The 107908-nt window shown below is 42.2% G+C and carries 92 protein-coding genes and 1 tRNA gene (1 of these 93 cut by a window edge); 50 read left to right on the top strand and 43 right to left on the bottom strand.

What is annotated here, in order from left to right; all coding sequences use genetic code 11:
• Window positions 1-347: 347 nt before the first annotated feature.
• Window positions 348-959 carry an RDD family protein gene (locus AC1D0K_RS24140; protein WP_477397877.1) on the top strand — a complete coding sequence of 204 codons (612 nt, stop codon included), beginning with the start codon at window positions 348-350 and terminating at the stop codon, window positions 957-959.
• Window positions 960-1005: 46 nt separating this feature from the next.
• On the opposite strand, the gene AC1D0K_RS24135 is transcribed toward AC1D0K_RS24140, so the two are convergent.
• Window positions 1006-1221 carry a hypothetical protein gene (locus tag AC1D0K_RS24135; RefSeq protein ID WP_295714459.1) on the bottom strand — a complete coding sequence of 72 codons (216 nt, stop codon included), beginning with the start codon at window positions 1219-1221 and terminating at the stop codon, window positions 1006-1008.
• 89 nt (window positions 1222-1310) lie between these two features.
• Window positions 1311-2174, bottom strand: a complete 864-nt coding sequence (locus tag AC1D0K_RS24130; protein WP_477397880.1) for a hypothetical protein — start codon at window positions 2172-2174, stop codon at window positions 1311-1313.
• Window positions 2175-2316: 142 nt separating this feature from the next.
• Here AC1D0K_RS24130 and ispG point away from each other — a divergent pair, with 142 nt between their 5' ends.
• From ispG to AC1D0K_RS24115, 3 genes are read left to right on the top strand one after another with little or no spacing between them, the layout of a single operon-like run.
• Complete coding sequence (ispG, locus tag AC1D0K_RS24125) at window positions 2317-4380, top strand: (E)-4-hydroxy-3-methylbut-2-enyl-diphosphate synthase (RefSeq protein ID WP_477397882.1); 2064 nt, start codon at window positions 2317-2319, stop codon at window positions 4378-4380.
• An 18-nt stretch (window positions 4381-4398) separates the two neighbouring features.
• Window positions 4399-4866 carry a hypothetical protein gene (locus AC1D0K_RS24120; RefSeq protein ID WP_477397884.1) on the top strand — a complete coding sequence of 156 codons (468 nt, stop codon included), beginning with the start codon at window positions 4399-4401 and terminating at the stop codon, window positions 4864-4866.
• The gene (locus tag AC1D0K_RS24115) at window positions 4863-5312 is read left to right on the top strand and encodes a helix-turn-helix domain-containing protein (protein ID WP_477397886.1); all 450 of its coding nucleotides are present in this window, start codon (window positions 4863-4865) and stop codon (window positions 5310-5312) included. The genes AC1D0K_RS24120 and AC1D0K_RS24115 overlap by 4 nt, the downstream gene beginning before the upstream one ends.
• Window positions 5313-5827: 515 nt before the next feature.
• Here AC1D0K_RS24115 and AC1D0K_RS24110 read toward each other — a convergent pair.
• The gene (locus tag AC1D0K_RS24110; RefSeq protein WP_295714445.1) at window positions 5828-6223 is read right to left on the bottom strand and encodes an energy transducer TonB; all 396 of its coding nucleotides are present in this window, start codon (window positions 6221-6223) and stop codon (window positions 5828-5830) included.
• A 123-nt stretch (window positions 6224-6346) separates the two neighbouring features.
• On the bottom strand, window positions 6347-6664 hold the full coding sequence (locus AC1D0K_RS24105) for a hypothetical protein (protein WP_477397888.1): 318 nt from the start codon (window positions 6662-6664) through the stop codon (window positions 6347-6349).
• A gap of 89 nt (window positions 6665-6753) precedes the next feature.
• Here AC1D0K_RS24105 and AC1D0K_RS24100 point away from each other — a divergent pair, with 89 nt between their 5' ends.
• Window positions 6754-8490 (top strand): thiamine pyrophosphate-dependent enzyme, encoded by a 1737-nt coding sequence (locus tag AC1D0K_RS24100; RefSeq protein ID WP_477397890.1) that lies wholly within the window; start codon window positions 6754-6756, stop codon window positions 8488-8490.
• Between the two features lie 252 nt (window positions 8491-8742).
• Here the strand turns inward: AC1D0K_RS24100 and AC1D0K_RS24095 are convergent, their stop codons facing one another.
• Genes AC1D0K_RS24095 through AC1D0K_RS24080 form a run of 4 tightly spaced genes read right to left on the bottom strand, consistent with a single transcriptional unit; the run spans window position 8743 to window position 13539 of the window.
• Window positions 8743-10053 (bottom strand): acetylxylan esterase, encoded by a 1311-nt coding sequence (locus tag AC1D0K_RS24095; protein WP_477397892.1) that lies wholly within the window; start codon window positions 10051-10053, stop codon window positions 8743-8745.
• Between the two features lie 33 nt (window positions 10054-10086).
• A complete protein-coding gene (locus AC1D0K_RS24090; RefSeq protein ID WP_477463110.1) occupies window positions 10087-10941 on the bottom strand; it encodes a hypothetical protein in 855 nt (284 codons plus the stop codon).
• Between the two features lie 21 nt (window positions 10942-10962).
• The gene (locus AC1D0K_RS24085) at window positions 10963-12297 is read right to left on the bottom strand and encodes an acetylxylan esterase (protein WP_477397896.1); all 1335 of its coding nucleotides are present in this window, start codon (window positions 12295-12297) and stop codon (window positions 10963-10965) included.
• A 9-nt stretch (window positions 12298-12306) separates the two neighbouring features.
• Window positions 12307-13539 (bottom strand): acyltransferase family protein, encoded by a 1233-nt coding sequence (locus tag AC1D0K_RS24080; RefSeq protein WP_477397898.1) that lies wholly within the window; start codon window positions 13537-13539, stop codon window positions 12307-12309.
• Window positions 13540-13703: 164 nt separating this feature from the next.
• Between AC1D0K_RS24080 and AC1D0K_RS24075 the strand changes: the two genes are divergently transcribed.
• Complete coding sequence (locus AC1D0K_RS24075; RefSeq protein ID WP_477397900.1) at window positions 13704-14576, top strand: hypothetical protein; 873 nt, start codon at window positions 13704-13706, stop codon at window positions 14574-14576.
• 146 nt (window positions 14577-14722) lie between these two features.
• Here the strand turns inward: AC1D0K_RS24075 and mnmL are convergent, their stop codons facing one another.
• Complete coding sequence (mnmL, locus tag AC1D0K_RS24070) at window positions 14723-15673, bottom strand: tRNA modification radical SAM protein MnmL/YtqA (protein WP_477397902.1); 951 nt, start codon at window positions 15671-15673, stop codon at window positions 14723-14725.
• Window positions 15674-15818: 145 nt separating this feature from the next.
• Here mnmL and AC1D0K_RS24065 point away from each other — a divergent pair, with 145 nt between their 5' ends.
• A complete protein-coding gene (locus AC1D0K_RS24065; RefSeq protein WP_477441704.1) occupies window positions 15819-16436 on the top strand; it encodes a hypothetical protein in 618 nt (205 codons plus the stop codon).
• A gap of 197 nt (window positions 16437-16633) precedes the next feature.
• The gene (locus AC1D0K_RS24060) at window positions 16634-17143 is read left to right on the top strand and encodes a hypothetical protein (protein ID WP_477463109.1); all 510 of its coding nucleotides are present in this window, start codon (window positions 16634-16636) and stop codon (window positions 17141-17143) included.
• Between the two features lie 61 nt (window positions 17144-17204).
• Here AC1D0K_RS24060 and AC1D0K_RS24055 read toward each other — a convergent pair whose 3' ends face one another.
• From AC1D0K_RS24055 to AC1D0K_RS24045, 3 genes are all read right to left on the bottom strand, one after another.
• Window positions 17205-17654, bottom strand: coding sequence for an RDD family protein (locus AC1D0K_RS24055; protein ID WP_477398425.1), 450 nt, complete (start codon window positions 17652-17654; stop codon window positions 17205-17207).
• A gap of 9 nt (window positions 17655-17663) precedes the next feature.
• Window positions 17664-19190: a carbon-nitrogen hydrolase family protein gene (locus tag AC1D0K_RS24050; RefSeq protein WP_295714416.1), complete on the bottom strand. Its 1527-nt coding sequence runs from the start codon at window positions 19188-19190 to the stop codon at window positions 17664-17666.
• Window positions 19191-19280: 90 nt separating this feature from the next.
• A complete protein-coding gene (locus AC1D0K_RS24045; protein WP_477398427.1) occupies window positions 19281-19664 on the bottom strand; it encodes a DoxX family protein in 384 nt (127 codons plus the stop codon).
• A gap of 166 nt (window positions 19665-19830) precedes the next feature.
• Between AC1D0K_RS24045 and hemA the strand changes: the two genes are divergently transcribed.
• The 3 genes from hemA to AC1D0K_RS24030 all read left to right on the top strand — a co-directional run bounded on the left by hemA (window position 19831) and on the right by AC1D0K_RS24030 (window position 22169).
• The gene (gene hemA / locus AC1D0K_RS24040) at window positions 19831-21057 is read left to right on the top strand and encodes a glutamyl-tRNA reductase (protein WP_295714410.1); all 1227 of its coding nucleotides are present in this window, start codon (window positions 19831-19833) and stop codon (window positions 21055-21057) included.
• Between the two features lie 270 nt (window positions 21058-21327).
• A complete protein-coding gene (locus AC1D0K_RS24035; RefSeq protein WP_477398429.1) occupies window positions 21328-21558 on the top strand; it encodes a hypothetical protein in 231 nt (76 codons plus the stop codon).
• Between the two features lie 224 nt (window positions 21559-21782).
• Entirely contained in the window at window positions 21783-22169 is a 387-nt protein-coding gene (locus AC1D0K_RS24030) for a hypothetical protein (RefSeq protein ID WP_477398431.1), read from the top strand.
• Here the strand turns inward: AC1D0K_RS24030 and AC1D0K_RS24025 are convergent.
• From AC1D0K_RS24025 to AC1D0K_RS24010, 4 genes are all read right to left on the bottom strand, one after another.
• Window positions 22166-23164, bottom strand: a complete 999-nt coding sequence (locus AC1D0K_RS24025; protein ID WP_477398433.1) for an ABC transporter ATP-binding protein — start codon at window positions 23162-23164, stop codon at window positions 22166-22168. The genes AC1D0K_RS24030 and AC1D0K_RS24025 overlap by 4 nt on opposite strands.
• 181 nt (window positions 23165-23345) lie before the next feature.
• The gene (locus AC1D0K_RS24020) at window positions 23346-24173 is read right to left on the bottom strand and encodes an outer membrane beta-barrel protein (protein WP_477398435.1); all 828 of its coding nucleotides are present in this window, start codon (window positions 24171-24173) and stop codon (window positions 23346-23348) included.
• Between the two features lie 30 nt (window positions 24174-24203).
• Window positions 24204-25016: a hypothetical protein gene (locus AC1D0K_RS24015; protein WP_477441706.1), complete on the bottom strand. Its 813-nt coding sequence runs from the start codon at window positions 25014-25016 to the stop codon at window positions 24204-24206.
• Complete coding sequence (locus AC1D0K_RS24010) at window positions 24976-25545, bottom strand: RNA polymerase sigma factor (protein WP_477398445.1); 570 nt, start codon at window positions 25543-25545, stop codon at window positions 24976-24978. The genes AC1D0K_RS24015 and AC1D0K_RS24010 overlap by 41 nt, the downstream gene beginning before the upstream one ends.
• A gap of 113 nt (window positions 25546-25658) precedes the next feature.
• Between AC1D0K_RS24010 and AC1D0K_RS24005 the strand changes: the two genes are divergently transcribed.
• Window positions 25659-26930: a metal-dependent hydrolase family protein gene (locus AC1D0K_RS24005; RefSeq protein WP_477398439.1), complete on the top strand. Its 1272-nt coding sequence runs from the start codon at window positions 25659-25661 to the stop codon at window positions 26928-26930.
• A 109-nt stretch (window positions 26931-27039) separates the two neighbouring features.
• Here AC1D0K_RS24005 and AC1D0K_RS24000 read toward each other — a convergent pair whose 3' ends face one another.
• Window positions 27040-28416: a right-handed parallel beta-helix repeat-containing protein gene (locus AC1D0K_RS24000; RefSeq protein ID WP_477398441.1), complete on the bottom strand. Its 1377-nt coding sequence runs from the start codon at window positions 28414-28416 to the stop codon at window positions 27040-27042.
• A gap of 199 nt (window positions 28417-28615) precedes the next feature.
• On the opposite strand from AC1D0K_RS24000, the gene AC1D0K_RS23995 reads away from it, so the two are divergent.
• Window positions 28616-28852 carry a hypothetical protein gene (locus tag AC1D0K_RS23995; protein WP_295714340.1) on the top strand — a complete coding sequence of 79 codons (237 nt, stop codon included), beginning with the start codon at window positions 28616-28618 and terminating at the stop codon, window positions 28850-28852.
• Window positions 28853-28890: 38 nt separating this feature from the next.
• Here the strand turns inward: AC1D0K_RS23995 and AC1D0K_RS23990 are convergent, their stop codons facing one another.
• Entirely contained in the window at window positions 28891-30255 is a 1365-nt protein-coding gene (locus AC1D0K_RS23990; protein WP_477441710.1) for an SIR2 family protein, read from the bottom strand.
• Between the two features lie 261 nt (window positions 30256-30516).
• Here AC1D0K_RS23990 and hemC point away from each other — a divergent pair, with 261 nt between their 5' ends.
• From hemC to AC1D0K_RS23950, 8 genes are all read left to right on the top strand, one after another.
• Window positions 30517-32091, top strand: a complete 1575-nt coding sequence (hemC, locus tag AC1D0K_RS23985; RefSeq protein ID WP_295714336.1) for a hydroxymethylbilane synthase — start codon at window positions 30517-30519, stop codon at window positions 32089-32091.
• A 191-nt stretch (window positions 32092-32282) separates the two neighbouring features.
• Window positions 32283-33254 (top strand): porphobilinogen synthase, encoded by a 972-nt coding sequence (hemB, locus tag AC1D0K_RS23980; RefSeq protein WP_477397836.1) that lies wholly within the window; start codon window positions 32283-32285, stop codon window positions 33252-33254.
• A gap of 226 nt (window positions 33255-33480) precedes the next feature.
• On the top strand, window positions 33481-34851 hold the full coding sequence (gene hemL / locus AC1D0K_RS23975) for a glutamate-1-semialdehyde 2,1-aminomutase (protein ID WP_295714330.1): 1371 nt from the start codon (window positions 33481-33483) through the stop codon (window positions 34849-34851).
• Between the two features lie 132 nt (window positions 34852-34983).
• Window positions 34984-35859, top strand: coding sequence for a sensor histidine kinase (locus AC1D0K_RS23970; RefSeq protein WP_477397838.1), 876 nt, complete (start codon window positions 34984-34986; stop codon window positions 35857-35859).
• Between the two features lie 10 nt (window positions 35860-35869).
• On the top strand, window positions 35870-36577 hold the full coding sequence (locus tag AC1D0K_RS23965) for a response regulator transcription factor (protein ID WP_295714324.1): 708 nt from the start codon (window positions 35870-35872) through the stop codon (window positions 36575-36577).
• Complete coding sequence (locus AC1D0K_RS23960) at window positions 36577-37107, top strand: tetratricopeptide repeat protein (RefSeq protein WP_477397841.1); 531 nt, start codon at window positions 36577-36579, stop codon at window positions 37105-37107. Before AC1D0K_RS23965 ends, AC1D0K_RS23960 begins: the two co-directional genes overlap by 1 nt.
• Before the next feature lie 118 nt (window positions 37108-37225).
• Window positions 37226-38251 carry a uroporphyrinogen decarboxylase gene (gene hemE, locus AC1D0K_RS23955; RefSeq protein WP_295714318.1) on the top strand — a complete coding sequence of 342 codons (1026 nt, stop codon included), beginning with the start codon at window positions 37226-37228 and terminating at the stop codon, window positions 38249-38251.
• Between the two features lie 96 nt (window positions 38252-38347).
• Entirely contained in the window at window positions 38348-38884 is a 537-nt protein-coding gene (locus AC1D0K_RS23950) for a CopD family protein (protein WP_477397843.1), read from the top strand.
• A 695-nt stretch (window positions 38885-39579) separates the two neighbouring features.
• Here AC1D0K_RS23950 and AC1D0K_RS23945 read toward each other — a convergent pair.
• The 21 genes from AC1D0K_RS23945 to AC1D0K_RS23845 all read right to left on the bottom strand — a co-directional run bounded on the left by AC1D0K_RS23945 (window position 39580) and on the right by AC1D0K_RS23845 (window position 67411).
• Entirely contained in the window at window positions 39580-42375 is a 2796-nt protein-coding gene (locus AC1D0K_RS23945; RefSeq protein ID WP_477397845.1) for a S8 family peptidase, read from the bottom strand.
• A gap of 245 nt (window positions 42376-42620) precedes the next feature.
• Entirely contained in the window at window positions 42621-43445 is an 825-nt protein-coding gene (locus AC1D0K_RS23940; RefSeq protein WP_477397847.1) for a M57 family metalloprotease, read from the bottom strand.
• Between the two features lie 823 nt (window positions 43446-44268).
• Window positions 44269-45048 carry a TIR domain-containing protein gene (locus AC1D0K_RS23935; RefSeq protein ID WP_477397849.1) on the bottom strand — a complete coding sequence of 260 codons (780 nt, stop codon included), beginning with the start codon at window positions 45046-45048 and terminating at the stop codon, window positions 44269-44271.
• Between the two features lie 15 nt (window positions 45049-45063).
• Window positions 45064-46167, bottom strand: coding sequence for a hypothetical protein (locus tag AC1D0K_RS23930; RefSeq protein WP_477397851.1), 1104 nt, complete (start codon window positions 46165-46167; stop codon window positions 45064-45066).
• A gap of 885 nt (window positions 46168-47052) precedes the next feature.
• Window positions 47053-48303 (bottom strand): threonine ammonia-lyase IlvA, encoded by a 1251-nt coding sequence (gene ilvA, locus AC1D0K_RS23925; protein ID WP_477398269.1) that lies wholly within the window; start codon window positions 48301-48303, stop codon window positions 47053-47055.
• Window positions 48304-48305: 2 nt separating this feature from the next.
• Window positions 48306-49472: a 2-isopropylmalate synthase gene (locus AC1D0K_RS23920; RefSeq protein WP_477398271.1), complete on the bottom strand. Its 1167-nt coding sequence runs from the start codon at window positions 49470-49472 to the stop codon at window positions 48306-48308.
• 174 nt (window positions 49473-49646) lie between these two features.
• Window positions 49647-50402 (bottom strand): class I SAM-dependent methyltransferase, encoded by a 756-nt coding sequence (locus AC1D0K_RS23915; protein WP_477398273.1) that lies wholly within the window; start codon window positions 50400-50402, stop codon window positions 49647-49649.
• Between the two features lie 83 nt (window positions 50403-50485).
• Window positions 50486-51556: a 3-isopropylmalate dehydrogenase gene (gene leuB, locus AC1D0K_RS23910; protein WP_477398275.1), complete on the bottom strand. Its 1071-nt coding sequence runs from the start codon at window positions 51554-51556 to the stop codon at window positions 50486-50488.
• Between the two features lie 51 nt (window positions 51557-51607).
• Window positions 51608-52399 carry a class I SAM-dependent methyltransferase gene (locus AC1D0K_RS23905; protein WP_477398277.1) on the bottom strand — a complete coding sequence of 264 codons (792 nt, stop codon included), beginning with the start codon at window positions 52397-52399 and terminating at the stop codon, window positions 51608-51610.
• A 107-nt stretch (window positions 52400-52506) separates the two neighbouring features.
• Window positions 52507-53097: a 3-isopropylmalate dehydratase small subunit gene (leuD, locus tag AC1D0K_RS23900; RefSeq protein WP_477398279.1), complete on the bottom strand. Its 591-nt coding sequence runs from the start codon at window positions 53095-53097 to the stop codon at window positions 52507-52509.
• A gap of 118 nt (window positions 53098-53215) precedes the next feature.
• The gene (locus AC1D0K_RS23895) at window positions 53216-53626 is read right to left on the bottom strand and encodes a GxxExxY protein (protein WP_477398281.1); all 411 of its coding nucleotides are present in this window, start codon (window positions 53624-53626) and stop codon (window positions 53216-53218) included.
• A 115-nt stretch (window positions 53627-53741) separates the two neighbouring features.
• A complete protein-coding gene (gene leuC, locus AC1D0K_RS23890) occupies window positions 53742-55157 on the bottom strand; it encodes a 3-isopropylmalate dehydratase large subunit (RefSeq protein ID WP_477398283.1) in 1416 nt (471 codons plus the stop codon).
• A 160-nt stretch (window positions 55158-55317) separates the two neighbouring features.
• A complete protein-coding gene (gene ilvC / locus AC1D0K_RS23885) occupies window positions 55318-56376 on the bottom strand; it encodes a ketol-acid reductoisomerase (RefSeq protein ID WP_295719998.1) in 1059 nt (352 codons plus the stop codon).
• 210 nt (window positions 56377-56586) lie between these two features.
• A complete protein-coding gene (gene ilvN / locus AC1D0K_RS23880) occupies window positions 56587-57189 on the bottom strand; it encodes an acetolactate synthase small subunit (RefSeq protein WP_477398285.1) in 603 nt (200 codons plus the stop codon).
• Between the two features lie 42 nt (window positions 57190-57231).
• Entirely contained in the window at window positions 57232-58986 is a 1755-nt protein-coding gene (gene ilvB, locus AC1D0K_RS23875; protein WP_295719994.1) for a biosynthetic-type acetolactate synthase large subunit, read from the bottom strand.
• An 84-nt stretch (window positions 58987-59070) separates the two neighbouring features.
• Complete coding sequence (gene ilvD / locus AC1D0K_RS23870; RefSeq protein ID WP_295719991.1) at window positions 59071-60783, bottom strand: dihydroxy-acid dehydratase; 1713 nt, start codon at window positions 60781-60783, stop codon at window positions 59071-59073.
• A 397-nt stretch (window positions 60784-61180) separates the two neighbouring features.
• Entirely contained in the window at window positions 61181-61669 is a 489-nt protein-coding gene (locus AC1D0K_RS23865; protein ID WP_477397600.1) for a hypothetical protein, read from the bottom strand.
• 276 nt (window positions 61670-61945) lie between these two features.
• Window positions 61946-62200, bottom strand: coding sequence for an ATP synthase F1 subunit epsilon (gene atpC / locus AC1D0K_RS23860; protein ID WP_477397602.1), 255 nt, complete (start codon window positions 62198-62200; stop codon window positions 61946-61948).
• Between the two features lie 83 nt (window positions 62201-62283).
• Complete coding sequence (gene atpD, locus AC1D0K_RS23855; RefSeq protein ID WP_477397604.1) at window positions 62284-63789, bottom strand: F0F1 ATP synthase subunit beta; 1506 nt, start codon at window positions 63787-63789, stop codon at window positions 62284-62286.
• A gap of 151 nt (window positions 63790-63940) precedes the next feature.
• Entirely contained in the window at window positions 63941-64936 is a 996-nt protein-coding gene (locus AC1D0K_RS23850) for an NAD(P)H-quinone oxidoreductase (protein WP_477397606.1), read from the bottom strand.
• Between the two features lie 84 nt (window positions 64937-65020).
• Window positions 65021-67411, bottom strand: a complete 2391-nt coding sequence (locus AC1D0K_RS23845) for an ABC transporter permease (RefSeq protein WP_477441714.1) — start codon at window positions 67409-67411, stop codon at window positions 65021-65023.
• 231 nt (window positions 67412-67642) lie between these two features.
• Between AC1D0K_RS23845 and AC1D0K_RS23840 the strand changes: the two genes are divergently transcribed.
• The 10 genes from AC1D0K_RS23840 to AC1D0K_RS23795 all read left to right on the top strand — a co-directional run bounded on the left by AC1D0K_RS23840 (window position 67643) and on the right by AC1D0K_RS23795 (window position 77251).
• On the top strand, window positions 67643-68104 hold the full coding sequence (locus tag AC1D0K_RS23840; RefSeq protein ID WP_477397610.1) for a redoxin domain-containing protein: 462 nt from the start codon (window positions 67643-67645) through the stop codon (window positions 68102-68104).
• A gap of 266 nt (window positions 68105-68370) precedes the next feature.
• A tRNA-Arg gene (locus AC1D0K_RS23835) sits at window positions 68371-68444 on the top strand.
• 56 nt (window positions 68445-68500) lie between these two features.
• The gene (locus AC1D0K_RS23830) at window positions 68501-69073 is read left to right on the top strand and encodes an adenylate kinase (RefSeq protein ID WP_477397613.1); all 573 of its coding nucleotides are present in this window, start codon (window positions 68501-68503) and stop codon (window positions 69071-69073) included.
• Window positions 69074-69183: 110 nt separating this feature from the next.
• Window positions 69184-70182 carry a GTPase ObgE gene (gene obgE / locus AC1D0K_RS23825; RefSeq protein ID WP_477397615.1) on the top strand — a complete coding sequence of 333 codons (999 nt, stop codon included), beginning with the start codon at window positions 69184-69186 and terminating at the stop codon, window positions 70180-70182.
• A gap of 752 nt (window positions 70183-70934) precedes the next feature.
• Window positions 70935-72038, top strand: a complete 1104-nt coding sequence (locus tag AC1D0K_RS23820; protein WP_295721456.1) for an MraY family glycosyltransferase — start codon at window positions 70935-70937, stop codon at window positions 72036-72038.
• Window positions 72039-72146: 108 nt separating this feature from the next.
• A complete protein-coding gene (gap, locus tag AC1D0K_RS23815; RefSeq protein WP_477397625.1) occupies window positions 72147-73154 on the top strand; it encodes a type I glyceraldehyde-3-phosphate dehydrogenase in 1008 nt (335 codons plus the stop codon).
• A 27-nt stretch (window positions 73155-73181) separates the two neighbouring features.
• The gene (locus tag AC1D0K_RS23810; RefSeq protein WP_477397617.1) at window positions 73182-73616 is read left to right on the top strand and encodes a GNAT family N-acetyltransferase; all 435 of its coding nucleotides are present in this window, start codon (window positions 73182-73184) and stop codon (window positions 73614-73616) included.
• Between the two features lie 100 nt (window positions 73617-73716).
• Window positions 73717-74907, top strand: coding sequence for a phosphoglycerate kinase (locus tag AC1D0K_RS23805; RefSeq protein WP_295721460.1), 1191 nt, complete (start codon window positions 73717-73719; stop codon window positions 74905-74907).
• Window positions 74908-74980: 73 nt separating this feature from the next.
• Entirely contained in the window at window positions 74981-75409 is a 429-nt protein-coding gene (locus tag AC1D0K_RS23800; RefSeq protein ID WP_477397620.1) for an N-acetyltransferase family protein, read from the top strand.
• 126 nt (window positions 75410-75535) lie between these two features.
• The gene (locus AC1D0K_RS23795) at window positions 75536-77251 is read left to right on the top strand and encodes a GMC oxidoreductase (protein WP_477397621.1); all 1716 of its coding nucleotides are present in this window, start codon (window positions 75536-75538) and stop codon (window positions 77249-77251) included.
• Between the two features lie 83 nt (window positions 77252-77334).
• Here the strand turns inward: AC1D0K_RS23795 and AC1D0K_RS23790 are convergent, their stop codons facing one another.
• Window positions 77335-78573 carry an endo-beta-N-acetylglucosaminidase H gene (locus AC1D0K_RS23790; protein ID WP_477397623.1) on the bottom strand — a complete coding sequence of 413 codons (1239 nt, stop codon included), beginning with the start codon at window positions 78571-78573 and terminating at the stop codon, window positions 77335-77337.
• A gap of 430 nt (window positions 78574-79003) precedes the next feature.
• Between AC1D0K_RS23790 and AC1D0K_RS23785 the strand changes: the two genes are divergently transcribed.
• Window positions 79004-80869: a CocE/NonD family hydrolase gene (locus tag AC1D0K_RS23785; protein ID WP_477441716.1), complete on the top strand. Its 1866-nt coding sequence runs from the start codon at window positions 79004-79006 to the stop codon at window positions 80867-80869.
• A 286-nt stretch (window positions 80870-81155) separates the two neighbouring features.
• Complete coding sequence (locus AC1D0K_RS23780; RefSeq protein WP_477396115.1) at window positions 81156-81584, top strand: hypothetical protein; 429 nt, start codon at window positions 81156-81158, stop codon at window positions 81582-81584.
• A 48-nt stretch (window positions 81585-81632) separates the two neighbouring features.
• Here AC1D0K_RS23780 and AC1D0K_RS23775 read toward each other — a convergent pair whose 3' ends face one another.
• The gene (locus tag AC1D0K_RS23775; RefSeq protein WP_477396117.1) at window positions 81633-82943 is read right to left on the bottom strand and encodes a polysaccharide deacetylase family protein; all 1311 of its coding nucleotides are present in this window, start codon (window positions 82941-82943) and stop codon (window positions 81633-81635) included.
• 172 nt (window positions 82944-83115) lie between these two features.
• Between AC1D0K_RS23775 and AC1D0K_RS23770 the strand changes: the two genes are divergently transcribed.
• Both AC1D0K_RS23770 and AC1D0K_RS23765 read left to right on the top strand, forming a co-directional pair.
• Window positions 83116-85578: a TonB-dependent siderophore receptor gene (locus tag AC1D0K_RS23770; RefSeq protein WP_477396119.1), complete on the top strand. Its 2463-nt coding sequence runs from the start codon at window positions 83116-83118 to the stop codon at window positions 85576-85578.
• Window positions 85579-85645: 67 nt separating this feature from the next.
• Window positions 85646-86857 (top strand): PepSY-associated TM helix domain-containing protein, encoded by a 1212-nt coding sequence (locus tag AC1D0K_RS23765; RefSeq protein WP_477396121.1) that lies wholly within the window; start codon window positions 85646-85648, stop codon window positions 86855-86857.
• A gap of 697 nt (window positions 86858-87554) precedes the next feature.
• On the opposite strand, the gene AC1D0K_RS23760 is transcribed toward AC1D0K_RS23765, so the two are convergent.
• Window positions 87555-88568: a methyltransferase gene (locus AC1D0K_RS23760; RefSeq protein WP_477396123.1), complete on the bottom strand. Its 1014-nt coding sequence runs from the start codon at window positions 88566-88568 to the stop codon at window positions 87555-87557.
• A gap of 435 nt (window positions 88569-89003) precedes the next feature.
• On the opposite strand from AC1D0K_RS23760, the gene mraZ reads away from it, so the two are divergent.
• The 14 genes from mraZ (at window position 89004) to AC1D0K_RS23690 (ending at window position 106485) form a co-directional block, all read left to right on the top strand.
• A complete protein-coding gene (gene mraZ, locus AC1D0K_RS23755) occupies window positions 89004-89468 on the top strand; it encodes a division/cell wall cluster transcriptional repressor MraZ (protein ID WP_477396125.1) in 465 nt (154 codons plus the stop codon).
• A complete protein-coding gene (gene rsmH / locus AC1D0K_RS23750) occupies window positions 89461-90363 on the top strand; it encodes a 16S rRNA (cytosine(1402)-N(4))-methyltransferase RsmH (RefSeq protein WP_477396127.1) in 903 nt (300 codons plus the stop codon). The genes mraZ and rsmH overlap by 8 nt, the downstream gene beginning before the upstream one ends.
• A complete protein-coding gene (locus AC1D0K_RS23745) occupies window positions 90360-90773 on the top strand; it encodes an FtsL-like putative cell division protein (protein WP_477396129.1) in 414 nt (137 codons plus the stop codon). The genes rsmH and AC1D0K_RS23745 overlap by 4 nt, the downstream gene beginning before the upstream one ends.
• On the top strand, window positions 90763-92874 hold the full coding sequence (locus tag AC1D0K_RS23740; protein WP_477396131.1) for a penicillin-binding protein: 2112 nt from the start codon (window positions 90763-90765) through the stop codon (window positions 92872-92874). The genes AC1D0K_RS23745 and AC1D0K_RS23740 overlap by 11 nt, the downstream gene beginning before the upstream one ends.
• Window positions 92871-94331, top strand: a complete 1461-nt coding sequence (locus AC1D0K_RS23735; RefSeq protein WP_477396133.1) for a UDP-N-acetylmuramoyl-L-alanyl-D-glutamate--2,6-diaminopimelate ligase — start codon at window positions 92871-92873, stop codon at window positions 94329-94331. Before AC1D0K_RS23740 ends, AC1D0K_RS23735 begins: the two co-directional genes overlap by 4 nt.
• A 149-nt stretch (window positions 94332-94480) precedes the next feature.
• Window positions 94481-95722 (top strand): phospho-N-acetylmuramoyl-pentapeptide-transferase, encoded by a 1242-nt coding sequence (mraY, locus tag AC1D0K_RS23730; RefSeq protein ID WP_295721490.1) that lies wholly within the window; start codon window positions 94481-94483, stop codon window positions 95720-95722.
• Window positions 95723-95803: 81 nt separating this feature from the next.
• Window positions 95804-97195, top strand: coding sequence for a UDP-N-acetylmuramoyl-L-alanine--D-glutamate ligase (gene murD, locus AC1D0K_RS23725; RefSeq protein WP_477396135.1), 1392 nt, complete (start codon window positions 95804-95806; stop codon window positions 97193-97195).
• 86 nt (window positions 97196-97281) lie between these two features.
• Window positions 97282-98427, top strand: coding sequence for an FtsW/RodA/SpoVE family cell cycle protein (locus tag AC1D0K_RS23720; protein WP_295721495.1), 1146 nt, complete (start codon window positions 97282-97284; stop codon window positions 98425-98427).
• A 45-nt stretch (window positions 98428-98472) separates the two neighbouring features.
• Window positions 98473-99642, top strand: a complete 1170-nt coding sequence (gene murG, locus AC1D0K_RS23715; protein WP_477396137.1) for an undecaprenyldiphospho-muramoylpentapeptide beta-N-acetylglucosaminyltransferase — start codon at window positions 98473-98475, stop codon at window positions 99640-99642.
• 54 nt (window positions 99643-99696) lie between these two features.
• On the top strand, window positions 99697-101055 hold the full coding sequence (murC, locus tag AC1D0K_RS23710) for a UDP-N-acetylmuramate--L-alanine ligase (protein WP_477396139.1): 1359 nt from the start codon (window positions 99697-99699) through the stop codon (window positions 101053-101055).
• Window positions 101048-101908: a cell division protein FtsQ/DivIB gene (locus AC1D0K_RS23705; protein ID WP_477396141.1), complete on the top strand. Its 861-nt coding sequence runs from the start codon at window positions 101048-101050 to the stop codon at window positions 101906-101908. The genes murC and AC1D0K_RS23705 overlap by 8 nt, the downstream gene beginning before the upstream one ends.
• Before the next feature lies 1 nt (window position 101909).
• Window positions 101910-103250 carry a cell division protein FtsA gene (gene ftsA / locus AC1D0K_RS23700; RefSeq protein WP_295721505.1) on the top strand — a complete coding sequence of 447 codons (1341 nt, stop codon included), beginning with the start codon at window positions 101910-101912 and terminating at the stop codon, window positions 103248-103250.
• A 126-nt stretch (window positions 103251-103376) separates the two neighbouring features.
• Window positions 103377-104990 carry a cell division protein FtsZ gene (gene ftsZ, locus AC1D0K_RS23695; RefSeq protein ID WP_295721507.1) on the top strand — a complete coding sequence of 538 codons (1614 nt, stop codon included), beginning with the start codon at window positions 103377-103379 and terminating at the stop codon, window positions 104988-104990.
• Between the two features lie 250 nt (window positions 104991-105240).
• Entirely contained in the window at window positions 105241-106485 is a 1245-nt protein-coding gene (locus AC1D0K_RS23690; protein WP_295721509.1) for an aminotransferase class I/II-fold pyridoxal phosphate-dependent enzyme, read from the top strand.
• A gap of 581 nt (window positions 106486-107066) precedes the next feature.
• Here AC1D0K_RS23690 and AC1D0K_RS23685 read toward each other — a convergent pair.
• Window positions 107067-107690: a LysE family translocator gene (locus AC1D0K_RS23685; protein WP_295721511.1), complete on the bottom strand. Its 624-nt coding sequence runs from the start codon at window positions 107688-107690 to the stop codon at window positions 107067-107069.
• A 206-nt stretch (window positions 107691-107896) separates the two neighbouring features.
• On the opposite strand from AC1D0K_RS23685, the gene AC1D0K_RS23680 reads away from it, so the two are divergent.
• Window positions 107897-107908: the 5' portion of a cobalamin-binding protein gene (locus AC1D0K_RS23680; protein WP_477396231.1), read on the top strand. Its footprint extends 915 nt past the window's final position; only the first 12 of its 927 coding nucleotides appear in the window; it begins with the start codon at window positions 107897-107899; the stop codon falls past the right edge of the window.

The raw sequence follows: 107908 nt of genomic DNA, 5'->3' as shown, positions 1-107908 counted from the left end.
ATATCAAAAGTGAATAACCCTTCTTCGTTTGCTCTCCTGGTTGGATATCCTGGATATATCGCTAAGCAATATTCCTTACATTCTGTTCAAACTCTAAAGGGTAAAAGGAAATGAGGCAGTCTCTCTCTCTGAACATACCTTATGGTTGTTGGGGTCGCCGTCTGCTCTCATTTCCTTTCACTTTTTATTCTGCTAATCTAATTTATCATTTGATAACAAACATAGGAGGGTCGACCGGCGAAGCCTGGTCGGGGTGAGTCGTAGCCGCCATGCATACAAACTTTGTTATATAATCCCGATATTGTAACATTTCTCCCGTTCAGCATTCCAACAATAAACCAAAGCAAATGCCCCAGTCCTATATATTAGTTATTAATGGCAAACCCGAAGGCCCGTTCAGCATGGATGAGCTCAAGGCTAAAAAAATAAAGCCGGGCGACTTTGTAAAAACTCCCGAAATGGATGATTACAAAGAAGCCCAGGAGATTGCCGAACTAAGGGAGCTTTTAGGCTTTGCCAAACCACCGTTGCTAATTCAATACTTTGGCAGTTTTGATCAGCGGTTGCTGGCTTCTTTTTTAGATTGGTTTATTGTTTTCGGCATATTTGTGATCATTATTTTTGTGGTAGTGATTGTATTTATGCAGGATAAAGAGAACCGTATTGTAGTTAGCCTTAGCTTGCTGGCCTGTGTGCCCGTCGCCAAATTCATTTACCATGTTGTAATGGAAAGCTCGGCAAGCCAGGCCACTTTTGGCAAGCAGATGCTTAAAATAAAAGTAGTGGATATGCATGGCGATCGCATCAGCGCAGGCAAGGCCATAGCCCGTAACCTTTGCAAAATATTTTCGGTAATGACGTTTTTTATCGGTTACCTGTTAGCCTTTTTTAACAAGCAGCAGCAATGCCTGCATGATATGATGGCGGGTACGGTGGTAATTAAGGAACGGTTATTTTGAGGGAGGTTGAAAATTTCCTATTTAAGCCTGAAAATAATCTCATAGCTCATTTGGGGAGAAACCGATTTTTAATATTCTGAAACGAAATATATTCGGCTTTTCCGCTATCTTCCTCATCGAGCATTCTATCCATCATTGTTTTATACTCATCGGTTAATTCGAGGTTTAAATGATGCTGATGCAACAAATCTTCATATTCGCTTATTGGAATAATGACAGCGGTTTTCTCGCCTTTATCGTTAGTGATGAATTGAGTTGTCATTAAATAAATTTAAAGAATTTTGTCAATCATTACTATTGTGTTTAATGATAAGGTGTTAAAGTAAATCTTGAAAAACCTTTTAATAACTATTATTTAACCTTCACCAATTTATATCTAAGCTTGCCCCACTTCAGTCGCAACGAATCGGCACTTTCATTTACGTCATAGATGGTTAAGGTATCAGCCGTTGCCTTAAATAAAAACTGCTTTTGATTTTTTTCATAATCATCAAAATAGATCTGGTCAAGGTCATTTTCAGGTCCCGCAACAAAATCTGTATTAATAGTATATTTTACAAACTCAGGAAAGCCCAGCACTTTGCCATCATTCATAAACTTAATATTTAAAGCAGCTCCTGTTGTATCTGTAGTTGTGTATCTGCCGGTAAAAAGCAACTTATTGGTTATATATTCAATTCCGTTGCCCATATCATCCCCAATTTGCTTATTTAAAACCTTGGTATATTTCGTACTGTCGATAATATGGTTAGCCCGGTTGTAATGGTAAAGTATCAAGCTTGTATCACGACCTGTGATATTATAGCCAAGCTCAAAATAATTGGTTTTAATATTATAATCTTTCATGTTGATTCCCAAAGATGTGGCCTTACGTCCTTTCCTAAAAACAAGTACAAAGCTACTTCCCTCATGATTATTCAGGCTTGCACCAACAACAACACTGTCTTTTTTAACCGAGTCCATTTCTATTGTAAAGGCGGCTGTGCCATTCAATTTTTTTCGTGAAGCATAAGGTGATTTTGTGAGAGCAAGATCATTTATATAGTCGCTTTTTACCCACACCCCTTGCATAATAAGTCCAAATTGCTCAATCAGTAAATGAGTTGAATCAGCGATTTTAACATTTACTGCTGAGTCCTTTAAAGGCGTCTTACCATTGCTTTTGCAGGATATTAATACCGATAATAATAAAAAGAGGGAAAGAATATTTTTCATTGCGATAGATAAAGGTTTCAGCCTCTAAAATATATATTTAAACCATATGATAACTTAACCGCCTATTAATTGATGATTTACATCCAAACAACTTAATCCCCAACATAATCATTAAATTTGCAGCTTATTAATTATCCGCTGCATGAATACTGATGCTGTTAAATTGCTGCAAGGCCGTTATTGTAATTCGTTAACCGAATATTCGCGTTTTGTTACCCGAGAGGTGAACATTGGCGATGTGCCTATGGGAGGTAATAATCCCATCCGCATACAAAGCATGACCACTACCGATACTATGGATACTATGGGTACAGTGGAGCAATCTATCCGGATGGTTGATGCCGGTTGCGAATATGTGCGCATTACCGCGCCCAGCATCAAGGAAGCCAAAAACCTGGCCGAAATTAAAAAACAGCTTCGCGCCCGTGGATATAATGTACCCCTGGTTGCCGATATCCACTTTACCCCAAACGCAGCCGAAGTGGCCGCCCGTATTGTTGAAAAGGTACGCGTAAACCCCGGCAACTACGCCGATAAAAAGAAATTTGACCAGATAGATTATACCGATCTGGAATACCAGGGCGAACTGGACCGCATTTACCAGAAATTTGCACCATTAGTAAACATCTGTAAAGAATATGGCACCGCCATGCGCATTGGTACCAACCATGGTTCGCTGAGCGACAGGATCATGAGCCGCTATGGCGATACCCCGCAAGGTATGGTTGAATCGGCCATGGAGTTTATGCGGATGTGCGAGGCGCTGAACTACTATAACCTGGTGATCAGCATGAAATCGAGCAATCCGCAGGTAATGGTTCAGGCATACCGTTTACTGGTTGAAACCATGGTTGCCGAAGGTATGAACTACCCGCTGCACCTTGGCGTAACCGAAGCCGGCGACGGTGAAGATGGTCGCATCAAATCGGCAGTAGGTATAGGTACTTTGTTAGAAGACGGCCTTGGCGATACAGTTCGCGTTTCCCTAACCGAAGAGCCCGAAGCGGAAGCACCGGTAGCTATTGAATTGGTGAAACGTTACACGGAAAGAAAGAATCAAGAGTCAAGAATCAAGAGTCAAGAAGAGCTTGCGGGACTGACCATGAACTATGGACAAAACACACCCGAGCCCCGCACCTCGCAACCCGCACCCCACAGTCCCTACGAATACAAAAAACGCCATACCTACGAGGCTAATGCTTTCATTGGCGGCCATATGGTACCCAGGGTAGTTATCGATCTATCGGAAAAGAACCTGAAGGATCCATCTATTTTGGCTGATGCCGGATATCTGTATTCCCCGTTACTGGATAAATACAACATGGCCGAGCAGTCGGTTGATTTTGTTTACCTGGCCGACGAATTGCCATCGTTTAACCTACCAGGTAACTTAAAGCAGCTTTATAATTTTAATACCTGGCAAAAGCTGGCCGATAAAACCAACTGCCATCCGCTATTTACGCTAAAGGAATATATTGAGGCAACAGATCATACATCTACATTAAACCTGGTTAGGGTATTACCTGCCGATATTGATTCGGACGAGTTTGGCGCATTGCCTTTTGATAAGTCGCTGGTATTTGTACTGGAAACAAACGCGCTTAATGGCATGGCCGATCAGCGTGCATTTTTCTTTAAGTTGGAAGAGCTGGGTCTGGATGTACCGGTGATAGTGAAAAGGAGTTATAAGTTTGAAAGCGAGCATGGTCCATCGACTATGGATCATGGACAAAACACAACGGACCTCACTACTAAACTACAACTGTACGCAGCTACCGATTTAGGTGCTTTGCTGGTTGATGGTTTTGGTGATGGCATCTGGATTGATGCGCCCGAACTTCCATCCAATATCATTACTTCTACCGCATTTGGCATTCTGCAGGCTACGCGTTCGCGCATTTCCAAAACAGAATATATCAGCTGCCCAAGCTGTGGGCGTACTTTGTTTGATCTGATGATCACTACGCAGATGATCCGCAGCCGTACAAGTCATCTAAAAGGCCTGAAGATTGGTATTATGGGCTGTATCGTAAATGGTCCGGGCGAAATGGCCGATGCCGATTATGGTTACGTAGGCTCCGGTACGGATAAGATCACCCTTTACCGTGGTAAAGAAGCAGTGAAGAAAAACATTAGCGCGGCCAACGCGCTTGATGAACTGATTGGTATCATTAAAGAAGATGGTAACTGGATAGAGCAGGAATAATTGGGCAAACCATAATTTATGAGCGACAAGATCACTGTTTCAACCATTCCCTTAACCCTTAAACGGCATCTGGAATTGGTTAATAATAACGCTGATTTTGGAATTGTTAATGATGGCTGGAACCAGGATGACTTTGCTGTAGTAAGCAACGAGCAGGGTTTAACACACGGCTTACCTATTAAAACAGATTACTACTCGGTTATTTTGTGCCTTAGGGGCAGTTGTAAAAAAACAATCGGGCATTTTGTATTTGAGGTTTATCCCAATTCTATTCATTTGGTGTCGCCTGCATTTATCACCTCCTTTGAGGATGCTTCTGCCGATCTGCTTTTGTACCAGGTAATGTTTAAAAAGGAGTTCCTGCTCAATAATCTTCTTAAAGAAAACATTCTGAATAATCTGTTGGAGGTAAACCCCGAGTATCCGCCAATATATGGCCTCTCGCAAAAAAGTTGTGCATCCTTAAAATCGCTTACGAAAAAATGAGCGATGAGAGCCGGGAAAAAGGTGCTTTCCATTTGCAGATCCTCAGGCTGTTACTCACAGATCTGCTGTATGAAATGAACCGTGCCTGCGAAAATTGTTTGCTACACTCCACCCGCCATTTAAGTAAGCAGTATCAATTGGTTTACAAGTTTAAAAAATTAGTTGAAGATCAGTTTTTAACCCTTAAAACAGTACAGGAGTACGCGGATGCCTTATTTATATCTGCCAAATATTTAACCGAGATAGTAAAGGGCGAAACCGGGCAAAATGCCTTGTACGTTATCCATAACCGCCTGTACCTGGAAGCACAGTACCTGTTATCGTCATCGGGCCTGAGTATTAAGGAAATTTCCGAGCGATTAAACTTCGACAACAGCTCGCACTTCAGTCGTTTTTTCAAGCGTTTTGCGGGTAATAATCCTTCGGAGTTTAAGCAACTTCAATAAAAATATTCCTGTTTTAAAGTTCAAAACCCCCGTTATGACTATTGCCTGACGGTAATAATATGCATTCGGAAAAATTGGTTGTTAAAACCGATTTATTGAGATTGATGGGCCTCCATATCGACCGTACCTTTGATGTATCAAATCAACACAAGGGACATGAAAAAACAAAGCATCGAGTTAATAAAAAGTAGGTTACTACAAATTTACTTCGAAACCTATCAAATTTTGACCATCATTTACAGGTAATTAATTTAAGGATTCGACTAAACGCAATTATATATTTAAACAAATACTATGAAGTAGTGGATTACTTTGGGGCAGGTTACAATCGCAAATGCATCGTTATTTTGCACCCATCGGAAACACCGAAATTTTGTTGACCCAAAGAAAATATTATTCTTTCAGCGGTTAATTTAATATAAAAACTACCAGCCTTTGCAGGCTTCGCTATATATGGACATATGAAAAAAAGGCAGACTTACTACAAGTTTGCCTTTTTAGCTTAAAAAGCTTTGCTATATAAAAACAACCGGTGCGCTGAAGGATGCTCTGCGGATAACACCATTTAACGAACCTGGTTTCCATTTTGGCGAAAGCTTAATAACCCGCACTGCTTCTTTATTCGCTTCGGGAGTAAGTCCTTTTATAACTTTAACGTGGTTTAGTTTGCCGCTCTTTTCCACCACAAAATAAACGACTACCTTTTTTCCGGCTAATCCTTTTACAGGGTGCAGTTTTGATTTGATGAACTCAGCAAGCTTTCCCTGCCCTCCCGGAAACTCCGGTAATACTTCATTACGCGGCGCAGCAACCGCTGTGTTGGCCGTATCTTTTTTTGTTTGGACAAGCGCCCGCAGTTCCGATCCGCAAAAGGTAAAAATTACCCCAATTAGTACAAGTTTAAATTTCATGGTATGTAATATTTGTTTGATGATATCGATGTTGTTTGTAAATACGGAAACCCAATAACAACGAGATAGCAGCTTTGTTGTGGCCGTATGTTAATAAAAGCATGATGCATTTTAATAGTCATATCAATCCACACTATTAAACTCTGCAAACATATTCCCGGCTTCGGCAAGGCTGCCCAGGTTTACATAATCGCATAGTTCGGCGTATTCGGCCCATAGCTGATGCACTACTTTGTTTTGGTGGGCCTGTTGTATAGCTTCGGCAGATAGCCACTCAAAAACTTCTACTATGGTGCCATCGGCAGCTTCCATAATTATTGCTTCACGGTCAGTTACCAACCCTTCTGCCTTTAGGCGGGGCACGTGCGTTTTGGTCAATTCCTTTAGCGCTTCGCCTTTGCCGGGCTTGGGTTTGTAAGCTACTATTACTATGCGTGCCATGGGTTTGATTATTTGACGAAGCAATTTACAATTTTAAAAACTCTTATAGCAATACCGGGTTTGGTTTATAATATAATAACCAAAATAACATGGCAAAGAAAGTTGCAGACCAACTGGTAGAGATGCTGGTAAATGCCGGTATAAAAAGAATATACGCGGTTACGGGCGACAGCCTGAACGAGGTAAATGATGCGGTAAGGCGCGAAGAAAGCATTCAATGGATCCACGTGAGGCACGAGGAAGCCGGGGCCTATGCCGCAGGTGCCGAGGCACAGCTGAACGGTCTTGCCTGTTGTGCTGGCAGCAGCGGGCCGGGTCATGTACATCTCGTTAATGGTTTGTATGATGCACATCGTTCAGGTGCGCCGGTTATTGCCATCGCCTCAACTATAGCCAGCTTTGAGTTTGGTAGCGGCTATTTCCAGGAAACCAATACCATTAAGTTGTTTGAAGATTGCAGTTATTATAACCAAGTAGCTACTACGCCTAAGCAATTGCCGCGGATGCTGCAGGCCGCGATACAAAGCGCGTTACACCAAAAGGGCGTTGCGGTAATTGGTTTGCCGGGCGATGTAACGAGTATGGATGCCGTTGAAATAGATTCTGCCACCCAAAATTTTAACCCTATCCCGGTTATCAGGCCAAATGATGCAGATTTGCAGCAACTGGCCGCAATGTTTAACCAGTTTCACAAGATCACCATATTTTGTGGTATTGGCGCGGCCGACGCCCATGACGAAGTAGTCGCGCTATCGCAAAAGTTGCAGGCAACTGTAGCTTATTCTTTTAGGGCTAAGATGGATATTCAATATGATAACCCTAACGAAGTGGGTATGACCGGCTTATTGGGTCTGCCATCGGCCTATCATAGTATGCATGAGTCGGACCTGCTGATTCTTTTGGGCACCGATTTTCCATATACGCCATTTATGCCCGGCGATTGCAAAATTGTGCAGGTTGATATTAAACCAGAGCGCATTGGGCGCAGGGCCAAAGTTGATGTAGGTTTATGCGGAACCATAAAAGATACCCTTACCGCGCTGCTGCCATTGGTCGGCCAAAAAGAAGACGACAGCTTTCTTAAGGCGCAATTAAAAATTTACGCTGATGTAAAGGATAAAATGCAAACCTATGTTAGCGATAGCGGGGAAACCGATAAGATCCATCCCGAGTATGTGGCCAGCATACTGGATAAGTTTGCCGCCGATGATGCCATATTTACGGTAGATACAGGTATGTCATGCGTATGGGGATCCCGCTATATTAACGCCACGGGTAAGCGCAAAATGATAGGTTCTTTTAATCATGGCTCTATGGCTAATGCCATGCCGCAGGCTATTGGCGCAGCCCTGGCACGCCCCGGTCAGCAGGTTATCGCGCTTTGTGGGGATGGAGGCTTATCAATGATGCTGGGCGACCTGGCAACTATCGTTCAATACAAATTACCTGTTAAGATCATCGTTTTTAATAACCGCTCATTAGGAATGGTAAAGCTGGAAATGGAAGTGGCCGGTCTGCCCGATTGGCAAACAGACATGTACAATCCCGATTTTGCGCTGGTTGCCCAGGCCATGGGTATTAAAGGCGTTAACGTTACAGAGCCCAGCCAGGTAAGGCAGGCTATCAGCGATGCCCTGGCATTTAACGGCCCCGCATTGCTCAACATATTCACAGATCCTAACGCGCTGGCCATGCCACCCAAAATAGAACTTAAACAAGTAGCAGGCATGGCCGTATCCATGACCAAGCTAATGCTCAACGGCCATATGGATGAGGTGCTGGATACCGTTAAAGCTAATTATAAGCACCTAAAGGATTTGTTGTAGGATGGGGAAGGTTAAAGGTAAAAGGTGAAAGGTAAACGGTGAAGGGGTGAAAGGTAAACGGTGAAGGGGTGGAAGGTAAAAGGTTCAAAATAGCGAAGCATCTTCTATACCCGTTATTGCGAGGTACGAAGCAATCTCTACACAGGCAGGTCCGCCTTAAAAGTTTAACACCTGTTTGTTCGCTCTGTATAGTATAGAGATTGCTTCGTACTTCGCAATGACGTGTTTGAAAAAATGTTTCTCCTTCAAATCCTAAAACAGCCCAAACTTATCCCTCATTCTATGTCCTTCTTCAAGTACATAAACCATGGGTACTTCGTGGCCAAGGTCTTTAAAAACCATGATGTCGCGGTATTTTTTGTTGATGAGGTTGTAGAAGGCGTACTCGTTGTTGGGCGGCGCCAGGTGATCAAGCAGGCCGATGCCTAAAAGGATAGGGGTTTGTATATTCTGGGCAAAGTTCTTGATATCGAAGTAATCCAGGTTGTCCATGATCTTATCAAATTTATATCCTTTTTCGCCGGCGTACTTCCGTAGGTCGTACATGGGCCAGTCGTCCTGGTCGGTAAGGTTACGGATATCGCTGAGGATGGGGTTTTGTGAGGAGATCAGTTGGGCGCGACTATCCAATCCGGCTACGGCCGCCGCCAGGAAACCACCCATACTACCGCCGGATACTTCAACTCGTTTAGGATCAAGCTCAGGGCGCGAGTTGATGAAATCTATCGCACGGATACAATCCATAATGGCGCCTCGAAGTACGTACTTGTTTTTATCCTCTACGTTAAGACTGATAAATTCCAGTCTTTTAGGGTGTATCACGTCGCGGCTGTTGCCTTGCCCGCGTACGTTAAGGGCAAGTATGGCAATGTCATCATCCTGACCCAGCATGGGCTTTAAATCAACCTGGTAACCGGGCAAAGCTAAAAACGTGGTGAACCTTTTATTTTTAACCGTTGTTTTTGGGATAGTAAGCCAGCCGCGAACAGTAATATTATCCAATGATTTCATCTCGATGAGGTATACCCTGCGGTTCTCTGTCGATTGATCGGTCTTTTCGATCATTTTAAAATCGGGCTTAACTGCTGCTAATTCGGCTTTGGTGCTTTGCCAAAAACTGTCAAAATCAGCCGGGCGTCCGTGCTCCGACTGGATCTCATCTGGCCGGATGCCAAAAACGCGGCGGGTAGTATCGTCATAATCAGATACGTTCACCATGAAATTTATTTTATAAAATCCTGGTTTTTGAGCTGGTATTATAAAATCATAACCCGCGCTGCTGTGCTTTGATAATTTTACCTGTCTTGTTTCTTTGGCCACAGTAACGCCGGCAGGGGTGGTAGCAACATATGATACCGTGCCAGTTTGCGGGGCATCCGTTGCATTTTTTACGTTAAATGTATAGCTGGCCCGGCTGCTGAAAATGGCATCTTTACTGCCTGCAATAAGCGTGGTTGAAACTTCGTCATCAATTTTATGAACGGGAGTTTTACCGTTGGCCCGGTTGATAGTTAAAAGGCAGGTTAAGCCAAGTACAGTGATGTAAGGTTTTAGGCTGGTCATGATATTTTATTGTGATAGGTAATCAATACCAGCTTACCTGGTATCTATACGGTAGTTCAATGATACGGAGGCACTGCTGCCTGCGCCTGTATTACGGCCGGTAATAAAAGTGCCGCCGGTTAAAAACAGCGATAAGCTTTTACTGAATGCATGCCCGTAACTTAGCGATACCTGGTTAAAGGCAAAGTTTTTACTGTTATTGGGGTTTGTTAAATCAAACTGCTTGTTTTGGCTGGTTGCATAAAAACCACCAACACTAACTGATACCTGCTCATGAAAGTTTTTATCCAGTGTTAAACCGTAGGTTGCATTATATCTATCCTGAAAAACAGATTCGATTCCAAAATATTCACGTACGCCGTTTTCTAAAACAAAATAACTTTGCTTGCCAAATAAATGCCCACTACCCGCAAAGGCCAGCTTAAGTTCGGCATCGGCTTGTTGATAGCCAAGGTTTGTATTGGTGTATGCTGGTATAATACCCGATGCTTTTATGCTGAAATAGTATTTGTAATTAATATTGGCCAGGTAGTATTTTACACCTATTTCTATATCCTGGAACCCCGAGCTTTTAAAGCTGCCGTTGGTATTGGTCCTAAAATCGTTCATAATGAAGGGCACCAATGCCGAGAGCGTAAACTTACGGCTCAAGCCATATTCTGAGTATAGTGAATAGCTGAATGATTGGAAACGACCTCCATCATCAAAAGCTTTTTTATGGCTTACGCTATCCCATTGCTTGTTTGCAAAAAAGTAACTTACCGATGGTGATAAGGAGAACCTGCCCGGTCTAACGGGGAAGCCATCGGCAAAACTATTGTTATGCGTTAACGTTAGCAGTATAACAGCGGCAAACAGGTATTTGGATAAGGTTTTATTAATGGTCATAGTTTTATTCATAGGTGTAGGTTAAAATAAGCCAAAGGTGTCACGCATCCAGCTGCCTTCATAATCTTTATATTTCTGACTCACCTCGTGCCCAAGGTCTTTATAAACCATCACTTTTTTATCGGTATTTAAAGAGTTATAAACAGCGTAGCCATTGCTGGGTGGTACATACGGATCAAGCAGGCCTAAGCCCAGCAGTGTAGGGCATTTAACATCTGTAGCAAAGTTTTTGGTATCGTAATACTCCATGTTATGTAAAACCTGGTCGAATGTTACATCAGGCTTTCCGGCAACATATTTTCTGATATCGTTCATAGGCCATTCAGTGGTGCCCACCAGGTTGTGAACATCGCTTAAAATGGGGTTTTGTGCCGAGCAGATAGTTATCCTGTTATCTAAACCGGCAAGTGCTATGGCCAGATACCCGCCCATACTACCGCCTGTGGCCAGGATCTGGTCATGCCGTAATTCGGGGCGCGAGTAAATAAAATCAACGGCACGTACGCAATCCATAATTACGCCACGCATTACATATTTGTTTTTATCCTCAATGTTATAGGAGATAAAGGCATCACGTTCGGTATGGATCACATCGCGGCTGTTACCCTGGCCGCGGGTATTGAGGGTGATGATAGCCAGGTCATCATCTTTACCAACAATGGGCTTAAGCACCACCTGGTAACCCGGCAAACCCAACAGCACCGAAAATTTTTTGCTTTTGTTGCTTGTTTTAGGCAAGGTCATCCATCCGCGGATGGTGAGGTTGTCTAAAGATTTCATCTCGATAAGGAAAACCCTGCGGTTATCGGTGTTTTGCGATGGCTGTTCGGTTACTTTAAACTGAGGTTTTACTTTGGCCAGTTCGGTTTTAGCCGTTTTCCAAAAACTATCAAAATCTGCTGGTTTTGGGTAAGCCGACTTAATATCATCGGCCCTGATACCAAAAGCGCGACGGGTAGTATCATCATAATCAGATACGTTGATCATCATATTCAGTTTGTAAAACCCGGTTTTTAATGTTGGTATCTCAAAATTGTAGCGCTCATCGCTGTTCCTGCCAATTTTTACCGTTTTATTCAGGGCTTTAACTTTTACGCCTTTTTCATCGGTAAGTACATATGATATGGTGCCCGTCTGCTCGGTATCATAAGTATTTTTAACATCAAAAGTAAATGATGCGGTTGAACTAAAAATGCCTTCTTTATTATTGATGTTTAATACGGTTGATACAGTTCCCTCATCTTCTTTAACTACTGCCGGGGTTTTACCCTTCGGAGAATCATGCTGAGCAAAAGCATGCTGAAAGGCGGTTATTGCCAAAGCAATGAGTATGTATTTTTTAAAGTTGATCGCCATAAATAATGATTATGCACTGATCTTTGCCGACTCATTTTCGGGATTATACCGCTTATTCCTGATCAGGAAATCTGATCTGCGAATATAATGGTTGAGCGGTTCCTCAATAAGTTTAAACAAAGTGATTGATATTACATTTAAAACGAGAAAAGCGTAAAGAAGGTTTAAACTATCGTACTCAAAGGGCGAGTGCCAGTTAAGCCCCCACTTATCATAAAGCTCAAATGTGTAATCATTTAGCCAGTTAAAACTATAATGCAAAAAGTTATACATGTAACCCAGGTGTACCAGGTAAAATATGTAGGAGCTTTTGCCCAGCAACTCCACAAACGGGTTGGCCAGTATTTTTTTAAGCACCGTGGTTTCGGTAAGTATGCCGTAAAAGAACAGCGCAATTGATAAAGCCAGCAAGTAATTATTGGTGATGATGCCAAACGGATTATGTAAACCTGCTTCCTGCCCGGCAGGGATAGGCAGGGTAGACATGATCCAAACGCAGAAGAAGATCATAAAAAAACCCAGGTAGGTAAATTTCTTCTTGCTGCTCCCATCCAGTTTTTGTTTGCGCACAATGAGCGCCAGCTGTATCCCGGCAAAAAACTCAAAACACCTGCCCAAAAAGGTATAAAGCATCATAAATGTGAAGTTGCCGAAAAATCCATACCAGTTTATATGGCTGCATATCAATACCAGCACCGCACCTAAACCGGTAACCGCAATGGGTTGGATATAAAACTTTTTGTATTTGGTTGCTACCAGGAAAATGAACGGTGCAGAAAAGTAAAAGCATTCCTCTACCGTGAGCGACCAGCCCTGTGCAATTCCCGTAAATTTAAACTGATCAAAAAAGCCCCGCAAAAAAACGATGTTCATCAAAAACATCACAATAGGGTTGTGCCCGGCGGTAACTATTTGGTTATTGGTAAAGTAATAGGCGACAAAAGCCCCAATGGTTAAAATAGCGTACATGGGGTAAATACGGGCCACCCGGTTTTTTAGGTATTGCTTAAACCAGTTTTTAGTAAGTTTGAAACTATCGAAATAACGGAAAGCGATTAAAAAGCCCGAAAGCACAAAGAAAATAGTAACCCCGATGTGGAACTCATTAAAAAAGCGTTGCACAGAGTGAGGAAATTTTTCATCAAAAACGTAAGCAAAGTGCGATATGAACACCAGGTAGGCAGCCATTGCACGTACGCCAGTTAAGGCCGGAATATAATTTTGTTGCGCTCTTTGTGACAAAACAATTATAAATTAGAAAATTCAATCAGTTTTTTCAACCATAAGTTAACAAAACTAATACCAAAGGTTACAATGCCCTTAAACGTACTAAGCGGGGAATAAGTTTTTCAAATGACTTTGGTTAACCATTTGAAATTTCATTATTTTGCAGCATACCAAACTTTATGCGCCAAACTTTACTCTCGCTGTTTTTCATTGTTTTATTTAATAACCTGCAGGCGCAGGAAATCATTGAACAATTTCTGGGGATAGACCAGTTTCCTGATAAATTTATAATAGCAAACAAACTTGTACGCAGGGAAAGTTACGAGTATAGGCTGAACCGCAAAGGCATCGCTGACTCAACCTATATAGGCGCAGTAAATTTTAACTATAACAAAGAAGGCCAATTAACAGATCAGGTGCATTTTGACAAGGAGAATTTTTTAGATCAGAAAAATGTGTACACCTATTATGATTTCGGCTTGATAAATAAAAAAGCAGAATATTTTTACTCGAAGAATAAGTATTATCGCAAAGGCTTTTACCTTACTCATGAATATACCTATGATACGGTAGGAAGGTTAGAAAACCATGTAAACTACACCACAGATACCTTATTTGTTAACAAAGAGAAAAGAGAATACGATGCCATAGGAAGATTATATCGTATCACTAAAACAACAGGTAATCAGCTTCCTTATGTTGCCAATATGGCAAGGTATAATGATGAAAACAAGCTGGAAACTATAGATTATTTTTATAAAAAAGATACTCCCGACTACAGCTTTAACATGCAGACAGACAGTACAGCCAATGGCGATAAAACCATCAATATCAGCAAATTAAAACCGAGGCAGGAGGAAGAATATTGGTGCACCTATAAATTCAACCGGTACAATCAATGTGTTGAAATCATTGGATTTGAAACGGTTGGATTTCAGAAAACCCAATACACAGACAAATTAATTTATAATACTGATGGCACCCTGTACACTTCTATTTTTTATGTCAATAAAAAAATGGAGAAAATGTATAAATACTACTACCATAAGTAATTGTTATCCGTGGTATTTACAACTAAGGTTTCAGCTTAATTTGCAAATGCTTAACTCAAGTATAATCAATGATAGGTTAATTTAAGTTGAAAGCTTAAATTAGGTTGGCCACGAGTTACGCTGCGCTAAACTCCGGCAGCTATTTATTATAATGCACTTCCCTGCACCACACCCCGGCTCAAGATCCTTTGGTCGATATAGTATTGGATCTCTGATTTTTTTAATCCCCAGTTGGGAGCTATCAGCAGTTCACGGTCGCTGAGACCGAAGAGCCTTTGGATCACGATATCCGGGCGAACGCGTGGTAGCAGTTCGCACAAAAAGTCGGCATACTCATCAATGCTGAATACCTTAAAAGGTTCACGCTTATATTTAACACCCATTACCGAGCCTTCTACAATATGCAGGTGATGGAATTTTACAAATTTTATCTGCGGAAAACGGTTAATCTCGTCGGCGTATTTCAGCATCATTTCATGCGTTTCCCATGGGAAGCCAAAAATGGTATGTACACACACATCAAGTTTACTGTTCTCCACCAGTTTTAGGGCTTTCACTAATTCCTCGTGGTTGCATCCACGGTTAATCTGGCCCAGGGTTTCGTCATAAATAGATTCCATACCCATTTCCAGGTCGACATCAAACCTGTCGGTATAGCTTTCCAGCAGGGCTATTTTTTCCGCGTCGATACAATCCGGGCGGGTGCCAATGCTCAGGCCAACAATATCTTCGGTGCCATAGCTCAGGGCCTCGTCATACATCATTTTTAAATAATGCGTTGGCGCATAGGTATTGGTATTGGGCTGAAAGTATATAATAAATTTATCGGCCTTATTACCCGTACGGGCGCGCTCCATCCCTTGTATTACCTGCTCGCGCACGGTAGGGGCGTTACGGCTAACCGATGGGGTAAAAGAATCTACGTTGCAATACGTGCAACCACCATAGCCTTTACTGCCATCGCGGTTGGGGCAGGTAAAGCCGCCATCAACAATTACCTTAAATACACGATGGCCTTTATATTTCTCCTTAAGCCACGGGCCATAGTTGTTATAGCCCTTCTCCCACGTTGATGTTGTTTCTCCTGTTAATTGCATTATGCCGCAAAGATAGTGAATTGATAAGCAAATGCATGTGTTACTGTAATAGCCTATAATGATTTACAGAATGTGTGGCAGGCATGTTTATTTATTGATAAATAATAATATCTTCATCTTATCAAGTTTAAACAACCCTAACTTTATGCGTCGTTATATCATATACACCATTTTACTTTGCACAATAACGCTTACTACGTACGGCCAAAAATATGGCGATTATATTCCCGGTTGTATTTACGACCTGCAAAATGTGAAATCGATAGGCTTAATTAAATGGACGCCGCCAACCATAAGCCCGTTCACCACCGTTGGAGATCATGTTTTTTTTAAGTTGACACCCGACGATCAGCGACAAAAAGTAAAGACCGCACAATTCAGCTCCTTTGTAATGAAAGCTGATAGTTTTGTTGTTTCTCACGCAAAGGAAACAGAGCAGTATCCTATTCTGAAAGTTGTTTTTGATAAAGCTGTAAAACTTTATGCCCGGTACCGGACTACAAATTTTAACGGACCTGGTGTTTACATGGCCAATCGTTATGATATTGATTATTATTATGGACCCGACCCTGACCATATAACTAATTTGGACCGAAAGAACTTTGCTGAGGTAATAAGTCCCTTACTTGATGATCGCCCGGACCTGGCAGAGAAGATAAAAAACAAGGAATATAAATATGGCGATCTTGACGACTTGCTGAAACTCTATTTTAAGCAAAAAGATCTCCTTTCCAAAAAATCGACGGATACTCAGAAGCCATAAAGATATTTATGATGTAACCGGACGATAAGGGCTGGTTTAGACAATTGTATTATTTTTATAAAATCTGAGGTTTTAAACTATATTTAACAACTGAACATTTTTGTTACAAATGCCGTCAGCCTAAAAGAAGTTGTACCCCGAGATTAAGTAAGATGATAAAGAAGCTGATACATTTTTTTGTTAAGGCAGAAATAAAAATGGCAGATTGGAAAGCCAGGAATGGATTAACCATCCTCAGGGTTTCATTGGGACTGGTATTTATATGGTTTGGTGTGCTTAAGTTTTTCCCGGGGCTAAGTCCGGCTGAAGACATTGCAGGCAGAACTATTGAAACGCTTACCCTCGGTTTGGTGAAGCCGGCAGCCGCATTACCCCTATTAGCTGTTTGGGAATGTACCATAGGCCTGGGCTTTATTTTAAAAAGGTGGCTGAGCTTAACATTGGTTTTGCTGTATTTCCAGATGATGGGTACCTTTTTACCATTAGTGTTTTTCCCCCACGAAACCTTTACCCATATTTTTGTGCCAACGTTACTTGGTCAGTATATTATAAAAAACATAGTGCTTTTATCGGGTGGATTATTAATTAGTGTCACCTCAAAAGGTGGGGTTTTAACATCATATTCCAAAGTTGAAGCGAAGACTCCAAGGTTTAAACGTGTTTATAGGCATCACAAAAAAAAGGCTAAAATGGCTGTGGAAGTGTAATAATTACGACAAGTTAACAGCCAAACCCAATATGCGCTCGTTTGCAAGTGAGTGATAGGTATTAAAAGGTAATCTTAGTTTTGGTAATATCACTTGTTTTTACCACCATGGTATCGGCTAACAGGTCGCCTATTCTTTGATGTTTTTCTGTTTTGGAGATGCATATTATCGCAGGTATTCCGTACATAAAAATGTCAACAGGGTCGCAAATGCGGCGTTTTAATGCATCTTTTACAGTGATTTTTGATCCATTGGATTTAATCACTTTTAATTTGCAAATGTCATGACCCGGTGTGCCATTTGCTGATTCTAACACCACAAAATAAAGAAACCAAACCAGGAATACAGGCAATGCCGCAACTCCTGTAACCTCCATACTACCATTCTGAGTGGGGTGCCCTAACGTGTATACATAAACAAAAAAGAAAATACCATAAATGCTGTAATCTATCAGTGTGGCCAGTATTCGTAATTTAATATATGCTTTTGAGGTTACAGTGGATAGTTTCATGCCATAATATTACACTTTTTTGCCATTAAAAGTAATATTATAAAGATCGGTGCGCCTGTCTTTTAAATTTTGTACGCTGCCGTACTCATGAAGCTCATCCAGTAAAGATAGGTCCACATCGGCAATTACAATCATTTCGCTGTTGGGTGTGGCTTCTGATTGGATGCCGTTGGTGGGGAAACCAAAATCAGATGGTGTAAATACTGCCGATTGCGCGTAGCTGATACCCATGTTGTTTACATTGGGCAGGTTACCTACGCAGCCGGCAATGGCTACATAACATTCATTTTCAACAGCGCGGGCCTGCGAGCAAAATTTAACCCGGTTATAGCCGTTCTGCGTATCCGTTAAAAACGGAACAAACAGGATCTGCATATCCTGGCTGGCCAATATGCGCGATAGCTCGGGAAACTCCACATCATAACAGATCAGGATACCTATTTTACCGGCATCGGTTTCAAAAACTCTTACTTCATCGCCGCCCCGGATACCCCATGAGCTGATCTCGGCCGGAGTAGGGTGGATCTTGTAAACCTCTTCCATGCTACCGTTGCGCCTGAAAAGATAGGATACATTGTACAGCGATTCTTCGAAAATTGTAGGCATGCTGCCCGCTATAATGTTCACGTTGTAGGATACCGCCAATTTTGAAAACTCCTCTATAATGGGCTGGGTGTACTTGGCCAGCTCGCGCATAGCTTTTGCCGAATCCATGTGGTTGTAATCAGCCATCAGCGGTGTGCCAAACAATTCTGGGAATAGTATAAAATCTGCCTGGTAATCGCTCACTGCGTCAACAAAGTATTCGGCATGTTTCAGCAATTCGCTGATGTTGCTGTATGGGCGCATCTGCCATTGTACCAGGCCAATGCGTACTACTGTTTTTTGATTAATGGCCGAGCTGATCTCCTCATAATACACATTGTTCCACTCTATCAGCGTAGCAAAACCTTTTGACCGGCTATCCTCTGGTAAATAGTTCTTCAATACCTTACGTACATGGAAATCATTCGCCAGCTGAAAAGACAGGGTGGGATCATAGATCTCTTTATATTTTACCTTATCAATATACTGGCGCGGTGTAAGGTCGTTCTGGAATTTTTGATAATTGGGGATGCGGCCGCCGGCTATGATACTTTTCAGGTTCAGTTTTTCGCACAGGGCCTTGCGGGCATCGTAAAGACGGCGGGCTAAACGCAGGCCGCGATAATTGGGATGTATAAATATATCAATACCATATAATACATCGCCCTTATCGGTATGGGTTTTAAATGTACTATCCCCGGTAATTTGTTTGTAGGTATGGTTATCGCCAAATTTTTGGTAATCAACCATAATGGCAAGCGCGCAACCTACCACCACCCCGTTAACCGTTACACAGATCTGCCCTTCTGGAAATATCCTGATGAGCTTTTTTATGGAATTGGCGTCCCAATAGTCCTCATCCATATCTATATAGGCCGACTTCATCGATTTTTTTAGTTCCTGGTAATCCTGTACTTCCAGGTTACGCATTTCAACACTTTGCAGATCCATAGTAGTATATATATCTTGATTTTTCCGTAAGGGCGAGAAGATTAAATGAAAATCAGCAAGCGAATGTGCGGGAAATCATATGTTAATTATTTAGTTTAATGATGTTTTTGTATGCCACGCAACCCACAACATCAATACCGGTTGTAAAGTTAAACGTGCCCAGGCAATAAATGGTGTTACGGTTATGTTACCTAATTTAAAAGGCGCATCAGCTACCATCCCAATATGAACCGGCAAAAAAGCTGCCAGCATTAATATAATACCATAAACAGCCCATAGCCTTGTTTTGTGTGATATCAGCATCATGGCAAATACTATTTCAAATACACCTGCCAGTATGTTTATCAATACGGGGTAGGGCAAATAATGCGGAATAATTGGATAATAAGAAGCCGGATTTCTGAAATGATTAACGCCTGTAAAAGTATAGCCAATTATCAGTATCAAAAGGCTTATGTTTTTTATCAAACGCATTACTCAATATACAATATTTTGTTAAATATTGTTTTAAGCAGTTTTAATGTTGTTTTCGGGTCATTTCTCCTAATTTATAACAATTCTAAATACTCCTCTTTGACAAAGTGTTGACATTGCTCCGCTTTTATAGTGATATTTTTGTTCGGTCAAATTTAAAACTGCTTTGAAGTATTTAAAGGTTATTGCTTTTACACACAAACAGATTGAACTGAAGGAAATAGGTAGATTGGTGGTATGCCAGGAAAATCTGACGGAAAAACTTCAACAGGTTAAAACTCAATTTGGGATACCAGAAATCTTTTATCTGGCTACATGTAACCGTGTGGAATTTGTTATGACTACCCCACAGGTGGTTGATAAGGATTTTGCTAAACGGTTTATTGAAGCCTTTAATACCGAGCTGTGTGAAAGTTCGTTAAGTACGTTTATGGATGGCGCTTCTATTTATGAAGACCAGGAAGCCATGGTTCACCTTTTGCGTACGTCATGCTCATTGGAGAGTTTGATTGTTGGCGAAAAGGAGATACTTGCGCAGTTGCGTAAAGCTTATGAGCATTGCAAAGAGGCTGGTTTAACCGGTGATGGCATGCGCATGATCATGAATTGTGTGGTAAAAACAGCAAAAGAGGTTTATACCCATACCAATATTTCAAAAAATCCAATTTCGGTTGTATCATTAGCTTACCGCAAGCTTAAAGATCTTAATCTTTGCTCAAATGCCCGCGTACTTATTATTGGTGCCGGCGAAACCAACCGCAATATTTCAAAATACCTGCAAAAACATAAATTCAGCAACTTTGCTGTTTTTAACCGTACGGTATCAAAAGCACAGCAACTGGCTGATGATTTGAACGGCGAAGCTTTTGATTTAGAAGCTTTAAAAACATATAGTAAAGGCTTTGATGCCATTATTACCTGCACATCGGCTGTTGAGCCTATCATTACTACCGAAATATACAAAACACTGTTAAACGGTGAAGCTGGCAAAAAAACGATAGTTGACCTTGCCATTCCTAACGATACCGCTCCCGAAGTGCTGGAGCAATTTCCCGTTAACTTTATCGAGGTACATTCATTAAACGAGGTTGCCAAACATAACCTGCAGGAACGCTACCATGAACTGGTACACGCCGAAGGTATTATTGAACAAAATATTGCCGAGTTTTTAACCCAGTTAAAACAACGCCGTATTGAAGTAGCCATGCGCCAGGTACCCGAAAAAATCAAGGAGATCCGCAACACCGCCATCAATTCCGTATTTGCCGATGAGGTACAGGGTATGGATCAGCAATCGCGCGAGATACTGGAGAAGGTGATCAATTACATGGAGAAAAAATATATCAGTGTGCCTATGATTATGGCTAAGGATATATTGATCAACGAGAATTGATAGGTTACCCTTACTTTTTATACCCGATTTTTTTAATGTAAACTTTTGCTCAAATTAAATTTGTGTGCTGAGATTATCAGCAGATGTACCGTTTATTCTCCGGCTATTCCTTTTAGTTACTAACGGCTTTTTTGCAAAAGGGGCGTCCTGCTTGTTTTGATAGATGCCATACAGCAGTTAATGGTGCTTTAATAAATGCAATCCCTTGCATAATTTATTCCCCTTTTTATTCCAATCTTACTATTTTCACAGCCTAAACCCTTTTGATCTATGTTTGAAACTGTAACCGTTGACGAGGCCCTGCGCAAAGGAAAACGTACCATAAATATTCCAATTTATATAATATTATTCGGTATGATCGGGATATCTGTTTATTTTGTGTCCGTGCAAAATTTTCCGGTTGGTATAATGCTGCGGGTATTACAGGGGGATTTGTTTTTGCCTGGCTGTATTGGAGCTTTGCCATTACCAAATGGCGGTTATGGGCATTTGAAAACGTAAGAAATGTTCACGAGTTAAAACAGCGGGCAATAAAGGAGAAACTTATTTGGACTGATGATAGTTTTTTTAACCGAACTGAAATACGGTCTGCCGATCAAATACAACGCCTTATTAATTTAGAGAATAAGTTTAGCAGGCCAGATATTTTCAATGACGATTATTCGATACCTCCTGAAACTATAGTTTACTACTCAAAAATTAAGGGCTTGCTCCAGGCGTTGACTATGATGTTAGTTTTTGCGGACAGCTTGTATTTAATAATACAGGAAAACATTTACATCTTTGGCGGGATTGTAAGCGTGGTGAGCGCTATTTTTACTTATACAGGTTTTGCGCATTATAACAACAGGGTTCCTCAAATAGTTATCAGTAATAGCGGCGTTCAAACGGCATCTGTACAATTTTACTCCTGGCAGCAAGTCTGGGGAGAAGATGTTATTACCAGACGGCGGGGTAAATCGAGCACAACCTATTTTATATACCAATATCCTGGCGGCAATGCAGAGTTGGACATTAATGAATTTGGTGTCAATAAAAGAGAACTCGAAAAGCTATTACGAATTTATCGGGGTAGAAGTGAAAAAAGCAGGACTTTGCATGAATCAATTTAATATTCCAGCCACTTTCCAACCCGTACAGAAACCAGATCTCCTTCGTTATAACCACCAGGCACGTCGTTTATAACGCGCAGCAGGATGTCGCCATTTTGGAGGATCAGATCTTCGTAAGAACCTTTAAACAGCACCTCCTTAATGGTCCAGTTTTTTGTTTTGGTGATGAGCTTTATTTTAATCCATTCGGGGTAAACCACCACATAATCTTTAGTGGCTTTAATGCCGCAGCTTTTGGCTTCGGGGGCAGTAAGTATATTGCAGTTGCTAAGCAGTTGCGCAGTATACAAGTTCTGTGGAGTTTGGTAGAGTGTTTTAGGAGGACCCTGCTCTACAATCTGCCCGTTTTTGATGACCACCAACTTATCAGCCATGGAGAGGACTTCTGCCGGGTCATGCGATACCATGATCACAGTAAGGCCTATTTCCTTTACTATCTCCCTGATATCATGCTGCAATCCCTCGCGAAATGAAGTATCCACCTGGTTAAAGGGCTCATCAAGCAATAACACCTGCGGACGGGTAATTATAGCCCTTGCAATGGCAACCCTTTGCTTCTCGCCACCACTTAGGTCGGCCACGCGCTTATCGGCCATGTGGGCCATATTAAGCTGCTTTAATACATGTTCGGTTTTTTGCTGTTTGGCTTTCAGATCGGTTGCCGGCAACATAGCGGCAACGTTATCCCAAACTTTGGCAAACAGGTTCAGATCATCAGTATGCTGGGTAACCATTTTCATGGCATCATGACCGGGAATCAGTTTTTCTTCGGGGCCCCAGATGCGTTCACCTTTAAACAGAACCGTGCCTTGATCCGGGGAAAGCAAGCCGTAAAGTAACCGTAATAAAGTGCTTTTTCCGCTGCCGCTTTCGCCTATAATAGCCGTTATTTTGCCAGGTTCAATAGTTATATCCGTGGTTTTAACACCGGCCATCTGTTTACCGGGATATATTTTACTTACCGCAATTGCCTGCAAAAAAGGAGTGTCTGACATCGTAGGCAAAGATAGTAAACACTAATGGCACGAATTGAGGCGAATTACACAAATCTTATTGACACGAATTGATGAACACGAATTTCACGAACCAAAACGAATTTCACAAATTTTAGCTACAAGCGGATTTGTGAACATTCGACACCATTCGTGAAATTCGTGTTAATCAAATTCGTGTTACTTAGAATCCCAGCGTCAATCCAAAGGAGAAGTTCTTTAAGCCTTGCTGATCGGGGCTGTTCTCAAACATATCGTTAAAGTAGTATTTGGCGTAGATACCCATGATGCCATAACCCATGCGGACGAACACTCCTTTACGCAGTTTGGCAAAGTGATAATCATCATCAAACTTTTGCTTGCCACGTTCATCACTTATCTGTTTTACCCGGCCGTTCAGCAAGATGCCAACCTCTGGCCCGGCCACCAGGCGGAAATAATTACCGCGGCTATCCTCGTGGCTGCGGTAGTAAAATGACAGCGGTATACGCAGGTAGCTCGACGAAAAACGGTTTTTGCTGAAGTGGATGCTATCCGGCACGAAGGTTAAAACCGGCGCGTTGCGTTGTATGGTAATATCCTGGCGCAGGCGGATGTTGGTCCAGTCGAACCCGCCGGAAACATAGATCTTAAAGGCGCTGTTGAAACGATAGCCGAACTGTACCACATCAAAACCAAAGTTGGCGGTTTTGGCCTGGCGATAACTCAGGAACTTGTTTTTATCAGATAATGTAAAGCTGCCGTTATCAATCAAAGTGGCAAAACCAAGATCGATCCTTGAAAAGGTGATACCAAAGGAAAAGCCGGGTGCTTTTGAGTGCTGGTGGTAGGTAGTATCATTGTCATTTACCGATACATAAGGCACATCCTGGCCAACGCCAAATTTTACTTTTAATCCTTTTTTGGTAACAACAGTATCTGTGGTGCTTTTAGTAGAGTCGGCTGGGGTGATTTGGGCAAAGCTATAGCTTGCGGCAATGCATAGCATTGCTGTGAAAATAAGGCGTTTCATATTATTTGTGTATATATTTTTCTTTAGATTTTATTTTTCTTTCTTCACTTTAATGATGCCCAGGTTTACGCCTGTTATGGTAGCATCGTCACCATCGGTATTGCTAAATTCAATGATCTTGTCTTTGCGTTTATCAACAGCCGCTATCATTACATTAAACACATCGCCCAAACTACGGATTTTGTGTTTCTTGGCTGGTGCTTGTTTATTGGCAGTAGCCACCTGTGTTGGTATAACCTGCGGCGTACTTGCAAAAACCGGGACTTCCTCAATATGTTTTGCCATTATTTTGGTAGCGGTATCTGGCACAACGGGCTTTATTACTTCCTGCTTATGCGTAGCCGAAGCTAACACCGGCTGATCATTCTGCTTAACTATATCCTGTGTTTGCGCCGGCCCGGCGATGATTGTTTTTTCGATAACCGGTTTCCTGCGTGCTTTATATATTTTGATGCCTGCTAAACTATTTACCGGGGCTATAACTGCAACCAAGTTCTTTTTGTTTTGCTGCGCGATGGGCTGTACATCAGCAATTGTTTCAGCAACCGGGGCAGCGGGTTTTAATGATTGTTTAATAGCAGCCACTCCATCAGCTTTTGATTTAGTTACCTTAACTTCCTTCGGGATAAATAACAGCCCAGCGGTTGCTAATAATATTACACCCGCGGCAACGCTCAGGAAAGGCACCAGTGATCTTTTACGTTTACCTGCATTTAATTCTTCGGTAATGCCGCTCCACACTTTTGCAGATGGCTCAATCTCATAACCGTCCAATGCCGATTGAAACAATTTATCCAGATCCTTATCCTGCATATCCATAACTTTTACCCTCCATTTTTGCAATTTGTTCTTTTAATATTGTGCGTGCCCTTGATAGCTGCGATTTTGAAGCACCTTCGGTGATGCCTATGATATCGGCAATTTCCTTGTGCGAATAACCTTCCAACGCGTACAGGTTAAATACAATGCGGTAACCCGGCGCCAGTTGTTGTATCAGTCCCATCAGCACCCTGGCATCCAGGTTTGCAGCGGCTATCGGGTTAACTGAAGGCTCTGTACCTGCATCGCCCATATCAACCATCTGCATCATTTTATGATGCTTGCGATAGTACTCGATAGAGCTGTGTACCATAATGCGCCTTACCCAGCCTTCAAACGAACCTTCCCCTCTATAGTCAACCATTTTTTGAAATACCTTTATAAACCCATTCTGCAACATGTCTTCGGCCTCCATTCTGTCGGTAGCGTAGCGCATGCACACAGCCAGCATTTTGCCAGCCAATTGTTTATACAACAATTCCTGTGCTTTGCGGTCGCCGGTTTTGCAGCGGTCCACCAATTGTTCAAGAGTATATTTAGGTTCCAAAAACATCATTTAAAAGTAAGATGGAAACAGAGGCTAAATGGTTGCATGGGGTGTGAAATATTTTTTAATTACGATGACTGCTATATAATCTTCTATAAAGTAAGCTATCTTTATTTATAATGAAGAAAATACTAACCATAATAGTACTCATCATACTATGCCTACCCTTATTCGCACAAACTAACAAAAATGAAACTTACATCCTCCTTAAACCCGACCGTGTTTTTGACGGTGTACAGATGCACGCCGGTTGGTGGGTATTGGTAAAAGATGACCATATTGAAGCAGTAGGTGAGCCCGCTGCTATCAAAGCACCATCAAATACCAGGGTGATCAACCTGGCAGGCGCCACCCTGATGCCGGGCTTGATAGAAGGTCATTCGCATCTTTTTTTACACCCCTATAATGAAACCCCATGGAACGACCAGGTGCTTAACGAAAGCCGGGCCGAGCGTACTGCAAGGGCCGTTAACCACGCCCGCACAACTTTAATGGCCGGCTTTACCACGGTGCGTGATCTGGGTACCGAAGGAGCTGCTTATGATGATGTGGGATTAAAGACGGCCATAAATAAAGGTATAATCCCTGGTCCGCGGATGCTGGTGGCTACCCGGGCTATTGTGGCAACAGGTAGTTATGGTCCTAAAAGCGAAGTTGCCGAAGCTGAGATCATAAAAGGGGCGGAAGAAGCGGATGGGGTAGATGGCATTACCAAAGTTGTAAGATCGCAAATTGGTCATGGTGCCGATGTGGTAAAAATATACGTTGATTACCATTGGGGACTGAACGATACTGCCGCCCCAACTTTTACCGAATATGAACTGAAAGTAGCTGTACAGGTAGCCAAAAGCAGCGGCCGTATAGTCGCGGTACATTCATCAACTACAGAAGGCATGCGCCGGGCTATCGCTGCAGGTGTAACCACCATTGAGCACGGCGATGGCGGCACCCCGGAACTATTTAAGCTGATGAAGGAAAAAGGCATAGCGCTTTGTCCAACCCTAAACGCAACCGAATCAATATTAGGTTACCATGGCTGGAAGAAAGGTATCGACCCTGATCCTTCCGCTGTTAAACAAAAACACTACATTTTTACCGAAGCGCTAAAGGCCGGTGTTACCATTTGCATGGGTGGCGATGTTGGTGTGTTCAGCCACGGCGATAACGCACAGGAAATGATATTAATGGCCGAATATGGCATGAAACCATTGAATGTGCTGCGTTCTGCAACATCGGTCAACGCTGCCGTGTTTGGGTTGGCCGATGTGGGAAACATTAAGGTTGGTTACCTTGCGGATCTGGTTGCTGTTGTTGGTAATCCTGTTGAGGATATAAAGGTGGTGAAGGTGGTGAAGCTGGTGATGAAGGGTGGGGTTGTGGTGAAGGAGTGAGACAACTCATAAGTGCTAAGTCACAACGGTAAGCTGTGCTATGGGATGCTGAAACAAGTATCCGGCATGACTTTTATATTTTTGCCAATTGTGTCATATACCTTGTATATCAATACTCCGTAGCCCCAATATCAAAAGCAGTCCCATTAGGGCGTTTGATGCCATAATAATCAAAACTTACGCCGTATGATAAAACGTTTGCGCCCTTGTTGATAAGCGGCGATGAGGAGAGCAAATGAAAATCACCGGCATTGTAATTCACAAATTTACAGGTGCTTACATTTGCATTTACATAATTATTGGAGGCTGTAAGCTTAACACTGGTGCTTTTTCTGATGATGGCGAGGCTGGTGTTTGCCTGTATAATAACGTTGTTGATAACGGTATTCATGGGGATGGTTTCGGAATTTAATTTGATACCGCCCAAAACGGAAGCAACGATGGTATTATTAATAAACTGAAAATGTGGACCGGGGGTGTACCTTGAATCGGCGAAAATGCCATAGCTTTTTGAATTGATGATATAGTTATTAAATACCAGGTTATCGCCAAGGCCGAGAACGATAATGCCGTTACCGGGCGCATTCCTGATCTGGTTATTATAACATTTGCCGCCGGTACCTTCCCCTATCTGGATGCCGTTATCCTGGTAGGCCGAAAAAGGACTTATTCCCGGAGTTTTAACTAAGTTACCATAAATTTCGCAGCCGGAAGTTGCGCTGCCCACCTGGATACCTTCGCTGCCGGTAGAGTCGGTAAGGTTTCTGTAGATCTTGGCATTCACCACATCATGAGGTAAAGCCTTACCGCAGGAAATCGATACCCCATCGGCATAAAAAGAATTTCCTATATACAAGCCTTCGCCCCCTGTTTTGTGTACGTAGTTATCGCGGATGATTACATTTTTCATGGTGAAATGACCGCGCCATGTTGCAGGGTCGCACGATGGGTCGGTTTTGGCCATAATACCAGCGAATCCACTGTTACGAACTTCCACATTGGCAATCTCAAAATCTGTGCTCAGGTCATCCATCGTCATCCCGATATTGCCGCCGTTTACATCAAAGCCATACTTAATAGTTGAAACCCCGTTTCCGAGGATCTTAAAATACTGGCAATTTTGTGTTTTAAACCCGTACGAGGCAGTAATAGCTGTAGAAAAAGTTACTTTACCACCTTTGTTAACAACGATAATGGGAGCTGCCGCCGTTCCTTTAAAATTTTTAAGCAGCAGGGCACCCCTTTTCCCTGCGGGGATATACACTATGGTTCCTGCGGCTATCTTAGTGCCATCAACCATCCATTCAGAAGGCTGAACAGTATATGTAGCGATGGCAGTGGCCTGGGTTTGTAAATTGGAGGCTTCGGCACCCTGAGCCGGGCTAAGCGGTTGATCAATTTTATTAATGCTTTTGGTACACATCGCGAAGGATGATAAAACCAGTGCACCGGCTATAATGCGGATCAGGGAGTTTTTATTTGTCATCTATAAATTTCAAGTAGAAGTAAAATATGCCGAATGCAAAGCATCAGCATATTTCGGGTTTTTCTGTTTTTCGGATGATTATACGTTACTTTTAGAATTATGGTTACTAAAATATGTGCAACTGGTTTATGGATTGGTGATTTTAAGGCGTAACCAGACTATCTAAAACCCTATCTTCGCTCATACTTCACAAAACTCTATGGCGTTACGGCAAACGATCTCTTTTTTTGATAAGCTAAGTAAACAGGTGATCAGCATACAGGTTGCCGAGTCGGCACAGCTGCCCCAAAGCGCTGGCTACTGGAATACCGAAACCAACCAGATTTTATTAGGCCCCGAGCGGTTTAGCGAATGGGAAACACTAACCGGTCACCTGGAAAAACAAATAGAATTTATATTCGGCCTGCAAAAAGTGACGAGGCCGTTGGTGGGGTAAAATGGGCGTGATGTATTCAATAAGGTAAAAAGGCTGAATCAGTCAAAAAACTCTGTTAGAATAACATCTTTTATCTGGATGCTTGAGTTGGGATTATCGAGATTAATATCGTCAATCCGAAGTTTAAAATCCTCAGACGCATCTACCAGGAAATAATCAACACATTCAATCCAATCCTGGGAAGTAATTACCCGATCCTTCCGGGCTAAAATTTGTTGAAATCTCAACCCTTTAAAAGTAAAAATTAATCTATGGCTCCCTCCAATTACTTTCGTTTTTAAACTTATTTGTAAATTTTTTATTCCCTTTTTAATTGTATTTTGGGGAATATAGGTTTCTTGTTCCCCATTGATCCAATATTTTTCAAGCCATATTTCATATCTACCTCCAATATTAGCTCGTTCCACATTTAAAATATTGTCTTCGAATGTTAATTTACCTTTCCCTATTTCTTCACTTGGTACATCTTTATCCCCGACTTTAATATAAACGTGACCTTCTCTGCTGGTAAAATCAAACGTTATTCGTTTCCTGTTACAGCTATTGTACAAAATTTGTTCGTTTTGATCAAGTGAGTCGGGAACACGGGGTGAAGTCTCATCCCTGTGCTTAACCTTTGTTAAAGCATATAGATTTTCAATAAATCCGTCTAATTGTGAAATATCATCAAGTTTTATAGGGGTTATCGACTGTGGCCAGTCTTTATTTTGATCAGTAGTAATTATAAAATGCTCACGGGTGGAGTTTGAATAAAGTTTGGAGATATAACCCATAATAGAATTGATATAGGGATCAGTTAAACTAAATCCAATAAAAAGAATTGACCTATCGGAGAAAATTTTTTTCAATTCAAATGTTGAGATTTTTTCCTCTTTCGAGTACAAGTCCTCGTAATCTTTTGGAAAAAAAATATATTTATCCGGTTCATTAATATCACCATGTATCTTAAAAATCGTTTTCGGATAGCCCGCCATTTTACTAACCTTGAAAGTGTTGGTATAGGTTATTTTTTCAAAGCTACTATCGCTTTCTTCTAATAGTTTATCGTAATTGGTAGTAACAATTCTTGAACAAATATTTAGAATTTTTTTATGAACAATGGTAGGCTGGATGGCATCGTAACTCCTGATCTCTTCTTCGAGGATGTCAAATGCGTAATTTCTTAGATGCTCTATTTTTCCAAGAATCTCTATCGGATCAAATAAATTTAATTCATCATTTAAAATATCAATGTATTTTTCAATTCGATCATCCCGCTCTTTAAGTCCTTCCAAAACCTTAATGGTTAATTTTTTCCAATTGGGAAGTCCCGCTTTGACAGATAACCCGGCACCGATAAAAATTACGAGATTATCTTTTTCTATATTTTTTGACAGGCTTGTTGGTATTTTAGGTAAAGACATAGCCAAATATTAGGTGTGAGTTTTTATATAGCTAAAGTTACCATTTGTAAACAAAAAATAGCAGGTTAATAGTTCAATATTAACTATTTAGCCCAAGCCTTGAGCGGTAGTCCAGTGGGTAACCTTTAACCTTTCCCCTTTAACCTTTAACAAAAAACCACATAAAAAGGTCATATTGTTATAATTCCCACTAATAAGTGTAATTGATGTTTATATCATCCTTATAAAAAATTAAATTTGCACCTGCAAACAAACATTCTTTTGGACAGAAAACTGATAATTGGAACAAGAGGTAGCGATTTAGCGCTATGGCAGGCTAATTTTGTTAAAGACAGCCTTGCTGCTTTAAACATAACGGCCGAACTAAAAATCATTAAAACCCAGGGCGACCGCATACTCAACCTCAGCTTTGATAAGCTGGAAGGCAAGGGTTTTTTCACTAAAGAATTAGAAGAAGAATTACTGGCTGGCACTATTGATCTTGCGGTTCACTCGCATAAAGATCTGCCAACTGAAAACCCTCCGGGACTCATAATCGCAGCAGTTTCAGAACGGGAAGACCCCTCTGAACTGTTGTTGATATTGAAAGATTGTGTTGATGTACACCAAAAGCTATCGGTTAAATACGGTGCTACCGTGGGTACATCATCCAACAGGCGTAAGGCCCAGCTGCTGGCTTACCGTCCCGACCTGGAGATAGAGGAGCTGCGCGGCAACGTGCCTACCCGTATTGGCAAACTGCGCGATGAAAAATATGATGCCATTATGCTGGCCAAAGCCGGCGTTAGTCGTTTAGGTATCGACCTGAGCGAGTTTCATGTAGAAGAGCTTACCCCCGCCGAGTTGATCCCTGCACCTGCGCAGGGCGCTTTGGCTATCCAGATCCGCGAAACAGATCATGAACTTTTTGAGGCCCTGCAAGCCCTGCACCACCCGGATGTTGCCGAGGAATTAGCTGTGGAACGTACTGTACTTAAATTATTTGGCGGTGGCTGTCACCTACCCCTGGGCGTTTATTGCCGCAGGGATGAGGGCATGTTCCAGGTATTTACATCTAAAGCCAACGAGGGTGATGAATTTCCCGATCGTTTGTTTGTAGAAGCTGCAACTACCGAAGGTTTGGCTCAAAAAATAGTGGCCAAGTTTGCTAAAGACAGGAAGTTTCCGCTTAAAGTGTTCATATCGAGAGAACTATCTGATCAAAGTTATTTTAAAAAGTCGATGGAAAACCGTGGCATCCAGATAGAAGCCCGTTCCCTGATCCGCACAGTACCGGTGATGACCAAACTCGACTCCTATATATTAAAAAATATCGACTGGGTGTTTTTCTCCAGTAAAAACGCGGTGGAATATTTCTTCCAGCTGAACCCTCAATTCCCTAAAAAGGTAAAGTTTGGCGTTATGGGCAGCGGATCTGAAGAGATGCTGCGCCGTAAAGGTTACTTTACCAACTATGTAGGCGAGGGCACCGATACTGCCGATGTAGCCGAAGAATTTGCCAAACTGGCCAATGGTTCCATTGTACTTTTCCCCGGTGCCGAAAGCCCGATGAGGAGTATCCAGCAGGGTTTATCTGCCGATACAAAGATTATTGATCTGCCGGTTTACGAAACCGTGCTTGAAGAAGATGTGGAAGCCAGCGGCGCTGATGTAATGGTGTTTACCAGTCCATCAAACGTAGAGGCTTATTTTGCCGGTAACCTGCTTGATCCATACCAAAAAGTGGTGGCGATAGGTAAATCAACCGGCAAAAAATTTGATGAAATGGGTGTAAAATACACGCTGCCCTACTCGCCCGATGAAGTTGGGCTGGCAGAAGCAGTGTTTGGATTATAAGACGTTCATTAGTTCACTGGTTCATTTGTTCATTGGTATCGCTTTTAGAAGCCTTGCCAATGCGCCAGGATCCATGAATTAAGGAACAAAAAATCATATAATGCTCGTTGGCTCTTTAGCTCAGTGGTTTATGCAGGATCAGCCTGAAAAGACCAATAAACTAATGAACCAATGAACTAATGAACCAAAAAATGTTACAAAGACCACGTAGAAACCGTAAAAGTGAAGTAATACGCCAAATGGTGCAGGAAACGCATGTTAGCGCGGCTAACCTGATTTTCCCGCTGTTTATTGTTGATGGTACATTCCAGAAAACAGAAGTTGCTTCCATGCCGGGTATATATCGTTATTCTATTGATAATTTGCTGCGCGAGATTGAGAGCTGCCTTAAACTGGGTTTAAATTCGTTTGATCTTTTCCCTAATATCGATGAGTCTTTAAAAGATACCATGGCTACCGAAAGTCACCGCGAAGAAAGTTTGTACCTGCGGGCTATCCGCGAGGTAAAAAAGAACTTTCCGGAGGCTTGCGTAATTACGGATGTAGCGATGGACCCCTACAGCAGCGATGGCCACGATGGTATTGTTAAAAATGGCGAGATCCAGAATGACGAAACGCTGGAAGTATTGGGTAAAATGGCCCTTGCTCATGCGCAATGCGGCGCGGATATTATTGCCCCATCAGATATGATGGACGGTCGTGTAGGATATATTCGCAATGTGTTGGACGAAAACGGTTTTACAAACGTTTCTATCATGTCTTACTCCGCCAAGTATGCAAGCGCGTTTTATGGTCCGTTCAGGGATGCATTAAATTCGGCACCTAAATTTGGCGATAAAAAAACCTACCAGATGAATCCCGCCAACCAGCGCGAAGCATTGATAGAAGCCAATTTAGACGAGCTGGAAGGCGCCGATTTTTTAATGGTAAAACCGGCGCTGCCCTACCTGGATGTAATAAAACTAATAAAAGATAATACCGAACTGCCTGTAGCTGCCTACAACGTAAGCGGCGAATATGCCATGATTAAAGCTGCCATACAACGCGGCTGGCTTAATGAGCAACGTGCCATAACCGAGGTGCTTACCAGCATCCGCAGAGCAGGCGCTACAGCTATTTTGACTTATCATGCCAAGGAAGTTTTGGAGAATAAATGGATTTAATTGAGGTTGAAGGTGAAAGGCAAAAGGCCAAAGGGAAAAGCCAAAAGTGAAAGGTTAAAATAAAAAATTAAATAAGCCCGTCATTGCGAGGCACGATGCAATCCCAAACTATGCAGAGCGGATTTGCAAATTGGGGATTGCTTCGTACCTCGCAATGACGGAAATTTTAAACTTTAGGATTTTAAAAAATTAGAGTTTAGAAATTAGAATTTAGAGTTTAAAAAAGATGTTAGATTCAATAAAAAAGATGTTTTCGGGTGATACTAATGAGCCTGTAAACAGTACCGGTAAACCCGATATCAGCAGGGAAAAATCTGCCGAATTGTATGCGAAAGCCAAAACCTATTTCCCTGGTGGGGTTAACTCACCGGTAAGGGCTTTTAAATCAGTATATGGTACACCCCTGTTTATTCAAAAGGGCGATGGCAGCCATATCTGGGATGCCGATGGTAACGAGTTTATTGATTTTTGCTGTTCATGGGGACCGCTTATCCTTGGTCATAACAATACTAAGGTAAGGGAAAAGGTAATTGAGGTGATGCAACATGGCATGTCTTTCGGTGCACCAACAGCCCTGGAGAATGAACTGGCAGAGCTGATACTGAAGAACAATAAATTTATTGAAAAGATCCGTTTTGTAAGCTCGGGTACCGAGGCTGTTATGTCGGCCATCAGGTTGGCCAGGGGTTATACCAAACGCGATAAGATATTGAAGTTTGAAGGCTGTTATCACGGGCACGTAGATGCGCTGCTGGTTAAAGCAGGCTCGGGCCTGGTAACTTTTGGCGAAACCTCCTCTGCGGGCGTACCAAAAGCCTTTGCCGATGAAACCATCGTAGTGGCATTAAATGATAAAGCTGCATTGACAAAAGCTTTCGAGGACTTTAAAGACCAGATAGCCGCGGTAATTATTGAACCAGTACCGGCTAATAACGGCTTGCTGTTACAGGAAAAAGAATACCTGCAATTTTTACGCGAGCTATGTACCCAAAACGGCACCGTGTTGATATTTGATGAAGTGATATCGGGTTTCCGTGTTGGCTTTGAAGGCGCGGCTGGCTATTACCAGATCAAACCGGATATTATCACCTATGGTAAAATTATAGGTGGTGGCTTGCCTGTAGGCGCTTATGGCGCATCGGCAGCTATCATGAGTAATGTATCGCCAGAAGGTTCAGTTTACCAGGCTGGTACACTATCGGGCAATCCGGTGGCTATGGCGGCGGGTATTGCGCAGTTGAGTGAGCTATTACGCATGGGTTTTTACCGCGACCTTAACAACAAAACTGAAGAATTTACCGAGGCTATACAGCGTTTTGCTACTGCCCGCAATTATAAATTCAAGGTATTTGGCATCGGTTCGATATTCTGGTTTGCTTTTACAGATAAAGAGTATATTCGTAAAGCCGAAGATATTGATGCCTCAAGTATGGAGAAATTTAAAAAGTTTCATCGTGAATTAATTAACCGCGGTATTTACCTCGGTCCATCGGGCTATGAGGTTGGTTTTATATCATCGGCACATACTAAAATTGATTTAGAGAAAACAAAAAGAGCTATTTTTGATAGTCTTGATTTGGTATTTAACGGGAAGTAAGCCGGTGGGCAGTTGGCAGTTCTCAGTTTGCAGCTGGCAGTTCGCAAAAAAAAACAGAACTTCAAACTGCCAACTGAATACTACCAACTGCAAACCGAGAACCGCAAACTGAGAAACTAATAAAACAAAGTAATGAAAAGGACATTTGTAATTTTTTATGCGCTTATCATATATGCCGTTGCCGAGCTGATTTGGTGGGGATATATGTTGGTTTCCCTGCAGCCAAAGCGTACCGGTATGATACTGGGCGAAGGTTGCATGTTTATCACTGTATTTGTAATTGGGGCCTATAACCTGCACAAATCATTTAACCGCCAGCAAAAGCTATCCGAGCAAAAAAAGAACTTTTTGTTATCGGTAACGCACGAATTGAAATCGCCGCTGGCATCTATCAAAATATTACTGCAAACCATTCAGAAACGAAATCTCTCCAAAGAGCAAATACTCGATTTTATTGATAAATCGCTGAATGATGTAGAGCGTTTGGATGATATGGTTGAGAATATGCTGCTGGCATCAAAAATTGATAACCGCTCATATAGTTTTCCAAAAGCCAGTTTTAACCTGTCGGTATTGGTAGATAGCATTGTAAACCGCCTGCAGGTAACCAAGTGCGATTGCAACCAGCAGATCATCGATGCCGAAATTGAACCTAAGATTGAGATCACCGGCGATAAATTCGCGCTTACATCGGTAGTGACCAATTTAATCGAAAATGCGGTTAAATACTCAAGCCCATGCTCGGCCGTTGCAGTAAAACTCTTCTCCAAAGACGATAAAATTTATCTTGAAGTTGCCGATCATGGAATTGGAATAGCAGATGATGAAAAACCCCGTATTTTCGACAAGTTTTACCGTGTAGGAAGTGAAGATACCCGCAATACCAAGGGTACCGGCTTGGGCCTTTATATAGTAAAAGAAGTGCTTGATAAGCACCATGCCAGCATCAGAGTAAAAGACAACCGCCCGGCAGGCAGCGTTTTTGAAGTTGTTTTTGGATTAACCTAAATTATAGTATATGCAAAACAAGAAGAGAATTTTATTAGCCGAAGACGAAGAGCATTTGTTAGAAGCCATCAAACTTAACCTGGAGCTGGAAGGTTATAAAGTTTCTACAGCTAAAAACGGTAAAAAAGCTTTACAGTTATTTAAAGAAGAGCGCTTTAACCTGGTGATATTGGATGTGATGATGCCCGAGATTGACGGCTTTGTTGTGGCTGAAACTATCAGGCTGGAAAATACCGAAGTGCCTATCATGTTTTTAACTGCTAAAAATACCAACGAGGATAAAATTGCCGGTCTTAAAAAAGGTGCCGACGATTATTTAACCAAACCGTTTAACCTGGAAGAATTGATACTAAGGGTAAACAACCTGGTAAAACGCAGCCTGAAAGGTGATGATCTTAAAGAGTTTAACAGCTATAAAATAGGTGAAAAAACCATTCACTTTAACTCGTTTGAACTGGTTAATGAAGATGAATCAATCACCCCGCTTACCAAAAAAGAAACCATGCTGCTTAAGCTTTTAATTGAGCGCAGGAATGACGCGGTATCTCGTGAGCAGATATTGGAAACTGTTTGGAACTATGATGTTTATCCGTCAACACGTACCATTGATAACTTTATCCTTACGTTCCGCAAGTATTTTGAACCAGATCCTAAAAACCCGGTTTATTTTCACTCTATCCGCGGTGTGGGCTATAAATTTACAGATAATCAGCATTAATGTTCAGTAACAGGACACGTATATTCATCGCCTTTATTTTCCTGTTATCGTTGGGTTTACTGCTGTACCTTGGTATTTATGAGTTGGCCGCGGTAGCGGTATTGATGATTATTTTATTAATCTGGGATTACTTTAGGCAAGGCACCCTGGTGGTTGCGGCTAAGTTTTTTCACCATAAGGATTTTGACAGGGCCGAGGCCTTGTTAAAGGAGATGAGCAACCCGCGGTGGCTTAGTAAAAAACGTCGCGGTTATTATGAGTATATCTACGGTGGTATCTGCATTAATAAACAGGATTTTGAAGCCGCCGAAAAGCATTATGAAACAGCGGCACAATATCCGCTACAGTCATTAAATGATCATGTGGCGGCATTGGTTACCGTAGCCAATATTAGTATAAGGCATGGCGACTATGAAAAAGCCAATGCCTACCTGCTACTGGCCGAGCAGCATGATGATAAAATTACAGCCAAGATGAAGGATGTGATCAGCAAGCTTCACAAGGAAATTAAAACAAGAAATAAGGGTTAAGAATCAAGAGTCAAGAATCAAGACTGGAAAATGTATAGCGGATAGGCTCAGGCCATGATCGCTCCTTACAAAAAGTCTTAATTCTTGATTCTTAATTCTTGACTCTCTTCTAAAAAATATGAGAGATTCGTTATTAATAAAGGCAGCTTTTTCCGAGAAAACAGAACGCCCGCCAGTATGGATGATGCGCCAGGCTGGCCGTTTCATGAAAGAATATTGGGATATCAAAAACAAGTATTCCTTTTTGGAAATGTGCAAAACACCAGAGCTTGCTGCTGATGTTACTATGCTGCCCGTTAATTTATTGGGTATTGATGGCGCTATCCTGTTTTCGGATATATTGGTTACAGGCGAAGCCATGGGTGGCGATCTGAGCTTTAACCAGGGTGTTGGCCCTAAGTTTGCCAACCCGGTACGTACTCAAAAAGACATCGATAACCTGCAAACCGATGTGGGCGACAAGCTGCAATATGTGGCCGATGCCATTAAAGTAATTCAGCAACGTTTAAATGGCAGCATCCCGCTTATAGGTTTTGCAGGCGCGCCATTTACCGTGATGAGTTATTTGGTTGAAGGCGGATCATCAAAAGATTTTAAACTTACCAAACTGATGCTGCATAATGAGCCTGCAATGGCCCATCAGCTGTTATCAAAAATTGCCACCGTTACGGCAGATTATCTTAACCTGCAAATTGAAGCCGGTGTAAATGCCGTACAGATCTTCGATAGCTGGGCACAGGCCCTGGCATGGGATGATTATAAAGAATTTAGTCATTATTACATTCAACAGATCATCAGCAAGCTGAACAGGAAAGATATCCCGGTGATATCCTTCTGCAAAGGCAGCTCGGTTTTTGCACCCTTAATGGCCGAAGCCAAACCCGATGTGATCTCGATAGACTGGAACGTTGATCTGCTGGATATTAAAAAGCGTTTACCTGCCGGCATAGCTGTACAGGGCAACCTTGATCCGCATATATTATACGCCGATAAAAAAGTAATTAAAGACCGCATCTACCGCCTGTTCGACCGGATGAAAGACGAGCCCGGCTTCATCTTCAACCTGGGTCATGGCATTATGCCCGATATCCCTTTTGATAATGTAAAGTACGCGGTAGAAATTATAAAGGAATACAGGAATTAAGCCCCCCGACCCCCTAAAGGGGGAGTTATCGTTGGGGTAAAATAAATAATGCAAATCAAAAAGTTCCCCCTTTAGGGGGTTAGGGGGCTCTGCTTCATGTACCAATACGTTCTCGCCATTCATATCATTTTTGTAGTCTGCTGGATGGCGGGGCTGTTTTACATGGTGCGCCTTTTTATTTATCATACCGAAGCGCAGAACAAGCCCGAAGCCGACCGCAGTATCCTATCTGCCCAGTTCGAGATCATGGAGCGCAAGCTATGGTATATCATCGCTACGCCATCTATGTTAATCACCATTATTGCGGGTTTAACCATGGTGTACCTTAAACAAGGTTGGCTACTCATGGCGTGGCTTCAAATTAAATTGGTTTTTGTAGTTGGCTTAGCCGTATACCATCACATTTGCGAAAACAAAATGAAGCAAATGCGCAAGGGCGTATTTAAATGGACTTCAACCCAGTTACGCCTCTGGAATGAACTGGCTACTATATTTCTCTTCGCGATAGTTTTCCTCGCAGTTCTCAAAAACGGAATCAGCTGGATATTTGGCGTTGTGGGGCTGGTGGCTTTCGCGGTAATATTGATGATAGCGGTGAAGATTTATAAGCGGTTTAGGGAGAAGAAAAATTAGAATCAAGGCATTAGAGTTGAGATAAAAGAAACGCTATCGCTTGTCATTCCACCTGCATTTGCTAAAAAACCTTTTTGTCAGCCTGAACGGAGTGAAGGATCTATTCTACGCTATGCTTGTTTGCCCTGTATAGTCTACGAATAGATCTTTCGTTCCTACCCATGGCGTATTGAATTTTGAGGCGTGTCGGCCTGTCAGTCTGAGCCTGTCGAAGACTAGCGCGGAGAGGCCTTTGCCCGCTATCCTTCGACAGGCTCAGGATGACAGCCATTTTTGTTACGTCATTTTCTCCTTTAGAGGCCACAGGATTTTATCAACTCAGGATGACACCTTTTTAACGTCATTTGGCCCGGACGGAACCCCATTTTAAAATCAGCAATAACACAGCTTTTAATCCTTCATCCAAAAGTCCTTGCTCCTTTGTCCAAAAACAATGGCAATGCCTGCGGCCCGGGCTGTACATTCATACTACACCGGCCTTAGCCACAGGGCCGGTATCCATTTCCATCCCTATTGCGAAGAATTGCCCCTACCGTCCGGGTGTCCGTCCGTTTCCGGGTATCACTACATTTGCGGACGGTTGCGGACAACCCTTGTTTACTATATGCAATACCTTGCATGCGGGCACACAAGCCTGGAGGCTTGCGGCAGCGAAAATGCTTGCGGGAGCAGGGAGCTGTTCATTCTTTTTAAGCTTAAAGCTTAATCATCTTGCCATTATACACAACGTTCCCGTTTAAGGCAATTACATAAACATAGATGCCGGGATTAAGATTTACGGGAATAACATTTTGAAGGTTATTGAGTACTTTGGTCATGCTAAGCTTACCACTTGCATCATAAAGTTTAAAATCATAATTGTTAATATCGCCGCTTAAAACGGTGAACTCTGTGTTTACCGGGTTAGGAAAAACGGCAAATTGCCTGCTTTGCAAAACAATGGCCCTCACTAGGTCCGAATAAATAACCTCATTATCTGATGTTGTTAATTTAGCCCGGTAGTATTGAACGTGCTTTGGCGCCGCATCTGTAAACTGGTAGCTAAGCTGGTTGGTTACTATGGGCGTTGTACCTATTGCTGTAAAGGTATTGGCCCCGGTCATTTTTTCCCAGGTGATTGTTTTAAGGTTTAACACACTTCCCAGGCTAAGGTTTAGCAACACTTTATTATCAGCAACGTTTGCCAGCAATGTTTTAACATAACAGCCAACACCTTGCACCGTAGCATCTATGGTATAGCTTTTTAAGCCTTCAAAACCATTCCCTTTAGCGCTTACCGCAAAATATTTTGATGCTTGCTGCTCTGCCGGAATAATGAGCATAGTATCGGTTGTTGCTTTAAGTTGCTGTAACAGGTTATCCTTTATACTGTAAACAACATAGCCTGTATTGCCTTGTTGGGGCAGCCAGTGCAGTAAGGTTCCGGTTGTGCAATTATAACCTACCTTAAGATTTAAGGGTTTTGAAATGTTAAATTCTGCGCTCACCAGTGGTTTACCCTCAATATCCATTTTAAACATGGCAGTGCTAAATATATCCGGAGCTGCCCAGGTATAATTATTGTTTTTGAGATTAACTGTATTGATTGCCCGCCAGGTTAAGCCATGATCATAGCTTACGCTAAGCTTGCCGGTTGTGGTGTTAAATGAGCTTTGCCAGCGCAGGTAATTATCATCAGCTGCAAAAAACTGACTGTTGATGGTGGGATATATCCACTCAAACTTATCGGCTGGAGCTGCCTGGTAAGCAAAATAAAACATTTGCGAACCCGAAGGAACTTTGCTTCCCTTTACATGTATGGTATATGTACCGGCTGCCGGGTTTATAATGGATACTTGTTCGGTATTATTTAATGTGTCCCGCTGCCGTTGCGCTGGCTTTTGCAGGGAGTCAATAGCGGGGTAGGAGCTTAACGTCCAGGGTAAAATAGTTTTCCCATCGGGAGTTGAAACAGATAGGTCGAGATCATTAATCAATGCATTGGGCGCATTGAGCGCCGCAGGCAAATCAGTCCATGCAATTGATACTTTAAGTTCGCGGCAATTTGATGGCACCGTTATACTGATGTCTTTTTGCTGGCCATTAGTTACCGGGCCATTGCCAAAGCGGTTCTCCTTTATGGTACGCAAAGCTTCAAGCGCATTTAGCCTGCCGTAGCCGGTTTTAAAATCAACCGCCGTATTGCCAATATCATCCGCTGCATTAATAAGTACACTCTTAATTAAAGCAGCCGAAGGCAAGCGCCCATATTGTAATTTATAGGCCTGTTGCAATAAGGCAATAGTACCCGATACCAGCGCTGCCGCGCCCGAGGTCCCATCTTCACCATCAGCTACCAGTTCGGGTTTTATACGGCCGTCATAAGCCGGGCCGGCAGAACTCAGGTCCTCCGGTACATTGGTACGACCTGTTCCGCCTATTACAAAAACGTTTTTAGCCTGTTTAAAATCGCCCGATAAATTTGCCGTACCCGCTAAACCGCTATAAACCCCGGTTGATGGCGCCGTTGTACCAACGTTTCCAGACGAAAATACGTGGATGATAGTGTCATTATCTGCTACCTGTTTATCATAGGCTACGGCTTCGGCTCCATAATAGTTTTCTATGCCTGTTCCATAGGAGTGATTTTGCAGACTGATATGAAATGCCTTAAAAATGGCTGTACTATCGGGGAATAAATTGCTAAAGTTTGAAGATGTAAAGCGCACGTGGGGTGCAGCACCGAGTCCTTTTATAAATGAGTTTCCATTACCGCCAACGAGTGTGGCCATAGTGGTGGCATGCCCCGAATTTGTTGCAGATGCCGGAAAAGAATCAAATGATCTTCCAAGCAAATCAAGATCATCATCGTACCTGTCTTCTTTAATACTTACATTTATCCCCTGTCCGTTAATTTCGGGATAATTACTGCCGATAGCATTTATAGCGTTGGCACCCAGGTCAATATCGCTTATTGACAGTTCTTCATGCGCCTGCCGGTTATTATCTGCAAAAATCACATATGGCTGCTGCAATATTTCCTTTAACCTATTTATTGGAATGCTTACTTTAACTCTATTTCCATTTGTGGCTGTTATTTTACCATACTGCGCAACCTGGTTGATAGCGGCAATACTACTTATGGTAATATCAACATCAATCCGCTTATTGCTGTTTGGATGCTTTTGAGAAAACAGAACCAGGTTATCTGATGCTTTCCATAAGGAATTAGCCGGTGCCGCGGCGGCAACATTCCCGCCTGGCTCAACAGGTATAGTTGAGGCTACTATGTAATAGTTATATGAAATTCTTTTAACAATACGACTTCTTTCCAGCCCGGCAACTGCAGGATTTAAGAATTTAACAACATAATATTTAAGCGAATCGGCCGCAGGTATTTTATTTGCCGATGCGTAAAGATCAATAACCATTTTATCGCTGATGGGTTTTTGCGACCAGGAATATTTAAAGCATAAAATTAGAATAACGCAAAACAGGAACTTTTTACCCATGCTTTAATAAATAAAAATAAGGAAGAGCAATGCCCTCCCTTATAGCAGATCATATAGTACAAATGTATGAGCCGGGAAATCGCTTTAAAATTAAATTAAAAACTTTCACCATAGCGATGGGTTTGAAACCCATCGCTATTTGCCAATATGCTATGCCAAACGGTTTTATTTAATAGATTTTTCCGGCGTTTGACCCTTTGAATATTTAAAAAGCGATTTCCCTGGTGTATGAGCTGAGTACTTTTTTAATACAAATAATTTAAAGCAATTTTATCGTTTGGATTAAAAGTACGGTCGGTACCATCAGAGCAAGCCAGCATCCATGACGCCGCATCAGCTTTAGTTGGGGTGCCTGGGATATTAATTGCACCAATACCAGCGCTTCCTTCATTTGATCTGCGTCCGCCGCAGCTAAAAGCGCGGTTCATGTAATCGGTGTGCCTAAAACCAATGCAATGCCCTATTTCGTGCTGCAGAACCGAGGTAAGGTAATTCACATCCGGGTTGGTGCCATAAGCCTGCGCATTGGTATTCATTTGGATTTGGTTGTAAGGATTGCCTGATGATGTAGGAAAACCCGAAGAGCCCAATGTGATATAACCACCGCTTGGTCCTTCGTTAAACCCAATAACCTGGATATTGCCGCCGCTGCTTACTATCTGAAAAGTGATGGTAAGGCCTAAAGCATTGTAGCGGGCAACTGCATTACTGGTAGCCGTTGCGTAAACCGTTGGTAAATTAGAAACAGAGACCGTAATTGTTCTTGGCAGGCTTTTAACCAGGTTTGTGGTTCGGTATTGCTCTGTTTCGGCAATCCTTAAATTAGGGCTGGTGCTGGTTTCAGATAAGTTGGCTGTTGTTAAGAGAATATCGCCCTCAACCAAATAACCACCGTCCCGTTTTTTGACCTCATCAGTACTAAACCCAAGGTTGGCTATGCTTTTTAATACATCGGCCGAAACCTCGTCGCTCTTTGGAGCCGGTTTGCTGTTGTTCTTTGTACAGGAAAAGAACATAGATGCACCAAAAGCTACACCTAAAGCAATTGTTAGTAATACCTTTTTTTTCATGATTTTTTGTGTTAAGTTATTTTCATAAAGTTTCCCTCTTAAAAATCACATTTGGCTGGCCAGCAATTGAGAACGATAACTTTACCAGAAAGCTTCACCTCTCAACATTAATTTATAATTTACAATTTGATTTCTAATTAATTGTAAATTAACTTTAATTTTTCAAAATACAAATGTTGGATAAAAAAATTTATCGGTTTTACAGTTTATCCATAACGATGAAGAATAAACTGTAAAAGTGTAAGGGCACACAAGCCTGGAGGCTGCGGCAGCGAAAAATGCTTGCGGGAAGGGATCCCATTTTAAAATCAGCAATAACACAGCTTTTAATCCTTCGTCCAAAAGTCCTTGCTCTTTGCTCCTCCCGCTGGTGCACGCGTGCCGCGTGTACCCCGCGTTTAGGTTGTAATCATGTTGCGAACGTAATGACGATCAAGAAATTCCAATACGTTTATCTTTAAAGCACTTTCGACTTGTATGGTGGGGTACACGCGGTACGCGTGCACCAGTGTAAGGGCACACAAGCCTGGAGGCTTGCGGCAGCGAAAAATGCTTGCGGGAGCGGGGCGCATTTCCATCCCTATTGCGAAGAATTGCCGCAGCTATCGCAAGGGTCCACTCTTGTGGTCCGCATGCTAAGTATACGCCATATTCCGAGGACAACTGGCTACAATTCAAATTAAAGCGTACCAATAGCCTCTAAAAATACAAAATCCCGGATCAAATAAACATCCGGGATTCGCGTATGCAATACCTTGTATGCGGGCACGCAAGGCAAGAGGTATTAGGGAAAAAATGCTTGTGGGAGTTAGGCAAGGATAGCCTAAATATGAAGCAAGCCCGCTTTTTTTAATGTGCGCTGAAGTTCATAAAATGTCTGTTCGATATTGTCGTCTTTAAAAGATATATATTGTAGTCCTGCAATATTTGTAAACTCTTCGACTTCATTTTGCTTTAATATGATGACTTTTTTAAACCCTAATCTGCCTTGGAATAACCCTGCTTCATGAATGACATTCTGTCTAGCCCTAATTTTCCTGTCATGAGTTTCATCTTCAGCTGTCAAAACCAATATAGCATAAGATGCTCTATCTAAAAACTCTTCTAATACCGATGTTATCGATTCACTTGTATGTGACTCTGACTCAAAAGAAATCGTTTTTAATTTTAAATCATCAAGCAAAAACAGTTGTATCCGAGCCCATAATTTACTTCTCCCATGTCCTATGAAAATTGTCCCATCGCCTATAGATTTTGCTTTGGCAATTGGCTTAACAGAACTGACTTCGTTCGCTAATTCATCATCTGACATATTGGATAACTTAATCGTTAAAACTAAAATTGATTTAACGGTTTCGTCATTACTGCTTGTTTCATGGGGCGGTACATAAAGGTCAGTCCCTGAAGATCGATAGTCTTTAAAAAAAGCTTCTATTTTGTTGGCGTAAATTAAAAGCTCTTTTATATCATTCTTCTTTAAATTGGTAAAATCAAACTCAGACAATCTTTTTGCAAAAATTTGAATTGAAGAGAAAAATAGCAGGTTAGTTTTAATTGACTCCCATAAAGCTTCTGATAGTACTTGTAACTCTTTAATAACCATTTTCTTATCGTTGCTTTATAGATCATCTATTATGTGGGCGCTCTCGCCAACTTGAAATTGCCCATCTACAACTTTTAAGAATGATATTCCTTTGATAAGTATTTCGTAGTCTTTATGGGATAAATAGGCGTTTGCTAGAAGCCCTGAATTAGTTTCAATTGACTCTCTCAATATTTGAATTTTTAATCTTTCGTTTTCTAATTTTTTCCTCAAAAGATCCTCTTCTGCATTTTTAATTTGCAAAGAAATTAGATACGAATTTTGTAAGATATCTGTCGGACTTAATTGCTCGTTGACAATTTCGTTAGGAATTAATTTAGTTAATTCGATAGTTTCTAAATTTTTTTTTGATGCGTCATTAAGATCAGCCTTTATACTTCCTATTGATTCGTTCAAGACATTTTTTAGTGATTCTTTTCCTGCTTGAGTTTTAAAATTTATTTTAACTCTCGCTTTAATTGAACCAATTTTAATATCTTCTAAGAAAATTTCAACTCCCTCAATCTTATTTAAGATCTCGATGAATATGTAGATGAAATCTAATGGCTTGTGTTTGTCCAAGCCACTTGTAGAAAAACTAAAGTCAACGTCCCAACTGTCTATGGTCATCTTTTTTGTATTATCATCCAATAAATTTAATTCAGAAAAAAATATATTATTATGAGAGTAATACATGGAACTATAAGCTGCTTGCTTTAATTCGTCAACGGTGGGGTTTAAAATATTTAAGTTTCTAAGATATTTTGAAGGTGATAGATTGTCGAATTCAATGTTTAGCTCATTTGCTGATTTAATCCAGGAATGGTCAATCAAACTCGATATAGAATCTAAGCTTTTTTCTATTAATTCAAAAGATGGTAAACTGAAATCCGAAATAAGGACAGTCGAGTATGCGCTTAAAATTTCTTTTGATCGAATTAATATTTTACTGCTTATTTCATCTTGCTTTTCCGAAAGATCTTGTAGTTTCCTTTCTAAGTATAGAATTTTCTTTTCGAAATCGTTTGCTAAAAAGCCAATTTCGGTCTGTAATTTTACGCGTTCATATGCAGACATAAGTTTATCAAAAGGATTTTCTTCTCCTTTATCGAGCATATCGAGGTCGATAGTAGCTTGCATTTTGTGATTAAGGTTAATATTATGGTCTATTGCTCAAATATATAATAAATAACATCTGTTAGCGATTTATGATCGTAAAAAAATACCGTTACTAGAATCCCCCCCGCTAATTTACCTCCTTCATAATGTAAGTAATCTGTTAGCTTAAAGTCAGCTATCCCAGTAGGCCCCATCGCTGGTGCACGCGTGCCGCGTGTACTCCTACATGCAAATCACGATGCTATTATAAAGCACAAAAGTTCAATTTTACCGCACATCCTCGCGTTAGGGGTTGCAGCGGATACCGGCCAATGTGGCTAAGGCCTTGTGTGCGTATGAGCGTAAAACCCGGCCCGCAGGGAACGCCCTTGTTAATAGCAAGTAATTAGTATCAAGTAGCAAGACACAATTAGGTGATGCGAAGCAGTGCATATTGCATGCGGTTTACCTGTCCTGTGGGGTGCCGATCCGCTGGCCGGCGGATCGGCATGTCTTTAGGGGGGAGTAGGGCATAGTACAAAACAAAAAGCCTCCTTGAGTTTTTGGCTTCGGGAGGCTTTTATAGTTGTGAGGTAATGGTTAACCTGCAAATTCGCTCTGTATCGGCGGGGATTATTAATGTTGTGTTTTTATTTTTATAGGTATTAATGAGCTCCCTCCGGTCGGTTATCTTCGTTCCTCGCAATGACGGTTGGGGGGAGCATGGCGGTTATGCATGGTGCAGAGGCCTTTGCCCGCGTGCTTCGACAGGCTCAGCATGACCGGCCCTTTTTACCCTTCGCCTTTTACCTTTCATCCTTTCGCCTTTCTCCTTTCACCCTTCACCTTTACCCTTTCACCTTTCTCCTTTCACCTTTTCACCTTTCATCCTTTCACCCTTCACCTTTCTCCTTTCACCTTTCCCCCTTACACCAGATACTCAAACAGCGTTTGATCTTTATTCAGCTCAATTACATTGAAGCGGTGGGCTGCCATGCGTTGTAACAGGGCGGGGTAATCATCTGCGGTTTTTAGTTCGATACCTACCAGGGCGGGGCCGTTTTCTTTCTCGGTTTTTTTGATGAACTCAAACCGGGTAATATCATCATGCGGACCTAATACGTTGTTCACAAACAGCTTTAAAGCTCCTGGTCGTTGCGGAAAGCGGACGATGAAATAGTGTTTAAGGCCTTCGTACAACAGTGATTTCTCTTTAATCTCCTGCATGCGGGCAATATCATTGTTACCACCGCTGATCACACACACTACTCTTTTGCCTTTGATCTTATCCTTGCAGGCATCAAGCACGGCTACAGATAATGCGCCTGCGGGCTCAACCACAATGGCGTCTTCGTTGTATAGCTTTAATATGGTGGTACAAACTTTACCTTCGGGTACCAGCAGCATATCGTCAAGTACTTCCTGGCAAAGGTTATAGGTTAGGCTGCCTACGCGTTTTACCGCAGCGCCATCTACAAAACGGTTAATCTCGGGCAGGGTAATGGGGCCGCCATGTGCAAATGCTTCCAGCATGGAGGGCGCTCCTTCGGGTTCAACACCGGCAAGGTAAATGCCGGGTACGTGTTGTTTGAGGTAGCTGCCTGTTCCGGCTGCTAAGCCGCCGCCACCTATGGGCATAATAATGGCTTCTACATTGGGCAGGTCCTGCAATATCTCTACACCAACGGTGCCCTGGCCTTCAATAATGCGGTAATTATCAAAGGGAGGGATAAACGTCATCTTGTGGGCTTCGGTATATATTAAAGCCTCACGCAGGCAATCATCAAAGGTATCGCCGGTTAAAATAATTTCGATATTACCCTTGCCATGCATTTCGGTTTGGGTAACTTTTTGTTTCGGGGTAATCTCTGGCATAAAAATTACACCTTTGGTACCCAGTCGGCTACAGCTAAAGGCCACGCCCTGCGCGTGGTTACCGGCACTGGCGCAAACTACGCCGCGGCTCAGCTCTTCCTCGTTTAACTGGCTGATCATGTTGTAAGCGCCGCGCAGTTTGTACGATCGTACAATTTGCAGATCCTCGCGCTTTAAATATATCTCGCACTCGTATTTTGCCGATAGGCCCGCGTTATACTCCAGCGGTGTGCGCTTAACAACCCCTTTCAATCGTTCGTAAGCCGAATCGAAATCAAGCTGGTTTTTAGTTTCAGTTTCCATTATTAATTTTTTACCAGCCTGTGGCTCATTAAAGCCTGCAGGTCGAGGTCATTGATATCAAGCTTGACATCGGCAAGCGTTAAAAATTTACTGTATACGTTGGCCAGTTCTTCTTTATCTAAAACAAAACCCAATCGTTCCAAATGGAACTTCAGAGCATGCCTGCCGCTGCGCGCGGTTAGCACTATTGTGGCGCTCGGAAAGCCTACATCTTCAGGGCGAATAATTTCATAGTTCTCGCGCATTTTCAGGAAACCATCCTGGTGAATGCCAGAGCTGTGTGCAAATGCATTGGCGCCTACAATAGCTTTATTGGGTTGCACCGGCATCCGCATCTGCGTACTGATCATGTGGCTCAGCTCGAAGAATTTTTTTGCATCGATATTGGTATGTAAGCCCAAAACCTGGTGCACCTTCAAAATCATGACGACTTCTTCAATAGCGGTATTACCTGCACGTTCGCCAATACCGTTGATGGTACCTTCAATTTGGCGGGCACCGTTTTGCAGGCCGGCTATAGAGTTGGCGGTTGCCAAACCTAAATCATTATGGCAATGTACCGAGATGATGGCTTTATCAATATTTTTAACGTTCTCTTTCAGGAAACGGATCTTGCTGCCATACTGATCTGGCAGGCAATAACCATTGGTATCCGGGATATTAACCACGGTGGCACCGGCAGCAATAACGGCCTCGACCATTTGCGCTAAAAACACCACATCGGCACGACCTGCATCCTCGGCATAAAACTCAATATCTTCAACCGCGCGTTTGGCATATTTTACAGCTTCAACCGCACGCTCCAGGATCTCCTCGCGGGTGCTGTTGAATTTATGCTTGATGTGCATATCTGATGAACCAATCCCCGTATGGATGCGTGGGTGTTTGGCATATTTTAATGACTCGATAGCGGCATCAATATCACCTTTGTTGGCGCGGGTTAGGGCGCAAACCGTAGGGTTTTTTACTGCTTTCGAAATCTCGACAACACTCTGAAAATCTCCCGGACTTGAAACCGGGAAACCGGCTTCAATAATATCCACGCCCAGTAATTCCAGTTCTTTTGCTATCTCAATCTTTTCGGGTGTGGTTAACTGGCATCCTGGTACCTGCTCGCCGTCGCGAAGCGTGGTATCAAAAACATAAACGCGGTTGGGATCGTGTAACATATCTTTTTATTTTAGTAGCAGGTAGTTATTGTTAGTACATAGTAGCAAGTATCAATTATCGTGATCTTTGCTTTGTATGTGTATATAACTACCGTTGTGTGTTTAATTAATCTATAAATATCGTTAATTCAAGCATCAATTAAAAGTCTTGATACCTGATACTAACTACTAATATTATTCTTTAACCGCCACAAACCTCAATCGTTTATAATCAGCGTACCATTGGCCGCCTTCGTTATAATAAGGTTCAAGCTTGTCGGTTATTTCTTTTAGTATTTGTTCTTTTTCGTCTTCGGCAATGCCTTCCAGAAATTGTGCGCCAAACATGGTTACCCATTTAGCTACACCCTGGTCGCCATCCTGAAGCGGTGTTTTACGATCATAATGCGCCGCGAACGTTACCCTGAAGCCATGCTCTTCCAGCATTTTAGCATATTCGCCGGTAGAAGGGAAGAACCACACTTTGGTATCTGCCTGTATGTGGTAGCCATGGTTATGCAATACCAATTGTGTTGCTTCAACCAGTTTTGCCACGTTGCCTTTGCCACCCATTTCGGCAACAAAACGACCGCCATGTTTAAGCACATTGTATACACTGCGCATCATACCATTTTGATCTTTTACCCAATGCAGGGCCGCGTTTGAGAACACAGCATCGTATTTATCATCGGCAAAAAAGTCGGCAGCATCCTCAACCGCGAAATCAACATCAGGGTATTTTTCTTTGGCCTGTTGAATCATATCGGGCGATAGGTCTGTACCTTTAACTATGGCGCCTTTATCCTGTATTTGCTTGGTTAAATGACCTGTACCGCAGCCCAGGTCGAGGATATGCTCACCAGGTTTAACATTCAAAAATTCCAATACATCTTCTCCGTATTCAAATACGAAGGCATGTTTCTGGTCGTATAAATCAGCGTTCCACTTCATGTTATTAGTCATTGTGTTATTGGTCATTAAGTCATTTGCCAGGCAGGGTTTTAACCTTTCGCCTTTGACTTTTTGCCTTTAACCTATAAGTACTCCAGCACTTTTTGCCCCATGGCTTTGGTGCCTAAAATTTTAGCTTTATCGGTATTGGCATCAGCAATATCGCCGGTGCGGTAACCTTCTTTCAACGTTTTATCAATGGCGGTTGTAATTAGTTTTGCTTCTTCTTTTAAGCCGAAACTAATCTCTAACATCAAAGCTACTGATAATATAGATGCCAGTGGATTGGCCTTATCCATACCTGCAATATCATGTGCCGAACCGTGGATAGGTTCGAAGAAACCCGTGCCATCGCCAATTGATGCCGATGCCAGCATCCCCATTGAACCTGCAATCTGCGATGCTTCGTCAGTTAAAATATCGCCAAAAAGGTTGGCAGTTAATACCACATCAAACTTTTTAGGATTTTTAACCAGTTGCATGGCTGCATTATCAATAAACATGTGCTCGGTTTCCACTTCTGGGTAGTTTTTGGCCATTTCCTGAACCACCTCGCGCCAAAGGCGTGAAGACTCCAGCACGTTGGCTTTATCAACAGAACATAATCTTTTACCACGTACCATTGCAGCTTCATATGCTTTTATAGCGATACGCTCAACTTCGTAACGGGAATAGATCATCAGGTCGGATGCGGTGTTGCGGTCCTCGCTGCGTTTTTTCTCGCCAAAGTAAACATCACCGGTAAGCTCCCGGAAGAAAAGAATGTCGGTTCCTTTCAAAATTTCCGGTTTCAGGCTTGAAGCATCCAGCAGCTCATCAAATAACATGATGGGGCGAAGGTTGGCATACAAACCCAGTTCTTTACGTATCTTCAATAATCCCTGCTCCGGACGCACCTTTGCAGATGGATCATTATCATATTTGATATGACCAATGGCGCCAAACAGTATGGCATCACTGGCTTTTGCTTTTGCTAACGTTTCATCGGGCAGGGGATTGCCTGTAGCTTCGATACCCGCATGGCCCATCAGGGCTTCATCAAAGGTAAACTCATGGCCAAAATCCTGACCAATTTTTTCTAAAACCGCTTTACCCCAGGTGGTAACCTCGGGGCCTATCCCGTCGCCGGGTATTACTAAAATATGTTTCTTCATGAGCCCCCTAACCCCCTAAAGGGGGAATTTTTTTGTTATAATTAGATATTGTTACGCGGGTTTTGTGCCGCGTATTTCTTTTAATTTCATTGTCATGCGCTCCGCGTCATTTTCTACCCATTCGGTATACTCATCTATCGCCAACAAGCGCAACTCATCATCAATATAGCCTTCTTCAACCATTTGTTTTGACATGGCAACTTTTGCCCAGATGCCTGCTTTATTGACGAAGTTCGGCTGGCCTTTTTTATAAACCTCATCCGCATCAAGTGAAACAATGCCCGTAAAACCGGCCTCTTCAAAATAACCGGGCAAATCCTCGGCTATATGATTGTTCATGCCGGCATCACCCCGCCATCTTAAAAAAGTAGCATAAAACCGCAGCATGCTTGGCGGCGGTTGTGGCTGCCATTCCAGCGCCTCGTGGTTATAATCTAATATAGATACTATTCCGCCTGGTTTCAGCAACGAGTACATTTTTTTCAATGCTTCAACAGGGTTGTTTAGCCATTGTAAAACTCTGGCGGCCACAATCAGGTCGAACTTTTCTTCCGGCTCATAGGCAAACAAATCGGTATAAATCAGCTCCAGGTTTTTAACATCAGCATAAGTTTCCTTACCGCTTTGGATAAAATACTCGGTGTTATCAATACCCGTTACATGACCGGCAGAACCAACCTTAGCAGCTATATCCTTAGAAATAGCACCCGTACCACAACCCACATCCAAAACCCGGAGGCCAGGAGTGAGGAGGGGCGATAACGTTGCGTAATCAGCCTCCAGGCTTCGCTCGTCAAATAACTTAGCGGTGCCTTTTCCTTCTCTGTGGATTGTTTTGTTCATTAGTTCACTTAGTTCATTGGTTCAGTGGTTCATTAGTTCATTAGTTCATTGGTCCTGGCAGTGGGCATGATTTCTGACCTTTCGCCTTTCACCTTTGGCCTTTTACCTTACTTCTGATCTTCAAATTCGGCTATCAATTCTTTTTTGCTCAGGATGTAGTCGATATCATCATAGCCGTTGGTCATACAGGCTTTTTTGTAGGGGTTAACCTCAAAGGTTTCCTGTTCGCCGGTTGCTACAATTTTAATAAACTGATCAACCAGATCAATCTCAACCACGGCATGCTCATCGGCATAAACCGCATCAAAGATCTTCTTTAAAAAGTCATCGCTTACCTGTACCGGCAGCAAGCCGTTGTTTAGGACGTTGCCTTTAAAAATATCGGCAAAAAAGCTGCTTACTACGGCATCAAAGCCATAATCGGCAATGGCCCAGGCAGCATGCTCGCGACTACTGCCGCAACCAAAGTTTTTACCTGCAACCAGTATTTTACCGCTGTAATTTGGATTGTTGAGTACGAAATCCTGTTTAGGGTTGTCGTCGCCGTCAAAACGCCAGTCGCGGAATAAGTTATTGCCAAAACCATCGCGGGTAGTGGCTTTCAAAAACCGGGCAGGAATGATCTGGTCCGTATCGATATTCTCGATAGGCAAAGGCACCACGCTGGTTTGGATATGTTTGAATATTTTGGTACTCATGATATTTGTTTTTTTCTGAACCGGAATTTGTCGAATTTTTGGAATTACACGAATTTTAGAATTTATTGAATTAGAATTTTAAAACTCTTATTCATTCTTTAATTCGTTTAATTTCGTTTCAGACAGTATCTGGAATGTATTTTTTATTCAGTAGTCTTTTAAATTGCAGGCTCTTACTTCCAAAATTTATAAGTAATCCTATTTTAATATTATAAGCTTCAAGATAGTTAATGCCTTGTGCAAGGTGAACATCCTCTAAAAGAATAAGGGCTTTCAACTCAACCATTATTTCGCCTTCTACAAAGAAATCAACCCGCCTTGCTCCAATCTGCTCATTTCTGTAAAAGATTGGCATTTCCATCTCTCTTGTAAAAACCAACCCAGCTAAGGCCATCTCTATCTCTAATGCCCTTTGATAGATCACCTCTTGAAAGCCATTGCCTAAAGAAGAATGGACCCGCATTGCACATCCAATGATTCTGCTGCTGCAATCTTTAAATTCTTCAGGCGTCTTTTTAAAGGTGTCCATTTATCATTTTATTTTTCTGAACCTGAATTTGTTGAATTACCTGAATTTTAGAATTCTCGAAGCGATGTTTTAAAATTCTGTTAATTCAACAAATTCGTTTAATTCCGGTTCAGACTTATGCTAATTCTGATTCAGACAAAAATTCCCTTATATCCGTCACCTTACCTGTAATTGCAGAAGCAGCTGCGGTTAGCGGGCTTGCCAGGAAAGTGCGTGAGTTTGGTCCCTGCCTGCCTTCGAAGTTACGGTTGGAGGTTGATACGCAGTATTTGCCTGCGGGGATCTTATCCTCGTTCATGCCTAAACATGCGCTGCAGCCTGGTTCACGCAGAGGGAAACCTGCTTCACCTAATATCTTATCGAGACCTTCGCGGATGGCTTGTTCCTGCACTTGTTTGGAGCCGGGAACTACCCATGCTACTACGTTATCTGCCTTGTGTTTGCCTTTTACAAACTCTGCAACCTGGCGTAAATCTTCTATACGCGAGTTGGTGCAGCTGCCGATGAAAACGTAATCAATAGGCTTACCTAATAATAGTTCGTCATCATGCAAACCCATGTAGTCAAGGGCTTTTTTGTACGATCCCTGCTCTTTTGCCTCAAACGAAGCAGTTTCGGGAACGTGTTGTGTTATGCCAATACCCATACCCGGATTTGTTCCGTACGTGATCATTGGCTCAATATCTTCGGCATTAAAGGATAATACTTCATCAAAAGCTGCATCAGCATCTGAGTATAAAGTTTTCCAGTAAGCTACTGCTTTATCCCACTCTTCGCCCTTTGGAGCAAATTCGCGGCCTTTTACATATTCAATAGTTGTTTCATCGGGAGCAATCAAACCACAGCGGGCACCCATTTCGATGCTCATGTTACAGATGGTCATGCGGCCTTCCATACTTAACGCGCGGATGGTATCGCCTGCATATTCCACAGCATAACCCGTACCGCCTGCGGCAGAGATCTTTGCAATGATGTACAGGATAATGTCTTTAGCGCCAACACCGTTATGCAGTTTGCCGTTAACTTCAATCTTCATGCGTTTTGGGCGCGATTGCAGTAAACACTGTGTAGCCATTACCTGCTCCACCTGTGAGGTGCCTATACCAAATGCTATGGCACCAAAAGCGCCGTGTGTTGAGGTATGGCTATCGCCGCAAACATAAGTGCCTCCGGGACGGGTGATACCCAGCTCGGGCCCTATAACGTGTACGATACCCTGGAAAGGGTGTCCTAATCCATATAGCTCGATACCAAATTCTGCACAGTTTTTGGTGAGCATATCAACCTGGTAGCGGGAAAGTTCTTCTTTAATGGGGAGGTGCTGATCAATTGTAGGAACGTTATGATCGGCAGTGGCCACTGTTTGTTTGGGCCTGAAAACCGGTAAGCCTCTTGTACGCAAACCATCAAATGCCTGCGGACTGGTTACCTCGTGAATAAAGTGTGTGTCGATGTATAAAATATCAGGAAAACCCTCGTTGCTACTGACGACGTGCGCATCCCAAATTTTATCAAATAATGTTTGTCCCATGGTTTTATAGTATCAAGTAGTTAGTATCAAGTATCAAGTACCTGACAGCGGGCGGCCAGCTTGATTTTTGATACTGCATTGGTATTTATAACAAGTAGTTAGTACCACCAGCAAGTCAAAAAAATCTTGCTACTTGATACTAACTACTTGATACTTTTTATTAAGCTTCTACAACCTGGTTTTCAGGGCGTAAGCTACGTACAGTTTTACCTGCCTGCCATAATTCGCTTTCGCGTAATTCTTTTAATTCCGCGTCTAATTTTTCGCGGTAATCAGGCTGGCTGTTTAAGTCGATTGAACGTTGTGATTCAACACCTGTTGCAACGCTTTTGTATAATTCTTCAAATACCGGTTTAGTGGCATCACGGAATTTTTTCCACCAATCCAAAGCACCACGTTGTGCTGTAGTTGAGCAATTGGCATACATCCAGTCCATACCATTTTCTGCAACTAAAGGCATTAATGATTGGGTTAACTCTTCAACAGTTTCGTTAAAGGCTTCAGATGGAGAGTGACCATTGGTGCGCAATACTTCGTACTGAGCAGCAAAAATACCCTGGATACAACCCATTAGCGTACCACGTTCGCCGGTTAAATCACTGAATACTTCTTTTTTGAAGTTGGTTTCGAATAAATAACCGCTACCTACAGCGATACCTAATGAAATAACACGATCAAATGCTTTACCTGTTGCATCCTGGAAGATTGCATAGCTTGAATTTAAGCCACGGCCTTGCAGAAACATACGGCGTAATGATGTACCAGAACCTTTAGGGGCAACCAAAAATACGTCAACATCAGCCGGTGGAATGATACCTGTTTGCTCGTTAAAAGTAATACCAAACCCGTGAGAGAAGTATAACGCTTTACCCGGAGTAAGGTGTTTTTTAACAGTTGGCCATAAGGCAATCTGTGCTGCATCACTTAATAAGTAGCAAATTACTGTTCCTCTTTCTAAAGCTTCTTCAATTTCAAAAAGGGTTTCGCCCGGTACAAAGCCATCACTTACAGCTTTATCCCAAGTTTTGGTGCCTTTACGCTGACCAACAATTACATTAATGCCATTGTCTTTTTGGTTTAACGCCTGACCCGGACCTTGAACGCCATAGCCAATTACTGCTACAACTTCGTCTTTTAGTACTTCCTGAGCTTTTGATAAAGGGAACTCATCGCGGGTAACCACATTTTCTTCGGTACCGCCGAAATTTAATTTTGCCATTGTTTTATTGTTTGTTTTTGATGATTTCACTGATTTTAAATGATCTCACCGATTTTTGATTTTATAATTAATTTAAGTTTTCTAATTTGTTTTAAACCCTGGAGAACACCTGCATATCCGCTCTGTAAAGTTCGGGATTGCTTCGTTCCTCGCAATGACGTTTTGGGCGACCGGCCTTTTACCTTTCAGCTTTAGCCTTTCACCTCTCACTTACATCGTAAATACTTTTTGTCCCTGGTTTAAATATTCGTTTTCGATAACGTCTTCGCCCGGTTCAAGGCGCTCAAACTCGCGCAATTTACGGTTAAATCCATCACTATCTTTAATAATTGCAACACGTGCGCTACGTACAAATTCTATCAGGCCGTAAGGCTGTAGTATGCTGATCAGGTTATCGGTTTCCTCGCGGTGACCGGTAGTTTCAAACACCGTGTAATCCTTACGAATCACTACCGCGCGGGCGCCGTTCTCGCGCAATAAACGCTCAACGCTTACCTTTTCGGCAATAACATCTGTTGATACTTTATATAACGCCATTTCTTGCCAAATCACATCTTCGTTGGTATGATAATAGCATTTTAATACCTCTACCTGTTTCTCAATCTGGCGCGTTAACTTGCGTACCACATCTTCCGATTCGGTTATCACAATATTAAAGCGGTGAATGCTCTCTATCTCCGAAGGAGAAGTATTCAAGCTATCTATATTGATTTTACGACGGGTAAATATAATGGCTATCCGGTTCAATAAACCAATCTGGTTTTCGGTATAAACCGTGATGTTAAATTCCTGTTTTTCTATATCCTGGGTCATGATTTCTTTTTTTTAAGTTCCCCCTTCAGGGGGTTAGGGGGCCTATTTTAACCTGATCTCGCTTACACTGCATCCTTGTGGCACCATCGGGAACACGTTGTTCTCTTTGGTAACCATTACTTCCAAAAGGAATGATCCTTTGTTGTTTAGCATTTCATTTAATGCCGATGGAAGATCCTTACGGTCGTTGATCACTCTACCGGGGATGCGGTATGCTGCTGCCAGCGCCACAAAATCAGGGCTTTGGATATCAACGAACGAATATCGGCGAGAGTTAAACAGCTCCTGCCATTGCCTCACCATACCCAGGAAACGATTGTTCAGGATAATGATCTTTACATCAATGCCGCATTGCATAATAGTACCCAGTTCCTGGCAGGTCATTTGAAAACCGCCGTCGCCGATGATAGCCACAACTGTACGGTCCTGAGCGCCAAATTTAGCACCAATGGCAGCTGGCAGGGCAAAGCCCATAGTACCTAAACCACCGCTGGTAACATTGCTGCGGGTATTGTTGAATTGAGCATAGCGGCAGGCCACCATTTGGTGCTGGCCTACATCGGTAACTATTACCGCTTCGCCTTTTGTAATTTCGTTTAGTTGTTTAATAACCTCGCCCATTGTCATTTCTAATGAGGTTGGGTTTAATTCGGGCTCAATTACCTGCTCAACTTCCTGGCGGGTATATTCATTGAATTTGGCCAGCCATTCGGTATGTTGTTTTTGCTGGATAGCGGCTGTAAGCAAGGGTAAAGTTTCTTTACAATCGCCCCAAACAGGTACGGTTGATTTTACGTTCTTGTCTATCTCGGCCGGGTCAATATCCAAGTGGATCACTTTAGCCTGTTTAGCATATTTATCTAAACGACCAGTTACACGATCATCAAAACGCATACCGATAGCTATCAATACATCACATTCGTTGGTTAATACGTTAGGGCCGTAGTTACCATGCATGCCCAGCATGCCCACGTTTAGCGGATGACTTGTTGGGATAGCACCGGCGCCTAAAACTGTCCACGCTGCAGGGATACCACTTTTTTCAACAAAAGCTTTAAATTCCTGCTCGGCGCTGCCTAAAATAACGCCTTGTCCAAAAAGAATAAATGGTTTTTTGGCTTCGTTAATTAACGCGGCAGCTTCCTGTATATATTGCGGGCGAACTATAGGTTTTGGCCTGTAGCTGCGGATATGGTTGCAAGGTGTATACCCTTTATAGTTAAATAACTGGATCTGCGCGTTCTTTGTAATGTCGATCAATACTGGTCCGGGGCGACCGCTTTTGGCTATGTAGAAAGCCTTGGCAATAACTTCAGGGATCTCATTGGCATCAGTTACCTGGTAGTTCCATTTGGTTACCGGGGTTGTAATATTGATCACGTCTGTTTCCTGGAAGGCATCGGTACCCAAAAGATGCGCGAAAACCTGCCCGGTGATACATACCAATGGTGTACTGTCAATTTGCGCATCGGCCAAACCGGTTACCAGGTTAGTAGCACCCGGACCGCTTGTAGCAAACACAACACCTACTTTGCCAGATGAGCGTGCATAGCCCTGCCCAGCATGGATGCCACCCTGCTCATGGCGAACCAGGATATGATTCAGCTTTTCTTTGTAATCAAACAAAGCATCGTAGATGGGCATAATTGCGCCACCCGGATAGCCGAAGATGGTATCAACACCTTCAACAATCAATGCCTCCAATAATGCTACCGACCCTGAAACTTCAACTATTGGTGCTTTCTCAGATTCTCCTGCGATTTCACCGATTTCCTGAACTATTGTTTGCGTCTCCATTTTTATCTTGATTTCACCGGTGATTTTTGATTTCACCGATTGTTCCTTTATCTTTTTTCTATTAATCCTTGTTCCTTAATCCTCTTAAGGCATTTCATCTGTTACGCAACCTTCAGCAGCAGAGCTTACAGTTTTGGCGTAACGGTATAATAAGCCTTTGGTTGCTTTTAAAGCGGGCTGTTTCCAGGCGGCTTTACGTGCTGCCATTTCTTCGTCTGTTAATATCACATTGATGGTATTGCTTGTTGCATCAATAATGATCTTATCATCGTCGTTAATTAAACCTATGGCGCCCCCGTCAAAAGCTTCAGGGGTGATGTGGCCTACCACAAAACCGTGCGTACCGCCGCTAAACCGTCCGTCGGTAATTAATGCTACAGAGCTACCTAAACCTGCACCAAAAATGGCCGATGTTGGCTTAAGCATTTCGGGCATACCCGGTGCGCCTTTAGGGCCTACGTTGCGGATAACCACCACATCACCTTTTTTGACTCGGCCGCTTTGTATGCCATGTATCAGTTCAAACTCACCATCAAATACGCGGGCAGGGCCTTCAAAATGAGTGCCTTCTTTACCGCTGATCTTGGCTACACTACCACCCTCGGCAATGTTGCCATACAATATCTGTAAGTGACCGGTAGCTTTTACAGGGCTTTCAACCGGCCATATAATCTTTTGAGCATCAAAATCAAGCTCAGGAACTTCGGCTAAGTTTTCGGCAATGGTTTTACCGGTAACGGTAAGGCAATCGCCATGCAGCCAGCCTTGTTTAAGGCAATATTTCATTACGGCAGGTACGCCGCCAACATTATGCAGGTCTTCCATCATGTATTTACCGCTTGGCTTCATATCGGCCAATACTGGGATACGGTTGCTGATGGTTTGGAAATCATCCTGGGTTACCTTAACATCAACACTTTTAGCCATCGCTATCAGGTGCAGTACCGCGTTGGTTGATCCGCCCAGTACCATAATTACCACTATGGCATTTTCAAATGCCTGGCGGGTCATGATGTCTGATGGTTTAATGTCTTTCTCTAATAATATTTTGATAGCCTTGCCTGCTGCCAGGCATTCGGCTTTTTTATCTTCGCTTAATGCGGGGTTTGATGATGAGTAAGGCAAACTCATGCCCAAAGCCTCAATAGCGGCAGCCATAGTGTTGGCCGTATAAACGCCGCCACATGCACCCGCGCTTGGGCAGGCATTTTTAATGATACCCATAAAATCAACATCCTCAATGGTGCCGGCCATTCTTTTACCTAAAGCCTCAAATGCCGATACAATGTTCAGATCTTCACCTTTCCAGTGACCGGGTTTAATAGTACCGCCGTAAACCATGATAGACGGGCGGTTTAAACGACCCATTGCCATGATGGAACCCGGCATGTTTTTATCACAACCAGGCAAAGTAATCAAGCCATCATAATACTGAGCACCGGTAACAGCCTCGATAGAATCGGCAATGATATCGCGGCTCACTAAGGAGTAGCGCATGCCTTCGGTACCGTTGCTCATACCATCACTTACACCTATGGTGTGGAATATCAAACCTACCATATCCTCATCCCAGATACCTTGTTTAACCAGTTTGGCCAAGTCATTCAGGTGCATGTTGCAGGTATTGCCATCGTAGCCCATACTTGCCACACCAACCTGAGCTTTGCGCATGTCATCGTCTGTTAAACCGATGCCATAAAGCATAGCCTGCGCGGCCGGCTGTGTTGGATCCTGGGTGAAAGTTTTGCTATACTTATTCAATTCTATAGCCGCTGTGGTATCTGATGATGAACTCATTTTATTTTTTAGATAGACTAACTTTGTAAATTATTCTGGTTGTTGATCAGGTTTATGTGATTACGCGAATCAATAAACGTAAGGTAGATATAGCAACCGCGAATAACAATAGTTAAGATTTATTTTTTCAAAAAGTATATTATATTGTATATTGATTATTAGTCAATATAAAGTTACGTTAATTTATGTTTATTCAATATATAAATTTTCATAAAATAGACCAAAGTTCAAAACGGTATTCGGTACGTGTTTTATGCATGCATAGTAAGTTGTCGATTTTCTTCCTGAAATGGGGTAGATGACAGGAAAAGTTGTTTAGATATGCAGGTGAATGTATAGTTGTCCTGGTGGCAATTTGCACATCTGGAATATGAATTCTAAACGACCCATTCTAAATTTACCTATCATAAATAAACCCAGTATCATAATGGCCAGTTGTACTCGAATCAGATGCAGGAAGCTTGGTTAAAGAAACGTTGTCGATGGTGGCTTCGTTAATTTCAAAACCTCCTGGTTGCGATAAATATTTAAAATCTATTAACAACTTATGAGTTTCTAAAACATTGTTTTTTTTAAATTGGATCATAAATTTTTTAACGCCTTTGCTACATGCGTCAAACAAGTATTTTGAAGTAAAATTGCAGGTGGGCAGGTATGTAGCATAGCCCGAATCGGCAACACTTTCTGCAATGGTCCAGGGCCGTATCTTAACAACTATTTGTTGATTACTAATACTATCCGTATAATAAACAGATAATTGTTCATTATCAACAGTTGCAATTTTGAAAGAAATTAAATGGTCTGGTAATGCTTCTTTTGCACCATCACCTTTTTTACAAGCGCATATAAAAGGAATTAATGTTAAAATTAAAATTATCTTTTTCATCATTTAATTATTTGAAGTTGGTGTCCCGGAGCCTGTCCATATATTTATTACTTCTGGCTGGTTTTGTAAAAAATGGTCTCCCTCCTCGATCCTGTTTTGTGCAGGGATCCAAGTTTCTGGAAATAAATAAAATATAAAGTTTCTTTTCATGTGATTGGTTTGGTTCCGACAATTCTAATAATATTATCACAATAAATACCGATATTAAAAAACGATCAAAAAAAAAACGTCCGGGTGTTATACCCGGACGTTTTTTCTGAAAAATAAGGGTATAGTTTATTTATGCAGAATTCCTTCGGCTAAAATAATGACCTTATTGTTTAGTACTTCAACAACACCACCTTTAATATAAAACACTTCTTCTTTAGCAGCACTGCCGCCACGAACGGTTAATTTACCATCCTGTAAAGTTGAAATGATAGGGGCGTGGTGATTTAATATTTCAAATAATCCCAAAGTACCAGGAACGGTTACCGATGTGGCTTCGCCCTCGTAGATCTTTTTATCGGGAGTAAGAATTTCTAAAGTCATGTTTTGTTAGATTCAAGAATCAAGAATCAAGAGTTAAGACTTTTTCTCTTCTCTTGATTCTTGACTCTTATGTCTTGATTCTATTAGTTATTAGCTTCTGCTAATAATTTTTTACCTTTTTCAATGGCATCTTCAATGCTTCCAACTAAGTTGAATGCACCTTCTGGGTACTCATCAACTTCGCCATCCATGATCATGTTGAAACCTTTAATGGTTTCTTTAATGTCAACCAATACACCTTTTAAACCGGTGAACTGCTCAGCAACGTGGAACGGCTGTGAAAGGAAACGCTGAACACGACGCGCACGTGATACAACCAATTTATCTTCTTCAGATAACTCGTCCATACCTAAAATCGCGATGATATCCTGAAGCTCTTTGTAACGTTGTAAAGTTTCTTTAACACGTTGAGCTGTATTGTAGTGCTCATCACCTAAAATAGCTGGGCTAAGAATACGTGATGTAGAATCCAAAGGATCCACAGCAGGATAAATACCTAACTCGGCAATTTTACGGGATAATACAGTTGTAGCATCTAAGTGGGCAAATGTTGTTGCCGGTGCAGGGTCAGTTAAATCATCCGCAGGTACGTAAACGGCTTGTACAGATGTAATTGAACCACGTTTGGTTGAAGTAATACGCTCTTGCATGGTACCCATCTCAGTTGCCAGTGTTGGCTGGTAACCTACTGCAGATGGCATACGACCTAATAACGCTGATACTTCAGAACCTGCTTGTGTAAAGCGGAAAATGTTATCGATAAAGAAAAGGATATCGCGACCTTTACCATCCTCATCACCATCACGGAAATACTCAGCAATAGTTAAACCTGATAAGGCCACACGTGCACGTGCACCAGGAGGCTCGTTCATCTGTCCGAAAACAAATGTCGCTTTGGAATCCTTCATAGCTTCTTTGTCTATTTTAGACAAATCCCAGCCACCTTCTTCCATTGAATGCATAAATGCATCACCATATTTTATAATGCCTGCTTCAAGCATCTCACGTAAAAGGTCATTACCTTCACGTGTACGCTCGCCAACACCCGCAAATACCGAAAGACCGGCATAAGCTTTCGCGATGTTGTTGATCAGCTCTTGAATTAATACTGTTTTACCTACACCAGCACCACCAAACAAACCGATTTTACCACCTTTTACATAAGGCTCCAGTAAGTCGATAACTTTGATTCCTGTAAACAATACTTCAGTTTCGGTAGATAGATCTTCGAAACGCGGAGGAGTATTGTGGATAGGGCGGCCATTGGTTTTATCAAGGTTTGGTATACCATCGATAGCATCGCCTACTACGTTAAATACACGGCCTTTAATGTTTTCGCCAACCGGCATTTTAATAGCCGATTCCAGATCCACAACCGGCATGCCACGCAGCAATCCGTCTGTTGAATCCATCGCAATCGCACGTACACGATCCTCGCCTAAATGCTGTTGAACTTCTAAAATGATTTTTTGGCCATTATCTTTCGTGATCTCTAACGCATCATAAATTCTGGGAAGATGAGCGTCATCAGCGAAACTTACGTCAACTACCGGACCGATGATCCGTGATATTTTTCCAATGTTTGGCATATATAACCTGGTGTTTTTAAAAATTTTCCTTTTTAATAGTTCCTACGTAAAAATATAAGATGCTATTTCAGAGGCGCAAAGTTATGATTTCTATCCAAATATTTAAATACCAAAAGCAACATTTTTGCACGATAATTTCTGCCCGCTTAAATTATTGTTCCAGATGCTCAAAATTGAGTATAATTTTGCCAATATGAGTACTGCTCTCCATCAGCTCATGAGCTTTGCTGGCGTCGGCAGCCGCGAAAACGGCGTGGATAACCGGCTTAATATCACCACATGCCAACAATGGCCAGATAGTTTCTTTTAAGTTTTGGGCTATTTTTCCTTTAAATTCCACTTCTCTTGAACGCAGCATCGAGCCGGTAATTACCAGTCGTTTCCTCATCACCTGGGCCAGGTCAACCTGTACATTGTTGCCATTCATGGTATTGATTAGTACCAGTCTGCCTTCAATTGCAAGCGATTTAATGTTCCCTTCAGTATAATTGCCGCCTATCATATCCAGGATTACATCAACTCCTTTCCCATCCGTCATTTCCATAATCACATCGGCAAAGTTTTCTGTTTTATAGTTGATGGCTTTCACAGCGCCCAAAGTTTCGCAAAAACGGCATTTATCATCAGATCCGGCTGTTACATAAACTTTGTGCCCTAGCGTTTGTGCCATTTGTATGGCAGCTACGCCAATGCCGCTTGAGCCACCATGAACCAGCAATGTTTCTTTTCTTTTTAAGGCGGCCCTATCAAACACATTACTCCAAACGGTAAAGAAGGTTTCTGGCAGGGAAGCCGCTTCATCAAAGGAAAGGCTATCCGGAATTGGCAAGCAATGCGCTTCGGGCGCGCTACAGTATTCGGCATAGCCGCCACCCATTACCAGAGCGCAAACCTTATCGCCAACCATTAAGTGGGTTACTGTTGCGCCAATTGCAACTACAATACCGGCAATTTCCAACCCGGGAATATCCTGCGGCGCACCTGCAGGTGGAGGGTAATTACCTTTGCGCTGAGAAACATCAGGGCGGTTTACGCCTGCCGCCATCACCTGTATAAGTACTTCATTATCGCTATAGGCAGGTTTGGGCCTTTCGACTATTTGCAGAACAGAAGGTCCGCCGGGCTTGGTTATAATTACTGCTTTCATAGTAAAAATGATATGCGGCAAAGGTAACCTAAATTAAAAACTCCAATACCCCAACCCCAAAATCTTAGATTTTTGACTAATAGATTACTCATTTTTCAAACTATCTACCGGGTTGCTCATGGCAGCCTTGAATGACTGGGTGCTTATGGTAATAAAGGCGATAACAAGAGCACCCAGGCCCGAAAGTACAAATACCCACCCTTGAATGTTTTGCCGGTAGGCAAAGCCCTGCAGCCATTGGTGCATACTTAGCCAGGCCAGCGGGGCTGCAATAACAAAAGAGATGAGCACCAGTTTTATAAAATCTTTAGATAGCATGGTAACTATGGCCGAGGCGCTTGCTCCCAATACCTTACGGATGCCGATCTCTTTATTGCGCTGCTCGGCAGCGTAGGCAGCCAGGCTAAACAAACCTAAACATGCAATAACAACGGCAAGGGTGGTAAATGTTAAAAATAGCGTTCCGGTGCGTTGCTCGGTGCGATAGGTGGCGTTAAAATCCTGGTCCATAAAGGAGTATTCAAAGTGTTGGTTGGGCGATATGCTGTTCCATTTATGCTCAACCTGTGCCACAAATGCCTTCATATTTGTTGAACTGGTTTTAATGCTTAATGCGCCTTTATCTTCGCTCAGCAGCATCACAACAGGCGTAATATTATCCCGGAGCGAACTGAAGTTAAAATCTTTTACTACACCAATAACATGAAACTCCTTTAAGGCTCCTCCCGTTGGTCGATATAGTTTCTTATCCAGTGGATCGTTTCCATAGCCCAGCATCCGCGCAGCCGTTTCATTAATGATGATGGCAGCCGAATCTGTAGCAAACTGGCTGGAGAATCTCCTTCCTTTTGCCATGCTCATGCCCATGGTGCTTAGGTAATCTTCGTCAATAGGCCATATTTCGGTAAAGAGGGCATTTTTAGGATCAGGAGTTTTATTCCGGAAAACAGCATCGGGCTGCCTTACAACCCCGGTAGGTAAAAAGCCGCTTAATGAAGCGCTTTTAACTCCGGCAACCTGCATTACTTCCTGTTTAAAGGTTTGGGCGTTTTGTAAAACATCAACATTTTTAACAACCAATACCTGGTTACGGTTAAAACCTAAATCCTTATGCTGGATATAGGTTAGCTGATTATAAATCACCAAAGTGCCGATGATCAGAAAAATAGAGATAGCAAACTGGAAAACAACCAGGATGTTGCGGAAATTGCCACCCTTAAAGCCTGTGGCGATTTTACCCTTTAACACTGCAATGGGTTGAAATGCCGACAGGTAAAACGCAGGATATGAACCAGCCAATACGCCCACAACCACAATAATAACCAGTAACGATGGTAGCAGCCACATAAGCGTTTGCGTAGTAATAGCCAGTTGCTTGCCGGCAATTTGATTAAATAAGGGAAGTAATGCCCATGCCGCCACTACAGCAATAATGGCCGCCCCTATGGTTACCAATAAAGATTCGGACAGGAACTGTGTTATCAGGTATTGGCGGGAGGATCCTAATACCTTGCGTACGCCTACTTCTCTTGCGCGGTTGGCCGAGCGGGCGGTAGACATGTTCATGAAATTAATGCAGGCTATCAGCAATACAAATAAGGCGATTGCAGAGAAAATATACACGTAAGATATGCTGCTGTTTGCCCCGAGCTCATACTGGCGGTTTGATTTGAGGTGGATATCGGTAAGCGGCATGATATTCAGCTTAAAGTAATTGCCGCTTTTTTCAAGCCTGTCATAATTTGCTCCAAGCTGTTTTTTCATCAATGCTGGTAATTTGGCTTCCAGCTTTTTAGGATCTGCTCCGGGTTTAAATAAAATGTAGGTGCTGTAACTGAAGTTATTCCAATCGTTGCTTTTGGCATCCTCGCGTGCGGCAAGCGACAGGAAAAAATCAAAATTAAAATGCGACTGATTAGGGATATCGCGCATTACCCCGGTAATTTTATAGCTGGTATTGTTGCTTAGTGTAAGAGTTTTACCCACAGCATGCGTATTGTTAAAATATCTTTTGGCAGTACGCTCGGTAATTACGGCTGTATTGGGTGCCGATAGCGCTGTTTTGGCATCACCTTCAGTCAGTGGTAGAGTAAATACGCCAAAAAGCTCAGAATCGGCGTAAACTACTTTTTCTTCCTGTATATACTCGTCGCCTTTTTTAATTCGCACGCCGGCGTCATGTATCAGCCGGGCGCATTTTTCAACCTCGGGGAAATTAGTAACCAATGTTGCAGCCAGGGGTGGGGGAGTAATAGCAAATGAAGCTACATTCCCGCCATATTTAAGATCCATATTTACACGGTATATCCTGTCGGCTTTAGTATTAAACCTATCGTAACTTAATTCATCAACCACATAAAATACAATAAGCAGGCAGGTTGCCAGTCCTAATGCTAAGCCTAATATATTTATGGCCGTGAACCCTTTGTTTTTTAAAAGACTGCGGAATGCGGTTTTGATAAAGTTTTTAAACATGGTATCTAATTTAATAAGGCTCGTGATCAACAGGCAAGAGTTTGCAGCCAGGGGGCGCATTTTCTGCATTACTAAGCTATGTAATGCTTTGTAAAACTGTTTGTTAAATAAAGTTAAAACTACCAGAGGGTTTATGCTGACTACAGAAGGATTATATAAATTGACATTTCAATTATGAGCACGATTAGTAACTGCGGTTCAAATACAATTTATTTGCAATAAAAAAACAATATGTCATTACAAACCGGCCAGGCGGCACCACAATTTACATTAGTATCATCATCATTACAAAGTTCATCACTGGCCGATTTTAAGGGCCGTAAAGTTGTATTGCACTTTTTTCCGTTTGCATTTACAGGTGTTTGCACCACGCAGCTATGTACCATGCGCGATAGTTTTGGCTATTATGATGGTTTAAATGCCACCATATTAGGGATTTCTGTTGATTCGCCTTTTACACTGGCTAAGTTTAAGGAAGAGAATAACTATCAGTTTGATCTGCTGTCGGATTTTAACAAGGAAGTATCAACTGCTTACGGTGCTATCTACAGCAATTTTGTAATGGGATTAAAAGGTGTATCAAAGCGTGCTGCTTTTGTAATTGATGAAGAGCAAAATATCATTTACGCAGAGGTTTTGGAAGTAGCTACAGATTTGCCAAATTTTGAAGCAATTGCAGCTATAGTTAAATAAAGGCATTTAATTTATATAAGGTGGCCAAACATAAAATTTGGCCGGCCTTTTTTATGCGGTTATTTAATTTTTTTAAAAGGTATAAAAACAATTAAGTAATTCATACACAATATAAATGGATCGATATCAATAATGGTGAAGCATGAAATTGTGTATTTTTTTGAAAAAAAATGTGATAGATTGAAAAGTAATTCTATCTTTGCATTCCATTTCAAAAAGCACGGAAATAAGGAAGCTTCCTATTTTGTGTGAATAGATGAAATAATGCACTTGTAGCTCAATTGGATAGAGCACCTGACTACGGATCAGGAGGTTAGGGGTTCGACTCCCTTCAAGTGCACCCTTAACGTTAAGCCTTTCTGTGTTGTACCGAAAGGCTTTTAATTTATTACGAGCATGCTAAACCTGGTATTGTTTGGTCCTCCCGGAGCCGGGAAAGGGACTCAGTCACAAAAGCTTATTGAAAAACATGGTTTAATCCATTTATCAACAGGGGATCTTTTACGTGGCGAAATTGCGCAGGGAACAGCACTTGGGTTAGAGGCTAAAAAGCTGATGGATGAAGGGGTGCTGGTTCCTGATGAGGTAGTTATAGGTATGATCAGTAATAAGCTGGATGCCAATAAAGATGCAAAGGGATTTATTTTTGATGGTTTCCCGCGTACAGTTGCGCAGGCCGAAGCCCTGGATAATCTTTTGATCAGTAAAGGTGAAGCCATATCTGGAATGATAGCGCTTGAAGTGGACGATGATGAGCTTGAACAGCGTTTATTGCTGCGGGGTAAAGATTCTGGCAGACCAGATGATGCTAACCCAGAGGTGATACGCAAGCGTATTAAAGAATATAATGATAAAACGGCACCTGTGGCCGGGTTTTATAAAAACCAGGATAAATTTAAAAGCGTTTACGGTATCGGCTCTATCGACCATATTTTTGGCCAGATAGGTGAAGTTATCGAAGCGTATTAAGAAGTCGGGAAAGTAATAAGTCAGTAAAGTCCGAAAGTTAAGAGTGTTAAAAATCTTAAACTTCGGACTTTACTGACTTTCGGACTTTCCCTGCAAAAAAAATAAAAGTTATGTCGCAAGGTTCCAATTTTGTTGATTATGTGAAGATCTGTTGCCGTAGTGGCCACGGAGGGGCGGGTTCTGCGCATTTACACCGTGATATATTAACTTCAAAGGGCGGTCCGGATGGCGGCGACGGTGGTCGTGGCGGTCATGTGATTGTTAAAGGTAATGCCCAGTTATGGACAATGCTGCACCTTAAATACCGCAAGCACGTAATTGCCGGTGACGGCGATTCTGGTGGTAGTTCACTAAGAAGCGGTAAAACCGGTAGGGATGAAATACTGGAAGTGCCTTTAGGTACCACCATTAAAAATGCCGAAACCGGGGAAATTATCTTTGAGATAACCCAGGATGGTGAAACCAAAATATTAACTCCGGGTGGTCGTGGTGGCTTAGGTAACTGGCATTTTAAAACACCAACACAACAAACCCCCCGCTTTGCCCAACCTGGCGAAGATGGTAAAGAGGACTGGAATGTACTTGAACTAAAAATACTGGCCGATGTTGGTTTGGTAGGCTTCCCCAATGCAGGTAAATCAACCCTGCTTTCGGTAGTGTCTGCTGCTAAGCCCGAGATTGCCGATTATGCCTTTACCACATTGGTGCCTAACCTGGGTATAGTATCTTATCGTGATAACCGTTCATTTGTAATGGCCGATATTCCGGGAATTATTGAAGGTGCTTCACAAGGGAAAGGTTTGGGATTTAGATTTTTGAGGCATATCGAACGTAACTCTGTATTGTTGTTTATGGTACCTGCCGATACTACCCGCACCATTAAAGAGGAATACGAAATATTATTGAACGAGTTGCAGGAGTATAACGCCGAACTGATGCATAAGCCCCGCGTTTTGGCGGTTACCAAAATGGATTTGCTTGACGAGGAATTGCAGGCAGAAATGCAGCACGAATTACCCACCGGGATTCCTTCCATATTCATATCATCGGTAGCACAAAAAAATCTTATGGGTTTAAAGGATCTCCTTTGGGCCGAGATAAATAAATAAACTTATCAGCCATCAAGGCGGTAGCTTTTCACCCTGTACAGTCTGCGAATAGATCCTTCGTTCCTGGCAAAAAAAATACTTTTGTCATCCTGGAACGTAGTGAAGGATCTATTCTTCGACATGCTTCTTCGCCCTGTACAGTCTGCGAATAGATCCTTCGGTCCTCGTAAAAAAGTACTTTTTGTCATCCTGAACGTAGTGAAGGATCTATTCTTCGACATGCTTCTTCGCCCTGTACAGTCTGCGAATAGATCCTTCGTTCCTCAGGATGACAGACTTTTTAAAAGGCCGACAAGCTTTCAAAAAAGTCATTTCTTCTTCAAGTTTCTAGAAACTTTATAACTCCCCATGAGTATGAACTCGGAAACAGCCCCAATATGCAATTTTAAACAAGTGTGGAATAAATTCCCTTAACCGGGGATATATGCCCCGAGCGCTATGTTTTATTGCTATTGTAAATTATTGGACAATGTAGTTTAATAGGCCTGATTATGGTTCTACAGGCCGATTGGGATTAATGGTAAGGTTTATGTATCTATATTAAATCCAATGTTATTTTATTAACAAGATATGGTTGCTATGTGGGGCAGTAGTGTAGGTAATAAAAGGGTAAAGCAGGTTCAAAGCCTGCGGATTGAAGTTAAAAGCGATGCGGAAATGCGTTAATATATTTAATTTCAAATTAAACCTTTATTAAGATAATTACGTACAAAGTCCAGGCTAATGAAATCGAACTGATCTAAATACCAAATATGATTGAAATTTTACATTCGTATCATTTTATTTACAACGTTTTAATAGTAGCTTTTTCAACGTTGATCACCTTGTTATCCATTCCATCCATTTTACACGTTGCGCGCTCAAGGCACCTTTATGATGATGTGGGTCATTTCAGGAAACAGCATGATCATGGTATACCGCGTTTAGGTGGGGTGGCTATTTTTGTAAGTTTTACCATTACCATTTTATTATTTAGCATAATTGATAAGGCCTTGCCTATTAGTTACCTGCTTTTGGCTTGCATCATTCTTTTTACAATGGGGCTAAAAGATGATCTTTCTGGAGTAAATTCAAGTACAAAATTTTTTATTCAGTTTGTGGTAGCAGCTATATTGGTGTTATTGGGAGATATTCGCCTAACCAGTATGTACGGCGTATTCGGTATTTTTGAGCTGCCATATATCCCAAGTGCTATATTCTCCATACTGCTTATTATGCTCATCGTTAACTCCTTTAATTTGATTGATGGTATTGATGGTTTGGCGGCAGCTACCGGTATTATAGTAAACGGTGCTTTTGCCCTGTTATTTATGTATATCCATCAATATGAGCTGGCAGCTATTTCGTTGGCTATGGTGGGTGCTGTTATTGGTTTTTTAAAGTATAATATTACACCGGCCAAAATATTTATGGGCGATACCGGCGCATTGTTAATAGGCCTTGTATCGGCGGTTATGGCAATTAAATTTATCGAGGTGAGTAAAATTACCGGTGTTGGTATACCTGTAATAAGCTTTGGCCCAGCCTTAACAATGGCTGTGTTGGTAGGCCCTGTTTTTGATACTTTAAGAATGTTTACGCTAAGGATTGCTAGCGGCAAATCGCCATTTGAGGCTGATAGAAACCACATGCATCACCGTGTTTTAAGGCTGGGTCTTAATCATTTGCAAACTACCCTATGCTTATCGGTAATTAATTTATTATCAATAAGCATGGTGTTTATATTTAGTAACCTGAGTAACTCCCTGTTAATAGTTATCATATTGTTAATTTCGGTTGTATCCAACTGGGTGATAACTTTTTGCTTGCGATCAAAAGAGCGCGAAAGCCGGGCTTTACGCAATTTTTTGGCTTAAAATAAGCTTTATACAATATTACCTTTAGTAGTTTTAGCGTCACTAAATTTCAGTTACTGGTAAATAGCCATTCTTCTTCATTAACTTTGTTGCCTTTATAAAATAATGATGAAGATCGCCATAAATGGATTCGGCCGTATAGGTCGTATATTTTTAAGGAATATATTATCCCACACAGAAGTACAGGTTGTAGCAATTAATGATCTGACAGATACCCAAACGCTTGCGCATTTATTTAAATATGATTCTGTTCACCGGGGCTATAAAGGCCAGGTAAGTTTTGATGCCGATAACTTAATCATCAATGGGGAAAAAATAAAGGTACTTGCCGAACGTGACCCGCTGTCCCTGCCCTGGAAAGATCTTGATATTGATTTGGTGATTGAAGCTACCGGGAAGTTTACCTCAAAGCAAGGAGCACAATTGCATTTAACAGCCGGAGCTAAACAGGTGATCATATCGGCCCCATCAACAGATAAGAGTGTACCCACAGTAGTACTGGCCGTTAATGACGGGCTGGTTGATCTTACATCTCCCATATTATCAAATGCATCCTGCACCACTAATAACGTGGCTGCTATGGTTAAGATTCTTGACGAAAACTGGGGTATTATTGATGGCTATATCACAACCGTGCATTCTATGACCGGTGATCAAAATCTTCACGATGCACCGCATAAGGATTTGAGGCGTGCGCGTGCTGCATCGGCTTCTATCATCCCAACAACTACGGGTGCTGCAAAAGCCATTACGGCCATATTTCCTCACCTGGAAGGCCGCCTTGGTGGTGCTGGTATCCGGGTACCGGTGCTTAATGGCTCCTTAACAGATTTTACCTGCAGCCTTAAAAAGCAGCCCACTATTGACGAAATTAATCTGGCATTTAAACAGGCCGCCTATGGCCCGATGAAAAATGTACTGGAATATACCGAAGATCCTATAGTATCAACCGATATACTCGATAATCCGCATAGCTGCATTTTTGATGCGCAGCTTACTTCAATAGTTGGCGGGCTGGTAAAGGTGGTTGGTTGGTATGATAATGAAATGGGCTACAGCAGCCGCCTTGCAGATCTTGTTGTAAAAATAGCAGCGCTAAAAACAGAGGTAGCCTAAATTTTTCATTTTTAGTATCAAAATTTAATGATAAAATTTATTGAGGTTGAGGATCTATTATCTATCCGCAACGATGTATTACGCGAGGGCAGGCTTACATTAGATGAATGCCGTTTCCCAACAGATAAGATTGTTGGCGCTTTCCACTTAGGATATTATAAAAATGATGAACTGGCCTGCATCGCATCATTCCATCCGCAAACTTATGGCGAATTTACCGGTGTAGGTTACCAGCTGCGTGGTATGGCCACTATTGATAAATATCGGGGGCAGGGCCTGGGCAATCAATTGGTAAATTTTGCACTTACTTACCTGCGCGGACAAAAAACAAACTATGTTTGGTGCAACGCGCGCAAAAAGGCGGTTCCTTTTTATCATAATACAGGCTTCGAGATAGTTTCAACAGAGTTTGACGTGCCTGGAATTGGGCCCCATTATGTGATGTATGTTAAATTAAAATGAAGTTTTAGCCAAAAAAGGACTCCTTTTTTACTTTTTCATTAAGAATTTAGAATAAAATGCTGAATTTGCAGCCCTCATACATAATGACCCATATAATCATATGAAAACTGTAGATCAAATTAGTTTCGCAGGCAAAAAAGCCCTAATCAGGGTTGATTTTAATGTGCCTTTGGATAAAGACTATAACATTACCGATGATAACCGGATGACCGCCGCGTTACCAACCATAAAAAAAATATTAAAAGATGGTGGCCGGGTGATCCTGATGTCGCACCTGGGCAGACCAAAAAATGGTCCAACAGATGAATTTTCATTAAAACATGTAGTAGCTCATCTGTCAGATTTGTTGGGTCAGCAGGTTGAATTTGCCGATGATTGCATTGGCGAGCAAGCTGTTGAAAAAGCAAAGAACTTAGGTAATGGCGAAGTGTTGTTATTAGAGAATCTTCGTTTTTACAAGGAAGAAGAAAAAGGCGATGTAGCCTTTGCCGAAAAACTATCAAAATTAGGTGACATATATGTGAACGATGCTTTTGGTACCGCTCACCGTGCACATGCTTCTACAGCTATTATTGCGCAGTTTTTCCCTGATGCCAAATACTTTGGCTACCTGATGGCAGCTGAGTTGGCCAATGCCGAGCGAATACTTAATGATGCTGCAAAACCTTTTACGGCTATCATGGGTGGCTCTAAGGTATCTGATAAAATAGAACTGATTGAGAAGTTATTGGATAAAGTAGATAACCTGATCATTGGTGGCGGTATGGCTTATACCTTTGCAAAAGCAGATGGTGGTAGTATAGGTACCTCACTGGTAGAGGCTGATAAGCTTGACCTGGCAACCAGCCTGGTGCAAAAAGCTAAAGACAAAGGTGTAAAGCTTTATTTGCCATTAGATAACGTAATTGCCGATGCTTTTTCAAATGACGCCAAAACCGGCGTTGCCAAAACCGGCCAAATTCCGGATGGTTGGATGGGATTGGATATTGGCCCCGAAACAGTAGCAATATTTAGCAAGGTGGTTGAAGAATCAAAAACCATTTTATGGAATGGCCCTATGGGCGTATTTGAAATGGAAACATTTTTGGTAGGTACCAAAGCCATTGCCGAGGCAGTAGTAAAAGCAACCGAAAACGGAGCATTTTCATTAATTGGCGGTGGCGATTCGGCAGCAGCAGTTGCTAAATTCAACCTTACCGAAGAGGTAAGCTACGTATCAACAGGTGGTGGTGCATTACTGGAATACATGGAAGGTAAAGAACTTCCGGGTGTGAAAGCTATTAACGAATAATATTTTTAGCAATATAAAAATGAAAAGTTCAGCCCTAAACGGCTGGACTTTTCGTATTTAAAAGAAAAATAAAATGATTGGTTTGCAGATCAGGGATTTTAAGGAAGATGACCGTCATGCGCTTCGGGATATTTATCTTTTAAGTCGCAGGGATACCTTTACCTGGTTTGATACTTCGGAATATGCCTTAACCGATTTTGACAAGGATACCGAAGACGAACAGATCCTGGTGGCCGACTATGGTGGCGCAGTAATTGGCTTTATATCCTGTTGGTTGCCCGATAATTTTATCCATCACTTGTTTGTTCACCCGGCTTATGTAAAGGAAGGAGCTGGCAAACTGTTGTTAAACGCCGCCATTGCAATGCTCAACAAACCCGTTACCCTTAAGTGTTTAATCCGCAATGAAAATGCAATTGCTTTTTACCGCTCGCAAGGCTGGCAAATAGAGGAAAAAGGAGATGGGAAGCCCGGCGAGTATTTTTTGATGAGCTACCAGTAAATTATATTTCACAGAGACTTTTTGTTATATCCGCAGGCTATTATAGACAGCGATTTTTTTTTAGTTGTAAAATTATCCTAACTTGACTTTTATAAGGCGTTTTGGGATTGGTTAAAAAGCTAAATTGTGGTGAATATAAATTCAAATGGAACTGACGGGCATACTTATGATGCAATAGTAATTGGATCGGGCATAAGCGGTGGATGGGCAGCAAAAGAATTATGTGATCAGGGCTTAAAAACCCTCGTGCTTGAACGTGGGCGAAATGTTACTCATTTAAAAGATTATCCAACGGCAACAAAAGATCCTTGGGATTTTCCGCATCGTGGGCATTTGCCATTGACCGTGAAAACGGAAAACCCAATAGCCGAAAAATGTTACGCCTTTTCCGAAGCTACAAGCCATTTTTTTGTTAAAGATAAAGAACATCCCTACGTACAGGAAAAACCTTTCGATTGGATTCGTGGATATCAGGTTGGCGGCAAATCGTTGCTATGGGCCCGGCAGACCCAACGCTGGAGTAAATTTGATTTTGAGGGGCCTGCCAGGGATGGTTTTGCTGTTGATTGGCCAATCAGGTATGATGACATTGCTCCGTGGTATAGTCACGTAGAAGCTTTTGCAGGAATCGCAGGCAATAAGGATGGTTTGGAAACATTACCCGATGGTGATTTTTTACCGCCCTGGGAAATGAATGTGGTTGAAAAAACGATACAAAAAAGAATAATGGCTGCTTATCATGATCGCCATGTGGTGATTGGGAGATGCGCCCATTTAACTAAACCTAAAGGTATTCACCTGCAACAAGGCAGGGGGCAATGCCAAGCCCGTAGTTTATGTGATCGGGGCTGCCCGTTTGGCGGTTATTTTAGTTCAAATTCATCAACATTACCTTGGGCTGCAAAAACAGGGAATCTCACACTTAGGCCAGATTCTGTTGTACATTCCATTATTTATGATGAAAAAAAAGGTAAGGCAGCAGGGGTAAAGGTAATAGATGCGCATACCAAAAAAGTAACGGAATATTATGCTAAGATCATATTTGTAAATGCAGCCACATTAAATACCAACCTTATTTTACTCAACTCAACATCATCCAGGTTTCCCCAGGGATTGGGGAATGACAACGGACTGCTTGGTAAATACATCGCTTTTCATAATTACCGGGGATCGTTATCTGCAAGTATGGATGGTTACCTGGATAGCTATTATTACGGCAGGCGGCCTACAGCTGTTATGATGCCTAATTTCAGGAACGTATACAAACAAGAAACAGACTTTTTACGCGGGTACATGACTTTCTATACGGCAACCCGTGCAGGCTGGGGCCATCAAACCGACGCTGAACAGGTGGGAGCTAATTTTAAAGATAGTATTGCCGAAGCGGGAAACTGGGGGATTTATATGATGATGCAGGGTGAAACTATCCCGAAGGTAGAAAATATGGTGAGCCTCAATCATGACCAAAAGGATGAGTGGGGTATGCCGTTATTGTCATTTTCGGTAGATTATGACGATAATGATCTGAAATTGCTGAATGATTTTTTGCAACAAGGTGCCGAAATGCTGGATAAAGCTGGGTGTAAAAACATCACCACAAATGATAGTAAACAGGCTCCCGGGCTGGATATTCACGAGGTGGGTGGTGTACGCATGGGGAAAGATCCTAAAACATCGCTTTTAAATAATTGGAATCAGCTGCATAGCTGCCCTAATGTTTTTGTTACCGATGGCGCTTGTATGACATCTACCGGAACTCAAAATCCTTCATTAACATTTATGGCTTTAACAGCCAGGGCAGCAAATTATGCCGCCAATGAGCTAAAGAAGGGAGCGCTATAATTATTAATAATCCCCCAAAATTTATAAACGCAAAAGGGACTTTTCAAATAGTGTAACAACTACCCGAAAAGTCCCTTTTTTATTTATTGTATTTTAACCGACGTTACTACATCATTCGCGTTTGGCGATAGGGTGGTGAAATTGGCGGTATTTGCCGTACGTATCCAAGAGGTACCGGTAAAATTATCGTTGCTGTAAATGGTCACCGTCCACCCGGATGGCACCGTCATTGATGATGCCCAATCATTAACAAAGCCGTAAGCCTGCAGCTGGGCCAGGGTATAATTGCCTTTAGGTATAGCAGCTGTTGCCGTGCCGGCATAGTTTGTATTCTGATAAAAATTAACACCTGTAGCGGGCGTGCCCGTGCTAAAAGTGGTAGCCTTACCATACAGCGCATTTGATACACTGGTTAAATAAGTATGCGAATCGGCATTTGGCAAGTTGTAATACAAGTAAATCCCATAGCTGTTATTTACAGTTTGTGTAGCCAGCGATGCTGCGGTTGATGAACTGGTACTTTGGATATCAATAGCCGCCGGCCCAAGGTTGCTTGCAGCAAGGCCGGGTACGTTTGGTACCGAGTAAGTGCCATAAATGGCATTCCAGCTGTAATCAACTTTTGAACCAACTGTTACGCCATTAAAACTTAAACGGGATGCAGCTGGTCCGTAATAGTAAAATGATATGATTTTGGTAGGCATTAACTGGCGAAGCGCCGTTACCAGGTAAACAAACGAACTGGAATTAGGCTGGCCGGTTCCGTTGGTGCCATAATCAGCATACTCATCATCAAAGTCAATCCCGTCAAGGCCGTAGGTTGTAACGGCGTTACTCAGCAGCTGCGCATAAGCTGTTGCCGAAGCCTGATCTGGAAAATTGCTAATACCGGCGCCCTGGTGGTTACCCAAAATGGATAACAGTACTTTAATACCTTTTGCCTGCAAGGGCTGTATATAAGTGGCTTTGTTGCTCAGTACATTGGTTACCTGTGTATTAAAAAATAGTTCGGCTTTTTGAGTTGTAGTGTTGAAGTTGATATTAGCTGCAAAAATAATAGCAATATCAAACAATTGCTGGCCGGTAGAAAGGTAGTAATTACCCACGTTACGGATATCATTATTATTCACCTCCACATAACAAACGCCTTTTGGGCCGCTTACGCCAATAGCATTGGTACTGAGTTTTGATGTAGCACTTGATTTGATTGATTCGGATGGAGAGGGGGCGCTTTCTTTTTTACAAGCTGCATTGAGTAGTAATAGTAAGCCAAATGTGGCGGTTAGCGTTTTGTTCAGGTGTAAATTAAAATTTGTTCTCATGGTTTTTGGTTGGTTTTAATTTGGTGAATAAAAATTTAGATGCTGGTTGAGCATGAAGCTGTTTCATAGGCATGTTTTTAATTGGTTGTTAACAGAGACGTATTTATAAAAGGAATTAAGCAGCGGCCATAGCGTGGTTATTGGCATAGCGTTTTTGTATTTATTGAGTTTAGGTTGCCTGTACATATTTGGGAATATGTGCGGAATGAATTGGTTTGTAAAGGAATAGACAATTATTTTGAACAAATTGCCTACAGGGTTAATTATTATTTATTTAAAATAAATATTGATTAATATAAAATATAGTAATAGTTTAAAATAAAGATTGAGGCAATCGTGTTTGTAACAAAACCAAGAGTTTTCATAAATCCGGCTTTACTGGGTTGCCCTTTTTGTTTTATTCAATTACTTTTAGGGATTAATAAATTTTATGAAAAAACTTCTCCTCATAACTTTAAGTGTTTTGCTCTCTGCATGCTGCCTGCAGGCACAGCCAAAAGGCCCTGATGCCGATTATATAAAGGCCAATTATATTAAATACGAGTACCAGGTACCCATGCGCGATGGTAAAAAACTGTTTACATCGGTGTATGTGCCCAAAGATCAAACTAAAAAATATCCTATAATGATGGATAGGACGCCCTATAGCGTTGCACCTTATGGGGTTGATCTGTATAAAGGCAGCCTGGGGCCATCACCATTATTTGTGCATGATGGATATATTTTTGTTTACCAGGATGTGCGCGGCCGTTGGATGAGCGAAGGCATTTTTGAAGAGATGACACCCGAAAAGGAAGTACATAAAACCAAAAATGATGTTGACGAAGGAACTGATACCTATGATACTATTGATTGGCTGTTAAAACACATCCCCAATAAGACAGGTAAAGTTGGCGTTTGGGGTATCTCTTATCCCGGCTTTTATACTACAGCCGCGCTGCTAAGCCGTCACCCGGCATTGGTGGCTGCATCGCCACAGGCCCCAATGGCAGATCTGTATCGCGATGACGCTTTTCATAACGGTGCGTTTATGCTTACCGCCAATTTCGGGTTTTACCCTGGCTTTACCAACAGGCAGGACGATAAACCTACCCAGCGCCGTGGATCGAGGTTTGATGCCGGTACTGAAGATGGTTATGATTTTTTCCTGAGGATGGGCTCGGTGAAAAATACCAACGATAAGTATTATAAGGATACCATCCGTTTATGGAACGAGATGCTGGATCACCCTAATTATGATCAGCATTGGAAGGATAGAAATGTGCTTTATCACCTGCACGATATTAAAACAGCTGTACTGGTTACAGGTGGATGGTATGATGCCGAAGATTTGTATGGCGCAATCAATACTTACAAAACACTGGTTAAAGAAAATCCTAAAACGCCGGTTTACTTTACCATGGGCCCCTGGGTACATGGTGGCTGGTCACGTGGCGATGGCGACCATTTGGGCGATGTTAGCTTTGGCGGCCCAACTGGTCCGTTTTACCGCGAAAAAATTGAGTTTGCCTTCTTTAGCCATTATTTAAAAGGAACAGAGTTAAGCCTGGAACCCATATCAACTTTTGAAACAGGTATTAACCAGTGGAAAACCTATAAAACATGGCCGCCGAAAGAGGCTATCGACAAAAATTTATACCTGATGCCAGGTGGTAAATTATCATTTGATGCTCCGGCTGCGGGCGAAGGCTTTGATGAATTTGTTTCGGACCCCAACAAGCCTGTTCCATTTATCAACACTATTGATAACGACATGAAACGGGAATACATGACTGGCGATCAGCGTTTTGCTTCACAACGCCCGGACGTGTTAACTTACGAAACTGATATACTGGACAAGGATGTAACGCTTGCCGGCAATATATGGGCAAACCTTAAAGTATCAACCACCGGTACCGATGCGGATTGGGTGGTTAAGGTAATTGACGTATATCCCGACTCGACTAAAAATAACAAGTTTACGGGTAAAGAAGTTTATTTATCCGGCTATCAGCAAATGGTACGCAGCGAAGCTATACGCGGCAAATTCCGTAATGGCTTTGATAAGCCCGAGGCCTTTGTACCCGGCAAAGTTACGCCGGTTAACTTCGAGCTACAGGATGTATTGCACACTTTCAAAAAAGGTCACCGTTTGATGGTACAGGTTCAAAGCACCTGGTTCCCGCTTATTGACAGGAATACCCAGCAGTTTCAGGATATTATGAAAGCCAAAGATACCGACTTTAAAAAAGCTACCCATAAGGTTTATACCTCCAAAGATGAGCCAAGCTTTTTAAAGGTTAGGGTGATGGAATAATGACCACCAAATTTCACATCAGAAGTAGTTTTGTGTTTTCCTCACGAAACTACTTCTCGATAATTGGGAGAACTCAACCGAGGGCGATAATGTTCAGATCTCGGCAACAGATTCATCCAGCCATCGAATTAAAACAGGCATCGTAAAAATAACAGGTGGATGCGCCTGTCATATCAGCAAAGTTTCCGGACCGGATACGGTGGTTTTTGATTAGTCTGCCAGGCTAAATTCGGCTATTGCTGTAGCGTTCGTGTTTTACTCACCGTAATATCATAAACCCATTACGATGATGAAAAAAATTACATACCTGCTGTTACTTGTTACTTTCCTATCAGCGTGCAAAACCGATAAACAACAAAACGGATGTGGCTTGCAAACTTGTACGGCCAATTATGCTTATTTAGGGATTAGGTTTATTGATAAGGAAAGTAAGCCCGTTTCGTTTTCAAATTTTACCGCTGTTAATTTACGTACCAACAAGTCCTTAACGCCGCTTCAATACCCGCCTAACATTAATATTGATTTTGTAGCAGGTTTTGTATTATTGGCTTCAGATGCCAACATCAAAGATTTTTCTACCGATGGGGATGATGTTAAAATTTCTGCAACAAATACGGCAACAAATCAAACCAAAACAGCAACTTTAAAAATAGCAGGTGGTTGTGGCTGCCATGTAACCAAAGTTTCTGGTCCGGATAAGGTTGTGTTTGATTAAGACAATCGAGCGCTTCCCGGGCACAATTAATACATCTTTATAAAAGGTTTATAGTTTTGTTATAACCACAGGTATGTTGGCTTTTACCTGGTAAAGTAGGTAGTCGCCTTTATTATCCGTCATAAATTTAACGTCAATTTTTTTACTGTTCTGCATAACGCCCACTTTTCTCCATCCTGCAGGCAAATAAGTTTTAAGCGTAAGGGGGATATCATAAAAACGCTTATCCAGCGGGTGGCTAACTTTTATAGTCAGTTTGCCATTTACAACACCGGTGGTCAGGTTTGCGCTTTTCCGTTCGCGTATGTATTTGGTGACATCGGCAAAGGTGGCAATCCAAAGCTTGTCTTCGTGATTTTTGATGTAGGTGAAATATTCCGTCAGTTCTGTAGCAGGCAGGGCTTCCCAGCCAATTCCTTCTACACCGTGATGAGTAAGCACCAGCCATGTATCATGTCGGTTCATAGTAGTATCAACCCAGGCTTTCATCATAGGCAGTGGCGTTTTGGTGGTAGCACCGCGCTGGTATTGCACGTACTCTTTATCAGTATTGCCGGGCGTATCTTTGTTGCCGCGGCTTATTTCCTTTAGCCAGGGCTCGGGCATGCGGTTACGCAGGGCGGGGTAAACCTTGCTTAAATAACTCATGGCGCGTTCATTTTCGGTTCCAAATGGGCCTTCGGCGCTAAAAGTATAGCGCAGGCCCAGGTTGTGCAAAATATCCAGCCTGCTTTTTTCCATCTCGTACATAATATTCGGTTCATCAAGCGCGGCCAGGCGGGGATGGGTTATCATGTGGCTGGCAAACTCATGACCCTGTGCGGCGAACTTTTTAATTTCGGGCCAGGTTGTACCGTGCGCATCATTATATTCGGTGTTATGCTCGATACCGGGTTTAAAATCGCCATGGCGTACTTTGCTGTATAGATCGTCAATCACTTTATAAGCCGCTTCGGGCTTGTTATCATCAATTAATGATCCGGCTTTGTAATGGTAATCCAGCGTGCCAACAAGTCCTAAATAACCGGCTGCCGAAGCGCGTTCATAAAAATTGGTTTTATTGGTTGGTATAGTTGCTGTTTCTGAAATGATCTCCTTTACTGGTCGGCCAATAAACTTACCATGATATTGCGAGCCGGGTATCTGCCCGGTAATAATAAAAAAAGTGCCTTTGATATTGAGTTTATTGAGGATCGGGAGCGCTATTTTAAACTGGTTGATAGAGCCATCATCCCAGGTAATGGAAACCGCGCCATTACGGCCGTACTGCCAGGGTGTTATTTCCGTTTTACCCGGCTGTGCTTTTAAATAACCTGTAAACGCCAGCGAAGCAATAAAAACGAGTAGTGACTTTTTCATAACAATAGGTTTATGAGGCTAATATAATCAGAAGATAAAGGCTTTAGGGGCGTGTAACGAAATAGTTATCCCATTGACTCAGGCTAATGTTATTTAAACTAATTCTAAATAAAACTTGCAGAAAAGAAATGTCTTCTTATTTTTGCGCTTAATTAGACTTAATATAAATAGAATGGCAAACAAATTACATAACTACCTGCAAAAATTCACACTCCTAATTTTATTTGTATTTATAAATATCCTCACTTTAAAGGCCGATGACGATGGCAATAACGGTAAGATAAGCGGTTTTGTTAAAACCAACGATGGCAAACCGGCCTCTCTTGTTAATGTAGCCATAAAAGGGCTTAATAAAAGTACTGTTACCATTGATGACGGATCATTTACTTTCTTTAATATAAAACCAGGTGCTTATACATTGGTGATTAGTTTTATAGGTACCAAAAGTGCCGAGCAGGCAGTTACCGTTATTGCCAATCAAACTACCCGCGTAAGCATTACGCTGAACGAAAGCGCATCGCAGCTTGATGAGGTGATCATAGCATCCACAAAAACTATTAATCGTAAAACGCTAAGCGCAGGCAAGATGAACGTAGCACCTATGGATCTTCCGCAAAGTGCTATGGTTATCAGCAGCAATACACTTGTTCAGCAACAATCCATTCGTTTAAGCGATGTGATCAGGAATGTTAATGGAGTTTACCTGTACAGCGCACGCGGCAATACCCAGGAAACATTTGGCGCAAGAGGATATAATTTTTCAAGCACCAATATGTTCAAAAACGGGTTTCGCATTAACTCCGGCGTAGTACCGGAAGTGAGCTCTTTAGATCGTATTGAGGTTTTAAAAGGCAGCGCGGCTTTATTATACGGCAACGTAGCACCAGGTGGTATCTTAAATATGGTTACCAAAAAGCCATTGTTTGAACAAGGCGGTAAAGTATCCATGACTTATGGCAGCTATGACCTGTATCGTCCTTCATTTGATGTTTACGGTCCTATATCTTCTAAACTGGCGTACCGCGTGAATGGTACTTATGAAAAAGCAAATAGCTTCCGCGATCATGTAAAATCCGAAAGGGAATATATCAATCCTTCGTTCCTGTATAAGGTAAGCGATAAAACAACCATCATTGTTGAAGGTGACTACCTGAATTATAATTTTACCCCCGATTTTGGTACCGGCCAAATTAATAACGTAATAGCCAATGTACCACGTAACCGTTACCTGGGCGCATCATGGTCAACCGGTAATACCAAGCAAAGTACAGCCACTGCTACTATAAATCACCAGATAAATAGCTTATGGCAAATAAGCGGAGGTATCAATTACCAGCACTTTAACAGGCAGTACCAAACAACAGAGCGTGTGTTGCCAAATGCAACCGGCGATTGGGGCCGTACCCTTAACCGTGCAAAAACACTGGAAGATTATTACACCGGTCAGTTTAATGTTACCGGCCAGTTCAATACAGGTTCCATCAAACATAATATTTTGGTAGGGGTTGATGCGGATAGGTATAACAATACAGCTTATACCTATGTGGCTACGGTTAATAAGGTTTCGAGCTACTGGGATCAGGGTACTTCTATAAAATCAGCCGTTTATGACACTATTAATATTTTTAATGTAGATAAATATAACCTGCGCACAGATAAGCCTGTGATGAATCCTTTTTATAGCATCCTAACAAAAACCAACCGTTTTGGTGCTTACTTTAATGATCTCATCAGTGTATCTGATAAAGTAAAAGTACTTGCGGGTATCCGTTGGTCGTACCAGTATATTGCACCAACTGCGGTTACTAATTATTATTTACCGGCTTTGGCTGCGCCTGCATCAAGCAAAACAGATAAAGCATTTTCGCCAAGGGTTGGTATAGTGTATAAACCAATAAACAACACATCACTGTTTGCCAGTTACTCCAATTCTTTTATAACCAATACAGGTACAGATGTTAACAACAAACCCCTGTCTCCATCATTGGTTGATCAGTTTGAAGCAGGCATAAAAAATGATTTCCTGAATGGTAATCTGGCGATAAATGTAACTGCGTACCGTATTATCAATAATAATCTTGCACAAACAGCTCCATTTTTGGCCGATGGTACAACGGTAAACATCAATACCAATATTAAAGAACTTGTTGGCCAAACCAAAAGTGATGGTGTAGAGCTTGATATTGCCGGGCACCCGGTTAAAGGCCTTGATCTGTTGGCCGGTTATAGCTACACCAACGCGCGTTATTCAAAAACGTCAACTTCTGTGGGCAGTAATATAGCTGGGCAACCGTTAATTAATGTTCCAAAGCATACCGCCAATGCCAGCGCCTTTTATAATTTCTATAATGGCGACCTGCGCGGTTTTAAAGTGGGCGCATCAGTATATTATTTAGGTAACCGCATTGCAGGGAACGCTAATACCGTGGGGCAGGCACAAACTATATCAAGGCTGGTTAACGTATCTGGCTTTACCACTGTTGATGCATCAGTAGGGTATACCTATAAAAAGATCTCCATTATAGGTAAGGTATCTAATATCGGTAATGTGTTAAATTATAACGTGCACGAAAATTACAGCATTAACCCAATTCCTCCGAGACAGTTTTTAACTACCCTGGCATATAGCTTTTAATAAATTTGCAAAATAAATGTAAAACCGGGATGTGCTTAGGCATACCCGGTTTTTGTAATAAAAAACTATGAAAGTATTTTTCCGCACCATACACCTTTACCTAAGCCTTGCGGCAGGTATTATCATTTTTTGCTCGTGCTTTACCGGTACCCTGCTGGTTTTTGAAAAGGAGATAGAGCACACGCTGCACCCCAAGCGGTACTATGTGGAAGCACAGCAAGTACGAATGCCTTTAGCTCAACTGATAAAAGGTACTTTAAAGCAAATGCCAAAAGCTAAGTTTGCTTCGGCTATGGTTTATAGCGACGCCCGCAGAACTGTAGAAATTGGTTTGATAGTGCCCGGGAATAAAGACAAAAAGGAGAAGCCGGCACAGGCAGATGGAAAAAAACATGCAGGCGCACCGGGTAAAGCAGGTAAGGATGGTAAAGATAGCGGCAAACCCAATTTAACTGTTTTGGTAAATCCGTATACCGGCCAGGTAACGGGCGAATATAACCGCAGACAAACGTTCCTGTATAACGTTGAGATGTTTCACCGGTTTTTGTTAGTCGGGAAGGATAGTGTTGGCGATTGGATAGTTGGAATCTCTACCTTGATTTTCCTGTTCATACTCATAACCGGAGTAGTGTTATGGTGGCCAAAAACTAAAAACATTATGCGTCAAAGGCTAAAAATAAAGTGGGATGGCAGCACTAAACGACTGGTGCATGATCTGCATATAGTTACCGGCTTTTACACATCTGTTTTTTTAATCATCATTGTTTTAACCGGGTTAATCATGACGTTTAAATGGGCCAACCAGGCATTGTTTGCCATTACAGGTTCAAAGCTTGAAAAAGAGCAGCCTAAGTCGCCACAGTCAAAATACCAGGTGGGGGTTGAGGCCTTAACTGTTGATGCCGCATTGCAAAATGTAGCAGCGAAAACCCAATTGGCCGAATACTATACCGTGCGCATACCAAAAGATTCAACAGGAACTTACAGTGTAAATATTTTACCCCAGGGTGCTATTGAAAACACGGGCGATACCTATTATATAGATCAATATAGCGGTAGCCTGGCTGGGTCGCAAATGTTTGCTTCCAAAAGTTTAGGGCAGCGGGTACGGGCATTGGTAAAACCTGTGCATACCGGTTCGGTATATGGTTTACCAAGCAGGATCATCAGTTTTATAATATGTTTACTATCATTGATATTCCCGGTTACCGGGGTAATGATGTGGCTTAACCGCACAAAGAAAAAGGGGAAACAGGTAGGTAAGCTGACTTTGGTATAGGTGTTTTATGGCCTAAGGTTGGTACCATCGCCGTAAATGTTCGTGAAAGTTTGTTAACGTTTTTTTAATTCCCTCCTAACGGAAGGGGGGCGGCTGAAATGAGCGCAATGGCAGGGAGGGGTTTCGCCGACATGCCTGCCATCCGCAGCGGTACTTGAACGCCTGATCTAACCCCTTCCTCCTCCTTCCCCGAGGAAGGAATCGCACATTGCCCCCGCTTTTTATATCTTCCTTCGGAAGATTTTGTTAACTTTTTTTTAATTCCCTCCCAACGGGAGGGGTGCGGCTGTAATGCGCGCAATGGCAGGGAGGGGTTTCGCCGACATGCCATCCGTAGCGGTACTTGAACGCCTGATCTAACCCCTTCCTCCTCCTTCCCCGAGGAAGGAATCACACATTGCCCCCGCTTTTTATATCTTCCGAAGGCCTATGGTAACCACATCATAGGCCTTCAGAAAGTTTTGTTAACTTTTTTTAATTCCCTCCCAACGGGAGGGGTGCGGCCGAAATGCGCGCAATGGCAGGGAGGGGTTTCGCCGACATGTCATCCGCAGCGGTACTTGAACGCCTGATCTAACCCCTTCCTCCTCCTTCCCCGAGGAAGGAATCGCACATTGCCCCCACCTTTTTGTATCTTCCGAAGGCCTATGGTGTCTTCACAAACTGCTTTTGGCCTACCTTGTTATATATATATATACTATTTGCTTACCCCTTCTATAATACTAAAGGGCGACATTGTTGGTATTATCCTGGTTAAATGGAAACCTCCATTATGAAACAATTGCCTGTATTCATTTTCTGTTCGCTCACAACCGGGGAGATATTGTAGCATTTGTAAATCAAGGAGCTTTGCGGGCGATGGTTCATTTCCTTCGGGTACTACCATTTCTACCACCAGTACCTTGCCTCCATCGGTCATAGCTTTACGGCAATTTTGGAGCAAAGTAATACATTGCTCATCATTCCAATCGTGAATAATATGTTTCATGATGTAGGCATCGCAACCTGCCGGTACATTTTCAAAAAAATTGCCTCCTACCAAATCACACCTGTCTGATACGCCATGTGCCACTAATAGCTTTCTTGCTTCCGAAACAATAGCCGGCCTGTCATACAGCACACCCTTTACTGTTTCATATTTGGCAAGGATGGATGCCAGTAAAAAGCCATGCCCTCCGCCTACATCAGCAAGGAGTTTTATGGACGAAAAATCATAGCCATTCACTACAGCTACACTGGAAAAGGCGCTATTGCTTGTCATGGCATCATTAAATACCCGGCCGGCTTTCTCGTTGCTCCAGAAATAATCAAAGGCGGGCATGCCATGCACTTTTTCAAAAGAAGGCTTCCCGGTTTTTACGCTATAGGGTAATTCTGCCCAGGTTTGGAATTGCCAGTCGGTAGTGATCATTTCTGCAAAAGCCCGTAAACTGCCCGGCGCATCGCTTAATAAAGGCTCAGCCAAAGGAGTAAGTGAAAATCTTTTTTCAGCATCTTCGGAAAAGACGCCCACACTGGCGCAAGCCCGCAATACCCGGTAAAGGGAACGGGCATGAACACTTGTTTGCCGTGCTAATTCTTCCGCTGTTTTTGCTCCATCTTTTAAAAGATCGGCAATGTGCAGTTCTGCGCATACACCAATGGCACGTGAAACAGCAAAACCAAAAAGCAATTGCATTAATTGAACTGGGGGAGGGGTTTCTTGTGTCATAAGAGGTTGTTTTATAATGGTATAGCAATTTACAATAAGTTTTTGGTTAGTGAATGATCAAAAAATATAACAACTGTTTCCCTGCGCTCTGAAGCGGATTGCGGGTTTCTCTATGAAGCGATATAACAGGGCAAAAGCAAAACGAATTTTAACGCTGGATGCTGGCAGTTAACTACCTGTATCCAGGTCTGATCGCGAAAAGGTACGTATCGACTTTCCTGTATTATCTATCTAATAATCAGTAAGTTGTGTTGGTAAAATAATTGATTGATATCAGGAGCTATAATCTTTAACCAGGCGGCCGCCCGGTTTTTTGCATTTGCGTGCACGGCCTTAAACCCACTAAAAATGTTGAAAACTTTTTGGTGGTAGAAAGTGGTAAAAAGTGGTAAAAGAAAATTACTTTTACCTATTAAATTAAGCCATAGTCTAATAATGCCGCATTTAACCGGAGAATTTGAATGTAAACTGGATACCAAAGGGCGGATGATGATCCCAGCGGGCCTCAAAAAGCAGCTTCCTGAAGCTGACGGAGAGGGCCTTATGATCAATCGCGGCCTGGAGAAGTATTTGGTTATTTACACAAAATCCGAATGGGACAAAAGACTGGATGAATTAAGCAAACTTAACGAATACGACAGACAAAATCTGCGTTTCATAAGATATTTCACCGGTGGCGCGACGGCTTTGATGCCAGATGCGGCTGGTCGTGTGCTGTTGCCAAAGGGTTTGCTTGAATTTGCAGGCATTGGCAGCGATGTAGTGTTAACCTGTGTATTGAACAAAATTGAAGTATGGGACAAGGCTGCCTATACCGAAATGATAAATAATGAGCCCGATAATTTTGCCGAGTTGGCAGAGGCGGTAATGGGTAGTAAAGCAAGGAGGATAGATGAGTGAGTACCATACACCGGTAATGTTGCAGGAATGCATCGAAGGACTTGACATCAAAAAGGATGGCACTTATGTGGATGTAACTTTTGGTGGCGGTGGACATTCGCGCGAGGTCATGAAGCATTTAGGTCCTGAAGGGACATTGCTTGCTTTTGATCAGGATGCTGATGCGCAGCAAAATGCAATTGATGATGAGCGGTTTGTTTTAATCGATCAGAATTTTAGGTATTTGAAGAATTTTTGTCGCCTGCATGGCGCTATACCGGTTGATGGCATTCTGGCCGATCTGGGTGTTTCATCATACCAGTTTGACCAGGCCGAGCGCGGTTTTTCTATCCGCTTTGACGCCGAGCTGGATATGCGCATGAACCAATTGGGCGACCTTACGGCTAAAGATGTTGTAAATAATTATACAGGTGCCGAACTGCACCGCATTTTTGGCATTTACGGCGAGATTCAGAATGCGAAATCGCTGGCCGAAACTATTGTTACCGCAAGGCTTAACGCGCCTATAGTAACCATAGCCGATTTGAAAAATGCGATAAGTGCGCGCATCCCAAAGGGAAAAGAAAATAAATACCTGGCCCAGGTTTTCCAGGCGCTGCGTATTGAAGTTAACCAGGAGCTGGAAGCATTAAAGGAATTTTTGGTACAGGCAGCTGATATATTGGCTGTTGGCGGCAGGCTGGTAGTTATGAGCTATCATTCACTGGAAGACAGGTTGGTGAAAAATTTCATAGCCAAAGGTAAATTCAGCGGCGAAGTAGAGAAAGACTTATACGGTAACAATAATAAACCGCTTGATGCTGTAAGCCGCGGGGCTATCACAGCATCGGCAGAGGAGATCAGTAACAATAACAGGGCACGGAGCGCTAAATTAAGAATAGCTGTAAAAAGATGACCAATCGTTTGCGTACAGAAATTCAGGAGGAGGAAGAAGAAGCTGAAGAGCTTGTTGTGGAAGAAAAACCCAAACGGGAAATTCCTGACAACTTTTTTACGCAATTTTTCACCAAACGTTTTATTAGTAGCGAAAAGGCTACTAACGCATTACCATTTGTGTTGTTCCTGGCTTTTTTAGGTATGGTGTACATTGGTAATATGCACCTTGCCGAAAAAACTATCCGTGATATTGATGATCTCACAAAAGAAGTAAAAGAGCGTGGTTGGGATTTTAAAACCACCAAAGCCGATATGGCTTTTAAAAGTACATTAACCGAAGTGGCCAAACGTGCCGATACCATTGGGATCAGGCAATCTGTTGAGCCGCCGAAGAAGATAACTGTGAAGGAGGAGAAGGATGAAAATTAGAACCAATATACTGCTGAGGGTGTACATCGCCTTTGGCCTGATATTGTTTTTCGCGTTTGCGGTTGTGGTGCAGCTTTGCCGGGTTCAGTTTGTACAGGGTGCAAAGTGGAGGGCTAAGGCTGTTAATATGTCTGCGCAATTCAGGGATGTTGAAGCAGCACGCGGTAATATTTTTTCTGAAGATGGCAGCCTGTTGGCTACATCGGTACCAGAGTATGAGCTGCACATGGATATGCTGGCCGGCGGTATTGCTGCTGACAGTGTTTTTAATGATAATGTTGATATACTGGCGGCAAACCTATCCAAAATGTTTGGCGACAGAACTCCCCGTGAATATTCAAGGGTGCTGCGTGATGCCCGAAAGGACGGTTCGCGGTACCAGTTATTAAGGCGCAGGGTAACTTACCAGGAGTTAAAAAAAATCCGCGAGTTCGCGATATTTAAAAGCAGGAAAACCAAGAACTGCCTGATTGTATTACAGCAGAACAGGCGTATACTTCCCTTCCACTCATTGGCTGCCCGTACCATCGGTTATAAAAACGAAAATGTAAAAAACCCGGTAGGGCTTGAAGGTGCCTATTCCTCTTATATCAATGGCGAAAACGGCAGGCGTTTAATGCAGCGGATTCCCGGCGGTACCTGGATGCCTGTAAATAATGATGAGGATGAAATAGCCGCGAAAGACGGAGCGGATATTATATCAACCATTAATGTAAACTTTCAGGAGATAGCGCAGGCTGCTCTTTTACGCCAATTGGATTCAAGTGCAGCAGATCATGGTTGCGTGGTGTTAATGGAAGTGGCCACCGGCGAAGTACGTGCTATTGCAAACTTTACAAGATCAAAAGATGGTTTGTACCAGGAAAAAATGAACTATGCCATCAGCAATGCTATTGACCCGGGTTCAACTTTTAAGCTGGCATCGTATATGACCCTGCTTGATCAGCATAAACTGGATACCAGCACTGTTGTGAATGCAGAGGGAGGTAAATACAAATTTCCAAAAGGCCCAACCATTACCGATACGGAACATGATAACTATGAAATGAGTGTTAAGCGCGCTTTTGAAGAGTCATCAAATGTGGCGGCGGCAAAACTGGTTTATAGTAACTATAAGGATAACCCATGGCAGTTTATCAATAAGCTGTATAGCTATCATTTAAATGAGAAACTGGGATTGCAGATTCAGGGTGAAGGCAGGCCAGTCATAAAAAATCCATCAAACCGCAGCTGGAACAAATATTACACCCTGCCCGAAATGGCTTATGGATATGAAATGAACATTACGCCTTTGCAGATGCTCACTTTTTACAATTCGGTAGCTAATAACGGCAAAATGATAGCGCCAATTTTTGTGCGCGAAATTCGTAGAATGGGTAATACCATTGAACAGTTTAAAGCGAGGGTAATTACAGATAATGTATGCTCTGATGTTACACTGGGAAAAGTAAGAGGTATGCTTGAAGGTGTAGTACTTAATGGTACGGGTAAAAACGTAATCAAGAATAAACTATATAGTGTAGCTGGTAAAACAGGTACTGCACAGGTAGCGGATGGCACAAAGGGATATAAAATGAAAAGATACCAGGCGTCATTTTGCGGGTATTTTCCAGCCGATCGACCTAAATATTCTATGATAGTGGTTATTAATAACCCTACCAGGGGCTCATACCTGGCGGCCAAAGTTGCTGGTCCGGTGTTTAGGCAGGTTGCCGATATGGTTTACGCCAATGATATGGAAATAAACCAGCCCGCGCCGGTAAGGTTTGTAGGCAATACATCAATGCCTAAAGTAAAGCAGGGTAACTTAAAAGCATTAAAGCATGTGTACAGTAAATTGGGTGTAAAACCACTTTACGCATCTGCAAATGCGGCAAATACTGGTGTTGATACCAGTAACGGTATTCCGTTTGAGGAAGTAAGATTTAAAGAAGGTACCGTTCCGGCAGTAACCGGAATGGGCTTAAGCGATGCCTTGTATGTTTTGGGCAATGCAGGTTATAAAGTAACGGTACGCGGCAGCGGCATGGTAACCACACAATCGGTTACGGGCGGCAGTTTAATACCAAAGGGTTCACGCATAACAATTGAATTGCAATGAGGTATTTAAGTGATTTATTGGATGGATTAGCCTTTACAGAACTGCAGGGCAGTGCCGATGTGGAAATATCTTCGGTAGCTTTTGATTCGAGGCAGGTAACTCCGGGTTCGTTGTTTGTTGCCGTAAAGGGAACTCTGGTTGACGGGCACGATTACATTCAGCAGGCGATTAAAAAAGGCGCTATTGCAGTTATCTGTGAAGATCTGCCCGCGCATACAGCAGGTGAGGTTGATTTTTTAATGGTTGCAGATTCTGGTAGAGCATTAAGCCTGGTTGCGGCTAATTTTTATGGTAATCCATCGGCACAGTTAAAGCTGGTTGGCATCACTGGCACCAACGGTAAAACAACTATTGCTACCTTATTATATCAATTGTTTCGTGATCTGGGGTATAAATGCGGTTTGTTATCAACGGTTGAAAACCAGATCAATGGCCAGGTGATCCCATCTACACATACTACTCCTGATCCTATTGAGCTTAACCGCTTGCTGGAAGAAATGGTGGCACAGGGTTGTGATTATTGCTTTATGGAAGTGAGCTCGCACGCGGTGGCGCAGCACAGGATAGCTAATCTTCAGTTTTCGGGCGGTGTATTCACCAACCTTACACATGATCATTTAGATTACCACAAAACCTTTGATAGCTATTTAAAGGCCAAAAAGACATTCTTTGATGGTTTGCCTAAAAGCGCTTTCGCCCTTACCAACAGTGACGATAAAAATGGCAACGTGATGCTGCAAAATACCCTGGCCCACAAAAAAGCCTACGGATTAAAAAGCATGGCAGATTATAAGGCCCGGATCCTTGAAAATCAGTTTGGTGGCCTGCTTTTGCACATAGATAGCGAGGAAGTCTGGTTTAAAATGGTAGGCACCTTTAACGCTTACAACCTGCTTGCTGTGTATGCTACAGCCATGTTGTTGGAGCAGGACAAAGCCAAAGTGCTAACCAGCCTGAGTAAATTAACAGGTGCCGAAGGTCGGTTTGAATATATAGTAGCACCAAATAAAGTAATAGGTATAGTTGACTATGCCCATACGCCTGATGCTGTACAAAACGTGCTGAGCACTATACACGATATCCGTAAGGGTACCGAAAAGGTAATAACTGTTATTGGCTGCGGTGGCGATAGGGATAAAACCAAGCGCCCTATTATGGCACGTGTAGCCAGTGAGTGGAGTGATAAAGTGATCCTTACCTCTGATAATCCCCGTTCGGAAGATCCGGCCCAGATTATTAGAGATATGATTGAAGGCGTTGACCCGGCATTTAAAAGGCATACCGTAAGTATTGTTGACAGAAGAGAGGCCATTAAAACCGCCTGCATGCTGGCTCAACCCGGTGATATTATTTTAGTAGCCGGCAAGGGCCACGAAAAATACCAGGATATAAACGGAGTGAAAAATCACTTTGATGATATGGAAGAATTGGAAGAGCAGTTTAAATTGTTATTGTAATTGTCTGAATCAGAATTTTTCACTTGTTGTTTGTTTCGACGGTGTTCAAGAAGGCGTTGCCGTTAACAAAATTAAAAAATTAACAGAATCAATGATTCACCTTTAATCGGTGAATCATCATATTAAATCGGTGTAATCAAAAGCAAAAGATGTTATACTACCTGTTTACATACTTAAATAAAAATTACAGCATTCCGGGATTCGGGGTATTTCAGTATATCACGTTCCGTACGGCATTGGCTGTTATAACATCGTTAGTAGTAACCACGGTTTACGGTCGCCGGTTAATTGATTACCTGCGTTTTAAACAGGTTGGTGAAACGGTAAGGAACCTGGGACTGGAAGGTCAGATGCAAAAATCGGGTACACCTACTATGGGTGGTCTTATTATTTTGCTGGGTATTTTGGTGCCAACATTGCTGTTTGCCAAGCTGGGTAATATTTATATTATTTTAATGCTCATCACTACCGTATGGCTGGGTGCCATTGGTTTTTTAGATGATTATATTAAGGTATTTAAGAAGAATAAAGAAGGCTTGGCCGGCAGGTTCAAGATCATTGGCCAGGTCGGCTTGTCGCTCATCATCGGGTGGACAATGTATTTCAATACCAACATTGTTATAAGGCAGGAGGTAAAGCTGCCCGTAAAGGCCGATGTGCCGGTTGATTTTCATTTGAAGCGTAATGTTCCGGTATATACCCAGGATGTACGGTCGACCAAAACAACCATGCCCTTTTACAAAAACAATGAGTTTGATTATGCCAAGGTACTTAAGTTTATAGGTACAGGTTATGAGCAATACGCGCTGGTGGTATTCCTGTTTTTTGCAATCATCATTATCACCTTTATATCCAACGGGGCTAACATAACCGATGGTATAGACGGACTGGCGACGGGGACGTCGGCCATCATCGGGATTACGCTGGCTATACTGGCCTATGTATCCGGTAACGTAGAGATTGCCGATTACCTCAATATCATGTTCATCCCCAACTCGGGCGAGCTTGTAATTTTCGCGGGTGCTTTTGTAGGGGCTTGTGTAGGCTTTTTATGGTATAACTCGTACCCCGCGCAAGTATTTATGGGCGATACAGGCAGCCTGGCAATAGGTGGTATCATAGCTGTTTTTGCTATCATGATACGTAAGGAATTATTGCTGCCAGTATTATGCGGTGTGTTTTTGGTGGAGAACGTGTCGGTAATTATGCAGGTAGGCTGGTTTAAGTACACCAAAAAGAAATTTGGCGAAGGTAGGCGGGTGTTTTTAATGGCGCCGCTGCATCACCATTACCAAAAGAAAGGTTTCCATGAAGCCAAGATAGTAACCCGGTTTTGGATCATCGGGATATTGCTGGCGATAATAACGATTATAACATTGAAATTAAGGTAGAAGAAGCCCCCTAACCCCCTGAAGGGGGAACAATGGTGAAGATAGATAGAGAAGAAAAATTAAAAGATTTAAAGAAGAAGGATGAACGAGAATAACAATATACCCAATCAAAAGCACCCCCTTCAGGGGGCGGGGGGGGCTATGCGCCTTGTTATTCTTGGCGCTGGCGAAAGTGGTGTAGGTGCGGCATACCTTGCCAAACAGCAGGGCTATGATGTTTTTGTGTCTGATTTTGGGGCTATTGCAGATCATTATAAAAAACAGCTGGAAGACTGGAACATCAGCTTTGAAGAAAAACAACATACCGAGGAGTTGATACTGAACGCGGTTGAGGTGATCAAAAGCCCGGGGATACCTGATAAGGCTCCGATCATTAAAAACCTTAAAGAGCAGGGTATTCCGGTAATATCCGAGATAGAGTTTGCAGGCAGGTATTGCAATGCTAAGATCATCGGCATCACAGGATCTAACGGTAAAACTACTACCAGTAGCTTAACCTACCACATCCTTAAAGATGCAGGTTTAAATGTTGGGCTGGCAGGTAACATAGGTAAAAGCTTTGCTTACCAGGTAGCTACAGAAAAGTTTGACCTGTATGTACTGGAACTAAGCAGTTTTATGCTTGATGATATGTTTAAGTTCAAGGTGGATATAGCAGTATTGCTCAATATTACGCCCGATCATTTAGACAGGTATGATTATAAGCTGGAAAATTACGCGGCATCCAAATTCAGGGTAACGCAAAATCAAACAGCGGCAGATTATTTTATTTACTGCGCCGATGACCCCGAAACCATAAAAGGTATGGCTGATAGGAAATTTGAGGCACAGCTATTACCCTTTTCCATTGAAAAAAAGATTGAACCGGGAGCATATCTCGAAAACGACAATATTGTCATCAACACAAATCAAGAACATTTTACAATGTCAATTAAAGAACTGGCCCTGCAGGGTAAGCACAACATTTACAACTCTATGGCATCAGGTATTGTAGCCAGAGTGCTGGAGTTGCGCAATGAAACGATGAGGGAGAGCATGGGCAACTTTAAAGCCATTGAACATAGGCTTGAGTTTGTTGCCAATATTTCAGGCATTCGTTTCATCAACGATTCAAAAGCAACCAACGTTAACTCAACCTGGTACGCTTTGGAAAGCATGAGCAGCGATGTGATACTGATATTAGGCGGTGTTGATAAAGGCAACGATTACGGGATGCTTAAAGACCTGGTTAAGCACAAAGTAAAATCCATCGTGTGCTTAGGTAAGGATAACAAGCGCATCCACGATGCATTTGAGGATGATGTAGATGTGATAGTGAATACATTTTCGGCACAGGAAGCAGCCCAGGTGGCTTATCACCTGGCTACTAAAGGCGATACCGTATTATTATCACCGGCCTGCGCCAGTTTCGATCTGTTTAAAAATTACGAAGACAGGGGAAACCAGTTTAAAGCGGCGGTGAGGGAATTATAGATGTGCAGATGAGAAATAATAGATAAGAAGTTTAGTCCATGCTCCATGGACTATAGACCATGGACTAATAGTAAACAATAAAAGCAATGCATAGGATATTAAATAACACAAAAGGCGACCGATGGATATGGCTTATAGTCATATTGCTTTCTGTTATATCCTTGTTGGCGGTATACAGTTCAACCGGTACACTGGCTTATAAGCGGGGTGTAGGGGTCGAGTCGATATTGATGAAGCATTTGGCTATGGTAGTAGGTGGTATTATGCTGATGTATATTTCGCATAAGCTGGATTACCGTTACTACGCCGGCCTGTCGAAAATTATGATGATCGTTACTATACCATTGTTGATATATACGTTGGTATTTGGTAGCCACATCAATAACGCCAGTCGCTGGATCAATATCCCGGTGATAGGTTTAAGCTTCCAGACATCCGATTTGGCCAAATTGGCTTTAATCACTTACCTGGCACGTACACTATCGCGCAAGCAGGAGAACATTAAGGACGTAAAGGAATCATTTTTACCTATCATGGGTTCTGTTTGTTTGGTATTTATATTAATAGCGCTGGCTAACTTATCAACCGCGCTGATGTTATTTGGCGTAAGCATTTTGCTGTTGATCATAGGCCGTATCAGCATAAAACAAATAGCCATAGTATGTGCGGCAGGGTTTATATTATTATTGGGAGTTATCTTTTTGGGGCCAAGAAGGCATACTTACGTATCACGCGTAAATACCTTTCTGCATCCGGATTCAACCAAGACTGATAAATCATTCCAGGCCGATCATGCCAAAATAGCTATCGCCAGTGGTGGTCTTTTTGGTAAGGGCCCCGGGAATAGCACCGAGAGGAATTACCTGCCCGAATCATACTCGGATGAGATCTATGCCATTATTGTAGAAGAATATGGCCTGTTAGGTGGTTTTGTATTGGTAGGTATTTACCTGTTTTTACTATACAGGTGTATTAAAATAGTAACCAAAGCGCCAAAGGCGTTTGGTGCGTTGCTTGCCTGCGGGTTGAGCTTCAGCCTTGCTATACAGGCGTTCGCGAATATGGCGGTAGCTGTGGGGCTTGGCCCGGTAACCGGGGTGCCGCTGCCTTTTGTAAGTATGGGAGGGACATCACTATTATTCACGAGTGTGGCTTTCGGCATCATACTATCGGTAAGCCGCGATATTGAGGAGCCGAAGAAGGTAGTAGTTGGAGAGATAAGGACGGTTTGAGCCCCCTAACCCCCTGAAGGGGGAATAATAAAGGATAAAAAAGTAATGAAAGACAATAGCATAAATGTAAAAGACGCCAATCAAAAGTTCCCCCTTCAGGGGGCTGGGGGGAGGCCGTTGCGCATTATCATCAGTGGTGGCGGAACAGGAGGACATATCTTCCCGGCTATTGCTATTGCCAATGCTTTAAAAAATATTGATCCGGCTACCGAAATTCTGTTTGTGGGGGCTTTAGGTCGCATGGAAATGGAAAAAGTTCCGGCGGCGGGGTATAAAATCATCGGGTTGGATATTCGGGGTATTCAGCGCGATTCTATCTGGAAAAACGTCCTGTTCCCGGTTAAGCTGGTGAACAGTGTACGCAAGGCCTTACAGATTATTAAGGATTTTAAGCCCGATGCCGCTGTTGGCGTTGGGGGCTATGCCTCTGGGCCGCTGTTGTATGCCGCATCCATGAAAAAGATACCGTACCTGATACAGGAGCAAAATTCCTATGCTGGTATTACTAATAAATGGCTGGGTAAGGGCGCCAAAAAAATATGTGTTGCTTTTGATAATATGGAGCAGTTTTTTCCTGCCAGCAAGATCATCAAAACAGGTAACCCTATCCGTAAGGATGCGGTGAACATTGGCGGTAAGCACATGCAGGCGCTGGAGTTGTTTAAATTATCAACGTTTAAAAAAACCATACTGATAACCGGGGGTAGCCTTGGCGCACGTACGTTGAATAACAGCATCATGGCTGGTTTGGATAAACTCATAGCTGCGGATGTACAAATCATATGGCAAACGGGGAAATTTTATTATAAAACGATCATAGAGAAACTGGGCGACGATCATCATCCGGATATTAAAATAAAGGAGTTTTTAACCCGCATGGACCTGGCATACGCTGCTGCCGACATTATTATATCAAGAGCAGGAGCAGGCACTATTGCAGAGTTGTGTATGGTGAAAAAACCGGTGATCCTGGTGCCTTCGCCAAATGTGGCCGAGGATCATCAAACTAAAAACGCTTTGGCGCTGGTACAGGAAGATGCTGCCATTTTTGTTGCCGACAGAGATGCCGAAGCAAAGCTGGTTGATAGGGCGCTTGAATTGTTGGATGATAAACCATTGCAGAAAAAACTAAGCACCAACATAGGTAAAATGGCTATGCCAAATGCCGATGAAGTGATAGCAAAAGAGCTTATACAATTAATAAATAACAATTAAAATTATGGTCCTCTTCTCCCAAAAGGGGAGGGCCTTTTTTAAAAAAACACTAACATGGAACTACGCGACATACAAAGGGTTTACCTGGTGGGCATTGGCGGCATCGGTATGAGCGGGCTGGCCCGCTATTTCCAACATTTGGGCTGTATTGTTTGCGGTTATGATAAAACGGCGACGGATTTAACTAACGATTTGCATAACGAAGGTATCCAGGTGGTGTTTGATGATAAGGCGGATTGGATACCGATGAGTTTCCAGGAGCCTTGCAATGATACGCTTATTATATACACGCCGGCTATTCCTAAGGATTCGGCCATATTGAACTATTTTAAAAATAAAGGCTTCGAACTATTTAAGCGTTCGCAGGTTTTGGGTTTAATAAGTAAAAGTTCCTTTACTATTGCTGTTGCCGGTACCCATGGCAAAACTACCACCTCAACTATGGTAGCGCATTTGCTTAAAGCTTCGGGTAATGATTGCTCGGCGTTTTTGGGGGGTATATCATCCAACTACCAAAGCAACGTTTTGTATGGTAAAAACAATGTAATGGTGGTTGAGGCCGATGAGTATGATCGCTCGTTTTTAACACTGTATCCCGATGTTGCCATCATCACATCGATGGATGCCGACCATTTGGATATTTATGGTGATCATGCGCATTTAACAGAATCATTTAAGCTGTTTGCTTCGCAGATAAAAGTAGGTGGTACATTGGTACATAAAAAAGGTTTGCCTTTAGATACCGGTTATACCTATGCTATTGATGATTCAACCGCCGATGCGCATGCAGCAAACATTCGCATTGAAGGGGGAGATTTCTATTTCGATTTTGTGAACGTCGATTTAAGTATTACCGATATTAAAATGGGTATAGCAGGCACGCATAACATCGAAAACGCGGTGGCCGCTATTGAGGCTGTGTTGAGGCTTGATATTCCTGCCGATTCTATAAAAAGCGCGCTGGCATCTTTCAAGGGGGTTAAGCGCAGGTTTGAATACATTGTGAAAACACCAGAGCATATTTATATTGATGATTATGCCCATCACCCCGAAGAATTAAGGGCCTGCATATCATCGGTAAAAAGATTATATCCCGATAAAAAGCTGACCGCTATTTTTCAGCCGCACCTGTACACCCGCACCCGCGATTTTGCCGATGGCTTTGCCGAAGTGCTGGATATGGTAGATGAGTTGATATTGCTGGATATATACCCTGCCCGCGAGCTGCCTATTGAAGGGGTAACATCAGATATGTTATTAAATAAAATGCAGCTGGTAAATAAACGTAAACTAACCAAGCAACAAGCATTGGATGCCGTAAAAAATGAAAAGCCCGAGCTGCTGTTAACAGTAGGCGCCGGTGATATTGATACATTGGTGCATCCTTTAAACAAAATATTACAACATGGATAGAAAGCTCATCTGGAAGCGCCTGTTAGTAGGTTTTGCCTGGGTAATTTGCCTGGGTGGCCTTGTGGTGCTGATGAGTTTCATTGAAAAGAAAAAAGCTTCGGTGGTTTGTACTGCCGTAAAGGTAAATATTCCGGGTAACCAGTATTTTATAGATAAGCAGGAAGTTGACCAGATTTTGCAGACAAACAGCCATACACTTATAGGGCGAAAACTGGAGAATATAAATATTCAGGAACTGGAGAACAAATTGAAGGCAAATCCATTTATTGAGTTTGCAAAAGTTTATACAGAAATGGATGGGATATTAAGGGTTGAGGTAAGCCAGCGCCAACCTATACTGCGGGTGATGAACCATTACGATATGGATTTTTATATAGATCAGCATGGTTTAAAAATTCCGCTTTCATCAAACTTTACCGCAAGGGTACTGGTGGCTAATGGTTTTATTGATGAACTTTTTACCAATCATGTTGATTCATTACACACACGGTTGGCGAAGGACTTGTACCGGACGGCCGATTTTATTCGCAAAGATTCGTTGTGGGATGCACAGATAGCGCAGATCTATGTAAATACGGATCGGGAGATTGAGCTGATCCCAAGGGTGGGCAGCCAAAGGATACTGATAGGGAATGCCGATTCATTGAATGTAAAACTTAGAAACCTGGTAGCTTTTTACAAACAGGTGTTGCCACAGGTAGGCTGGGATAAATACAAAACAATAAATGTTAAATATACCAACCAGGTTATTGGTATAAAAAACGAATTGACAAAAGCAGATTCGGCTAAAGCCAAGGCACTTAGACTGGATTCGCTAAAAATGAAAAAAGAGAAATCTCAAATAAAATTGTAATATGGACAAAAGCTCAACTCAAGAAAAAAGTTCACCAATTGTAGTAGGATTGGATATCGGGACTACTAAGATATGCGTCATTGTGGGTCGCAGGAGCAAGAATGGGAAGATTGAGGTATTAGGAATTGGTAAAGCAGAATCTGCGGGTGTAACCCGTGGAATGGTATCAAACATAGATAAAACTGTACAGGGTATCACCCAGGCGGTGGAGATTGCAGGCGCGCAATCAAATGTGGATATAAAGGTAGTATTTGTAGGTATAGCTGGCCAGCATATTAAAAGTTTGCAGCACCGCGGTTTAATAACCCGTCGTGATCTGCAATCAGAGATCGGGCGTAAAGATATTGATAAGCTGATAGAGGATATGTACAACCTGGTGATGCCTCCGGGCGAGGATATCATCCACGTATTGCCGCAGGAATTCACAGTGGATAATGAGCCGGGCATTAAGGATCCTATTGGTATGGCAGGTGTTAGGCTTGAAGCCAACTTCCATATTATATCGGGCCAGGTTACAGCAATTAAAAATATTGTTAAGTGTGTTAATAAGGCCAACCTGGATAGCCAGGACCTGATATTGGAGCCATTGGCATCTTCTGAATCTGTGTTGAGCGAAGAGGAAAAAGAAGCCGGTGTGGTGTTGGTTGATATAGGTGGCGGTACTACCGATGTGGCTATTTTTCATGAAGGCATAATCCGCCATACGGCAGTTATCCCTTTTGGTGGTAATAGCGTTACCGAGGATATTAGAGAAGGTTGTTCCGTAATGCGCAACATTGCCGAGCAGCTGAAAGTAAGGTTTGGATCGGCCCTGGCTGATGAGAACAAAGAGAACGAGATAGTTTGCGTGCCGGGTTTACGTGGCCGCGAACCTAAGGAGATTAGCGTTAAAAACCTGGCTTACGTAATCCAGGCCCGTATGGAAGAGATTGTGGAGCATGTTTATTACGAAATTAAATCATCAGGCTACGAGAAAAAACTGATTGCCGGGATAGTAATAACAGGCGGTGGAGCGCAGCTGAAACACTTACGCCAGCTGGTAGAGTTTGTTACCGGTTTGGATTGCCGCGTTGGTTACCCAACAGAGCACCTGGCTAAGAACGAAGTGTTGCCTAAAAATATTTACGAAGAGCTGCAAAGCCCAACGTTTGCAACAGGTATAGGCTTGCTGATAAAAGGGATCCAGAAAACAGAATATATGAATGTAGATATACCTGTTGAAAAAGCATTGAAGCCTAAGTTTGAAACTAAAGGTAAAGAAGGTGGTTTGTTTGACAGGTTGCTGAAAAAAAGTATCACATTTATTAAAGACGATATAAACGACGAGGATTTTTTGAAATAATTATACACAATAGTTAAGTTTTTCCACATATTGACATTTGTGGAAAACTGTTGTTGAAAAAGTATTATTATTACGATGGTAAAATCTAAATATTGGTTGAATCACATATAGCTGAAAACGAAGATTATGCAGTTTGAGATGTTAAAAGAAAAATCGTCAATCATCAAGGTAATTGGTGTTGGCGGTGGTGGTGGTAACGCGGTAAACCATATGTACAGGCAAGGAATTACCGGTGTTGACTTTATTATTTGCAACACTGATGCCCAGGCATTGGAGCTTAGCCCCATACCTAACAAAGTACAATTGGGTGCCAGCCTTACAGAAGGAATGGGAGCCGGTTCGATACCCGAAGTTGGGAAAAATTCAGCTATTGAAAATATCGATGATATTAAGCAGATGTTGGGTGTTAATACCAAGATGCTGTTTATTACCGCAGGTATGGGTGGTGGTACCGGTACAGGTGCAAGCCCGATCATAGCCAAAGCTGCCCGCGAAATGGATATATTAACGGTTGGTATTATAACCACGCCGTTCTCTTTTGAAGGTAAACGCCGTAAAATGCAGGCCGATGCCGGGATGGAGGAATTAAGAAAATATGTTGATTCATTCCTGGTGATATCAAATGACAGGCTGCGTCAGATATTTGGTAACCTAACCATGAGCTCGGCTTTTGGCCAGGCTGATGATATATTAACCACCGCTGCTAAAGGTATTGCCGAGATCATAACTTTACCGGGTTATATCAACGTTGACTTTAAGGATGTGCGCACTGTAATGAAAGATAGCGGTGTGTGTATCATGGGCAGCAGCACAGCCGAAGGCGAAGGCCGCGCGCTGAAAGCCGTTGAGGGTGCATTGTCATCGCCGTTGTTGAAAGATAACGAGATAGAAGGCGCACGCTATATTTTGCTTAATATCAGCTCGGGCCTTAAAGAGGTTACCATGGATGAGGTGAGCATCATTACCGATTATATACAGGAAGAAGCCGGTTTGGCTGCAGACCTGATATGGGGTAATTGTGTTGACGAAAACCTGGAAGATAAACTTTCGGTAACTATTATTGCAACTGGTTTCCAAACCAAAGATGAGCGTGAAAAAGAACATAGCAACAAAAAGATAGTATCAATGCTAGTTCCGGAAAATACACCTTTGGTAAAACCTGTTAATGCTTTTAATGAATTTATAAACCCGGTTAAAGCCAATGCTACAGCCGAGCCTTATATTAAACATCATAAAGAAGAGCCAAAGCAAACCGGTCTGTTTGATATGTTTGCCCGTCCTGATGAGAAACAGGAAACTGTAGTGAAATACAACCTTGCCGATGAAGATAAGGAAGAAGATCACGAACAGGATACAGCTGGTTTTACCTTCAAAATGGCCGAGCCTGAATCATACGCCCCGGTAAAAGAAGAGCGTAAGCCAGAGCCTGTACCAGAACCAGCTCCCGAGCCTACACCTGCTTTTGGCGCTGATGATCATAAAACAAATGAATCGATAGAGGAGCAGCTGAAAAAATCGCGCGAGCGGATCATGCGCTTAAAAGACCTGAGCATGAAATTGCGTACAGGCAACATTCAGGAGTTGGAAAATGTACCGGCCTATAAACGCAAGGAAATAGCCCTTCAGGATACACCACAATCTGACGAGAGCCAGATATCAAGATTCAGCCTAATGCCTGATAACGAAGGCAACACCGAGATCCGCAGAAATAACTCATTTTTACATGATAATGCCGATTAGTATCAAGTAGTTAGTATCAAGTATCAAGATAAAAAGACGCAAAGCCATTATAAAAGAATAACAATCTTTATGATGGCTTTTTTGATTATTGATAGATAACTGAAGCAAGGGGAGAAAATCTTGCTACTTGATACTAACTACTTGATACTATTCCTCCCGTTATAACCTATTCTAAAAAGTTATAGCTATTGTAGTAAGTCGTATTTACAGCTATATTTGCAATTATTCACTATTTAAAAGGTAAATTATTTTGGATTTATTTGATAAAATAACAAAAAGCTTAGGTGGGCCATTGGGTCAGCACCAAAAATGGTCACATGGTTATTTTTCATTTCCTAAACTGGAAGGGGAAATTGGACCGCACATGCAGTTCAATGGCAAGGAACATTTGGTTTGGAGCCTTAATAATTACCTGGGTTTAGCTAATCATCCCGAAGTAAGGGAAGCTGATGCTAAAGCTGCTGCCGATTATGGTATGGCTTACCCTATGGGTGCGCGTATGATGTCTGGCAACTCTATTCACCATGAAGAGCTGGAAAATAACCTGGCTGAATTTGTGGGTAAACAGGCTGCTTTTTTATTAAACTACGGATACCAGGGCATGGTATCAATTATAGATTCATTGGTTGACAGGAACGACGTTATTGTTTATGATGCAGAATCACATGCCTGTATCATTGATGGTGTGCGCCTGCATATGGGTAAACGTTTTGTTTACCAGCACAATGATATCGAAAGTTGCGAAAAACAACTGGAGCGTGCAACAAAATTAACCGAACAAACCGGTGGCGGGATACTGCTGATCACCGAAGGTGTTTTTGGCATGTCGGGAGCGCAGGGTAAACTAAAAGAAGTTATCGAACTAAAAAAGAAATTCAACTTCCGTTTATTGGTGGATGATGCGCATGGTTTTGGTACCATGGGTAAAACCGGTGCCGGTACACATGAGGAGCAGGATTGTATTGATGGGGTAGATGTATACTTTGCCACATTTGCAAAATCAATGGCAGGTATAGGCGCATTTGTTGCTGCTGATGAAGAGATAGTTCATTTCCTGCGTTATAATATGCGTTCGCAAACATTTGCTAAAGCACTGCCTATGCCGATGGTATTGGGCTTAAAAAAACGTTTTGAGCTATTAACCACGCAGCCGCAACTGCGCGAAAAACTGTGGTTGATCTCGTCAACACTGCAAAAAGGTTTAAGGGAGCGTGGCTTTAACCTGGGTGTTACCAATACCATGGTTACTCCTGTGTTTTTAGAGGGCAACCTTTTCGAAGCTACCAGCCTAACCCGCGACCTGCGCGAAAACTATGGTATCTTTTGTTCCATAGTGATCTATCCGGTTATACCTAAAGGACTAATATTACTGCGCCTGATACCAACAGCTTCGCATTCATTGGCCGATGTACAGCGCACCCTTGATGCTTATAGCGAAATGGGTGAAAAACTAAAGGCGGGTTTTTACAAAGAAAACAAACTGGAAATAGCGTAATATTTCAGATATGCAGATTTCAGATGTGCAAATTATCTGTGCATTGAGTAAACTTAATATAAACCACAAATGGCTTCAATTTTGAAGCCATTTGTGGTTTATATGTCTCCGTTGATGTATTGCTAAAAAAACTTTTTGTCATCCTGAACGTAGTGAAGGATCTATTATTCGCCATGCTTTTTCGCCCTGTACAGTCTGCGAATAGATCCTTCGTTCCTACCCATGACGTATTGGGTTTTGAGGCGTGTGGGCCTGTCAGTCTGAGCCTGTCGAAGACTCGCGCGGAGAGGCCTTTGCCCACTATCCTTCGACAGGCTCAGGATGACAGCCATTTTTGTTACGTCATTTTCTCCTTCAGAGGCCAAAACGGATTTTAAAACTCAGGATGACAAACCTTTTAAAACGTCGTTTCATCCTATAGGGTTTCGCGAAATTTCGTACCTCGCAATGACGCGGGTTTTAAATTTTACGTTTAAAAATCATCTCGACAACCGTTTTCAAATCAACCTATCTTCAAATTTTTTGATCATCTGCACATTTGCATATTTGAAATCTGCACATTTAAAATCTACACATCTGCATCAGTGCTTGAAAAACGATAGATAAACCTGCTTTACAATATGATACCCCGCAAAGGCGAAAAACAAGATGGCGATACTGGTATTAATTAACCGGGTACTAAGTGCAAATTTACTTTGTATATACCGGGCAAACAACGCGTAAATATATAAGCATAAAAAAGAACCGGCTGCAGAGCCTACGCTAAATATCACTAAGGCTATCCTTCCGTCAAGGATCCATTCGTGTGTAATGAGGTAAGTTCCTGTAACCATCCAGAAAGGTACCTGCATTGGGTTTAAAAAGCCCAGCAGAATGCCGTACTTGATACTGGCATGTTCGGAGTAAGTGGTTTGGGGTGGTTTATTGCGATGGATCCAGGTAATGGCGCCTAATACGCCAAAAAGAATAACCATTACCCAGTCGATAATAACGGCAAGGTGCATTTGGCCGGAAAGCCACCTTGCGGCCTGCATAATACAATAAGTAAAAAAAAACTCAACGCATGAAAAAGCGATGATAAAGCGTAAAGCCTCTTTTATGCCACGGTTTATAGTGATCTGTATAAGTGAAAGGTTAATGTTGCCGGGAGGGATGTAACCAATAAAGTTGGCTATCAGCCCGATGAAAAAGGTAAGAAATATCATTGCGGCAAAGATATGTTGTTAAATTGAAAATTTGGAGATGAGTTGATTTGAAAATTTGAAGATGTGACAATTTGAAAATGAGTTTGCATTTCAAATCTTCAAATTGACAAATTTTCAAATCAATCTGCACTTCTTCCGTACATTTGCACATCTGCACATTTGAAACGGCAGAGCCATCAACGAAGTTAATCTGCACATCTGAAAACATGTCAACCCAT

It is taken from the genome of Mucilaginibacter sp. P1_A3 (genome assembly GCF_056406855.1).
Note: the sequence above shows the minus strand (reverse complement) of the source record. Positions and strands in the feature narration are given on the sequence as shown.

What these genes read in the sequence shown, in the direction of transcription:
- AC1D0K_RS24140 (WP_477397877.1), top strand. Translation starts at nt 348, where the DNA reads ATGCCCCAGTCCTATATATTAGTTATTAATGGCAAACCCGAAGGCCCG.
- AC1D0K_RS24135 (WP_295714459.1), bottom strand. Translation starts at nt 1,221, where the DNA reads ATGACAACTCAATTCATCACTAACGATAAAGGCGAGAAAACCGCTGTC.
- AC1D0K_RS24130 (WP_477397880.1), bottom strand. Translation starts at nt 2,174, where the DNA reads ATGAAAAATATTCTTTCCCTCTTTTTATTATTATCGGTATTAATATCC.
- ispG (WP_477397882.1), top strand. Translation starts at nt 2,317, where the DNA reads ATGAATACTGATGCTGTTAAATTGCTGCAAGGCCGTTATTGTAATTCG.
- AC1D0K_RS24120 (WP_477397884.1), top strand. Translation starts at nt 4,399, where the DNA reads ATGAGCGACAAGATCACTGTTTCAACCATTCCCTTAACCCTTAAACGG.
- AC1D0K_RS24115 (WP_477397886.1), top strand. Translation starts at nt 4,863, where the DNA reads ATGAGCGATGAGAGCCGGGAAAAAGGTGCTTTCCATTTGCAGATCCTC.
- AC1D0K_RS24110 (WP_295714445.1), bottom strand. Translation starts at nt 6,223, where the DNA reads ATGAAATTTAAACTTGTACTAATTGGGGTAATTTTTACCTTTTGCGGA.
- AC1D0K_RS24105 (WP_477397888.1), bottom strand. Translation starts at nt 6,664, where the DNA reads ATGGCACGCATAGTAATAGTAGCTTACAAACCCAAGCCCGGCAAAGGC.
- AC1D0K_RS24100 (WP_477397890.1), top strand. Translation starts at nt 6,754, where the DNA reads ATGGCAAAGAAAGTTGCAGACCAACTGGTAGAGATGCTGGTAAATGCC.
- AC1D0K_RS24095 (WP_477397892.1), bottom strand. Translation starts at nt 10,053, where the DNA reads ATGACCAGCCTAAAACCTTACATCACTGTACTTGGCTTAACCTGCCTT.
- AC1D0K_RS24090 (WP_477463110.1), bottom strand. Translation starts at nt 10,941, where the DNA reads ATGACCATTAATAAAACCTTATCCAAATACCTGTTTGCCGCTGTTATA.
- AC1D0K_RS24085 (WP_477397896.1), bottom strand. Translation starts at nt 12,297, where the DNA reads ATGGCGATCAACTTTAAAAAATACATACTCATTGCTTTGGCAATAACC.
- AC1D0K_RS24075 (WP_477397900.1), top strand. Translation starts at nt 13,704, where the DNA reads ATGCGCCAAACTTTACTCTCGCTGTTTTTCATTGTTTTATTTAATAAC.
- mnmL (WP_477397902.1), bottom strand. Translation starts at nt 15,673, where the DNA reads ATGCAATTAACAGGAGAAACAACATCAACGTGGGAGAAGGGCTATAAC.
- AC1D0K_RS24065 (WP_477441704.1), top strand. Translation starts at nt 15,819, where the DNA reads ATGCGTCGTTATATCATATACACCATTTTACTTTGCACAATAACGCTT.
- AC1D0K_RS24060 (WP_477463109.1), top strand. Translation starts at nt 16,634, where the DNA reads ATGGCAGATTGGAAAGCCAGGAATGGATTAACCATCCTCAGGGTTTCA.
- AC1D0K_RS24055 (WP_477398425.1), bottom strand. Translation starts at nt 17,654, where the DNA reads ATGAAACTATCCACTGTAACCTCAAAAGCATATATTAAATTACGAATA.
- AC1D0K_RS24050 (WP_295714416.1), bottom strand. Translation starts at nt 19,190, where the DNA reads ATGGATCTGCAAAGTGTTGAAATGCGTAACCTGGAAGTACAGGATTAC.
- AC1D0K_RS24045 (WP_477398427.1), bottom strand. Translation starts at nt 19,664, where the DNA reads ATGCGTTTGATAAAAAACATAAGCCTTTTGATACTGATAATTGGCTAT.
- AC1D0K_RS24035 (WP_477398429.1), top strand. Translation starts at nt 21,328, where the DNA reads ATGTTTGAAACTGTAACCGTTGACGAGGCCCTGCGCAAAGGAAAACGT.
- AC1D0K_RS24030 (WP_477398431.1), top strand. Translation starts at nt 21,783, where the DNA reads ATGATGTTAGTTTTTGCGGACAGCTTGTATTTAATAATACAGGAAAAC.
- AC1D0K_RS24025 (WP_477398433.1), bottom strand. Translation starts at nt 23,164, where the DNA reads ATGTCAGACACTCCTTTTTTGCAGGCAATTGCGGTAAGTAAAATATAT.
- AC1D0K_RS24020 (WP_477398435.1), bottom strand. Translation starts at nt 24,173, where the DNA reads ATGAAACGCCTTATTTTCACAGCAATGCTATGCATTGCCGCAAGCTAT.
- AC1D0K_RS24010 (WP_477398445.1), bottom strand. Translation starts at nt 25,545, where the DNA reads ATGTTTTTGGAACCTAAATATACTCTTGAACAATTGGTGGACCGCTGC.
- AC1D0K_RS24005 (WP_477398439.1), top strand. Translation starts at nt 25,659, where the DNA reads ATGAAGAAAATACTAACCATAATAGTACTCATCATACTATGCCTACCC.
- AC1D0K_RS24000 (WP_477398441.1), bottom strand. Translation starts at nt 28,416, where the DNA reads ATGACAAATAAAAACTCCCTGATCCGCATTATAGCCGGTGCACTGGTT.
- AC1D0K_RS23995 (WP_295714340.1), top strand. Translation starts at nt 28,616, where the DNA reads ATGGCGTTACGGCAAACGATCTCTTTTTTTGATAAGCTAAGTAAACAG.
- AC1D0K_RS23990 (WP_477441710.1), bottom strand. Translation starts at nt 30,255, where the DNA reads ATGTCTTTACCTAAAATACCAACAAGCCTGTCAAAAAATATAGAAAAA.
- hemB (WP_477397836.1), top strand. Translation starts at nt 32,283, where the DNA reads ATGTTACAAAGACCACGTAGAAACCGTAAAAGTGAAGTAATACGCCAA.
- hemL (WP_295714330.1), top strand. Translation starts at nt 33,481, where the DNA reads ATGTTAGATTCAATAAAAAAGATGTTTTCGGGTGATACTAATGAGCCT.
- AC1D0K_RS23970 (WP_477397838.1), top strand. Translation starts at nt 34,984, where the DNA reads ATGAAAAGGACATTTGTAATTTTTTATGCGCTTATCATATATGCCGTT.
- AC1D0K_RS23965 (WP_295714324.1), top strand. Translation starts at nt 35,870, where the DNA reads ATGCAAAACAAGAAGAGAATTTTATTAGCCGAAGACGAAGAGCATTTG.
- AC1D0K_RS23960 (WP_477397841.1), top strand. Translation starts at nt 36,577, where the DNA reads ATGTTCAGTAACAGGACACGTATATTCATCGCCTTTATTTTCCTGTTA.
- hemE (WP_295714318.1), top strand. Translation starts at nt 37,226, where the DNA reads ATGAGAGATTCGTTATTAATAAAGGCAGCTTTTTCCGAGAAAACAGAA.
- AC1D0K_RS23950 (WP_477397843.1), top strand. Translation starts at nt 38,348, where the DNA reads ATGTACCAATACGTTCTCGCCATTCATATCATTTTTGTAGTCTGCTGG.
- AC1D0K_RS23945 (WP_477397845.1), bottom strand. Translation starts at nt 42,375, where the DNA reads ATGGGTAAAAAGTTCCTGTTTTGCGTTATTCTAATTTTATGCTTTAAA.
- AC1D0K_RS23940 (WP_477397847.1), bottom strand. Translation starts at nt 43,445, where the DNA reads ATGAAAAAAAAGGTATTACTAACAATTGCTTTAGGTGTAGCTTTTGGT.
- AC1D0K_RS23935 (WP_477397849.1), bottom strand. Translation starts at nt 45,048, where the DNA reads ATGGTTATTAAAGAGTTACAAGTACTATCAGAAGCTTTATGGGAGTCA.
- AC1D0K_RS23930 (WP_477397851.1), bottom strand. Translation starts at nt 46,167, where the DNA reads ATGCAAGCTACTATCGACCTCGATATGCTCGATAAAGGAGAAGAAAAT.
- ilvA (WP_477398269.1), bottom strand. Translation starts at nt 48,303, where the DNA reads ATGGAAACTGAAACTAAAAACCAGCTTGATTTCGATTCGGCTTACGAA.
- AC1D0K_RS23920 (WP_477398271.1), bottom strand. Translation starts at nt 49,472, where the DNA reads ATGTTACACGATCCCAACCGCGTTTATGTTTTTGATACCACGCTTCGC.
- AC1D0K_RS23915 (WP_477398273.1), bottom strand. Translation starts at nt 50,402, where the DNA reads ATGAAGTGGAACGCTGATTTATACGACCAGAAACATGCCTTCGTATTT.
- leuB (WP_477398275.1), bottom strand. Translation starts at nt 51,556, where the DNA reads ATGAAGAAACATATTTTAGTAATACCCGGCGACGGGATAGGCCCCGAG.
- AC1D0K_RS23905 (WP_477398277.1), bottom strand. Translation starts at nt 52,399, where the DNA reads ATGAACAAAACAATCCACAGAGAAGGAAAAGGCACCGCTAAGTTATTT.
- leuD (WP_477398279.1), bottom strand. Translation starts at nt 53,097, where the DNA reads ATGAGTACCAAAATATTCAAACATATCCAAACCAGCGTGGTGCCTTTG.
- AC1D0K_RS23895 (WP_477398281.1), bottom strand. Translation starts at nt 53,626, where the DNA reads ATGGACACCTTTAAAAAGACGCCTGAAGAATTTAAAGATTGCAGCAGC.
- leuC (WP_477398283.1), bottom strand. Translation starts at nt 55,157, where the DNA reads ATGGGACAAACATTATTTGATAAAATTTGGGATGCGCACGTCGTCAGT.
- ilvC (WP_295719998.1), bottom strand. Translation starts at nt 56,376, where the DNA reads ATGGCAAAATTAAATTTCGGCGGTACCGAAGAAAATGTGGTTACCCGC.
- ilvN (WP_477398285.1), bottom strand. Translation starts at nt 57,189, where the DNA reads ATGACCCAGGATATAGAAAAACAGGAATTTAACATCACGGTTTATACC.
- ilvB (WP_295719994.1), bottom strand. Translation starts at nt 58,986, where the DNA reads ATGGAGACGCAAACAATAGTTCAGGAAATCGGTGAAATCGCAGGAGAA.
- ilvD (WP_295719991.1), bottom strand. Translation starts at nt 60,783, where the DNA reads ATGAGTTCATCATCAGATACCACAGCGGCTATAGAATTGAATAAGTAT.
- AC1D0K_RS23865 (WP_477397600.1), bottom strand. Translation starts at nt 61,669, where the DNA reads ATGAAAAAGATAATTTTAATTTTAACATTAATTCCTTTTATATGCGCT.
- atpC (WP_477397602.1), bottom strand. Translation starts at nt 62,200, where the DNA reads ATGACTTTAGAAATTCTTACTCCCGATAAAAAGATCTACGAGGGCGAA.
- atpD (WP_477397604.1), bottom strand. Translation starts at nt 63,789, where the DNA reads ATGCCAAACATTGGAAAAATATCACGGATCATCGGTCCGGTAGTTGAC.
- AC1D0K_RS23850 (WP_477397606.1), bottom strand. Translation starts at nt 64,936, where the DNA reads ATGAAAGCAGTAATTATAACCAAGCCCGGCGGACCTTCTGTTCTGCAA.
- AC1D0K_RS23845 (WP_477441714.1), bottom strand. Translation starts at nt 67,411, where the DNA reads ATGTTTAAAAACTTTATCAAAACCGCATTCCGCAGTCTTTTAAAAAAC.
- AC1D0K_RS23840 (WP_477397610.1), top strand. Translation starts at nt 67,643, where the DNA reads ATGTCATTACAAACCGGCCAGGCGGCACCACAATTTACATTAGTATCA.
- AC1D0K_RS23830 (WP_477397613.1), top strand. Translation starts at nt 68,501, where the DNA reads ATGCTAAACCTGGTATTGTTTGGTCCTCCCGGAGCCGGGAAAGGGACT.
- obgE (WP_477397615.1), top strand. Translation starts at nt 69,184, where the DNA reads ATGTCGCAAGGTTCCAATTTTGTTGATTATGTGAAGATCTGTTGCCGT.
- AC1D0K_RS23820 (WP_295721456.1), top strand. Translation starts at nt 70,935, where the DNA reads ATGATTGAAATTTTACATTCGTATCATTTTATTTACAACGTTTTAATA.
- gap (WP_477397625.1), top strand. Translation starts at nt 72,147, where the DNA reads ATGAAGATCGCCATAAATGGATTCGGCCGTATAGGTCGTATATTTTTA.
- AC1D0K_RS23810 (WP_477397617.1), top strand. Translation starts at nt 73,182, where the DNA reads ATGATAAAATTTATTGAGGTTGAGGATCTATTATCTATCCGCAACGAT.
- AC1D0K_RS23805 (WP_295721460.1), top strand. Translation starts at nt 73,717, where the DNA reads ATGAAAACTGTAGATCAAATTAGTTTCGCAGGCAAAAAAGCCCTAATC.
- AC1D0K_RS23800 (WP_477397620.1), top strand. Translation starts at nt 74,981, where the DNA reads ATGATTGGTTTGCAGATCAGGGATTTTAAGGAAGATGACCGTCATGCG.
- AC1D0K_RS23790 (WP_477397623.1), bottom strand. Translation starts at nt 78,573, where the DNA reads ATGAGAACAAATTTTAATTTACACCTGAACAAAACGCTAACCGCCACA.
- AC1D0K_RS23785 (WP_477441716.1), top strand. Translation starts at nt 79,004, where the DNA reads ATGAAAAAACTTCTCCTCATAACTTTAAGTGTTTTGCTCTCTGCATGC.
- AC1D0K_RS23780 (WP_477396115.1), top strand. Translation starts at nt 81,156, where the DNA reads ATGATGAAAAAAATTACATACCTGCTGTTACTTGTTACTTTCCTATCA.
- AC1D0K_RS23775 (WP_477396117.1), bottom strand. Translation starts at nt 82,943, where the DNA reads ATGAAAAAGTCACTACTCGTTTTTATTGCTTCGCTGGCGTTTACAGGT.
- AC1D0K_RS23770 (WP_477396119.1), top strand. Translation starts at nt 83,116, where the DNA reads ATGGCAAACAAATTACATAACTACCTGCAAAAATTCACACTCCTAATT.
- AC1D0K_RS23765 (WP_477396121.1), top strand. Translation starts at nt 85,646, where the DNA reads ATGAAAGTATTTTTCCGCACCATACACCTTTACCTAAGCCTTGCGGCA.
- AC1D0K_RS23760 (WP_477396123.1), bottom strand. Translation starts at nt 88,568, where the DNA reads ATGACACAAGAAACCCCTCCCCCAGTTCAATTAATGCAATTGCTTTTT.
- mraZ (WP_477396125.1), top strand. Translation starts at nt 89,004, where the DNA reads ATGCCGCATTTAACCGGAGAATTTGAATGTAAACTGGATACCAAAGGG.
- rsmH (WP_477396127.1), top strand. Translation starts at nt 89,461, where the DNA reads ATGAGTGAGTACCATACACCGGTAATGTTGCAGGAATGCATCGAAGGA.
- AC1D0K_RS23745 (WP_477396129.1), top strand. Translation starts at nt 90,360, where the DNA reads ATGACCAATCGTTTGCGTACAGAAATTCAGGAGGAGGAAGAAGAAGCT.
- AC1D0K_RS23740 (WP_477396131.1), top strand. Translation starts at nt 90,763, where the DNA reads ATGAAAATTAGAACCAATATACTGCTGAGGGTGTACATCGCCTTTGGC.
- AC1D0K_RS23735 (WP_477396133.1), top strand. Translation starts at nt 92,871, where the DNA reads ATGAGGTATTTAAGTGATTTATTGGATGGATTAGCCTTTACAGAACTG.
- mraY (WP_295721490.1), top strand. Translation starts at nt 94,481, where the DNA reads ATGTTATACTACCTGTTTACATACTTAAATAAAAATTACAGCATTCCG.
- murD (WP_477396135.1), top strand. Translation starts at nt 95,804, where the DNA reads ATGAACGAGAATAACAATATACCCAATCAAAAGCACCCCCTTCAGGGG.
- AC1D0K_RS23720 (WP_295721495.1), top strand. Translation starts at nt 97,282, where the DNA reads ATGCATAGGATATTAAATAACACAAAAGGCGACCGATGGATATGGCTT.
- murG (WP_477396137.1), top strand. Translation starts at nt 98,473, where the DNA reads ATGAAAGACAATAGCATAAATGTAAAAGACGCCAATCAAAAGTTCCCC.
- murC (WP_477396139.1), top strand. Translation starts at nt 99,697, where the DNA reads ATGGAACTACGCGACATACAAAGGGTTTACCTGGTGGGCATTGGCGGC.
- AC1D0K_RS23705 (WP_477396141.1), top strand. Translation starts at nt 101,048, where the DNA reads ATGGATAGAAAGCTCATCTGGAAGCGCCTGTTAGTAGGTTTTGCCTGG.
- ftsA (WP_295721505.1), top strand. Translation starts at nt 101,910, where the DNA reads ATGGACAAAAGCTCAACTCAAGAAAAAAGTTCACCAATTGTAGTAGGA.
- ftsZ (WP_295721507.1), top strand. Translation starts at nt 103,377, where the DNA reads ATGCAGTTTGAGATGTTAAAAGAAAAATCGTCAATCATCAAGGTAATT.
- AC1D0K_RS23685 (WP_295721511.1), bottom strand. Translation starts at nt 107,690, where the DNA reads ATGATATTTCTTACCTTTTTCATCGGGCTGATAGCCAACTTTATTGGT.